The sequence below is a fragment of the Kosakonia pseudosacchari genome, assembly GCF_015167415.1.
GTDB classification, from domain to species: Bacteria; Pseudomonadota; Gammaproteobacteria; order Enterobacterales; family Enterobacteriaceae; genus Kosakonia; species Kosakonia pseudosacchari.
The window spans coordinates 1,902,282-2,016,794 of sequence record NZ_CP063425.1 but is presented as its reverse complement, the minus strand read 5'-3'; the positions used below and the strand labels follow the sequence as shown (position 1 = coordinate 2,016,794).

Sequence of the window (114,513 nt, the reverse complement as noted above, 5' to 3'; positions counted from 1 at the left end):
GCCTTCCCTTCAAATCAGGCCGAAAAACGGTTTCGCACGACGCGTAAAAGCTGTTCACATCGCACAGCGCAAACATAATCAGCTCGCTGATTTAACGATGAAAGTTACGACCCCGAAAATATCGAGCGTGTCTTCGCTGGTTACCCTGATAGGGCTGTATGCGGAGTTCATAGGGTTGAGTTGAATAGTTGGTCGCAGTTGCAGGCGCTTCACTGTGAATTCGCCATCGACAGCCGCGATCACAATATCGCCGTGCTGCGCGGTTCGCGAACTGTCAACCACCAGCAGATCTCCATCGCTGATTCCGCCATCGATCATGGAATCCCCTGCAGCTTTGACGAAATACGTCGCGCTGGGGCGCTGTACAAGGAGTTCGTTAAGGTCAATCCTCTGCTCAACATAATCTGCCGCAGGACTGGGGAAGCCGCACTGAACAAGGTCGCTAAAGAGAGGTAGCACGACAACGGCGCGCGGAAAATCTGCTGGTTTGATGAATTGCATAGTGTAGCCCTGCTTAATACTGTTTTTATATACAGTAGAATTATCTGGGCAGATGATCAAGTCCACGCTTCGGTTACCAACGTTTCTGGAGATAAATTACCTTTTAGTGAGAAGCTGTTAAACGGTTAAAAAATTTTTTATCTCAATATCACGCTCACTGTAGTGGCTGGGCAAATCTATGAACCTTTGCTTTTCAGCGCCGCTGCCTCGGCAGTCAAATCATCGACTTTCAACTTCAGTCCCTTTACAGCCGATACGAGATAACCAATCAATCCCATGTAATCAGCAACAAGGTACTCACTCCCCTCGTCACGAATTACCAGGTCGGGGATTATCAGGTCTAAATCCTGAGCCAATACACCAGCGGTGAGGCGATCAGATTCGGCTTCTTTATAGCGGAATGTGTATCCATCCAGTGCGCCCATCTTCTGCAAAGCGTCTTCCGGGTCGATGAGCTTCACTGATTCTTTGGCATTCCAGTCGGAGGTCAGGGTCACTCCGTTAGCCTGCACCGCACCTTTTGCGTTAATAGTCCCGTTGCGTGTGTTGATGTATACAGCTGGCGCTCCAGCAACAATACCGTTTGCAGGGGATGTGTACGCTGTACAAAACCCGATTCCATACCAGGAGTAAATATTGATATTTGACGGAGTGGCAAACGACGCAGTATCGCTTCCACTAAACAATCCCCTCGAACCGGGATCTGTCGGCCCTGCTGTAGAGTAAGCTGCAGAATTAATCACAAGGCCAGTACCAGCAAGGATGTTTCCGTTAAATTGTTGTTGTGTTGACCACGTATTAGAACCACTAAGTAATGGAATGCTGTCACCTGATGTCCCAATCGGTTTAAGCCCGAGATTACCCACTGCCGTCGCTGCGTTTGCTACATCGCTCAGGTTGTTATTTCTATTCAGAAGGTTATCGGGATTAATGCTGGCAGCAGCAGCCTGCGCATCTGTTTTGGCCTGTTGTGCTGCTGTATTGGCTGCTACCGCATCTGTTTTAGCCTGCTGTGCCGTTGTGTTTGCAGCAACCGCATTTGTGGCCGCCAGGCTTGCAGTAGCGGCATCGCCTGAAACCTGAGTCGCCTTAGCGTCAACATCAAGCCGATCTGTGGCAACCTGCTGAGCATTTGCCGATACCTGATCTGCAATCTGCTGCAATCCAGCTTGATCGATATCAGCCAGGAGATCACTGATTTTCTTCCAGCTCGGTCCGGTGAAGCTGGAGCCATCCGGAAGAATTACGGTGATATCGCCGCTGTCACTGAATACGGCCTGCCAGTTCTGTTTGTCACTGTTTAAGCCACGCAACGCCTCTGTGGTTTGTGCCACCAACGCAGCAGTAATCTGGTTCTGTGCTGCGCGCGGAACGGCTGACCATGCCACACCCGATTGTGTTGGTCCCGGATAGTTGCTGATGAGCGTCAGAGATGTATCGCTACCCACTGATTTGACAGGTAGTGTGTAAGTGATACCGCCGACAGTGGCGACAATAAAATCACCGGCGGTCAGGTCTGTAGCAAATGCTGTTCCACTGCCACCCACAGCAGCAGAATTATTCGTTAGGGTTAAAGTTCCTGCTGACATATTTACTCCATAAAATAAAAAAACCGCCGAAGCGGTTATCATGGATACTTTGAGACATCGATACAAAGGAACACCGCTTTGTATCGATAAACTGGCCTTTGCCCTACAATTTCCTCGCCACCTATTCTGGTTCCATAGATTGTGTTCCCGTATGCTCCAGCAGCTATTGCGCCAATAATGTATTGCCCTGCACTTGGATTAAGCACGGCAAGCCATGTTGAGCAAATCCCTGGGTTTACAGCAACAGGTACGCCAGCGGAAACGGTATAAGATCCAGTCTGACTTACGCCGTATGGGTTGTTAACTTTTAACACCTGTAACGGGAGCATGTCGGTATTCCACGTCATCTCACCTGAGGAATTATAAACGGCAACCCCGTACCCACTCTGGCTTTTTACCGTATTTGAAAACAGATAAATAAGTCCAGAGTAATTAGCTCCTGTTATTACTATTTTCCATGTGCTACCAGAATTATTCGGAATAAACGTTCCCGCGCCGTTTGGTCCGTTATGCCTGACGAAAAACATTAGTGATTTACTCGACGAAATACCTGTATCAACCGTTCCATTTGCAAAAGAGATTTTCCCCATATAATTTAGAGGGGTGACATCGGGGCTAATCCACAGGCTGCCGTCATCACGAAATATCTGCAATCCATAGGCCATTGTTTACTACCATTATTCGTAGACAATCATAATAGGAACTGATGCTGAAACCGATGACCATGTGACTGTGTTTCCAGACACAGACACGTTGGCGTTCGGCGTCCCGTATCGCGCTCCATCGCCTATGTACTGCAATGGGTAAACGCGTAATGTTTTACCCTGTACGGATGGATAGGAGCGAGATCCTGATGCGGGAGAGGTTATGTAATCAATAATAAATGTCGGTACAAACCTCCCCACAAGTTCGTTACCATCTGCGTCAAATAGCTGGACTCCGTAGGCCATAATCCTCACCCTGACATTGATAATTAGTCAACAGGCTCTTTTCTTTGAATCCAGGAAAAAAACGTAAATCAAGTGTATTTACTGGCCTGATCGTAATTGTGCCATTGTGGTCAATCCTTATTTTATTGACCTTAACCACATACTGTGTTTTTTCAGAAGTAAGATTCCGTGAATTATAAATACCAGTACAATTAACATCTTTTATACCGGAATTTAACGAAGAACACCCGATAACACTAAGAATACTTACCGACAACAACACGCAGAGTGCCATTTTGGTCATATACTTTTTGCCCTTCATTATTTATTAAAATCCTTCCTTGCCCCGAGGTATATCCATTAATTTCAAGGTTACCAGCTTTATCTAACCGCCATCCGGCTTGCGAAGCAACATAATTATTCGACTGGATGTAGCTCCCTATTTTGGCGTTTGTAATCGTCCCGTCCTGAATGAATGCGCTGGAAATAAATACCTGACCATTTATCACCGCGAACGGGGAATACTGCGTGGTACCACTGCCACTCATCAGCACAAACTGGTTGGCATTGAATCCCACCCTGGTCACTACCGGCTGCCCTGCCTGCGCCAGTACGGCGATCGACATCCCGGCGTTATACATTACGCCGTTTATCCGCACGCCTGTCTTCAGCGTATAGATAGCTGTAGCGCCATCGGCATCAACAACCGCCGTGAGCTTGTCCTCAAGCGTGGCTGTAACATCATCAATCTGCGCCTGTACCTGGGTGGAGAGCTCAGCTATCGCATTATCGACTTCCGCAATCGTCGTTTTCACCACCAGAATATCCGCACGCACTGCGCCATACTGCGCCCACTGGTGCTCAACAGTGCTGTTATTAGCCAGCGCATTTTGCAGTGCCGCTTCCAGATTGGTATCAATGTCACTGGTCAGCCGGTCACCATCGGCGGAAGTGAGAAAATCACCGGTAACATCACCCAGGTAGTCAGAAGCCTGGTCGTTTGACATCCCCCTGATCCAGTCGGTATAGCCGGATTCATTGCCGGTTTTATCGACCAGTTGCGCACGATACCAGAATTCCTGCCCGACCTTCAGCCCGAGCTGGGTGTATTCAGCCGACGGGTAAGGCACATCGGAGAGCAGCAGCGGATCTGAAAAATCGCTGTTGGCTGTGTACTGAATTTCCGTTTTCAGCGTATCAGCGGTGTTCGCCGGGAATCCCCAGTTAAGGCGTATACCCCAGTTAATACCTGTCGCCATAAAGCCAACCGGCTTGGGCGGGTTACCTTCTTTCCCTGTCAGCGTGGTTTCGGTTGAGTATCCCCAGCCACTGGAGATTTCAGCGGCGTTGATGGCGCGCACGCGGACCAGATAGCGTCCCGCATAAATGCCCGGCACTTCAAACGATGTGGTGGAGTTACGCGGCACGTTCACCCAGTTGCCGTCATTTCGCCGCCACTGCGCCTCATACGCAATAGCATTGGCCGTGTCCGGCCATGAAACGCGCATGGTCTGAACGCTGATCCCCTGATTCACCACGGAATAGCTGCTGATCACAATATCATCAGGCGCGGCCTGGCTGCCCGGCGGCACGACGCTGACAGGACGGCTGTCGATAATGGCCCCGGTATCAATACGTGTGTATTTATCCGGATCGTGAGCCGCGCCTGTTATGGAAAACGTGCCATCATTATTATCGGTCACACTGACCACGCGGTACTGCTGCGCATACAGTTCGTCCGATTCGACTATCCACACGCTTTCCGCTTCCGGCGTTTCGCTATAAGCGGTGGTCACGGTGATCACATTTCCATTAACGGCCTGAATAGTGCGGCTCTGCGCAGCACCGGAAGGCAGGTTGAGAAACAGCCGATTACCTGCAACCGCATCAGGCACTCTGTCAAGGGTGATCACCCGGCCATTTACCGCGCTGGTACGCCCGCCGGTAACTTTTCCTGACAGGTTCTCATCGGCCACAGCAATGATGTAACCTGGTTGTGGGATCATGCCATCCAGCCCCACGGAGAAAGAAACCACCCGGTCATTATTGTTGGTGAGGATCCCCCAGCGTCCTTTTCGGTTCGCTTCTGACTGGCGAGTACATCCGATGGCCGTCATTTCAAGCTGGTTAAAACCTTTGTAGCGGGCGACCAGTTCCTGTTCGAAAACCGGCTCCATCGCATCAGCATAGCCATTATCCGGATCTGACCAGGAGACAAGCGCACTGGTATAACGGTTCCTGGTGGTGCTGCTGCTGTAGCTGAAACGACCGTCAATAACGTTTGCTTTGGTGTAACTGTAATCGACATCGCGCGGCATATCCGCCAGGGTAACAATCTGGTTGCCACCCCAGTAGGTCATTCCACGGAAGATGGCGGCGAAATCACGCATTACCGTATAAGCATCGTTGCGATCCTGAACATAGACGTTACAGATATAGCGCGGCTCGGTTCCTGTGCCGCCTTTACCATCCGGCACCGGCGCGTCGCAATACTGCGCCACCTGATAGAGCGTCCATTTATCGATGTTCTCAGCCGTCAGGCGATCACCAAGGCCGAAACGGTCAGATACGACCAGATCGTAAAAAATCCATGCCGGGTTATCCGTCCATGCCCATTTAAAGGCACCGGACCATGTGCCAGTGTAGGCGCGTGTTTCCGGGTTGTAATTGTCCGGCACACGGATAACACGTCCGCGCGGTTCACAGGAAATCTGCGGGATGGAACCGTTGAACTGGCTCGAGTCAAACTCGATATAGAGCAGTGCCGTATTTGGGTAACGCAATTTGGCATCGATAACTTCCGTGTAGCTCTGGATAGTCATCGTGTCACCGATCTTTGCGCTGTTGGCATCAGTGGTAATTTTCCTTACCCGCACGGTCCATGACGTGGCACCATCTGGCAGATCGATACGGTGACTGCGTTCATAGCCTGATGTGGTTTTCCCACTAACGGCGGTGTTAATTTTCGTGACAAAAGCACCACCATCCACCTGGAGATCAATCGCGTACTGAACACGATTACCAACCAGATCACCATCATCTTCCTGCTTAAAAAGTGATGGCCATTTCAGGCGCAGGCGTACCGCAGAAAGCTGAGAATTAGTAAACGTGTGCGTCCATGCCGCTGAGCTTTTAATCTCGATGCCGGCGCTGATCTCATTCTCGGTACCAGGAATGCCCTGGATATAACTTTGCGCCTGAGTGCCCGAGCGAAACTCCCACGTCACACCGCTGATATTCGATGAACCATTGGCATTAAGTAGCGGCGTGCCGTCGAGAAAAATACTCTGCCCGGTTAGCTGTCCGGAAAATTCCCCCTCACCCAGCGCGACAAGAATCTTCGCCTTCGCAACAGACTGGAGATCGTCAGGCTGTTCTGTAGGCGTGCGGGAACTGGAGCTGCCGCCTTTGCGCCCCTGAATTTTCTTGTTTGCCATATTGCGCCCATAAAAAAACCGCCGTTGGCGGTGATTAAGCAGAGGAAGTGTTATTGCTGATCTTCGACGTAAATACCGGCGGAAATAATTGCACCGCCGATACGGCGTTTACCGTAAAGAAGCGGAACCGGATAACCCTGGCTGGTTGTGTTGGTTACGCTACCAAATGCATAAGAGGGTTTGTTATCGGCACTTTGTGTTTTGGCGATCCCGCCAGGTTGGGGTGAAAGCATCTGGACCACCCCGCCCAGTGCCATGACCGCGCCGACCTTAAAAGCAATATCGCTTGCCCAGACTGCAGCTCCCCATGGGGCAAAGGCGGCGGCAGCTATGAGCGCCACACCAAGAATGGTCTGTAGAAAGCCAGCACGTTTGCTGCCAATAATAACCGGGACAATGCGTATTACTTCACCCGATACCGGATAACCAATATCCTGCTCTGAGATGTTTCTTTTACCCTTGAATACCGCATAGGTAAGCCCACGCCTCTTGCTGGAAATCATGAACTGCTCAAAACCTTTAACGGTAGCAGCCAGCGCACGCGTTGCTTCGTGTGTTGTGCGAATCAGGCGGTAGTGAACCCTACCGAAAGTTTTCCCAAGGACACCACCCAATTCAATTCTGATCATTATTTCGTTCATTTTCTTTCCATAAAAAAGACCGACAGGCGGTCTTTTTTTAAAAATAGAGGAGTGTGAAATTAATACGTTGTATGATGACAAATCAATTCAAGTTAAACAGATAAGTCAATAAAGCACCAAGCACAGTAACAATGAGAGGTGCAATATATAATTCATGGAGCTTAGAATATATCCCCTTCTTATCAACCACCACACCACCAATGACTTTATCAATATCAGGCCGTGGCTCTCCACGAATAGACGCAGCCAATTGTTCATTGGCGATCATAATACGAATTTTTTCCAAACGTGACGACAACTCACTGGCAGAGGACCAAAAAGACACCCCAACAAATATCATGACATAAAATAAGAGAAATAAAATATTCCCTGACGATAAAATATTATCAGGATCGATATCAGGAGATCTCAGCCAAAGAGCCTTAGGAATCCATGGAATATTGTAGATGGCTAAAATGATATTTTTAATTATGTTACCAAGACCACCCAGCAAATCATCACCCGCGATATTATTTGCTTTAACGTATAAATATTTTAAGAAAGAAAATATCGTTATCGCGATACCAAAAAAAATAAGTAATACACCTACACACCTATTTGATCTTATTTTCTTAATTGCTTGTTTATAGTTCATAAAAAAACCTTAATATTTAAGCCGACAACAAACTATAATATAAAAGAATAACCATTAGCAATTAATAACACTCCAGCCTGACTGCTTTTATAATTCATATAGCAAAAGAAACAAAACATAATATTTTTTTATTTATCTCTATTAAGTCAGGATTTTAATCTAACAATGAGCATGGTTCGCTCATTCCAGTATCCCCCCCATGGCTCACGATTGCTCAGTCGTCCGTACAGATGGTGCAGCATCATGTTACCTTCCAGCAGGATCGCCGCATGATTCCACTTATTTGCCTGCACCTGCATGATCAGCACGTCGCCGGGAGCTGGCGCGCCGGACACCTCCCGGAATCCGCATTCGTACCAGTTGTCCTGGTATAAATTATCGGGATACTGGTCTTCCCACCACGGATAATCGACCCGGTAATCAGGCAACTCAATGCCGTGAGTCTGCCTGAACCAGCTCATCACCAGCCCCCAGCAGTCGTAAACGCCCAGCACAAACGGGCGCTCCAGCAGCGGCAGTTCGCCGCGCGGCAGGATGGTACGGAAATCGCCTTCCGGCCAGCTCACAATGTGCCACGGTAGCGCGCTCAGGTCGCATTGCGCTTTGTCGGCCTCACTGGGCTGCGTGGTGGCGTCGGGGTGACTGTGTGCAATAGCGGTGACGGTTCCCCAGTCTTCCGCCGTGGCATAGTCCTCCGGACAAAGGACAAAATTGTCCTCCGGTTTTTCGGCAATATTGCGGCACGCAAAATAGCGCTCCACCCGGCTTTTCTGTACCACCAGACCGCAGCACTCGCGGGGATATTCGGCGGCGGCATGCGCCATAATGGCATCAATGATTTTCTGGTGCATATCAGCTCCGGATCAGAGAAGTGCCGGGGAAGCCACCAAACGACAGTTCATTATTTTCCCCGAAACGCAGTTTGCACCCTGTCAGCGTGCCGTTGCATTCATCCTGCGACGGATCGCTTATCGGGTTATTGTGCTTATCGAAATAGCGCGTCCCGGCATAATCACAGCCATTACCGGAACGGTACTGGCCGCGAATGCACCAGGTACAAAGCGAATGTAACTGACGCGTCGGGATCATCAGTCCCTGCAGATCCATCGGGCTGGAAAGCGTGAACTCCACAACCTCGTTTGTCTCGCTGCTTTTCGCATCGATGTACCAGACCTGCAACTTTTCCTGCAACGGGTCGGCAGCCGGGTTTCCATCCGCAAAGTTCTGCGCATCAAGGTACTGCGCCAGCGTGTCGTGGATGGTGACTTTAGCCTGCAACATATCATCGTAGGCAAGGCACAGCGCAGTGATCGACGCGTCAAGGTTAGCGACGGACAGCTTCGGTGATGCGCTGCTGCCACTGGTTGACGCCTCAATCCCGTCCAGTTCATACGGCCAGGCTTTATATTCGTTTCCCTGCCACCAGACAGATTTCGCCGGAAGCAGGGTTTCGTCACCACCCGCCGCGGTAATTTCCGTCTCAGTGTGAGGGATGTTGTGGCTGTGGAAACGAAGAACATCGCCCACACCGAAAGCGGAGCCATCAACTTCTATGAGCCGGACCGTGTTTCCCGGTTCCAGTTTTTGATAGTCGCTGTTTAAACTCATGGTGCAAACGCCTGTTCAAAAGTAGCGGTAATCGTCATGACGTTTTGGCTTTTAACCACCTGTTGCAGGCTGTCTGCCTCAACACGCCAGAGAGCCAGAACCCCGAACGGCGGTTTAAAAGAAAATGTTTTCGTCTTGTGCCGGCGCAGAAATGCATACATCTCCAGTGCCAGTTCCGGGCGGCCCGTGAAAGAAAAATTAAAGGTCAGCGACTCGGTATGCAGTCCCGAACCACTGACCTGGGCATACCCGTCACCAAACTGCGCTTTTCTGACGATATCTTTAACCTTTGTTGTGGGTTGTCCGGCCGACTGTATCGGCCAGGTAAAAGCTTCGATCGCCATCTCATCACCTGGTATTATTTGCTGCCCAAATCAGACCGCCAGGGCGCAGCGCCTTAGCAATGCCGTCTCTCACCGATTGATCAATGACCTGCTGGTAAGCGCGGCCAACCCTGTCGTTTGATGCTCCCGCCTGCCCGTTCCCGTTTTGTTGAGTGACAACGGAAACCGGAGCGTAAACACTGACACCTGCTGTAGGAACAGAAAGAGAGGAAGAAGCATTGCCGACGAACCCTCCGCTGGCGTAACCACGCATAAGGCGATAGAGATTTCCTACACCAATGCGTTTCGTCGCCTCCTGATGAAAGACAAACTCACCTCGGTGCACAATACCGGCAGGATCGTACTTACCACCCTGTCCGGTGAACCCGCCACCAGCAAATCCCAGAAATGAACCAACGGCGGTCCCGCCCAGCGCGGCTTTTGCGGTGCGCAGAACTGCCAGCTGGCTCACCATCTGAACAATCCCTTTAAGAAAGGTGGTGAGAAAGTCTTTGAAGTTTGATTTGCCCGTTGTCAGAAAATCAGTGAGCTGGGACGACATACCCGTGAAGGCACCCTGCGAAATCTGCTGTACCTGTGAATAAACGTTGGTGGCCGTATCTGCAAATTCAGCAAACCCTTTTTTCGCGCCAGCCTGCCAGTCGCCGCGCAATTTATCCTCTTCAGCGTAATAAGCGCGCAAGGCCGTCAGTTCTTGCTGATAATCGGTATCTGTCAGCTTACCGCCGGCGTTCAGCCAGCCACTCTCAAGCTGGGCAAATGAATTTTGTCGGGATGCATCACGATCACTTAGCGTTGATGAATTTCTCAGCGCCACCTGTTTCGCGGACATCTGCGTGACATATTTGCTCGCCGTGTCCATACGCTTATTCAGTTGCTCCTGAGCAACAATCTGATCGCCAAGCAAGGCTTTCTGCCGCGCCAATGCAATAACCTGCTCTTTACTGGAAAGCAGCGACTGCTCCTGCTTCGTCAGCTTTCGCTTACCCGCGGCATCTTCCAGCACGGTGAATTGCGCTTCGGTAGCCCAGAGGTCTTTTCGTTGCTGACTGATGACATCGTTAATGCCCTGGTGCTGCTGCAAAACCTTAAGTTGCGCCTGAAGCGCCAGCAGCTCAGCGGTCGATTTATCTTCTGCCCGATCACCGGCGGGGACAGCGGTTTTAGGGCCTTTTGGATCCTTATATTTTTCATTAACCGCAGCGATAAGCTGGTTGAATTTCTCCTGCTTTATCAGCCCCTGATCGAGCTGGCGTTGGTACTTCGCCTGCAGGTCATTGCGGATTTGTGCGTTTGTGCGGGCGTTTTCGAGAAATTTATCCGCCTCGACGTTGGCGGCGATCTGCTCTTTATTAAACTGTGCCGTTTTTTCAGCCTGTTGCTGGCGAAGAATGGCAAGGTGATTTTCTTTTTCAGTCTGGGCATCAAGATTTTGCTGGCGCTCCTGATCCCCCTTTTCCATTTCAGCATTGATTGTGTCGAAAACGGCAGAGCCGGTCTGGAATTGAGGTTTCGGCAAAGGGGTAGAGGTGGCTTTATCTGCCACCCTGTCATTCCAGAATTTATAGTCTTTTACTTTATCAATCAGTCCCTGCCAGTAGCTGGTTAGGCTGTCGACTTCGGTCTTGGCAGAATCAGTAAACTGCGTCTGGCTGTTACTGAGCGAATCAATAATGAGTTTTGTTGCGCCCGCTTTATCGCCCAAATCCACCATATGTTTTACCTGCTCATAAAGAGCGAGGTTGGCAAAATTGTACTGGCTGTTGATATCGACAAACGCTTTCAGCGGATCCTGCGGAATCTTGCCCAGTTGGGTAACCAGATCCTCAACGCTTTGCCCGGTGTTTTTCGACAGCGTCAGTGCCGTCTGGCTCACCAGGCGAATCTGTTCAATCGTCAGGCCAATCCCCGTAGCCTGGGCCACCGCAGCAGCGGCAGCGGTTTTACTGGCATCAGCATTTTTGGCGATGGCCACTGACAGGCGTGAAAGACTGTCACTGGTCTGCCCGCTGATATTGCCGGTTTTTGCCAGCGCCTGGTTATAGGCTGTCGACTGCTGGCTACTCCGGTAAAGATCCAGAGAAAGCAGCGCCACACCGCCCGCCAGTGCGCCGATACCAAGTGTCACCGGGGTGATCAGGCCCAGCATAATACGAAAATAATCACCCACCCCGGTAAGCGCCCCTTTGACGCCGCCAAAGGAGTCTTTGATCTGCCCCCCCTGCTGAAGAAGAATCAGAAACGGGGACTGTCCGCCAGCGAGCTGTGTTGCAATGTCGGTGAACTGCGCTGGCAAAGTCTGCATTGCTGCGCGGTACTGACCAACTGAAATACCGGCTTTCCGGGCTGAAATTTCCTGCCGGCTGAATGCCTGCTGTACCTGTAACGCAGCATCATTTGCCGCCTCGCCCGCCCCCTGTAACTGTCGACGGGCAAAGGCAATCTGTTCCGTAAATTTTGCGTTATCGATATCAAGGCTGACGACAAGATCACCCACTGGCTGGGCCATAGCGTTTTCCTCCGGAAATGCCCTCAGCAAGATGCATCATCGTTTCGTCATCCTGTTCCGGGGCTGATGGGCTGGGGTTGAGAAGACTGAAATCAGCAGGTGTCAGGCCGTGATCCCGGCACATCATGTCAACGACAAGATGACTGAGGCATGAAAAGTGATTATCAAGCAGGTCATTACTGAAATACTGATCGCGGAAGAAATCTCCCCACTCCGCCAGCTCTGTAGAAGACATTGCAGATAGCATTGCGCGCCAGTCAGGTTTACCAAACTCGCGCGCCAGCTTCATAACGAAGTTCAGCTCGCTGGCGTAGACTTTTCCGGGCTGGCTTCCTCCTCTGCGTGTTGTTCCACAGGATCCGCATCGACCTGGACGGGAGGCAGCATCAGCGACATCTCCTGCACGATAAACTCTGCTTCACTGAGCGCCGGTAGCGGCCATGTTGACATAACCTGCTGCTGAAGCTCATCCACCGACGGACCGTTGATATCGGCCTGCCAGAGAGACATCGCCACCAGTCGGGAAGAAATTTTCACGCCCACAATGGATGTCATCTGCGTGCGAACTGTCTCATCTGCATCGACCGGGATTTCTTTTGACACCTTCGAGAGATAGCCGATGTATTCAATGCGCTGGAGGGCGGAAAGTTCGTAAAGCGTGATTTCCGCGCCGTTGAACGCGAATTGCTGTGTTTTAAGAAACATGAATTACTCCGGGGAACGGGGCGGGTGCCCCGATGTTCAGGAAACCGTGACGTCCAGTTGTGCAATAAACTGCCCGTCACTGGTCATCACGATAATGTCAGTTGTGCCTGCTGATTCGCCCTTATAGCTGATGATCATGCCATCCGCGGTTACCGTTGCGACATCAGGTTTGGTAGAAGCGACGCGGAAGGCTTTATCCGTTGCACCTGCCGGGGCAATGACGACGGTTGCCGTGCCGGTATCGCCCACGCCAATGGCATCGGTAGTTTTATCCAGCGTAACGCCGGTGACAGGAACAACGGGCGCACGCTGGTCTTCAGCCAGTGACGGTTTACCGTTATTGGTGATTTTCGCCGTGCGGGTGATAACTTCGTTAGACGGGATGGCTTTGCCCAGGCTGCTGGCCCAGCCTTTAAACACATCGACAGCACCGTTGGGATACTTAATTTTGTAGGCACGCTCTTCACCATTGTTAAACCAGCTCACCAGATCCTGTTGCCCGGATTCGCCCGGCTTCCAGGCCAGCGTAAAACTGGTGTCACCCGCTGATTTTGTGCCCTGAGCGGTAGATGCCCATTCCGCATCCTCATCATCAAGATAGCTGTCGTCGTATGATTCAGCCGTCATATCGCCGGGCGTCAGCTCTTTAATCTTCGCGAGTCGGGTCCAGTCGATATCCGACAGCGGGTTTGCATAAGGGTCACCGGTACCGGAATAAATCCACAAAGTTGTTCCGGCGCCTTTCACGGGTACTGCAGGCGATTTCGCCATAATGCGGTCCTCACATTGCGTAGGTGATTGAATATTTCAGATCAACGGAACCCCAGGTCGCGGCTTCGTCATCGCGCTGATAGTCATAGCTGACGGGTGACAGCGTTTCGACAAGCGCATCCAGCGCCGGGATGTCATTCAGCACAGGGTGAATACGGTCTTCACTCCAGGCATCAAGCGCGCTGTCGGTCTCGGTTGCCTTGAGGAAAACCTCAATATGCAATTCTGCCGTCCACATCTCGCCGTCCAGCTCGGATTCATTACATTCAGCACCGGAGATATAGACGGCGACGGCGGGTAAATCGCCTGGTTCAATGAATGCCGGACGACCGTCAAAAAAAGTGGTTTCAGCCGTGATTACCGCCTGTAACGCAGAAATCACAGCAGCACGGATTTCGGTATGAATCATTTAAGGATCAGCCTCAGTTGTCGGTTCAGCGCTGCGGACAGTTCTTTTGGAAGATCGGACTCCCGCAACCCACTCACTTCCCTGTTAAATGCCTCAGTAAGCGGAGCAGAAAGAGGAATACTCACCACCTCAATCGGGTAACGGCTTTTCGTGGTGCGCCTGAGTACGTGCCAGCGACCATTCGACAGTTGCTGGATAAAGGCGCCGGGAAAAGAATATTTGCCGATCCGCAGAACGCTGTTCGCTCCCCTGTTGTCTTTTTTGCGCCGGGATAAACGCACGCTGGCCGGACCAAGTTTGATAGCCGGTAAATTCCCGCGGTTAACACGGATGGTGACCACAGGTTTTCTGACTGTGGCTTTTTTCACGCGCGCACGCTGCCTGATGAGTTTTTGCGGCAGTTTCTTCTCCCCCGCTACCGCTTTTGTACTGCGCGATACCGCACGGGAAGCGATTCGGTTCACTGCCTGAGCTGATGCCCGCGGCACAGCCGTTTTACTGATGCTTTCCAGATTGCGCATCGCCTGCTCAAGCCCTTTGATGGACATAACACCTCCCGTCACTCGATGAAGATACGGGGCTTACCGTTAAAAATGTCGTGCCGGGTGACAGCGAAAGACGCCCCCTCATAGTCGACGACATCATTTCGCTTTGGTGTGTAGGGAGAGAACACCACCAGCGACAGGCCATTTCCCTTCAGCGGCCCCATCTCTTCCAGAAACTCGGCAGGCACAACGTTCAGTGGCGTGCCGTTGATGATGGCGATTTTTCCCATCGTGGCGACGGTTGCCGCGTCCATGCGGCTGACCATATTGTCGAAGGGGTTAGGCATTGATTTTCACTTCAATAACCGTCGTCGCAGCTGCTGCAACCTCCCAGGCAACACCTGCAGCGATGGCATCGGCTTCATCGAGTTGCACCACACCATCTTTCAGAAAAACGCGGGTACCCGCCGCAATGGCGTCAGCCGGGAGCTTCGGCAGGAGAAACACGCCTTCGGTGAAGCCATCACCGGTTTCACCGGGCTGGATTGCGGCGATTGCGACAGCCACAACGGAGCCGACAGCAACGGGAGTACCGCCAGGTATATCGGTCTGGCCGCTGTTGATCAGGGGAATGGTTTTGCCATCCTGAATAAAGTTCTTAGCCACAGAGCACTCCTTTCAGCCCGTGACGGGCTGAATTTTGGGTATAAAAAAAGCCCTTACGGGCGTCGGTTTCTGCAATGGGGGATTACTTCCCGCTGGATTTCACCATGCCGCGGTAATCAAGCGGTGCCACGCCAGCATCGATACGGACTTTTGTCGCAATACCGTCGGTGGTGAACCCTTCCTGCTGGTCGATATAAGGCGTATCAACCCCGTTCAGATAAGCCACTTCAATGGTGTCGCTACCCTGCGCAGCGGCGAGATACCAGGCTTCCGCATCCGCCTCATCCAGACGGGCTTCCGCGATAACTTCGGCAAAGTTCTGGATTGGGTTGATGATACCGGCATTGACGTCAGCGCCTTTGACACTCGCAGATTTGATGGTCTGGTTTGCGGTGGTTTCCAGCCCTACCGGCACCAGCATGAAGGCCGGACGGATATTCAGGGAGCGTTCTCCCTCCTTCTGCAGGCGCATCAGTTTACGTGCGTTATCAAGGCTGGTTACGGAGATAGCCCCCTGGGACAGGTTTTTGTGATCCGCATGGAAAATGCCTTTCCCGTCAGACAATTTCGCGTTTTTGGTGAGCACGGCATAAACCAGATCGCCGATGGTGCCTTTAGCCGCCCGCCCCATCTTCATCGGGACATCCGTTAACTGATTCAGATCATCGTTAATAATGGCCTGACGGGTGACAGAGAAAATCTCACCGTAAGTGGCCAGCGCAATGGTTTCGCCTTTATCCCCTGTGGTGACATATTTGTATTCCGCCCCCTCGCGTACCTGTCGCAACGACGGGAAACCACCCATACCGACGCGGTGCGCCGTCTTAAAGTCAGACAACTGACCTTTTTTGGTCCAGCGCTGGAAGGTCTCTTCCGCTTCATCCCAGCCCTGCAATAACGCTTTGTTGGCAACATCGAGCAGAATATTGCCAAAATCAGAGGTACTGTGCGTCAGCGCCAGGCCGACCATCTGCATCGGATTATGGCTTGCAACACTAATGCCGCGTTCAGTCAGGGACATCCGCGCGTATTCACGCAGGGTCATGCCGTTATAAACGTTATCCCGCTCCTGATCTTCAAACCCTGCGCGCGCCAGCAGCGCCTGGCGGATACCGTCACCGCAGAAATTACCGTTGCCCGCATAAATGTGAGCCGGTGTGGTTTTGTTGGATGGCGTGGACGTTTTCCCGAGCTCAGCAAGGAGCAGGTCTTTGGCCTGGTCGACGGAACATTCCGGATCTGCAACACATCTGGCCTGTAGCTCCTGATGTTTCCCGCCAAACATCGCGAAGAGATCGCCGATGCCGTTGACGCGGGCTTTCTGCTCCGCCAGCACCTGGGCACGAATTGTCGTTTCGTCCGCACTGGAAGTTGTGTCCGGGGTGTTTTGCGGTGCCGGGTTCTCGCGCTGGGCGCTGTTGCGCGGCGGCGTGATCATATTACGAATGCTGCTTGGCATTTTTTCGAATTCCTCAATACGTTTGGAATGAATACAGGCCATCGCCTGCAGTGAAGGGGTAACCTGATCGGCGAAACCCATGGCGAGGCACTCTGCGCCATCCATCCATGTTTCATCTTCAAGCAGGGCGGCAATCTCCTCCGTGGACTTGCCTGTTTTCTGTGCATAAGCCGGAATTAGCACAGATTCGACCTTATCCAGCAGGTCTGCGTAATCGCGCATGTCGTTGGCATCCCCCCCCGCAAAACCCCATGGCTTATGGATCATCATGCAATGGTTTGAAAAGAAGTCTTTGAAGTAACGAAGTTTTTTTATCACTGTGTCTGCAAAGACATTAAACGCAATACACGCCGCAATACGCATAAGTGGTAATGGGATTAAGCCTAAGTGAAAGTCATTGAGGGTTTGATGTTTAATGGTTAGGGGGCAAAATTGAATCAAAAAAAATGATAACTGACATACATAACTTCATAATTTATATCAATAAGATGGTAAATTTTTGCATACATTGTAGGATACTCAAAGGCCCCTTCAAATGCCTTAACCAATTTAGGATAAGGTAATGCGTAAAGGGATAGAGTAACTAAACATGAGAATAATTTATCATGGCTAAAAACACCGGCAAGGCTTATGAGGAATTTGTAGGAGCTATACAACAAAGCTTGATAGCAGCCGAAGGCATGTCCCATGTAAAAAATATAAAAGTTGAAACAAATAAGAAAATAATAGATAAAAATGGTATCGCAAGACAATTTGATGTTTATTGGGAATTTGATTTAGGAGGGTACGTTTACAAAACTGTAATTGAATGTAAAGACTACGCCTCAACCATTACAGTGGAAAAAATTGATGCATTTATCGGTAAAACAAATGACATCCCTGGATTAAGGCTTATTTATGCGACGAAGACAGGTTACCAGAGTGGAGCCAAAATAAAAGCTGAACAACATAAAATAGACCTTCTTATAGTAAGAGAAGCTGACAACAGAGAATGGACTGCTCCAGATGGAACACCCTTAATTAAAACTATACAATTAAATATTGTAGCTCTTTCAACTCCAAATATAACTTCTTTCTCTCCTTTTGTTGACGCTAGCTGGTTAGAGAGTCAACAAGATATAAATGTTGATATAATAGACGAAAAATTTAGCACAACACTTTATAATGAAATATTCATTACCGATGAAGAAAACGGAAGCAGAATTTCACTATATGAGTTAGCCAATTGCTTGGTAGAGAAAATTCCCAACATCCAATATGGTGAAGGTAGCTATACTGAAGAATTGAATAATTCTTACCTTGAAACTAGCACGGGTGATTTTAAAATAAAAATAAAGGGTTACAAGCTTGAATACACCTATAATAAACCAATAACAACCACATCAATCATTGATTATTCCAAAGAGATATTAGGCATAGTTGAAAAATATGATACCGGAACTAAGCAAATGGTGTTTAGAAACGGAAAGGTTAAATAATGCTAACCAGCCTGGATATGTTTCCAGGCTGACACATTGAATTTTTTCTTGATGATATTCCTGCTGGATATGACGTGGCAATCTACAGTGTTTTTTTACATTCTGCTTTCCCCATGGTCTGAATAGATCGCAGCTAACGCCTTTTTCAAATCGTAGATTTTTTTCTTACAGCTGCTGCCCGGTAGAGTCTCCGTCTCTTTCAGACGTTTCGATATCGTTTGCCGATGAATTCCGGTTACAGCCGCAAGCTCGCTTATCGTTAGTTTTATCAGCCTCATAACACCTCATGATGATGAACAAAAAACATACAAACCATCATCTTTGCCATTTAGCCGGAATTTTAACATATATAAATCAGCAAGTTACTAGATGATGATGATGTCAATAGATCCGAAAAACTAGCCGTTTCCCGCGATGCCGCCGCCCCGTGGCAGGCAGCCCCGCCGGGAGGACCCGCAAAAACCGGGCGACGCAGGTCGCCCTCAGGCAGTCACGCAGCGCCACTCGACTTGACCAGACCACGATAATCCAGCGCAGCTACGCCAGCATCGATACGCACCTTCCAGGCCACACCATCGACCGTGAAGCCGTCCATCTGCTCCAGATATGGCACATCCATACCATCAAGATACGCCACCTCGATAGTGTCCGTTCCCTGAGCGGCGGCCACATACCACTGTTTGTTATTGGCCTTGTCCAGACGTGGCTCAACAACGACCTGCGCCATATCTTTCACCACGTTGATAATGCCGGGGTTCTGGTTCAGTGTGCCGTCCTGGTCTACAGGGAACAGCGAAGATGAGGAGAGCACAGCACGATTGGCGGCCCCTTCCAGCGCGGCAGGCACGAGGATATAGGCCGGGATAACATTGATGGGATCGCCATTAGCATCCTCCTGAAGGCGCATTGCTTTACGTGCCTCGTTAAGTCCATCAGTGTCCATCCCTTTCGCTATGAGGTTCTTATGATCTGCATGGAACAATGTCTTACCATCAGTGAAGCTGGCATTAGATGTCAGGTGCAGATAGACCAGGTTCCCGACCGTTCGCGCAGCAGCCCGCCCCATCGCCTGGGGAATGGTCGTTAGCTGGTTCAGGTCATCGTTGATAATGGCCTGGCGGGTAACAGAGAAGATGTTGCCATAGGTGGCCAGTGCAATAGGGACACCGCTGTCACTGGTGGTGACATATTTGTATTCAGCCCCTTCCGGTACTTTCTCCAGTTCAGAGAAACCATTCAGGCCTACGCGTTTGGCCTCATGGAAATTCGACAGAGAACCGGTCTTTGTCCATTGCTGGAAAGTTTCCCCGCTGTTCTGCCAGCCAGTCAGCACGGATTTTTCAGCACCACCAGCCAGGATATGCGCAAAGTCGCTGCTGCTGTGGGTGAAAGCCAGATTCACAATCTGCGAACGGTTACCAAAACCGCTAATGCTGACACCGCGATCCACCAGCGAGGCCTGCGCCATTTCAAACAGGCTCATCATCGCATAAGGGTTACCGCGTTCCGCGCGCTCATGCCCCAGCCGCGCATAAAGCCCCTGGCGGATACTGTCACCCGTAATGTTGCCATTGCCAGCGTAAATATGCGCCTGCCCGGTTTTGCTCGATGGTGTGGCGCCGCGCCCCATTTCCGCCAGGAGCAGATCTTTGGCTTTCTCCGGCGTACAGTCGGCATCTTCCAGGCACTGCATTTTCAGCGAGTCATGCTTACCGCCGAACATGGCGAACAGGTCTTTAATTCCGTTGATGCGGGCATGTTCCGGCGTTGCGGTGCTGGAGGAACCTTTAGGGCTGGTGAGCATCCCTTTTAATTCAGTTGGCATATGTTCAAAATCCTCAATACGTTTCGATTCAATCCGGGCCATAGCGCTTACAGCCGGCAGCAGTTCATCTGCAAACCCCTGCGCCACGCATTCAGTGCCATTCATCCAGGTTTCTTCTTCCAGCATCGCCGCCAGTGTCTCAGCAGATTTACCGGTTTTGCGTGCATAAGCCGGGATAAGGACGTTTTCAACCTTGTCCAGCAATTCGGCATAGTCGCGCATGTCGTTGGCGTTCCCTCCGGAAATGCCCCACGGCTTGTGAATCATCATGAGGGCGTTCTCAGGCATGACGATGCGATCACCAGCCATCGCAATGACTGAGGCCATAGACGCCGCTAGACCATCGATATGCACCGTTATTTTTGCCGGGTGTTTATTCAGGAGGTTGTAAATAGCGATGCCGTCAAAGACATCGCCACCGGGTGAATGAATGTTCAGATTGATATGGGAAATATCGCCCAGGGCTTTCAGGTCTTCGGAGAACTGCTGCGCCGTAATCCCCCAGCCGCCGATCTCCTCATAAATCTGAATGGTTGCGCTTGCGCCATCGCTGGCCGCCTTGATGGTGTACCAGCCTTTCATACCCATGCCCCCAGCGTATGGTGATGCCAGTAGTTCACGCTACTGCGCACAATTTGGCCTTTAGTGGGGACAGGCATTTCAGGGTGATTCTTTTTAATGAACGCCTGATACTCCTCGATTTTCTTCATTGTCTCGGCGTCGATATGGACCGTACCGCCCTTATCATGCGTCGATTTGCTCTTATCTGGCATCTTTTTACCCTTTTCGTGATTGATGGTACAAGCACAATCATTGATCACTAAAAGTGGTAAGTAAACAAATTTTAATCACAAAAAAAGATTAATTAAATTCTGTTATAAAAAAACCGGGACTTTTCCCGGTTATAAGAATGTTCAGAGTGAACAGTTACTGATTTATCCACGTCCACCATTGTAAATTAGACCACCCGCCTACTGGGGTGACTGGTCTGACAGGTCTTACTGGATTTACAGGACGGACTGGAGTTACAGGCCTCACAGGCATAACAGGCGTAACGGGAGTAATTGGACGTGTAGAACCCTTAACCGGCATATTCGGTGTAAATGCAACAACTCGGCCTTCTCTATCGAGAACGCATCCACCATTAAACGGGCCAAGCCATTCCCTTTTATCCACTGACCAAACTTGGCCATTTTTTATGAAAGCAAGCCACTCCATCGATGTGCCAAATACATGTGAATTATCTTTTATCCATCCAACCAAGACACAGTCAGGTGTAAACAATGGTGTCATATCTACCTCCAAGTAAATTACGATGATCATGTTTAACGCTGATTGCTGCATCTTAGCGCGTAGGGCTAGCCTTCAAGCAAGAAGTAGATCAATTTGTAAGATATAAAATTTAAAAATGTGCATTTAAGTGTTCACCTGTTCACCTTCCCATAATTAACCATATAATTCATATAGTTAGATGGTGAATACTTTTCTTCCAGGTGTTCACAAGTGTTCACCCTACCCTTCACCTTTGAATAATTTAAAGAAAGGTGAACAGGGTGAACACTTGGTGAATACTTCATAATTAAGTGTTCACCTTTTAACACCATGTTATTAATGCATTTTTTAACAGGGTGAATACTGGTGAACACTTTATCTGTAAGTATTACTGTGACACCTCACTTTCTGGTGAACTGCCACATGATGGCATCCAGTCATCAGAATCATCGCTGAGGGTCACGTTTGACCTGATGCCAGCCTTTGTTTTCCGCTTCTGGTATTCCTTCCCGTATTCCGCCATAGCACCAGGCATATCGGTTCCGAACCGCATAAGCGATACCGGCTTGTTAAGACCATTGGCCCGCATGTATGCCAGATAAGCGTGATACAGGTAGCGCCGTGGGCTGAATGGCACTATTTCGGCGTTTCCGATAAACATACCATCACAGACAACCGATGCCATAAGATAGCCGCAGAAGTCCACCAGCGAATCCCCCTCACGCTTGATTGCCAGCGCTTCCTCTGATTTCTGCTGTTCATGTAGCATCTGTTTTGCCAGGCTCTGATCGGCAAATCGGGTAAGAAGGTGGCGAATGATCACCGCCAACTCACCCTCTATCTTCTCTGCCAGTAGAGGATCCCGCTCATTTTCCGGCACCACTTCGGAAAAGTTGAAAATCACCCGTCGCCGGGAAATACCGCCACTTCGGTCACTGAATGTCATGGCGTTGTTATTGACTGCCAGCACCACCGCAGGGATACGGGTTGAGTAAGGTGCCTTATGTTTTGGATCGATAGACACCTTATCACCACCAGTGATCGCCTTAATCCCGGCGCCATCCCCGGCATAACGGGTCATATCGGGCATGATGATAAGGGAGTAACCAACCACCAGCGCCCTGTCTCGCGGGTCTTCCAGCGCTCTCATGCTGGCCGATACCGTGTTGGCCTTTCCTGCCAGCATGGTGCAAATCTCAGCCATCACGCTCTTACCACTTCCCCCCGGCCCCGTAACTTCAAGAAACAACTGCCAGTCGTACCGGTTCGCCAGCACCAGAAAGAGCGCTGCCAGCACACGATCGGACTTCCGGTCATTATCAGCGACCGAGCGGCGTAACCATTTCCAGAAGTTGGGCGCATGGCTGGCCAGTGTTTCACCTTCGGCTGGTGGGCTGAACGGCAGTTCACTCGCAATGAGTAACCAGTCATCTTTCTTGTGCTCTCTGAATTGACCCGCACGGGTATCAAATACCCCATTGCTGAACCCGATCAGGTTTCTGGCCGTTACCCCCATTACCGGGAGGCTTAACTTCATGGTTTCAACCGCCGATTTAATGGCGTTCTGCGAATACGCCACATCAGCCTCAATAAAGATTTGGGCCATATCCCGCTGCAATTCCTTATCCGGCAACGGAACCCATACCACGCCGTTGTAATAGTGAACCGTGTCAGAGTCAGCATGGATAGCCAAGTTGCCGTCATAGTGAGCCAGCAACACCTCTCCGCGCTGGCTGGCTCCCATCTGATTTAGTGCAGGCGTCACATTGTCCTGGCGCTTATCTTTTTTTGTCACCGGCAGAGTAACGACAACATCTCCCGTCCTGATCCTTTTAAGATACGCGCGCCAGTCCTCCGGATTCCTGTCAGGAATGCCCTTATAAAGCTTCGCATCCTGCACCCCGGCCTTTGCCAGCTTCTCGCCAATAGCATTAATCATGCGCTGCTCGATATCGCCAGCCAGATACACTCGCGCCGAACGCCGCCCGTCATCAATAATGGACAAGCTGTCCAGTTCCGCCAGTTGCTTAGGCCCAAGGTAAACTGGTGGTACATCATCACCCGCCCTTTTCCCTTCGCTCTCGATCCAGTGCCGGGCGTGAGCATATGCATCAGCACCAATGAAAATAATTGCCTCTGTAAACTTGTCCTTTGGCAGATATTTTAAGTTTGGAGCACTCTTCATTTCGGGATCCCTCCGCTCATCTGGAACTTGCCAAGCAATGGATGAAACCAGTACGCCGAACCATATTTCCGTTTGGCGCTACGGAGAACTAAGCGGGCTGCTTCCCTGAATTTTTCATCAGGCGCAACAAAGCCACCCGATTTCATTTTGACCAGCATTACACCCGTATTTTTCGCCAGTTCCTCGGCCTTTTTAGTCGATATGCCAAACTCGGCCGCCAGCGTGGCGATCGGGGTCATGCCTGGCGGGATCTCCCCGCCCTGGCTGTCAGTCAGTGAACGAACCTGCTGTTCCAACTCAAGCAGCCGTCCCACCAGCACATCAACGCGTTTTTCCAGTTCATTGAATTTAACGTTGCTGATCATGACTGAATCTCCCCATGGCGCTTACTGAGCACATAATTTGCCGTGGTGCTGTTTTGCTGCAGCGCCTGGGCTAACCGTGGAAGATGGCGCAATGCATCGCCAATCAACTCTAAATCTCTCCGGGCGTCCTCATCTGAGTAGTCTTCGGACTCCACAGCATCGAGAGTCAAATTGCCGATCAGAGTTAATACGCTGGTTATGGCAAAGACACCTGCCCCATAAACTTCGCTGGACTCGGTTAAATCTTCATCACTGTGGTTTTTGAAGTCAGGGGCTTGCTTAACAAGCTGGTGGTAGATATCACGCATTGCGCACCTCCACATCCTTAAGGGCATAAATGGCCGTGAAAATGTCAGCAGCAATGCAACGGATGCCTCCTATCGCTGTTTCGATATCACCATGCTCCATTTCGTTGCAGGCAATTTCCAGCGCCACCATCAACGCATCTACCTGGCCGGAACGCGCCATCAACTCAACAAAGTGAATATTGCTCTCTATGGTCTGCTTAGCCATGACGCACCTCCGGCGGGATATTTATCTCACTGCCGATAATCGACCAGAGAGTTGCACGCTCATAATCAGACCATGTGAACGAGTAAGGACTCTCAGTCCTGATTTTTGCTGCAAAGATTAAATTCCAACCAGGCAAGGCGGCGCGGGCTGTGTCTTCGCTATCCGCATCGGTGCGAAGCACTATGGGAGAACATTCTGGACGATGCTTTGGGGTCGCCAGGAATAGCCATGTAAATTCAGGGCGAGTTTGGGTAGACTGATTATCAGCCATAACTGTTACCTCACTTAACGGTTTGTGGTTAGAGGCCCGGATAGTGTTGTCGCACTACTGGGCTTCGTTCATTTCATTCTTGCATTAGCCCTCAATGGTACGTACCATATTCTTTTAGACTACCCAATGGTACGTACCAATGCAAGATAAAAATCCAAAAGCTGCGTTTGAAAGATCAGCAAGCACAAAAAAAAATATTCGATTCGAAGATGATCTTCTTGAACAGATCAATGCCAGTGCAGGAGTTGGAAATTTTAGTGCTTGGGTGAAAGAAGCTTGCCGAGAAAAGCTTCTACGGGAAAACAAAAAAAAATAATTTAAACCTAAAGCTGGGTATGGAAGATTCCAGCTTTAATAGGATATTAATCCGGAATAACCCAAGCCTGTAAAGGTCCAACATGCTTTTGAATTCCGTAAGCGTACTGATTTTGATTATATGGTGCTCCCAAATATAAAATCACATCACACTCCTCTTCTAATTTTTTATAAACGTGATTACTTGAAGCACATGAATACAACAATCCAATTTTCAGCTTTCTATCATTTTTCATTGCATCTACTTTAATAAACTCCCCTTCTTTAAGAGGATCATGAACGGTACAACACCATGCTTTATCTCGTAATTTTTCCACAAGTCCTTTCATGCAGGAATCCGTCAATATAGTGGCACGCAAAAACCAACCATCGTCATTTGTGAGAATAGGCATTTTTGTACCGACTCGAAGGGTTCGCTCAGCCGATTTTAATTTAAAAAACGATTGTGAACTAACTCTAACATTGACATCCTCCCATAAGGAATTTGATTGCTCATTCATCTCAGGATAAAACAATCCAATTTTTGAGACAGGAATCAAATAATACTCTAAAAAAACAACTGCATTAAGAATGCCTATTAGCCTATGAAAGTTTGTTGTCCTTTGCCAGACAAGAGACAATCCATGAGAAAAAATATTTCTATTTAACCCAGACCTTTTATCATAACGATTAGTGTTAACAAAAAAACTATTTTTTAGCCAATCGCCAAAAACCCTGAACATCAAGGCTCGGTCATCAAGTCTGCAAATTGTCTCTTGGCTTGTATATTGTTCATCAACCCATACACCGTTATAAATTTTTGAAAGACAGACTCGATCAATAGCATTATTTATCAACCCCTCGATTCTATCTTTAAGGTACTTACCAGTGACTCTCTGATTGATCACCAATTTTTCTAAGGCACTCTCAACTATTGGAATTAAGGATGCTGTGGCTGACGATTGATAACCTGTATAAAAAGATAATATTGACTCCCTTAAAGTGTTAACATGACTTGAAAGAACATCAGATTCAATAGCTACTTGCTCAACAAAAACACACATATCTGGAATTGTATACAAAGAAGGGAGTGCATATTCAAACTCATCTAGAGCTCTCTCCTTGGAAACATCACATAATCTTAAGGTTCGAGAAAGAACCGAAGAAATACTTCCATTCGAAATATATGGCGGAATAAACCAGTCAATACATTCCCATTTTTTCTTAATTGAAGTCATCCGTAAGTCCCAAGAACTAAACTCCTTCATGTTAGTAGTATAAACTGGAAAAAATGCCAACCCGATACTGCTTTTTATTTTAAAACAATCAATAGCCTTTCCATTACCAATAGAGCCTAGAATTATTTCCGCATCAAATATATGATGACTTTGAAAAAGAGAAAGCAAGGCATTTACATCAAAAATGTTACCCGCTTCTATCTTTCTTGAATATTCTTCCCATATAGCTTTAAAGTTCATATTCCACCTTAATTTATTTCCATTCACCTTTTATCCAAGCTTGCACCTCTGAGAGTCGGTAAGCAACTGCTGATGGCCCAATTTTGATACGCTTCGGAAATTTTCCTTCCTGCTCCATGCGCCAGCGCGTTGAGTTTGAGAGCGTGGTCATAGCACGGCATTCAGGCTCACGAATCATTCGGTCAAGCTCGGGCATATACTGGAGATCTTCTTTTTTCACTTCAGATAACATAGCCATATCAGGCGCTCCTTTTCTTGATCACTTTAATTGTGTTTTCTTCACCCACCAGCCCATCAAGGTAATCAACCCATCGGTCCAGCGCTTCTTGTTTCTGGGGAATATACTTGCTGCGGTTATAAATTCCGGCCACGCCCTTTATGGTGTGTCCCAACAACTGCTCTACTACATAAAAATCGACGCCCATGTCGTTGAGACTTGTTGAGAACGTTCGTCTCAGGTCATGTAATGACCAGCGTTTCTCATGTTTAAGAGAGATAAAGTTTGTGCATCCCATCGCACTGACGGTTGAATCAGATTTCAGTTCACCGAGTATGTATTTACGCCTTTTGGTCTCTTCGTGCAGGTTTACAAGCCACTGACGAATCTTTTGAGGCACAGGGCGAATAATCTCTTCACCGTTTTTACTGTGCTCTTTCGGCACCGTCCAGAGCCATTTATCGAAGTCCCATTCCTCCCATGTTGACAGGCGGGCCTCACTGAGTCGGCATCCAAACACAAGGCACAAAATCGCCATCCGTTTTTTGTAATTCATCACACGGGTTTTACCCTTACAATGAAAGTAAACGCCCCACAGATCGGCAACGTAGCTTTCATCTAGCAATCGCTCTCTCTTGTCCTGATATTTACCGATATCACCAGGGCTCAAGTCATCCAGCACATTGCAACGGACATACTGGCGAACCCGGCAGTATTTAAAGATCTGCTTTAACTCAATCAGCATTGAAGCAGACTGAACCGGCGCAATTTTCTTTACGCGATCAAAACACCTTATCCATTCCGACAGGCCGCATTTATCGACAGGAAACCCGCCGATGTAGGGAAATATGTACCTCTCATAACGGCGATAGAGGCGCACCGTCTCCTTGCGTTTCTCCCTTGCATAGTTATCAAACCAGTAATCAACAGCGTCCTTAACCGTAACAGGTGTGAACAGACTCTCTTTGGTGAGTTTGTTCTCTATCCTTGGATCAAGTCCCTGTGATAGCCATGCCCGGCACTCGTCCCTTTTCTCTCTGGCCTGTTTAAGTGTCATATCTGGATACTTGCCTAACGTCATCCAGACGGGGGCACTCTGTCGGCCTGAATGCCTGAAGAAAAATACAAAACTCACTGCGCCACTGGCGCTGACCCTGACGGACAGCCCTCTTCCATCAGCGACCATTTTTTGACGTTCAAGCGGCTTACCATGCAAAGCCTTTAGCGCCTTATCGCTTAATTTGTTCTCGCCAGCCATAACACCTCATTTTGCAATACACATTGCAATACACATTCACCCGCAACGCCGAGAAACAGTAGAAAAGCAATGCAAACAGCATTTCTTTCATCTTCATAATTAACAATGAGTTAATGGATGAATCTGGTTCTTCATGCGTCCCCATGAGGTAGTGTGATGGATAATGGATCATCATCATGGTGTTTTCCGGCATGATGACCGGGTTACCAACCATCGCAATGACTGACGCCATCGACGCGGCCACACCATCAATGTGAACAGTGATGGACGCACCGTGGTGCTTCAGCGCATTAAAAATGGCGATGCCGTCAAAGACATCGCCACCCGGTGAATTGATGTGAAGATTGATCAGGCTGATATCACCCAGCGCCTTTAAATCGCTGACAAACTGTTTTGCCGTTACCCCCCAGTAGCCGATTTCATCATAAATAAAAATATCGGCCGTACTGCTCCCGCTGGCCTGCATGCGGAACCAGGAGTTACTTTTTGCGCTGGCTTTCGGACGGTGGCGCGCCCGGCTCTTTAACTTCGGCACTGGTGCCTCCTTTATCATTGGAAGGGTCTGTATCAAACACCAGCCCCAGTTCTTTGTTTTCGTCGATTTCAGCTTTGCGACGGGATTTAACGTCATCAGGGTTGCGGCCACTGGCGCGCACCCAGTCAGACTCTGTGGCGGCACCACCCCTGATCTGGGTTTTCCAGGCGTTGGCCTCTTTTACCGGATCAATCCATGGCATCACCGGGCCGGAGTAGACGGCGTTATAGAGCGTGTCCATGTCGACACCACGCGGCACCACAATTTCACCGGATGCCACCGCCATTTTCAGCCAGGCGCGGTACATGGGTCGGGTTACCGCGCCGATAAACCAGTTCTGCAGGATAAGGTAGCCGTCGGTGGACTCCACCAGCTCCTGACGCTGTGCGCTGTACGTCCCGTTGTAATTTCTCGCAGCGCTCGAAAAACTCAGGCGGGTGCCAGCAGCGACGGCGCGCAGCTGACCGTTGCGGAAAGTCTCCAGGTTGGGATTGGGGCGGTCAGATTTAATCATCCCGATCTCTTCACCGGGCTGCAGGTCGTCATACAGCATACCGGGCTGGATCATCAGCTCGCGGTCATCTTTGCCCGTTCCCGCTGAATCATCCTCATAGCTTTGCCCGTCCCCTTTTTTGATATACATACCCAGCGCGGCGGCAATACGGGCGGCAGTCAGCTCTGAATCCTCATACTCTTTCAGGGCACTGAGACGCATCAGCACACCGGAAAGCAGCGAATTGCCGCGGGTCTGGTGCAGTCGCCGGGTATACTTCAGGTGCAGCATGTTTTCCGCATCAACATCCTTGGTGTCGAGCTGTTTCCCGGTAACCGGCAGAATCTTATAGACCTGATAGGCTTTCGGACGCCCCCAGTCATCGAGGTAAACCCCCTGGCTGAGTTTGCGGGATTCATCGCTGTTCATCGGGACGAAATCCGCTTCCAGCGCCTCCAGCCAGAATGGGATCCGAGCTGAGGGTACCAGCCCGTTGCCCGTTCCGCTGACTATCTGGGCGAATACCTCGCCGTCACGCAGCCAGCTGCGAAGCATGAGGCGCTCCAGCATGGGGCGGGTGAACTGGCCGGTGACCTCAGGCTTAACAGACCATTCAGCGAACTTCTTGCGGATATCCACCACCAGTTTTTTTGCTATTTTGCCGCTGTTCATCTTGGGGTGAGGCTCCACCACAATCCCGTTGGCCCCCACGACACGCTCTTCCAGCTTGTCGAAAATGCCGATCACCAGATCGTTGTTATTGTCGAGCCAGCGCGCCTGCTCCCGAAGGGAAACGGCGCCCATCTGGCTCAGCTGGTTAGCGGAGCGATTTTCCCGGCGTGCCTTGTGTGTCCGGGAAGGTTTTGCAGCCTCATAAGCCTGTATTACTGCCCTTGCCCGCAGCCGTGAAGCTTTCCATGCTGGCGAAAAAAGCCCGATTGCATCGTCAAGGATGGTCATCAGAACCTCGCCAGTCTGTAGCCCGGTCTGCCCCGGCGGTTGTTGTTAATCGCAGCAAGTCGACGCTCCCACTCCTGCCGTCCCTTACGGATCTCAGCCAGATTTTCAAAGCTCATCTGCTGCCCGTTAAAGGTGATAGATTTGCCGCCCAGCACCGCCATTTCTGCGTCGGTGTAACGCTGGATCATGGCTTCAATGTCATTCTGGTTCACACCCAGCCTCCTGACGTAACCCACGGGTTTGCTTCTGTTTCGGATTTCGACTTCTTACGCCGGGTTTTAACTACCGGCACGGGATGGGCTTCCGGCGCGGGTGGCGTTTCGCCAGTTTCCGCCGGCGCGTCCTCCAGCCAGGTTTCCCGCCGTGCCCACTCAGGTGCATCCGGCCATTTGATTTTCTCGTAGCCATGAAGGGTCGCCAGCGCGCTGGCATAGACAAGCAGGTCGAAGGCTTCATTCGCGCCGCGCCCCGGTTTGCTCCATTTGCCATCGGTTGATCGCTCCTCATACGTCAGTTCGTCGTAAAACCAGCTGTCTAGCCATTTCGGGAAATGCACATAATTCGGACCAGGGGATTCGCGCCATAAGGCGTTATTAACCTGGTCTTTTAGTGCATCAGTCTGGAGAAGATACAGCGGCACATCACCCGCGGCTTTTGCCCGACGGGTGGACCTGTCAGTGTTATCAGGGAATGTGCGGGTGATAAGTTTTGAGCGTCGAACGCTGTCGCCCTTGAAGAGAAATATCCTTTTACCCAGACCATCCCGGCGGCATTTGCGCCAGAATTTATAGGCATTGTCGGTGACGCCATCCTCACCACCGGAATCGACCGCCATTGCCATCAGTCGCATGCGTTTTTTCGGGTCGCCTGCCAGAGGCCAGGACTTTTCAAACACATCAGAAAGCAGCAAATCCCAGTCCTCGGGATAACTGGCAGGATCAACCGGATAACATTCGCCATCCTGGCGGGTCCGCATGGATTGCCGGATGTTGTAGCGATCGACCAGCCATCGTTCGCCCTGTGCACCATACCCGGTCACCTGAACCACAAACCGACGGGATTTACCGCCCTGAACGTCGACAGTCGCCACAATAAATTCAACACCGTCGGGTACTGCGCGTTTGGGCACATCTTCGGCACGCTGCTCGAGCAGTTCGCTTTTACGCTGTTCAAGACTGGCGCGGGGCAGATAAGGCCTGCCAAAGTCGGTGTTGATCACCGTTTTGAGCGTTTCCTCACTCCGGGTGGCTTCATACTCCTGCTCAGCCGTGAGGAATTTATAAATCATCTGCGCCCACGTCTGGTATGCAGCGGCGGGCCCCTCCATCCAGAACGATGCGATACGTGAACGACGCGGCTCACCATACCGGTTGCCATCCCGGTCTATTTTTTCCCCGTCGCGCAGCCAGACATGCCGGATATTCAGTTCACGCTTCATCTCCGGAGTTATCCTGCCCTTGCAGGCAGGGCACTGGAGATACGCGGCTTCACTTGCCAGAACAGGATCCGCCGTTTCCCTGTATCCGGTCATATTGGCGATTTCTGGCTGGAAATATTCGTGGCAATGCGGACACTGCCAGTACAGGCGGCGACGGTCGCCACGATTAAATAAAGAGAGGATGCCGGTAGTCGGTGGCGCTTCATGCGGCGATGCGGGCCGCCATTTAGTGTCACGAATATCGCGACCGGGCGAGCTTTCTACCAGGGTCATGCCGCTGGACATAAACGTGGTGGTTCGCTTTGAACCGAGTGAAAACGCATCACCTTCCCCGTCAATGTCTTCGGGGAACCGGTCATAATCAGTAAGTGCCACACTTTTATAGTCCGACGACGACATGATATTGACCGATGGCCAGCCGAGTTTCAGGTAGTTACCCGCCCGGAATGTCCGGTCATGGACATTATTGTCATTGCGGCGGGGACTCAGCCGGGCTTTGACTTCCGGACTGCAGCGGAATGTCCTGTCGAGGCGCTTTTTCGAGTGCTCACGCGCTTTCTCCTCGGAAACCTGGATAACCAGCATGTCAGCCGGATCGCAGACAATGTTGTAAACAATCCAGCCATCGATCAGGCCAATGGTTTTCCCGGTTCGGGCGGGTCCGACAAACACCACTGCGTCGTATTCCCGCGATGCCAGGCAATTCATCGGCTCAATAATATAAGGTGCAAGATTTGGATCCCACGGCACAGAGTTACCCGCGCCCATCGGCACACGCATATATGAGCTGACCGCATCGGCCACCTGCATACGACGCGGGGCACGTAAAATGCCGGAGACATCGCGGCGGATCCCCCTGGCTGATGCCCGTTTTGCCATCAGTCCTCCTCTGGCTCTCCCTCCTCTGGTTCGGCGTCCATCACTTTTTGTGCCACCTGGTCGCGCAGATCATCAATAACACTCTGTACGCGCGATACCGCAACCGGCGTCAGCGCGCAGTCGCGCTCAAGAATATCCGGGAGCGTTTCAAGCACCATAACGACAGCTTTCGCCATTAATGAAAATTCCCGTGCAACGTCTTCGGCTGGTATCAGTTGATTTGTGTCGACCTCGAATTTCAGCCGCTCATTTTCAGCTTTCCAGTGAGCGAGCCTGTCTGCTGGCTCCATCTCTTCCACGTTTGCCGTGGAGACGGTCGGGATCATCAGTTCGCAAAGAATGTCTGTGACGAGATAAAGTTTCAGTTTGCTGTTACTTCCGGGTGCCGGGGTGACATTTTTCAGCCGTGCGGCAACCGTCTGCCGGTGGACACCAGTGATACCGGCGAGCTGGTTGATATTGAGTTTTAACGCTGCGATTTCCTGGTCCATGATGATGAACACTTTTTGAACAATTCGACATCATTGAAAATTGAACACCTTAAAAATCAATAAGCTGCCCATATGATGATGATGACTATAAAATGCGAAAACTAGCCGAAACCCGCGGCCACGCCGCCCCGTGGCAGGCGGCCCCGCCGGGAGGACCCATACAAATAACAATGATTATCAATATCATTTATGTGGAATGAGCGCGGGCTCATGACTGAAAGAGTCTCGATTGTTTAGCGCATGCTGAAGCGCAATAAAAAAACCACCAGCGTCAGCCAGTGGTTTAAATTTAGTAGTGACCCATAATGAGCGATTAAAGAAAATCAGAGGTCTAATTTACCAATAATTTGTTTGACTTTGTTATCTAAGTCTAACTTTTTCTTTTTATTCTCTTTATCTTTTTTAACTCTTTCATCAACCATCTCATTGTAAGATACATTTGTTGCTCGGATTAAATGTTGTAATTCAGTCGTAGTTGTAGGTATATCACCTTCACCCTCGATATTAGCCAATGCTGATATAGCGTCATTGCGTTTAAACGTTGGACGAGGCTTGGCATAAAAACTGTTATATCCATCACCGATGAGAGAAGCAAATATATTTTTCCATTCATCATCAACTTCTTCACTTAACTGAAAGACGAAAGTACCGCTTTGTTCATTATAACTTGATTCATCCTGAAGAATATTAATAATCTTAGCAGAGGCATGTTTCATTTTTTTACTCCATTAGAAGAAGGAGTCTTCAGAATAACGTTACCGGTTCAACTAATAAAGCATTATCACAGGCACTCTGTGAATGCCTGCTGTAATGCCCGCGTATCTGAAGAGTGAAAAAACTAACGTAGCGTGATTATAAGCTTCAAATAGATGTTTGATTAAGTACTCTTTTGGGGATGCTTTTGCATTATCCTTTTGGCTTTTCTTTCCTTTTTCCCTATTTCAAATAAGGATCTTGCCCGATTCATTTGTTTGATACTGTTAATGATAGTATTACGCGGATCCCAATCATCTCGTTGAGGTATCTTGTACTTATTTCTTAGTTCACTAACAATTTCGGCAGCTTGTAGGCCAATAGCAGCATACTCCCTCCGTCGTTGTGTAAAATAATGATCTATGTCATCAGGCCCGAAGTTTGGAGAGTTTGCTAGATCCCTCAAGCTCTCTTTGGCTTTCGCGATGCCGACATTTATCCCCTGCAACCTGTACAACATAATTGGTTCAAGGTATTTCTGCTCCCCTTTGACAGAAGATAAATCAAACACTGGATCATTAACTTGAGCTTGATAATCTTCGATCTCAGGTGCGGGGTAGAAGGGATCATATCCTGTATCCCAAGCAAGCTCCCCACAAGTAAAAACAAAATTATCAAGCAAGTAAATTATTTGAACTACTATGTAATTTTTTTCAGTGTGTCGCTTTTGCCTATCGAAATATAAATCTTTAAAAAAGTTGCATAGCAATGGTAGTGAGACAGCAGTAGCAGCACCAATGAAGGAATAAAGTTTTTCTGGACTATTCAAAAAATCAGCTAAAAAAGTCATAGGCTTTCTCAAACGTTACGAACCTATGGAGATTATTACCTACACAACCTCAATTCAATATCTCGTGCCAATACTTTGCCTGATTTCCACACTTGGAGTGGAGTTTTTACTCAGAGATTTTTTGACGGTTTTTTTCTATATCAATGATACCAGCAAAGTTATTATTGCCCTGCTCGATGGTTGCAAGCAACGGCTTAATCCACAGCACTGCCTGGCAATATGTCAGTCCGTGGGTGGAAGCGGCACTATCATAGGCCGTGTCAGACTTGCCGGAATCGGCGTGCATTGCGCTGGCACGTAAACGGTAGGCGTATTCGAGCAACCCGCGAGCAACGTCAGCAGGAACAGGCAGATCACAGGTTTTCTCACGGCGAAGAATCTCCCGGTATTCAATAACGGTTTTTTCGGCATCACCGGCTACCACGGCGTTTGCACTGGCTGCCAGTTGCGCCACCTGGTTAAACCGGTTGATGTTGAATGTCTGAGTGGCAATAACCTGCCCCTGTAATGCGTTGTCGCTCTTAAGGACGTGGTTATCGCTTTCGGCAGTAGACAGGTCTGCTTTAGTAAACGCCAGCAGCGCTACCAGAATGGCAATCACCACCACCGCTGAAATAGAAGTTATCGCGGTCAGGCGGTTCATCATGTACCACCCAGGAACAATTCGCGTTCAGCAGCGCGGCGGCGGGTAAGACCAGCCAGCACCTGCCCGCCCGCTTTGTTCCAGCGAGGGAACTCATCGGCAGCGCCGCGGTAATCGCCTGCATTTAGCTTTTTCAGCAGCGTAGAGGTGGAAAGCGACCGGGTGCCGTGGTTGTAGGCGAAAGAAACCAGCGCATCGAACTGACCCTGCGTCAGTTTCACTTTCACCAGCTTCAATACATCGCTCTCGTAGCTCACCAGTCCGGTGCGCAGCAGCCGTTCTGCTGTTTCCTCTTTGATGGTCATTCCGGCGCGGATTGGTTTCCCATCCACCGGCTGTGTCCAGCCATAGCCGATCGTCCACACGCCCACGCTGTCCTGATACGCCGTCAGCCGCAGACCTTCAAACTGTTTGATGAGAGCAACACCCTTATCGCTGATCTGCATTATTCTGGCCTCAGTACGTGAAAAATCCGGGCTACGTTACCGCGCGCCGCGAATACAGCAGCGCAGATGATGAGATTCATCAGCACGGTCGCCCAGTGGACATGAAAATAGAAATCGAACATGAAACGGAATGGCACAGAGGCATAAGCCAGGATGATCAGATAAGCCAGCCATGACGCCCACCAGTTGTGTCGCCCGCCAGGCTTACGAAACATCATCAGGCGCAGAACGATAGCGGTACTGGTCAGCACGTTGGTCAGTACCAGCGGATCACTTGTTACCATTTGTCCCTCCCCGCCACCTTTGCAGCAGCGACAGTGGATCCTGTTCGCTAAAGAAGGTGAGCGTCTTAATCGCCACCGCGGAAAGCAAAACCGCGCCGAGCGCATCAAGCGGTTTGTCGCTGTAATGGGTAACGCTCGCCAGCATTGAACCCACCAGCCCGGAGCCGTACACGCCAGCGAAGTAAGAAACGATGAAGTAGGCCGAACGGCGGAGAATCGTCAGATCGGCAGCCGTGGCGACATAAAACACGGCACCAGCGAACGCACCGAACACAACGCCGTAATCGGTACCAGTTAACAAGCCATATAAACTGGCACCGGTTAAAGCGCTCGCCGCCGCAGCGGAACCGGAAACAGGTTCGGACATTTAGCCCCCTCGTATATGCTGTGAGTCCTCTCAGAATGAGGGGAATAAAAAAGGCTGCCCGGAGGCAGCCCAAATTGCGGAACCCGATTAAACGAGCCTTTATGTTCCATTATCTTTCGTAATCAACAGTTCTGATACTTCAGCAACAGTTTGATTGAAGCGGTCTGTTTCAAGTTCAACGCCGATCGCGCGGCGGCCAAGTTTCACCGCTTCTTTGACCGTAGAGCCTGAGCCCATAAAGAAATCAGCAATCAGATCACCGGGTCTGCTGCTGGCGTTGATAATGTCCCTGAGCATGTCCGCAGGTTTTTCACACGGATGTTTGCCAGGGTAGAACTGCACCGGCTTGTATGTCCATACGTCCGTATACGGAACCACCGCGGTGACCGCAAAGTGACGCCGTAGTGATTTGTACTCTTCCAGTAGCTCGCAGTATTTACGGTTAAGCGAATGGTACGTGGCCACCAGCTGAGGATGAGGCTTATCCAGTTCGCTCCGCTGATGCTTCTCTGCCGCTATGCGCGTGAACAGCTCCTGCAACTTCAGGTAATCAGATTCGCCCGGTAGTTGCCACTGGCTGGCACCGAACCAGTGCGAAACCATATTCTTCTTGCCGGTGGCGTCTGCAATTTCCTTTGCCGTCACACCAAGTGATGCGCGGGCGCTCCGGAAATACTCAATCAGGGGAGCCAACAGGCTTTGCTTTAGCTCAGTCCCTTTCTGCTCATATCCATCATCTTTAGGTCGGTACGGCCCCAGATAATGTTCGGCGAACAGAATCCGCTCAGTAGCCGGAAAGTAAGCCCGCAGGCTTTCTTTATTGCAGCCGTTCCACCTTCCGGAAGGCTTGGCCCAGATGATGTGATTCAGCACGCTGAACCGGCGGCGCATCATCAATTCGATATCTGCCGCAAGCCTGTGGCCGCAAAACAGATAAATGCTGCCCGATGGTTTGAGGACTCGCCAGAACTGCGCCAGGCAGCCATCGAGCCACTTTAAATAATCCTCGTCGCCTTTCCACTGATTGTCCCAGCCATCCGGCTTGACCTTGAAGTAAGGCGGATCGGTAACAATCAGGTCAATTGAGTTATCAGGAAGGGTTGCTATGTAATGCAGGCAGTCAGCATTGATTAAATCAACACTGTTTAAATTTACAGTATTTTTCATAGATCAGTCAGCGGGACTCTGATAGGCTCACTATGCTTTTGCGCTAAAGCAGTGGGCCTTGGTTCGCTTGTGACCTCAAACATGAGCGAATGGCTGGTCGGGTGCTACAACACCCACCAGCCGCCCATTTCCACAACAAGGAAACCCCGCCGAAGCGAAGTCATAAAATCGTTTTAAGTTCGTGTCCAAGTGACCACTCTTAACAGGTTACGATAGATTTTGCGTACGCGTTAATCTTTTATTATTCTAGATTTTAAGATTTACCCTATTGACACGGAACGCACAAAAAATGACCGATATCACCATTAAGCATGTGATTGTCCACGAGTTATTAAAAGAATCTAACAAAAACTTTGATCATTCTAGGCCTTATAATCTGCGAGATACTGAATTAGATAAAAACAATGCCATAGTCAAGCAGTTAGTCAAAGGGGTGGTGGAGCTATACGGTTCAAAGGGAAATGCGGCGCATTACGGAATTTTCAAGAATACACCGGACGAGCAGGGGCCAGTACCCGGCTTATTTCATCAATATTATCAAGTACATGAATCAGTATCAGAGGACTTTATCCTTCTTTCTAAAGAAATAATGAAAGAAATGTATCATTCGGCACAAGAACAGATCTGGGCATCAGGTGGTTACGTTGTTTTTAGTGATTATGTGTCTTTAGGCTTACGATACTTATTAGTAACAATGATAAAAAAAACAAACGGGGTAACAATTAGCGAGAGATTAGAGCCAGAAGAAATGATCCATCTTGAGATGAATAACATCAATCAAGCAGCTAAAATAAACTTTCATTATTACCATCAATACCAAGAATCTAATGAAGTTCAGCGAACCGAGCTTAGCTATCTAAGCTTTATTAGCAAAACGACAGGTCAATCAGCTGCAGCTTATTTCATTGCAGCTTTGGGATGCGATAAAGGCATAGCATCAGCAGGTGCCACAAGAAAACTACCTAATGAAGTAAAAAAGTTTTTCAAAAAAGACAGAGAAACATCACCTAAAGCTGATCAAATTAGAAATAAAGTTATAAAATATTTAGAAATGCAATTTACTAATGAACTATCAGCAAAGCTTTCCGACATTGAAGCAGTTATAACTGCAGAATTAGCTTTTTTACAAGAGGATAAACGTGAACCAAAAATTCGTGAATTGATGCAATATTTAAACAGCGAAGAAGTAAGAATACCAACAGAATTTGTTATAAATAAAACTTCTTTGGACAAAATAAGGAATGTTATTTTCAAAACCGATCAATATAGTTTCAATTTTGACAAAGATTTGTTAGGCGTAACAACTGATGCTACAATATTTTATGATAATGAAAGTGGCAATCTTACTTTCAGTAATTTGCCAGTTGAAGCTAAAACAAAAATAAGAGCTGCACTCAAAGAAATGAACATAACCTTTTCGAATGACGATACAACAGAATGAGCCAATTAAAATATGTGGTTGAATTGTTTAGATCATCAGTTAATCCATCTTTTGATGGAGTACGAATTGATGCGTCTGCACAATATACAGCCAATATTTATAATATCGTAAAAAATATATTAAGCGATGGTTTTAACGAGGGAACGTTTAGCGATATTGAAATTGACGGCCAAGAAGTATATGATGCTGATGATCTTCCTTTATCAGGAAATATTATTAATTACACATTTAATGTTGCGCGCAGAAGTGCCGAACGCTTCTATAGTTCAAAGAGTGATTTTATTGCAATAAATACGCTTAAAAAAGGTATTATCCCAAGTGATTTCTATATCGTTTCCGATGATTATTTTTCGCATGACAAATCAAAGCCAGAATATATAATTAAAATTGAGAAAATTTGCGCATTAATCACACACCTTGCCAAAATAGCACATTTCCATGATATAAAAACCGATAAAAATGTGAATTTCTATCGCCTTGTGTTTGTTTTACATTCTGAATCCAAATCTTCGACTGCTGTTATTGAAACAAATCTCACTGATGATATGCTTGACATAAGCGAAGATGATTTAAATATTGATCTCATAGCAACACTTTCCAATTCTGACGCAAGCAAAGACAACCATTACATTGAAAAAATAAATACATTTAGAAACACCTTAATTGAATTCATTGCAAATTCTAACAACAACTTCTCTCATATAATAAAAAACTGGAATGAAATAAATAAATTATATAGCAACAACCTTGCTGTTTATATGTCTGCCTTTTCCTTCCATAAATCACGAAAAGAGGTTGCAGAGGCTGAAATCGATTACGCAGAAAAGGTTTCGAAAATATTATCTGAAATCACTAATAAATCCTTGGCAATTCCTATTTCATTAGTAGCTGCAATTTCAATATTTCAACTTTCTGAATCCACTATCGCTTTTGTTGCTTTTTCTGGTGTGTTTTTGACTTCCATTATTACGTCTTTTGTATCTAAATCATTAAAAAAACAACTGAGTCATGTATCTCATGCAAGAGATACACTATTCAGTTCTTTGAAAGACCGGTTAACTAACGAGCAAAATGATCTTAAAAAAAGATTGGATACCGCGACTAGAAATCTTGAAGACAATGAAATATTCTGCATTAGAATTTTGGACCTCATGAATTGCTTAGCATGGATGCCAACCTGTGTTGGCATCATTGCATTAATGTTAAAAATTTAACCTTTTAGCATATATAAAATTCCAAAAATGAATCCCATAGCCGTCTGCAACTCCTTCCTGATCGTCCCATCTGAACACTTCCGTTTCTTTGCAACAGCACGCAGAGATATTCCTATAACGAAGTGGGCAATTACAAGTTCGTACTCTTCAGGCTTATATTTCCGCAATCGCGCTACGCAACCGTCAATCATAATGCCTTCGTCATCGTCGCATTGAATACGTGACTTTTTTCCATAAGGAAGCAGGCCTTTGAAGCCTGCAGCGATCGGCTGCCAATCGACGCCACTGTTATCTGATGCTGCCCAAGCACCCCACATATCCATTACTTCATACATATCACGCATTAGTCATCTCCACTTTACGCAAGCACGCCGATGGCCAGCGCGCGATCTAAAAAACGAAACAGCAGTACAAGCTGGCTGCCATATTTTTCTTCAAATGCCACGGTGTCAGCGTGCAACGCGTCGTGATGCGCTCTGCAAAGCGGGATCACAAACAGGTCGTGCGCCTTGGTACCCATTCCACCGTTACCGTGGCCGATAAGGTGGTGGGGATCGTCTGCCGGGTTGTTGCAGCACATGCATTGCTGTGCTTTAACCCAGCGTGTGTACTTCTCGTTTTCCCAGCGGCGGCGTTTAGGACGCAGCATGAAGGATTCCGGCGTCTCCGGATCGATGCGCAGCGCCAGCACCTGCTTGGCTACTTCCTCAACAATTTCCCGCGCCTGCGGTATGCCAGGCACCAGATCAAGCTCGCGCGATACAGATTTAATGACCGGCTTAGGCATAAGCAGAACCTGCCGGGCGGCTTCCTCCGGCAGCACGTCGGCGAGGCCGTAACGCGCCAGCCACCAGCAAAACTCCGGCAGTGTCAGTGAATGGGAGTCGTCGAAGCCAAGCTCATGGCGGGCGGTCGTGAGGATGTATGCAGCGCAATTTGCGCGGGCAATACCCGCCAGTTGCTCGGTGCTGTGCTCCCGAAGGATGTTGTCGCAATGCCAGCACAACCGGATCGCGCCCGGCGCGTGACGTAGGGTAGTCATGTTCTCTGCGTGCCAGCTTTCGTGTGGCCACTGGCAGCCGGTACCGGATTCAAGCCAGCTTTCAAGGCCGTTAATGCCGCCAGCACGGCGCAACACCGCCTCATTTTCGAATACACCAGCCAGTGCAGGATCTTCCGCCAGCGGCTGCTCTGCTGGTGGCAGTTCACCGTTCGGCATACCTGCCAGGCGCTCGGGTTCGTTCTCAAGCAAAATGCGTCCGCGGCGAAAATACGGCAGGAGGCTAACGCCGGGACGGAACATGACGAGGCCAAGCTCAGTTACCACGACAGGGTTTAACAGCGCCCTCACTCTGCGCCCTCCTTCGCGATATGTGCCGCCCACAGACCGCCAATCCATTGCACACCTTTTGCCGTAAATCGTGCCTGGCTGAATGCATGGTTGTTTTCGCTGCTGGTACCGGTTTTCACCTCGAACCGGCCAAGGGCAATATGACGGTGGCGTGGTGTCAGTGTGCCGCCCAGGCGGTACAGAATATCGTTATCCAGCAGGAAGCAACGAAACTCTGGCTCTTTGGCGTTAAGCAGCTTCGCCACCTGCCTGAATGACATAGAGCCTTTCGCGGAGCAATAACGGTCGACAAATTCCACTTTCGGCGCGGCTACCGCCAGTTCATGTTTAAGCTGTTGCTGCTGTTCAGCCAGATCAGCGGCGAGGCGCAACGCTTCAGGCAATGACGTTGGTACCGGCATAGATTGCTGGCTTTCCAGTTCCTGCCAGCGATCCACCAGGCGGGCGGTAAACTCTGGCGACAACTGAGCCACAACCACATAGCTATCGCGCTTACCTACCATATACACTGCGACCGCCTGCCCGAGGTGATTTCTAACTTCCCCCATTGGGGGGAGTTGGATTGTGCCCTTTGCGGCAAGCCTTTCAATCGACTGCTTCACTTTGTCGTGCCGTGACTGAACCAGATCGGCAATCTCCTGGCTGCTCATTGACAGTTCCTGCCCCGGCATAAATGGCGCAGGGGTGAAAGCTGGTGTTGTGTTCATCTGTTGCATGCGTATCTCCGTTAAGCGGCTGCAACCGCTGTTGGTACAAACTTAGTGATTGTGATCTCCACCATGCCGCCCTGCTGTACCGGTCCCCACTCCACCAGCAGGCGTTTAACCTGGCTGTCGTCCTCCCACACTCCGGCATGTGTCAGCGCGTCAAACAGCGCCTTGTTGTAGTTGTCGATGTCACGGCGGCGCACGTCCGGCGGGTAGAGAATGACTTTCACCGAGGCTGGTTCGCTCGATGGCTTAGGCAGACGGCGTAACTGCTCGATGATTGCCGCGCAGGCGTCGCTCTGGTACTTGCGCCCGGCGGCACTGATAAGGTGACGGCCTTTCAGCGGCCCCTTATTCGGGGCGCGCCAGTAGGTATTCACGCTGGGTGGGAAAGGTAAAATTAGCTTCATGCCGCGGACCCTCTGCGTTTCAGCCATTCATGAGCCAGATCAGCAGAGCTTTCCTCACCCGCCAGGAGCGCGCGGATAATGTCCTCGGCTTCATCAAGCGCCAGCGTGTCGTTTACACCAATCACCTTTATTCCGCGCGCGGTCCCGCTGGCGATCGTGATGTAGCCTTTTTTCACCAGGGCGCGCAGATGTTCAAAAGCAGCATTACCCGACGAGACGCCAATCAGCGCCGCAAGCTCGGTATAGGTCGGCGGGTAGCCGTGCATGTTGTGAAAATCCACCAGCGCATTAAGCACCTGCTGCTGTCGGTCAGTCAGTGGTTTACGGTCTTCCACGGTTCCCCCTCAGAGAATGGCCACGATGTCGGTGGCGGTTTCGCGCGTGCTGCCTTTGCTCGATATGGCGCGGCGGGCGCTGACGTGGTGCAGGTCGAAGCCATGCCCCTTGTAAAGCTCGATGATGCGAGGCGCGGTGGAATTGCTGATCACCACTCTGGCGCCACGCTGATGCGCAGCAACACAGCAGCGCGCTAACTCCTGCTGGTCGTTCCATGTAAAACCCCCGGCGGCATAGTTGGTAAAACCGGCGGTACCGGGCATCGGTTCATACGGAGGATCGCAGTACACAACATCGCCCTCACCTGCCAGCGCCAGCGTGCGGATATAACCGGCATTCATGAACACGCAGCGGCGCGACATTGAGACGAAGGCGTTTATCTCGGCTGCGGGAAAATACGGAGCACGGTATTTGCCATAGCCGACATTGAAACGGCCTTCGCGGTTGTAGCGGATCAGGCCATTAAAGCAGTGGCGGTTGATGTACAGGAAGGCGGCAGCACGCTCAGGGCCGGACATGCTCTGGTTGTTGAACTCTTCGCGACAGGCGATATAGCTGCCTTCATCGTTCAGCTTTTCAAAGAATCCCCTGGCCCACTCGGTTACCAGATCCGGAACCACGGTCAGCATCTGGTACAGGTTGATCAGATCAGCGTTTACGTCCGCCAGCAGGAAGCTTTCATGCTTATCTGAGTTGAGGAATACCGAACCGCCGCCCACAAATGGCTCAATGAGTCGTTTACCAGCCGGGATGAGGCGATCCAGTTCCGGCAGCAATGAATACTTGCCACCAGCCCATTTAAGGAACGGGCGCTGCCATATGCGCGGTGCCAATTCTGACGCTACGGTTGCGGCTTCGATGCCAATGTCTACAGACCCACATTTCATTAGTTCACCACCCGAAAACCAGCAGGCCGCTGAGAATAATCAGCATCGGCATAGCTGCCCGGGAATAATGGGTCTTGCCGGGTACCTTTAGATGCTGGGATCAGCCATGCATCTTCGAAATGACGGTCTGGACCAAAGAACGTTCTCGCCTGTTTGACAAACTCGGAACCCGCCTTTCCTGTCTGGCTAACAAACATCGCATAGCGCTTGAGGCCCTCCAGCATGTCATGTGGCGCCACACCTTCCCTCACGCGCGCCTCCCACGCTTTCAGAGCCGCACTTTTCGAATTCCCACCTGCACGCTTCGGATATAACGCCCAGGCCTGTTCAAATAAGTTATCAGTGACTGATTCTTTGACTGGTTCAGATAAGTGACTGATTCCGGGTGCAGCTCCTGCACCACTAACCGGTGCAGCATTTACACCACCTGGTGCAGCAGTTTCACCACATGCCGCAGGATGTGCACCAGAGGGTGCAGCATTTGCACCAGTGCGCAGGTTGAGGGTGTAAACGTTTGTGCGGTTCAGGCCGTTAGAAGATTTGCGCTCCTCAACAGACACGAGACCATCTTGAACTAACTGTTTGATATGGCTTTGCACAGAACGTACTGACATTTCGCACTGCTCTGCGATATATGGGACGGAGGGCCAGCATTCGCCCTGGTCACTGGCGTTATCGGCAAGTTTGATCAGCACGAGCTTGCGAAGTGGATTACCCACCTTCGCTTTCATGGCTCTTACCATTAATTCCATGCTCATCTGGACCTACCTCAATCTCTCTGTAGTCGCGCTTAAAGATATGGAGCGGGCTGAAGCATTCATGCTCATAACCTTGCCGCAGGTAGATAACGCGCTGTTTTTCTGGCTCCCACCGGATAACCCGTACCGGGATTCCGTAGTGGTCTCTGAATCTGCGGTTGATTTCGCGCATAGCTGCTTCGCCTTCCGGTAATACACCCCCACGATAGCCGCCGCCCGACTGTGGTTACATGACACCCAGCGGTTTGATAATCTGCGCTCATACCGAAACAGAGGAGCGCCCGGAACGGGGATCATCCTCAGTTGCGGTAAGCGGCTTTTAGCCGTTAAACTGTTCATGCGTTGGTATCTCCACTACGATCGACACGCCGCGACGCCGGGAGCTGCAACTCGCCGGCGTCAACCTTTTCTGGCGCGCAGAAAACACGAAACAGCAGCGTTAAATGCTCCTGCCACTTCGCCATCACCTGATAGCTGTTCTCTTCGATTTGCTCGCGTTCCGCCTGGTCAATAACCCCGTCAGCAGTTGCCTTTCTGAGATAGGTTGAGTGCTTGCCGATCCACTCGATTGATTCCATCAGACGCTGATTGATGTCGGCATTGTCGATGTCATCAACCTCCACCAGCGGAACGAATACACCACCAGCATGACGAGCCATTGCGTTGCTGACGTGGTGTTTACCGCCAGCGCTTTGAAGTACCAGCGCCCAGCCAAGCGGAAAAATCTGATCGCCGTCTGCCCTCAGGCGGTTAAACAGTGGGTCCGTTGATGGAGTAACGTCATCGGGTTTATAGATACCCAAAATTTCTGCGGCTTCTTCATAGCCGCCAGGTAGTTCAGCAATAGTTCGCCTGATTGCCGCAACCAGCCATGCTGGTTGTTTTTCTGCTTTTTGGTGTTTATTGCCCACGGTTAACCCCTTGGTTCTGTGGTTTCAGGTAAACCATCACCTGTGTTTGGATAGATATCAGGGCGCAACTGATGCGGAGTGAAAGACCATTTACCCATCTCACAGAGTTGGATTACACGCTCTGAGGGAACCTGTTGGTTAATGATCCAATTCGCTACTGACTGAGGGGACTTAAACCCAAAGCGGCGTGCCACTTCAGATAGAGACGGGCCAGCTGCTTTCACTGCTGCTTCGGTGATGTTTGGCTTAGACATATTCACTCCTGATAATAGGTTCAGAGTGAATATTGCTACTTAAAGTAGAATAAATCAACTACTCAAAATAGAAATGACGATACTCGATGATGCTTGTACTCTTCTACTTATGGTAGAAGAAATTAAATATAGCGACTTCGCTAGCAGATTGAACTTATTGATAACCAATAAGAATATTTCTGTTACAGACCTTTCTAAAATAAGTGGTGTCTCTTATGAGATGGCGCGGCGTTATACCATGGGTACGGCAAAACCTAGGGACGAGAAGATGGTTAAGATAGCTGATGCTTTGGGCGTGTCCGCTGCTTACCTTGATTATGGAGTGCCGGAACTGAATTCTAGAACCACCTCTAAGAACATTGTAAAACTTCAGCATTTAGATGTATTTGCTTCTGCTGGGAATGGATTTATAAACAACACGTTCCCCGAGCTAATCAGCTCAATAGAAGTACCAGAGAGCAAGGTTTATGAACTATTCGGCAGGCGTTCACTTGAAGGTGTAAAGCTAATCAACGTCGATGGTGACAGCATGATGCCAACGCTATGCCCTCGTGATCTTCTTTTCATTGATACCAAAATTGACCATTTTACAGGTGATGGTATTTACGTTTTTAACTTCGAAGATTCTACATTCGTCAAAAGATTACAGAAGGTTAAGGGTAGAAAGCTCGCAGTCCTATCTGACAATGAAAAGTACCCACCGTTTTTTATTGAACCTCATGAAATGAATGAACTTTATATATTTGGCAAATTAATTAAACACTTACCACTAAAATTCAACGACTTCGCATAACCTCCTCTCTTCAATACCGGCTACTGCCGGTTTTTTATTAAATAAATTCCCAACATTTTCATGCTGTTAGTTTTCATTCAAAAAGCACATCTCACATTTCTACTTTTTGTAGTTGATTTTATCTACTTTAAGTAGCAATATCATTTCATCAACAGCGAACAGGCAGGACGCCCACGAAGTAGCCGCCCGGGGCGTATGAAGACCGGGATGATTCGCGGGAAATAAAAAGCGCCCCGCAGGACGCTTTGCTCTTTAACAATCTGGATAACCAACAACGATTAAGCCTGCTGCTTAGGTGGATTCGGCTTTATTGGTTGCGGAGGTCTTGGGTTTGATGGCTTATGCCCACCAGCTCTTTCAACCATATGTTTACCTCGGAAGATCTCCAGCGAACCACGCAGCGAGTTTTTCTTCTTTAGTGAGTAATCGTGTGGTGTCTGACAACTCCAACGCAATAGTTGCTCTTTTTTGCGCGGGTAATTCTAGACATCCCCATGGTTTTGAGTCGGAGTTTTGAAGGCGTTTAAAACGCTCAAACAACTCTTCATCACTAAGAAAGCTCTCGTCTGTGATGAGTTCAAGATACAGGCGAGCTTGCTCAGCAGCCACACCCGATGCTCTGGAAAATTGGAATACAACCTGGCCTATTGATAAGGCGGCCACAAAGGCACCGAACCAAGCATAACCAGACACGGAAACAAATATTCCACACCCCGACAGGATGATCAGAAAAGTCATTATTCGATCAATGCGTCCCGTTGAGGTCGCAAACATTTTTTCAAGGTAATACGAATAGTGAATATCGAACACCAGTTCATGTCGGGACATGTCTCACCTCAGTCAGAATTATCAGGTTTTGGCGGTGGTTCAGGCCTCTTGTAAGGAGGCATGTGCCGCTTTTCATAGTCATCGCACTGCATAAAAACTCCTTTCGTTGTTGGGGATATCCAGATTAACCGAATCCTCGTTGTTGGGGAATGACCAGGATCCACCGAGCCTGATGTGGTGAAAAGACAGGCAAAAAAAGCAGTACGGCGTATGGCACATGCGTCGTTAGCGGTCCGGGGATTCCTTTGACAGTATCCCGATCCAGCGGGTAGCCGGAATGTGCAAGCCAGCCCCGTACTTCGGCCTGAGCGATTCACCATCGTGGCGATTCGGTGTGACCACCGGGAAGAGTCCGGTAAAACGCGGCGGCTAAAAGTGTGCTCTCGGATAGCTAAGGATTTCGATAACGGTGTGGCGGGCCTGCTCGACGCTCTCAGTGTAACCGGGAATTTCGACGGGAGCCTCCCTGATGAAATCCACAGCATCATCGGTGCTGATGGTGCCGTCGGTAATAAGAGCAGAGATTAGCGCAACGGTAAATTCAGACCGTGCGACGAGGTTAACAACATTTTTCTCAGCTACTGCCTGCGCCTCTTTCAGGCGGGCAATTTCAATAGTAAGTTGATCGATTTGTTGCTGCAGCGCCTTGTCCATGTTCGAAGCCTATCTGGTTGTGTGAGAACACCAGGATACCACCGAGCCTGATGTGGTGAAAAGACAGGCACACAACATGAAAGCGCACTCCTTCTCTTATCAGTTATGGGTGGCAGGTGTGATTAAGCGGGAGTGCGATTCCAGTTGTGATGTTCGCAAGCGCGATGCAGTGCCGGCCGACGCAAAGACCCGGAAATCGGCTGAGTAGCAGCAATTGGCTACCAATACCTAAAACAGAGCGGCGGGAGGTAAGCGGAAGTAGCGCCCCGGTGTCAAAATATTACAACCATATGAGGAAGTCGCTGCGCTGTCCTTTATGGACATCAGCACCGGAAGGCAACCGGGAACTATAAAAATGCCAACTGGTAGTTATTTGGCGGCGTCCGATCTTTCCCGTGAGGGCGCCGCAATTTTTTCACATAACTGTAAGCGCGTTCCGGCCTCTTCCCCTGAGTGTCTGGTCGTTAATGCAAACCCATTCCGGAGCGCGCTTTCAATTATGTGGAGATGCCACAGGCGGTTGCAGCCGCCCGCTTCACTAAGCGCCCTGCTCAGGGCGTTTATTAAAGCGAACAGTCATTAATTATCGCCACCCGGCGAGGGATTCGTGCATCCAAAAATCGCGCTTTGCAGCGCGCAAAGGAGATACAACGCAATGAAACAAGAATTGGCATCAATGACCATTATCGAGCTGGTGAGAACCGCCAACAATTACGCCACCAGCATCAAGCAGACCGGAGTTTATTCGGACCTGATTAAAGAGCTGTCTTCTCGCCTTGAGGCGTTGAACCTCGCATACATCGCCCAGGTTCGTACTCAGTCAGCAACATCATCTGAATCTGAGCAGACACCAGCATCACCAGCAATCGCAGCGCTTCCAGTAGAACGCGATCAGTATGGTTACTGGACACACCCGGTATACGAGGAATTTTGCGATGGTCGCGAACATATTCCGACCACTGAATTTAACGCATGGATGAAAGCTAACGGGCTGGAATGGACAGTCGTTTATCGCGACGAGGAAGAGATGGATCCGACTGTCGATGGTTACGACATTTCGAAGTGGCAACCAGAAGCACCTGCCGGCGATGGCTGGTTTGTTGGTTCCATTCACGACACGGAAGATGGTGCGGTTTGCATCTGGCTTCGCAATAAATCCGCACCATCGCCTGAAGCTACTGCTATCGCCCGTCAGTTTGAGCAGATGAAGGAGATGCATGATGGCGGCTGAAATCATCGATCAGGCCAACGAACTGGTGGAGCAGAACATCAACCAGGCCATTCAGCGCATGCGTATCGACCGCAACGCTATATCAGCGGAACAATGTAGCGAGTGCGGCGAAGATATCCCTGCACAACGCCGTGCTGCTGTTCCCGGCTGCCAGACATGCACAGAGTGTCAGGGAATTATCGAATTAAAGCGCAGGCAAAGGGGGATTTGATGCCCAGCAAACTAAAACTGCGGCGACAACGTAGGCTGCGTGAAGATGTCGCATGGTGGCGCGCTGAGGCAATGGACTGCAAAGCGCGGCTGCTGGAACTGGCAAAACTACTGGAGGAAGCCAGGCGCCAGCGAGTTCCAATGCCGGTGCTGGTCCCTGCCCCGATCATGAAACAGGTGGCTCCGGCCACCAGCGAACCTGAAATTTGTTTGAAATGTAACGACGGCGCCAGGCTTGGCTGCTCGTCATGTGCGTACAGATTGAAATAGCCGGTTGCAGCCGGTAGTGGAGAAACTAATGTCACGAATGATCCCCCTACTCGACTGGGCGAAGGAAGAATTTGGAGATCTGGCTCCAAGCGAGCGCGTGTTGAAAAAATATGCCAAAGGTAAAATGATGGCTCCACCAGCAATAAAGGTAGGCCGGTGCTGGATGGTAGACCGCAGCGCGCGCTTTGTGGGTGTTCTTGCTGAACCAAAACTTCCTGTTACCGCTAGTCCAAAACTAAAACGGATTATTGCAGATGGCTGCTAGACCGCGTTCTCATAAAATCTCTATTCCAAACCTGTATTGCAAACTGGATAAGCGTACCGGGAAGGTTTACTGGCAATATAAGCACCCCATATCTGGCCGGTTCCACAGCCTCGGAACTGATGAAGCAGAAGCGAAACAAGTCGCTACCGAGGCCAACACGATCATTGCCGAGCAGCGCACCAGACAGATACTCAGCGTTAACGATCGTCTGGCACGGATGAAGGGTAAGAGAACTGACATTACTGTAACTGAATGGCTCGATAAATATATCGCCGTCCAGGAGGAACGGTTCCAGCATAAAGAGTTAAGGCTCAATTCGTTAAAACAAAAAAATAAACCTGTTCGTTTATTTCGCGAGCATTGCGGGATGCAGCATTTAAAAGATATCTCAGCACTGGATATTGCAGAGATTATCGATGCCGTAAAAGCTGAAGGCCATAACCGCATGGCTCAAGTGGTTCGCATGGTACTTATCGACGTGTTCAAGGAAGCACAGCACAGCGGTCACGTGCCGCCGGGATTTAACCCGGCACTTGCCACAAAACAGCCGAGAAACAGAATTCAGCGACAACGCTTATCCCTTGAAGAATGGAACACCATATTTCTGGCAGCGGAAAGGCAGGAGCCATATCTCCAGTGCGGGATGTTACTTGCTATTGTCACTGGCCAACGGCTCGGCGATATCAGCAAGATGAAATTCACAGATATCTGGGACGATATGTTACATGTGGAGCAGGAAAAAACAGGTTCACGGCTGGCTATCCCACTGGATTTAAAATGTGAGGCTATTGGGCTTTCTCTTCGGGAAGTAATATCTAAATGCCGCGATGCCGTTGTCAGTAAATATCTGGTGCATTTCAGACATACCACCTCCCAGGCAAAAAGAGGGGATCGGGTTTCAGGTAATGCATTAACAACCACGTTTAAAAAAGCACGAGATAAATGTGGACTGGAATGGAATAAAGGAGAAGCACCAACATTTCATGAACAGCGTTCTCTTTCAGAAAGACTATATAGAGAACAAGGTCTCGATACGCAGAAACTACTGGGGCATAAATCAAGAAAAATGACCGATAAATATAATGACGATCGCGGTAAAGACTGGACAATTGTTGGTACGAAAACGGGTTAATTTCCGTCCAGTTTTGGGGAAGGGTTTTGGGGAAAGTTTTGGGGAAGAATTTCTCAGAGCCGAAAAAAACGGGAACCAAGCGGCTCCCGTTCTAGTTTTAACCGCGAGGCGGATTACATGTTCGCGATAATCGCGTCACCAAACTCTGAACATTTCAGCAGCTTAGCGCCTTCCATCAGACGTTCGAAATCGTAGGTCACGGTTTTGGCGTTGATCGCGCCGCTCATGCCTTTAACGATCAGGTCAGCCGCTTCAACCCAGCCCATGTGACGCAGCATCATCTCCGCAGAGAGGATCACCGAACCCGGGTTCACTTTGTCCTGACCTGCGTACTTCGGCGCGGTGCCGTGAGTCGCTTCGAACAGCGCGCACTCGTCACCGATGTTCGCGCCAGGGGCGATACCGATACCGCCAACCTGTGCCGCCAGGGCGTCGGAGATGTAGTCACCGTTCAGGTTCATACAAGCGATAACGTCGTATTCTGCCGGGCGCAGCAGGATCTGTTGCAGGAACGCATCGGCAATCACATCTTTAATGATGATCTCTTTGCCGGTTTTCGGGTTCTTGATTTTCTGCCACGGGCCGCCATCGATCAGCTCGCCACCGAACTCTTCGCGTGCCAGCTGGTAGCCCCAGTCTTTAAACGCGCCTTCGGTGAACTTCATGATGTTGCCTTTGTGCACCAGCGTTACAGAATCACGGTCATTAGTGATTGCGTATTCAATCGCAGCGCGCACCAGGCGCTTGGTGCCTTCTTCGGAGCACGGCTTGATACCGATACCGCAATGTTCCGGGAAGCGAATTTTCTTCACGCCCATCTCTTCGCGCAGGAATTTGATCACTTTCTCTGCTTCCGCAGAGTCGGCTTTCCACTCAATACCCGCGTAAATATCTTCTGAGTTTTCACGGAAGATGACCATGTCGGTCAGTTCCGGGTGTTTTACCGGGCTCGGCGTACCTTCGTAGTAACGTACCGGGCGCAGACAGATGTACAGATCCAGCTCCTGGCGCAGCGCAACGTTCAGGGAACGAATGCCACCGCCGACTGGCGTAGTCAGGGGGCCTTTAATCGCAACGCGATAATCACGAATCAGATCAAGTGTTTCAGGCGGCAGCCAGACGTCCTGGCCGTAAACATGGGTAGATTTCTCACCGGTATAAATTTCCATCCAGGAAATTTTACGCTCGCCCTTATAGGCTTTCTCCACAGCGGCATCCACCACTTTCAGCATCGCCGGGGTCACGTCCACGCCGATACCGTCACCTTCAATGAACGGGATAATCGGGTTATTCGGAACGTTGAGCTTGCCATTTTGCAGGGTGATCTTTTTACCTTCCGCCGGAACAACTACTTTGCTTTCCATTCACCTCTCCTTCGAGCGCTTCTGGTTGTTTGCTCGCTGACTTCATGCCGGGGCGCTCAGACTGCGTCCGCTCACCTGTTACGTGATTCACACAGAGCAAACCGTTTTTGTTAATGAATTGTAATGAGCCCGAACATACTAACCGATAGTCAGGCTCCATGAAAGGCAATCGTGATTCAGCTATAATGCGGCAATTGATAACTACTGAAAATACCATGAACAAAACTTCTTTTAGAAATCACCGCCTTAAGCGATTCAGCTCACGACAAGCCACCAGGCCTGAACCACAAAACCAACCAAAACGCGTGATTCTGTTCAATAAACCCTACGATGTTTTGCCGCAATTCACCGACGAAGCCGGGCGCAGTACGCTAAAAGATTTTATTCCGGTGCAGGGTGTGTACGCCGCGGGTCGCCTGGATCGCGACAGCGAAGGGCTGCTGGTGCTGACAAATGACGGCGCGTTACAGGCAAGCCTGACGCAACCTGGCAAACGTACCGGCAAAATCTATTACGTGCAGGTGGAAGGCGAACCAACGCTGGACGCCATTGAAGCGCTGCGCACCGGGGTGACGCTGAACGACGGCCCGACATTGCCAGCAGGCGTTGAACGCGTCGAGGAGCCGGGCTGGTTGTGGCCACGTAATCCGCCGATTCGCGAGCGCAAATCGATTCCGACAGCCTGGCTGAAAATCACCCTGTATGAGGGTCGTAACCGCCAGGTGCGGCGCATGACTGCGCATGTTGGCTTCCCTACCCTGCGCCTCATCCGCTACGCTATGGGAAACTACACGCTGGATAATCTCGCCACAGGCGAATGGCGTGACGCTTAATCAGGGAGGCAATGATGTTTAAACCCCATGTGACTGTCGCTTGCGTGGTACACGCGCAGGGTAAATTTCTGGTCGTTGAAGAAACCATTCGCGGCAAGGCGCTGTGGAATCAGCCCGCCGGCCATCTCGAAGCCGACGAAACCCTGCTGCAGGCAGCAAAGCGCGAGCTGTGGGAAGAGACCGGCATTCACGCCGAGCCGCAGCATTTTATCCGGATGCACCAGTGGCTGGCACCTGATCACACGCCGTTCCTGCGTTTTTTGTTTGCCGTAGAGCTTAACGAAATGTGCGCCACTGCGCCGCATGACAGCGACATCGATTGCTGCCACTGGGTCACCGCTGACGAGATCCTCAACGCGCCAAACCTGCGTTCGCCGCTGGTTGCGGAGAGCATTCGCTGCTACCAGACCGGTAAGCGCCTGCCGCTGGAAACCATCGCCGAATTTAACTGGCCGTTTACAGGGGATGCCTGAGCCGCCAGCCCGTGCTAGAATACGCCGCCCTGAAGTTCTTAGTCGCGAGTATTCTTATGTCTGATAGCCCAAAAAAAGTGATCGTCGGCATGTCCGGCGGTGTCGACTCTTCCGTTTCCGCTTACCTGTTGCAACAACAAGGTTACAAGGTGGAAGGCCTGTTCATGAAGAACTGGGAAGAGGATGACGGCGAGGAATACTGCACTGCGGCGGCGGATCTTGCCGACGCGCAGGCCGTTTGCGACAAGCTCGGCATTGAGCTTCACACCGTCAATTTCGCTGCAGAATACTGGGACAACGTGTTCGAGCATTTTCTGGCTGAATATAAAGCCGGACGTACGCCGAACCCGGATATTCTGTGCAACAAAGAGATCAAATTTAAAGCCTTCCTTGAGTTCGCTGCCGAAGATCTGGGCGCCGACTATATTGCCACCGGCCACTATGTGCGCCGCGCCGATGTTGACGGCAAAAGCCGCCTGTTGCGCGGTCTTGATGGCAATAAAGACCAAAGCTACTTCCTTTACACCCTCGGTCATGAGCAAATCGCCCAGAGCCTGTTCCCGGTCGGCGAACTTGAAAAGCCGCAGGTGCGTAAAATCGCCGAAGAACTAGGTTTGGTGACGGCGAAGAAAAAAGACTCGACCGGTATCTGCTTTATTGGTGAGCGTAAGTTCCGCGAATTCCTTGGCCGCTATCTGCCCGCTCAGCCGGGTAAAATCCTCACCGTTGACGGCGAAGAGATCGGCGAGCATCAGGGGCTGATGTATCACACGCTCGGCCAGCGTAAAGGGCTGGGCATCGGCGGGACCAAAGATGGCAGCGAAGAGCCGTGGTACGTGGTCGATAAAGATGTTGAAAACAATATCCTGATTGTCGCCCAGGGACACGATCACCCGCGCCTGATGTCTGTCGGGCTGATCGCGCAACAGTTGCACTGGGTCGATCGCGAGCCGCTGCAAGGCACGCTGCGCTGCACGGTAAAAACGCGTTATCGCCAGGAAGATATTCCCTGCACGGTTACCGCGCTGGATGATGATCGCATTGATGTGCGCTTCGATGAACCGGTTGCCGCCGTTACACCGGGGCAATCAGCGGTGTTCTACCTGGGCGAAGTATGCCTCGGTGGCGGCATTATTGAGCAGCGCCTGCCGCTGCCCCTTTAAAAGACCTTTTGCACAACCGGACTGGCCAACGCCCGCAGCAACGATGTGCTGACGGGCAGATAAAGGAGTGAGTGTGGCGAAGAACTATTACGATATAACCCTGGCGCTGGCGGGAATTTGCCAGTCGGCTCGTCTGGTGCAGCAACTGGCGCACCAGGGGCATTGTGACGCGGATGCGCTGCATGTCTCGTTAAATAGCGTAATCGACCTGAACCCGGACTCCACCTTAGGCGTCTTTGGCGGCAGCGAAACCAACCTGCGTACCGGGCTGGAAACGCTGCTCGGCGTGCTGAACGCCAGTAACCGCCAGGGCCTGAACGGTGAGCTGACCCGCTACACGCTCAGTATGATGGTGCTGGAGCGTAAGCTCGCCGCCAGCAAAGGCGCGATGGAGACGCTCGGTAACCGCATTGCTGGCTTGCAACGCCAGCTTGAGCATTTTGACCTGCAGTCAGAAACGCTGCTCAGCGCTATGGCCGCCATCTATGTAGACGTTATCAGCCCGCTGGGACCGCGAATTCAGGTCACCGGCTCGCCTGCCGTGCTGCAAAGCCCGCAGGTGCAGGCGAAAGTCCGCGCCACCTTGCTGGCCGGTATTCGCGCTGCGGTGCTGTGGCACCAGGTTGGCGGCGGTCGTCTACAGTTAATGTTTTCCCGAAATCGCCTGTCGACGCAGGCCAAACAAATTCTCGCTCATTGTTAACCTCCCGGAGTTGTGACTTATGGAATTATCCTCCCTGACCGCCGTTTCCCCTGTCGATGGACGCTACGGCGATAAAGTCAGCGCACTGCGCGGGATCTTCAGCGAATTCGGTTTGCTGAAATTTCGCGTTCAGGTTGAAGTACGCTGGCTGCAAAAACTGGCGACCCACGCGGCGATCAAGGAAGTTCCTGCTTTTGCTGCCGACGCAAACGGTTACCTCGATAAAATCGTTGAGGACTTCAACGAAGAAGACGCTGCACGCATCAAAACCATCGAACGCACCACTAATCACGACGTGAAAGCGGTGGAGTATTTCCTGAAAGAGAAAGTGGCGGGGATCCCGGCGCTGCACGCTGTTTCTGAATTTATCCACTTCGCTTGTACCTCAGAAGACATCAACAACCTGTCTCACGCGCTGATGCTGAAAACCGCGCGCGACGAGGTGATCCTGCCGTACTGGCGCAAGATCATTGAGGCGGTGAAAGATCTGGCCGTTCAGTATCGTGATATCCCCCTGCTCTCCCGTACTCACGGTCAGCCGGCAACGCCGTCGACGCTGGGTAAAGAGATGGCGAACGTGGCTTATCGTATGGAGCGCCAGTTCCGCCAGCTTAACCAGGTAGAAATTCTGGGCAAAATCAACGGTGCGGTCGGCAACTATAACGCCCATATCGCCGCTTACCCGGAAGTGGACTGGCATCAGTTCAGCGAAGAGTTTGTCACTTCGCTGGGTATTCAGTGGAACCCGTACACCACGCAGATTGAGCCGCATGACTATATTGCCGAGCTGTTTGACTGCATGGCACGTTTCAACACGATCCTTATCGATTTCGACCGTGATGTCTGGGGTTACATTGCGCTGAACCACTTCAAGCAGAAAACCATCGCCGGCGAAATTGGTTCTTCAACCATGCCGCACAAAGTTAACCCGATCGATTTTGAAAACTCAGAAGGCAACCTTGGGCTGTCCAACGCCGTGTTGCAGCACCTGGCCAGCAAACTGCCGGTTTCCCGCTGGCAGCGCGATCTGACCGACTCCACCGTGCTGCGTAATCTTGGCGTAGGCGTGGGTTATGCGCTGATCGCTTACCAGTCGACGCTGAAAGGCGTGAGCAAACTGGAAGTAAACCGCGACCGCCTGCTGGACGAGCTGGACCATAACTGGGAAGTGCTGGCTGAGCCGATCCAGACCGTAATGCGCCGCTACGGCATCGAAAAACCGTACGAAAAACTGAAAGAGCTGACGCGCGGTAAACGCGTTGATGCTGAAGGTATGAAACAGTTTATCGACAGCCTGGCGCTGCCGGAAAACGAAAAAGAGCGCCTGAAGGCGATGACCCCGGCCAACTATATTGGTCGAGCCATCGCTATGGTTGATGAGTTGAAATAATCCCCCGCCGTTGCTGTTAGCCCTCTTTCCGCCGCGAAAGAGGGTTTCTTTCTCCCCCGGTTTAAGAAATGTTTATCCCCTGCGCACCACAATCAGCGTTAAACTATTTATATCAAAAATATATGGAGAGTTCTGACGATGCGCGTACTCGTTGTGGAAGATAATGCTCTGTTGCGTCACCATTTAAAGGTTCAGTTGCAGGAGTTAGGACATCAGGTCGACGCCGCAGAAGATGCAAAGGAAGCGGATTACTTTCTTAACGAACATCTGCCGGACATCGCCATTGTCGATCTCGGCTTGCCGGATGAAGATGGTCTGTCGCTGATTCGCCGCTGGCGCAGCCATGACGTCACGCTGCCGGTGCTGGTGCTTACCGCGCGTGAAGGCTGGCAGGATAAAGTGGAAGTGCTGAGCGCAGGTGCTGATGACTATGTCACCAAACCGTTCCACATCGAAGAAGTGGTCGCGCGTATTCAGGCGCTGATGCGCCGCAACAGCGGTCTCGCGTCTCAGTTGATCTCAATGCCGCCGTTCCAGGTCGATCTCTCCCGCCGCGAACTCTCCATCAATGACGACGTGGTAAAACTTACCGCTTTCGAATACACCATTATGGAAACGCTTATCCGCAACAGCGGCAAAGTGGTCAGTAAAGATTCGCTGATGCTGCAGCTTTACCCTGACGCTGAACTGCGCGAAAGCCACACTATCGACGTTTTGATGGGGCGGTTACGTAAGAAAATCCAGACGCTCTATCCTGACGACGTTATCACTACCGTGCGCGGCCAGGGCTACCTGTTCGAACTGCCGAAATGAGACGCCTGCTGCGGCATTTTCTGCCGCTTTCTTTGCGGGTGCGCTTTTTACTCGCCACGGCCGCCGTCGTGATGGTGCTTTCTCTGGCCTACGGTATGGTGGCGCTGGTGGGTTATAGCGTCAGCTTTGACAAAACGACCTTCCGCCTGCTGCGTGGCGAGAGCAACCTGTTTTATACCCTGGCGCACTGGGATAACAATAAACTCAGTGTGGATCTGCCTGACACCCTCAATTTGCAAAGCCCGACGGTGGCGCTGATTTACGATCAGCAGGGTAATCTTATCTGGTCGCAGAAAGACGTACCGTGGCTGCAAAATCTCATTGAGCCGGACTGGCTTACCGCTAACGGCTTTCATGAGATAGAAGCCGATGTCGATAACAGTAGTACGCTGATTGATGACGACCACTCGGTTGCCCAGAAGCTGAAAGAGATCCGCGAAGATGACAGCAGCTCCGAAATGACCCACTCGGTAGCGGTGAATATCTACCCGGCAACGGCGCACATGCCGCAGTTAACCATTGTGGTGGTCGATACCATCCCAATTGAGCTTAAACGCTCTTATATGGTGTGGAGCTGGTTCGTTTACGTGCTCGCCGCCAACCTGCTGTTAGTCGTGCCGCTGTTGTGGCTGGCGGCGTGGTGGAGCTTGCGGCCCATTGAAGATCTGGCGCGCGAAGTGCGCGAGCTGGAAGAGCACCATCGTGAGCAGCTCAATCCGGAAACCACCCGCGAACTCACCAGCCTGGTGAGCAATCTCAACCGGTTGTTAAAAAGCGAACGCGAACGGTACGACAAATACCGCACCACCCTCACCGATTTGACTCACAGCCTGAAAACACCGTTAGCGGTGCTGCAAAGTACCTTGCGATCGCTGCGCGGCGAGAAAATGACCGTCAGCGACGCTGAACCGGTGATGCTGGAGCAAATCAGCCGGATATCCCAGCAAATTGGTTACTACCTGCACCGGGCAACCATGCGCGGTTCCAGTGGTTTGCTCAGCCGGGAACTGCACCCGGTCGCTCCCCTGCTCGACAGCCTGACCTCAGCGCTGAATAAAGTTTATCAGCGCAAAGGCGTCAATATTACGCTCGATATTTCACCGGAAATCAGTTTCGTCGGTGAGAAAAACGACTTTATGGAAGTGATGGGCAACGTGCTGGATAACGCCTGCAAATACTGCCTGGAGTTTGTCGAAGTCTCTGCCCGGCAAAGCGATGATACGCTGCATATTCTGGTGGAAGACGATGGCCCTGGCATTCCGGCGGCGAAACGCGAGATGGTATTTGATCGCGGGCAGCGCGCCGATACGTTACGCCCCGGCCAGGGCGTTGGGCTTGCTGTGGCGCGAGAAATTGTGGATCAGTACGAAGGGCAAATCCTGACCGATGAAAGCCTGCTCGGTGGTGCAAAAATGGAGGTAATTTTTGGCCGTCAGCAGACGATAGTCGGCAACGATTAATCTTTCACCGTCACAACGCGGGCAAAAAGAACAAAAAGGAGCCATATGGCTCCTTTTTACTTTTATGTCACATCGTTACGCAGACAAAATGACATATCAGCATTACTATGATCCTTTATTCAGCCACTGATTATTTGCCGGAAACGCATATGGAATATCACGTAGAGATAAACTGGCCAGACTTTATTCAACGCTACTGGCAAAAACGCCCGGTGGTGCTGAAGCGTGGCATTAAAAATTTCGTCGACCCGATAAGCCCCGATGAGCTGGCAGGGTTGGCAATGGAAAATGAAGTAGACAGTCGGCTGGTCAGCCATCTTGATGGCAAATGGCAGGTCGGGCATGGCCCTTTCGAGAGTTACGATCACCTGGGCGAGAATAACTGGTCGCTGCTGGTGCAGGCGGTGAACCACTGGCATCAGCCGGCCGCAGCACTGATGCGCCCGTTCCGCGTGCTGCCTGACTGGCGCACAGACGATCTAATGATCTCATTCTCAGTGCCCGGCGGCGGCGTTGGCCCGCATCTCGATCAGTATGATGTGTTTATCATTCAGGGAACCGGCCGTCGCCGCTGGCGCGTCGGCGATAAAACGCCGCTCAAGCAGCACTGTCCGCACCCGGATCTGCTTCAGGTCGATCCGTTCGAAGCCATTATTGATGAAGAGATGGAGCCGGGCGATATCCTCTATATTCCGCCTGGATTCCCGCACGAAGGCTATTCGCTGGAAAATTCATTGAACTACTCGGTGGGCTTCCGTGCGCCAAGCGGTCGCGAGCTAATCAGCGGCTTCGCCGATTATGTCCTGCAACGCGAACTGGGCAGCCAGCGTTACAGCGATCCGGACGTGCAGTTGCGCGATCATCCGGCAGATATTTTGCCGCACGAACTGGATAGACTGCGCGCAATGATGCTGGAGCTGATTAATCAACCGGAGCAGTTCAGGGAGTGGATGGGGGAATTTATCTCCCAGTCACGTCACGAGCTGGATGTCGCGCCGCCAGAGCCGCCTTACCAACCGGATGAGATTTACGATGCGCTGCAACAAGGCGACAAACTGGTGCGCCTTGGCGGCTTGCGCGTATTGCGCATCGGTGAAGATGTGTTCGCCAACGGCGAGCGGATCAACTCGCCGCACCGCCCGGCGCTGGAGGCACTCGCCAACCATATCGTGCTGACGGGAGAGCTGCTCGGCGATGCGCTGGAAGATCCCTCGTTCCTCGCCATGCTGGCGGCGCTGGTTAACAGCGGTTACTGGTTCTTTGAAGATTAATGCCTGAGGTTGCCCGGAGGCGCTTGCCACCGGGCAATATGAGAAGATTTATTCAGCTTTGGCGGTCAGTTCGGCGATACGTACAATCACCTGCACCGCTTTTTCCATGCCTTCCAGCGTCACAAACTCATGTTTGCCGTGGTAGTTATAGCCGCCGGTAAACAGGTTGGGACACGGTAACCCCATAAACGAAAGCTGCGCCCCGTCGGTACCGCCGCGAATCGGTTTCAGATCAGGCTCAATGTCGCAGTCGCGCATGGCCTGTTGCGCCACTTCCAGAATGTGCGGAAACTCGACCACTTTCTCATGCATATTGTAATAGCTGTCTTCAATCACCAGTTCGATATAGCAGTCCGGGTGCAGACCCTTGCCGACTTTTTTGGCGATCTCCATCATTTTACGTTTACGCGCTTCGAAGTTTTTGCGGTCAAAATCGCGAATGATGTAGTGCATGTCGGCGCGATCAACCGTGCCTTTTATGCTGGTGAGATGGTAAAACCCTTCGTAGCCCTCGGTCTGTTCCGGGCTCTCCTCTTCCGGCACCAGCGCGTGAATTTTGCTGGCGAGCGTCAAGGCGTTAACCATTACCCCTTTCGCCGTACCGGGATGCACGTTATTGCCAACAATCTTTATATTCACCGAGGCAGCGTTGAAGTTCTCAAACTCCAGCTCACCTACGCCGCCGCCATCAACGGTATACGCCCATTTCGCGCCAAATTTCTCTACGTCGAAATATTTTGCCCCTTTGCCCACTTCTTCATCCGGCGTAAAAGCGACGCAAATATCACCGTGCGGAATATTTTTCTTTTTCAGCACCGCCAGCGCGGTCATGATTTCAGCGACGCCGGCTTTATCGTCCGCGCCAAGCAGCGTTTTGCCGTCGGTGGTGATCAGCGTCTGGCCCAGCATCTGGTGCAGCACCGGGAACATCACCGGCGAGAGGATCTCATCGCCAACCCCTAGCGCAATGTCGCCGCCGCGATAGTTTTCAACGATTTGCGGGTTAACATTCTTGCCGCTGTAATCCGGCGAGGTGTCGACATGAGAAATAAAACCGATGGCCGGAACTGGCATTTGCACATTCGACGGCAGTTTCGCCATCACCGTGCCTTTATCGCTTAATGTCACATTCTCCAGCCCCATCTCTTCCAGCTGGTTCTGAAGTAAACGCAGGAGCTTCCATTGGCCGTCTGTGCTCGGCACCTGGCGGACGCCGGGCTTTGATTGAGTATCCAGAGAAACGTACTGCAAAAAACGCTCTAATAATTTGTCCATGAAGCCCCCCTACAAAATGTCACAACATTATCAGTAAGCGCGAAAAGACAAATATTGCGTCAGGTCACTTTTACCCCGTAAACGGCAATATTTTCAAAATCGCGCGCAACGTAGTCAGTATTGTTGAGAACATGCGGTGCTGCGCGGTGAAAAGCGAACAACAATTGGCGATTTCATGGGTTTGCCGTAGAATGCCAGCCCTTAAATCGTGCACAACCCTGAAGGTGGTTCATCACAAACCCCGCATCGGATATCACTTTTGATGCGCAAACACGGGACAGAGTAAATAATTGAACACACAATCGCGTTCGCGTTCACCGCTGGTGCAACTGGCCGGTATTCGCAAAAGCTTTGATGGCAAAAATGTCATTTCTGATTTCAATCTCACCATCAATAACGGCGAATTTCTGACGCTGCTTGGCCCTTCTGGCTGCGGTAAGACCACGGTTCTGCGCCTGATCGCCGGGCTGGAAAGCGTTGATGCCGGCCATATCCATCTTGATGCCCAGGATATTACCCACGTTCCGGCAGAACACCGCCATGTGAATACCGTTTTTCAAAGTTACGCCCTCTTTCCGCATATGACCGTGTTCGAAAACGTGGCATTTGGCCTGCGGATGCAAAAAACCCCGGCGCAAGAAATTACGCCGCGCGTCACCGAAGCACTGCGCATGGTGCAGCTTGATGAGTTCGCCCAGCGTAAACCGCACCAGCTTTCCGGCGGTCAGCAACAGCGTGTCGCCATTGCCCGCGCGGTAGTGAATAAACCGCGTTTACTGCTGCTGGATGAGTCCCTCTCCGCGCTCGATTATAAGCTGCGCAAGCAGATGCAGAACGAACTGAAAGCGTTGCAGCGTAAGCTCGGTATCACTTTTGTCTTTGTGACCCACGATCAGGAAGAAGCGCTGACCATGTCAGATCGCATCGTGGTGATGCGCGACGGGCGCATCGAGCAGGACGGCACGCCGCGCGAAATTTATGAAGAGCCGAAAAACCTGTTTGTCGCCAGTTTTATTGGCGAAATCAATATTTTCAGCGCCACGGTGATTGAGCGTCTGGACGACAGCCGTGTGCGGGCAAATGTCGAAGGCCGCGAGTGTAATATCTATGTCAACTTCGCGGTGGAAAAAGGTCAGCGGTTGAACGTGCTGCTGCGCCCGGAAGATCTGCGCGTCGAAGAGATCCATGATATTGCCGAAGCCGAAGGGCTGATTGGCTATGTGCGCGAGCGTAACTACAAAGGGATGACGCTGGAATCCATGGTCGAGCTGGAAAACGGCAAAATGGTAATGGTCAGCGAGTTCTTTAATGAAGACGATCCGGATTTTGACCATTCGCTGGACCAGAAAATGGCCATCAACTGGGTAGAGAGCTGGGAGGTCGTACTGGCTGATGAAGAGTACAAGTAAATTCCAGAAGGGCGTGATCGCGACCATCGTTGGTTGGCTTGTACTGTTTGTTTTTCTGCCCAACCTGATGATCATCGCCACCAGCTTTTTGACCCGCGACGACGCTAACTTCGTCAAGCTGGTCTTTACGCTGGATAACTACGCCAGGCTACTCGATCCGCTCTATTTCGACGTGCTGTTGCACTCGCTCAACATGGCATTTATCGCCACGCTGGCGTGTCTGGCGCTGGGCTATCCGTTTGCCTGGTTTCTGGCGAAACTGCCGGCCAGGGTGCGCCCGTTACTGCTGTTTTTGCTGATTGTCCCCTTCTGGACCAACTCGCTGATCCGCATCTATGGGCTGAAAATTTTCCTCAGCACCAAAGGGTATCTTAACGAGTTCCTGCTGTGGCTGGGCATTATTGATACGCCGCTGCGCATTATGTTTACCCCCGGCGCGGTGATTATCGGGCTGGTTTACATTCTGCTGCCGTTTATGGTGATGCCGCTCTACTCCAGCATCGAAAAGCTTGATAAACCGCTGCTGGAAGCGGCAAAAGATCTCGGTGCCAGCAAGCTGCAAACCTTTATCCGCATCATTATTCCGCTGACGATGCCCGGGATCGTCGCCGGTTGTTTGCTGGTGATGCTGCCTGCGATGGGGCTGTTTTACGTCTCGGATTTGATGGGCGGCGCAAAAAACCTGCTGGTCGGTAACGTGATTAAGAGCCAGTTCCTGAACATTCGCGACTGGCCGTTTGGGTCGGCAACCAGCATCACGCTGACCATCGTGATGGGGCTGATGCTGCTGGTTTACTGGCGCGTCGCGCGATTGCTGAATAAAAAGGTGGAGCTCGAATGATGGGTCGACTGCTGCGCGGCGGTTTTATGACCGCCATTTACGCTTACCTTTATATCCCGATCATTATTTTGATCGTCAACTCCTTTAACAGCTCGCGTTTTGGCATCAACTGGCAGGGCTTTTCCACCCAGTGGTACAGCCTGTTGATAAATAACGACAGCCTGCTGCAGGCGGCGCAGCACTCCCTGACGATGGCGGTGCTGTCGGCAACGTTCGCAACACTGATTGGCTCACTGACCGCCGTGGCGCTTTACCGCTACCGTTTTCGCGGCAAACCCTTTGTCAGTGGCATGCTGTTTGTGGTGATGATGTCGCCGGATATCGTGATGGCAATTTCACTGCTGGTGCTGTTTATGCTGCTCGGCGTGCAACTGGGTTTCTGGTCGCTGCTGTTTTCGCATATCACCTTCTGCCTGCCGTTTGTGGTGGTCACGGTGTTTTCACGGCTGAAAGGGTTTGATGTACGGATGCTGGAAGCGGCCAAAGATCTGGGTGCCAGCGAGATGACTATTTTGCGCAAAATCATCCTGCCGCTGGCGATGCCCGCTGTCGCCGCTGGCTGGCTGCTAAGCTTTACTCTGTCGATGGATGACGTCGTGGTTTCCTCTTTCGTCACCGGGCCAGGGTATGAAATTCTGCCATTAAAGATTTACTCGATGGTCAAAGTCGGCGTCTCACCGGAAGTGAACGCGCTGGCGACGATCCTGCTCGTGCTATCGCTGGTGCTGGTCATTGCCAGCCAGTTGATTGCGCGTGATACGACGAAAACAAAAAGCCTGCCTCGCCAGGCGTAATGGATGCAGCCAGTTCGGGCGAACAGCGCACAGACGCCGCAGAACGTTAGGCGTTCGGGCACTGTCCCGACCCGGAATGGCAAATAAAATAGCCTGCAAGACAGGCGCAAACTCAGGGGACGTTTGAATGAAAAAATGGTCACGCCACCTGCTCGCGGCGGGCGCACTTGCCCTCGGCATGAGCGCCGCACACGCCGACGACAACAAAACACTCTACTTCTATAACTGGACCGAGTATGTGCCGCCGGGCCTGCTGGAACAGTTCACCAAAGAGACCGGCATCAAGGTTATCTATTCAACCTATGAGTCGAATGAAACCATGTACGCCAAGCTCAAAACGTACAAAGAAGGTGCGTACGATCTGGTCGTTCCGTCGACCTACTTTGTCGACAAAATGCGCAAAGAGGGCATGATTCAGAAGATCGATAAAACGAAGCTGACTAACTTCCATAATCTCGATCCGCAAATGCTGAACAAGCCATTTGATCCCAACAATGATTACTCCATTCCGTACATTTGGGGCGCGACGGCGATTGGCGTCAACAGCGACGCCATCGATGCGAAAACCATCACCAGTTGGGCAGATCTGTGGAAACCGGAATACAAAAGCAGCCTGCTGTTAACCGATGATGCGCGCGAAGTGTTCCAGATGGCACTGCGCAAACTCGGTTATTCCGGCAACACCACCGATGTGAAAGAGATTGAAGCGGCTTATAAAGAGCTACAAAAACTGATGCCGAACGTGGCGGCGTTTAACTCCGATAATCCGGCGAACCCGTATATGGAAGGCGAAGTGAACCTTGGTATGGTGTGGAACGGTTCCGCCTGGGTTGCGCGCCAGGCGGGAACGCCGCTGGATGTGGTGTGGCCAAAAGAAGGCGGTATTTTCTGGATGGACAGCTTAGCGATCCCCGCTAATGCGAAAAACGTCGACGGTGCGCTGAAGCTGATTAACTTCCTGTTGCGCCCGGAAATCGCGAAACAGGTCGCGGAAACAATCGGTTACCCGACGCCAAACCTGGCGGCGCGTAAGCTGCTCAAACCTGAAGTGGCAAATGATAAATCCCTCTATCCGGATGCCGGGACCATCGAGAAAGGTGAATGGCAAAACGATGTTGGCAGCGCCAGCGCCATTTATGAAGAGTATTACCAGAAGTTAAAAGCGGGTCGTTAACGCTATCGTCGACCGGGTGGCTCACCCGGTCGACACTGTCAGAAGCAACCCCGGGCAGGCATTTTCCGCCTGCAACGTCCAGCCGTGCGCCAGCGCAATTTCATGGCAAATCGCCAGCCCCAGTCCCGCCCCGCTATCGCGTCGATGCGCGCCGCGCCAGAAGCGCGAAAACAACAGTGGCAAGTCGTCTTCCGCCACGCCCGGCCCCACATCGCGCACCGTAAACCCCTTTTCGCTGACGGCGATATGCACTGCCGTACCGGGCGGCGCATGCTGGATAGCGTTCTCGATCAAGTTTTTAAGCAGGGTAAATAACGCCCCGCGATCGGCGCGCCAGCGCAGCGCATCGCCAGCCGTTGATAAGATCAACGAAACCTGCGCGTCTAACGCGATACGCTGAAGAAACTGCACGCTATCGCGGGCAATCGCCTTCACATCAACCAGAGCAAACTGGTAGCTAAGCGGTTCGCTGGCCTCTGCCAGCAGTAATAATTGCTGAACCTGACGCGCCAGATGTTCAACCTGCAACAACAGCGGCTCGCGTGCGTCGCGCTGTTGATCCATCAGTTCAACTTCCGCGCGTATCAGCGTCAGCGGCGTTTTTAACTCATGCGCCGCTTTCGCCAGAAAATCCTGCTGATTGCGATACCCCTTCTCCAGTCGCGCCAGCACCTGGTTGAAGCTGTCAATCAGCGGCAAGATCTCTGTCGGCACACCGCGCGTTTGCAGACGCGCATCCAGCGAGCGCGGCGAGATAAGCGCCGCCTCCGTCGACACATTGCGCAGCGGCTTCAGGGAATATTTCAGCGTCACCCACGCACAAAGCCCGAACACCACCAGCAGCACCAGGCTGAACAACTCAATACCGAAGCGGATAAACGGTAAGGCAAAACCGCGATGCAGAAAGTCGATAATGCGCGAGCTGGCGGCCATCTGGATCCACCAGGTTTTGCCTGCAAGTACATACGGTTCGCTCGCGCCATCGTAAATCATGCCGTTAAGCGTAAATTTAAAATCTCGGGCTATTTGCGGTGTCAGCGTCGGCCAGTGCTGCGCGCCGGGCGACATCAGCACGACTCGTCCTTCTGCATCCAGCACGCGATAAGCCACATCATCGGTAATGCTCTGGTAAATCCACAGTGGAAACTGGTCGCCGTTGTTGAACCCAATCGGCAGGCCGCGTGAGTCAAACTGCAACTCCTTCGCCAGCCTGTGGGTGTAATCAGAAAGATCCATCCCCGGCAAGCGCTCTTTCACCACCCGACCCGACAGCACCAGTAATGCAATACTCAGCAGCGCCCCGGCGATAAACGCCAGCAGGATCTTCAGCGCAAGGCTATTCAACCAACGTTTTTTCCCGGATGGCATAGCCCAGTCCCCTGAGGTTAACAATCTGCAGGCGCGAACCAATCGCCGCTAACTTGCGCCTTAACCGGTGCAGCGCGACGTCGAGCGCGTTTGGCGTCACCGCATCGCTTAAGCCCCATCCGGCGGCTTCCATCCGGCTGCGGCGCACTACACCGCCCTGCTTGCCCACCAGCGCTAACATGATTTGCAGCTCCGCAGGCGCCAGCGCAATGTGCTGTTCGCCACACTGCATAATGCTGGCTTCCGGCGAGAGAGTGACATCTCCCCACGCCGGTTGCAGGGGCTGGCTTTGCGCCGGACGGCGCAATAAAGCGCGTACGCGCGCCACCAGTTCCTCCATGGCAAACGGCTTGGCGAGATAGTCATCCGCGCCCGCCTCCAGCCCTTCGACGCGATCGTGCAGCGCATCGCGGGCAGTGAGGATCAAACAGGGGAGCGCGACCTGCGCCTGACGCAGACGATGCAACAGCTGGAGACCGTCGCCATCGGGCAGGCCGCGATCGAGCACCAGCGCCTGGTAGGAGACCTGTGCTATCGCCGTCCACGCCGCATCGCCGCGCCCGACGATATCTGCCGCGATCCCCGCCGCCGCCAGCCCTTTGGCAATCAGGCGCGCCAGATGGTCGTGATCTTCAATCAGTAATATTCGGCTCATCAGAAATAGTACATATAACTCATAAAGATGCGGTTCTCGTTAGTCCTGTCCACCAGCGGGCTGTCCTTAATTTCTGACGCCAGCAGCGTCATTTCCACATCAACCATCAACGCGTGATGCGCATTGAACGCGTACAGGCCGCGTACGCCCATTTCGGTGTTAAGCGTGGTATCCGCGCGGTATGCTGGCCGCCACGGACGTGCTTCGCTGCGGCGCACGCCGTAGTAGTAATCGACATAGTTGCTGTTATAACGGCTGGCGACCAGGCGCGGCGTCAATGTCAATTGCTCACTCAGATGCCAGCTTTTTTCTGCGCCCAGACGTAAACGTTGCCCGCTGCTGTTGCCGGAAAGATCGTGCGTCCAGTCGGCAAACAGATCCACCACCGGGTTTTGCCACTCAATGCCCGCCCCGCCCCAGAATCCGCCTTTGCGTTTCGCCATCCCTTTCAGGATATCGGCATCATCGGACGAATAGCCTGCGCCGTCGTAACGGGCTATTAGACCGAAATTGAGCTGTTGGGTTTCACTCAGATGCAGCGCGGGCAATTTAACTTCAGCCGTCGTGCCTGAGAAGTGGAAATAACGGTTTTCATAATGCAGAACCGGGATTGGGGTGTACTGCCGGTTACTATCCTGGTAAGGCTTTTGCGTGCTAATGACGCCGACGCCAACTCCCCAAACCGGCTGTTCTTCGGCCTGAGCGACAAAGACAACAGAGACGAGACTTGCTGCGACAATACAACGAGGCACAACACCCATAATGATGCTCCTGTTAGCGGTGGAAACGCTATCATCAGGGGTGTTGTCTTACGGGGAACTTACCGGGGATGTTCACGGGTGCCACAAGCTGGCGTGTAGCGATCGGGTCAATAAGCGGTCAGCAAAAAGCGCGGTAAACCGCCATCCTCGTAGCTAAAAAGGATGGCGGCGATGATTAAAGCTTTTTCAGCAGCTTTTCGACATATTCCGGTACGACCTGGCTTGCCAGCCCGTAATGTTTCTCTTCAAACTCGCTGCCGACCTGGCTCGGTTCGAGGTTCAGCTCTACGGTATGCGCGCCCTGCAGTTTCGCTTCATGCACAAACCCGGCAGCTGGATAGACATGCCCGGAGGTGCCAATGGCGATAAACACATCCGCCATTGCCAGCGCGCTGTAAATCTCGTCCATCCCCAGCGGCATTTCGCCAAACCATACTACATGCGGGCGCAGCGGCGCCGGAAACTGGCAGCAGTGGCATTTGTCATCATGAGTGACATCGCCCGTCCACGCCAGCACCTGCCCACTTTGCGAACAGCGCACTTTTAACAGCTCGCCATGCATATGGATAATGTTTTTATTGCCCGCGCGTTCGTGCAGGTTGTCGATGTTTTGCGTGATCAGTAAAAAGCGATCGCCCAGCGCCTGCTCCAGCTTCGCCAGCGCCAGATGCGCGGCATTCGGCACAATCTCCGGCAGTTGCAGTTGCCTGCGCCGATCGTTATAGAAGGTTTGCACCAGTTGCGGGTTGCGGGCGAAACCTTCCGGTGTCGCCACATCTTCAACATGATGCTCTTCCCACAGCCCGTCTGCCGCGCGGAAGGTTCGAATACCGGATTCAGCGGAAATACCCGCTCCCGTCAGAACGACGACTCTTGGTTTTTCCATTACGCCTGTCACCATTGTGTCTCTGAAAAAAATTCGCTGACGTAAGCGCTCGCGCAAACGGCGCTTGTTACGGCGAAAACGGCTGAGACGATGTGAACGTCGCGATTGCATAGCATCCTCTCAGATTAGTCAGTGAGGTGAAGAAAGGCCGCGCCGCGCATCCCGCCCGCATCGCCGTGGCGCGCGCGTTCGATACGCGGTACATCGCCTGCCGGTAACAGATGCGGCGCAATACGCGCTGGCAGTAGCCGGGTCAGCGCGCTGAAATTCGATAAACCGCCGCCAATCACCAGCAGATCCGGGTCAACGATGGTCAGGATATTGCCCAGACACACCGCCAGCAAATCCACGTAGCGTTCCACATGTGCCAGTGCCTTCGCCTCTCCCTGTTCCCAGCGCGTAATGATTTCCGGCGCTGACAAGGATTGATGATAGAAGTGTCGGTACAGCCACGCAAAACCGCGACCTGAGAGATAGTTTTCAATACAGCCGATTTTTCCGCAGCCGCAGCGGGTCAGCGGAAAATCAAAACCCATCAGTCCCAGCGCATCCACCGGCAAGCGGATATGCCCAAATTCGCCAGTGATAAAGCGACGACCGGTAACAGATTTCCCGTTCACCACCAGCCCACCACCAACGCCGGTGCCGAGGATTAACCCCATCACCAGCGGATACTGACGGAATTCGTCATCCCAGGCTTCTGAAAGCGTAAAGCAGTTGGCGTCGTTGTCGATACGCACATTGCGCTCAAGCAACGCAGTGAGGTCAGCGCGCAGCGGTTGACCGCTGGCGGCGGGAAGATTAGCGGCATAGAGCGTGCCGTCGGCGGTTTCCGGCATGCCGGGAATACCGACGCCGACGCTGCCTTTGACACCGAAGTGCGCATCCGCTTCGGCAACCAGATCGGCAATGACGCGCAGAAACGCCTGATAGCTGTCGTGCGGGGTGGCGACGCGCTTTTCCCACTGTAAGCGTCGGTTGGCGTCAAAGACGCCCAACGCGATTTTACTGCCGCCGATATCAAATCCGTAATTCATTGCCACTCCTTCGTTGTGGCCCGTTCCACGCGAAATTACTGCCCGCTCAGCACTCTGGCGGGATCAATATTGCTCGCCCGGCGCGCCGGATACCAGCTTGCCAGCAGGCTTAGCGCCAGCGCCGTCACCAGCACATAGACGACATCCAGCGGGTGCAGCTCCGATGGCAGGAAATCGATAAAGTAGATATCTCCCGACAGGAACTGATGGCCGAGAAGCGTCTCAATCACGTTAATAATTGGCGTTAATTGCAGCGACACGACCACGCCGATCACCACACCGCTGATGCTACCAAGCAGGCCCGCCAGCAGGCCGTACCAGACGAAAATGGCGCGGATAAACCCATCTTTCGCCCCGAGCGTACGCAGCACGGCAATATCGCCGCTCTTGTCTTTTACCGCCATGACCAGCGTCGAGACAATGTTAAAACAAGCCACACCAATCACTAACACCATCGCCAGATACATTATGGCGCGGATCATCTGAATGTCGCGATACATGTAGCCGTACTTGCCGATCCAGCTTTTGATATAGACGTAGCTGTTGGTCACTTCACCCGCGTCGCGCACCAGTTTGTTGGCGTTAAACACATCATTCACTTTGATGTCGATGCCGGTAACACTGCCGCCCATATCCAGATACTGCTGCGCGTCCTGCATGGGGATCATCGCATAGCTGTGATCAAGCTGACCGCTCAGTTGCAGAATGCCCGTTACGTGCAGGCGCACGCGTTTGGGTTGCAGCAGTTTATGCGCGTCGTCAGAGTTAGGGATCATGATGGAGACCCAGTCGCCCTGCTTCACTTTCAGCGCATCGGCCACGCCTTTACCCAGAATGATTTGCTGCTCACCGGCACGGAAATTTTGCCAGGCACCGCCCTGTACAAATTTCGGCAAGGCGCTGAGCTGCGTTTCCTGCGCCGGGTCAACGCCTTTCACCTGAATCGCGCGCAGGTTCGCACCGCTTTCCACCAGCCCGGTAAAATTAATATAGGGCGCAGCGGCGGCAATGCCCGGCACTTTTTTCACTTTTTCCAGCGCCGTGTCCCAGTTAGTCCACGGCTGATTCACCGGCTCAATTTCACCGTGCGGCACCACCGCCAGAATGCGGTTGTTCAGTTCACGTTCGAAACCGTTCATCGCGCTTAAACCGACAATCAGCACCGCCACGCCCAGCGCGATACCAACGGTGGAGATCACCGAAATCAGTGACACCATCCCGCCACGACGGCGACCACGGCTAAAACGCAGCGCAATCAGTAAAGAGAGAGGGGAAGCCATTACTCGGCCCCCATCAGGGTGACGTCAGTATTCAGGCGGCCATCGCGCATTTCCAGTTGGCGATTCATCCTTTTCGCCAGTTGTAAATCATGCGTCACCACGAGGAAAGCCGTGCCCTGCATTTTGTTCAACTCGCCCAGCAGTTCGAAAATGCTGTCGGCGTTACGCGCATCGAGGTTCCCGGTCGGTTCATCTGCCAGCACCAGGCGCGGATTGTTGACCAGCGCGCGGGCAATCGCCACACGCTGGCGTTCACCGCCGGAAAGCTCGGAGGGACGGTGGCTGGCACGATGTTCAAGCCCAACCGCGCGCAGCATTTCCCGGGCACGTTCATTAATTTCCGCCGGTTTCTTTTTGCCAATCAACAGCGGCATTGCCACGTTTTCCAGCGCGGTGAAGTCCGGCAACAAATGGTGGAACTGGTAGATAAAACCTAATTCCCGGTTACGCAACTCCGCTTTGGCGGTCGAGGAGAGTTTGCTCATCGGCTGGTCACGGAAAATCACATCGCCGGAAGTAGGCGTATCCAACCCGCCCAACAGGTGTAACAGCGTACTTTTACCGGAGCCGGAGCTGCCGACAATCGCCATTAACTCCCCTTCCGCCATGCTAAAGCTGACATCGTGCAGAACGTCGGTTTGCACACTGCCTTCCTGATAGCGTTTGCACAGGTTGTCGCATTGCAACAGGATCTTATTCATAACGTAAAGCCTCGGCGGGTTGAGTGGCGGCAGCGCGCCAGGAAGGATAAAGCGTAGAGAGCAGCGCGATGGCCATTGCCACCAGCGCAATACCAATCACCTGTAGCGGCTCAATCGCCACCGGCAGGGCTGCGCCATCAAGAAACGCGCCGATAATCGGCATTAAATTATTCAACTGGCTGGCAAGCAGCGCCCCCAGCCCGGCACCCAGCAGCGCGCCAATGATCCCGGCGCTCGCCCCTTGCACCATAAACACCAGCATGATCTGCCGTGGTGTTAAGCCCTGGGTTTGTAAAATCGCAACCTCGCCCTGCTTTTCCATCACCATCAAACCCAGCGAGGTAATAATATTGAAGGCCGCCACGGCGATGATCAGGCTCAGCAGCAGCCCCATCATATTTTTTTCCATCCGCACCGCCTGGAACAGCTCGCCTTTACGATCGCGCCAGTCCTGCCATTTGGTGCCTTCCGGCAATTTCTGCTGGCTGAGCACATCGACTTTCAGCGGCTCGTTCAACCATAAACGCCAGCCGGTGATATTCCCCGCCGGGTAGCGCATCAGGCGTGAAGCGTCATCAATATTGACCAGCATCTGGTATTCGTCGACTTCGCTGTTCGCCGCAAATGTACCAATCACGGTAAACAAACGCTGGCTCGGCAAGCGGCCCATCGGCGTAAACTGGCTGGCGGACGGCACCATCACGCGAATTTGATCGCCACGGTTTACGCCCAACTGACCGGCCAGTTGCTCGCCGAGGATAATGTTGTATTTGCCCGCTTGCAGGTCGCTTTGTTTGACATTCACCAGATATGGCGTCAGCGGATCGTTTTGTGCCGGATCGATGCCCATCATGACACCCACCGCAACGCTGCGCGCGCTCTGCAGCACCACATCACCGGTGGTGAGCGGCGCGATACGCGTCACTCCCTGCAATTTGACCTCGCTTGCCGGGAGCTGCGCGGGATTCAGTGAGCCGTTTTGCGTGGTGAGAGTGGCCTGCGGCATCAGCCCCAGGATGTTGTTTTGTAGCTCGCGCTCAAAGCCATTCATCACCGATAACACCGTTACCAGCGCCATAACACCGAGGGTGATGCCAATGGTTGACAGCCAGGAGACAAAGCGGCCGAAGCGGTCCGCTGCGCGCCCGCGCATATAGCGCAGGCCTATGAAAAGAGTGACAGGCTGGTACATGAAATCCGTCTGGTTGCTGATAGCAGAGAGAGGAGTATATAAGCGAAAGCACAGAGCGTAAATGAGTGAAACGGTAAGTATTCGTCAGACAGATAAGGAAAAATTCCGTGAAATCAAACCAATAAATAACCGTCAGCCCGTTTGCATTACCGTTTGTTTGTACGGCTGTTAACCGCGCAGTTCCTCTCGCCTTAATCCGAAAATGAACAAATACAGACACTTCCCCAATACATCCCTCTCCTGCCTGACCAGGATCAACGGCCAGAATTATGGCAAAACAGGCAACAACGTTAATGAAACAGAAAGCATTATGGATTAATCAAATCAAAGGGTTATGTATTTGTCTGGTCGTGGTTTATCACTCAGTCATCACGTTTTACCCGCACCTTTCGACTTTCCAGCATCCGTGGTCGCAAACGCTCTCTAAGTGCTGGATTTATTTCAACCTTTATCTCGCGCCGTTTCGTATGCCGGTGTTCTTTTTCATTTCCGGCTATCTCATTCGCCGTTATATAGACGATGTGCCGTGGAAAGAAACGCTCGATAAGCGTATCTGGAGCATCGTCTATGTGCTGGCGCTGTGGGGCCTGCTGCAATGGGCAGGCTTAAGCCAGATTAATGACTGGCTCGCGCCGCAGCGCGATCTGAGTAATGCCGCTAATGCGGCTTATGCGGAGAACTGGCGCGAATTCGCGCAGGGTATGCTCACCGCCAGCACCAGCTTGTGGTATCTCTATGCGCTGGTGGTCTACTTCACGCTTTGTAAGCTGTTCAGTCACTGGAAAGTGCCACTATTAGCGCTGATGATTCTGGCAAGCCTGGCGATTAATTACCTGCCACTGCCGTGGTGGGGGATGAACAGCGTGGTGCGCAATATGATTTTTTATTCGCTCGGCGCCTGGTATGGGGCAAGCGTGATGGAGTGGGTCAAAACCGTGTCGCTCCGCCGTTACGGGTTACTGTTTGCGCTGGCGGCGGTAGTGGCTTTCGGGCTGTGGATGTTCAATATGCCCCTGCCGCTGTGCCTGCTTTCTATCGTGGGCATTATGCGTTTGTTCCAGGCGCTGGAGCAGCGTTTTCCACCCAACGAAAAGAGCCTGCTGAACGTGGTCGGCTCTAATACGCTGGCGATTTATACCACCCACCGCATTCTGATTGAAGCCATCAGCCTGGCGCTGCTCAAGCCGATGAACGCGGGCGCGTGGCCGCAAACGGTCGAGCTGGCGCTACTGTTGGTCTATCCGTTTGCCACGTTACTGATTTGTACGCTGGTTGGGCTGATGGTGCGAAAATTGTCGTCGGCGCTGTTCGCCGATCTCTTTTTCACGCCGCCAACGAAACATCTCACGGCGGTGCAAGCGCGTTAATCCTGCGCGTCGTATTGGCTAACGCCGCCTAATCACAGATAATAATGGTATTGCGTATCAGGGATATGCCCCCATAACGGGGGGTATATCCATAATGAGATCTTGATATCCCCATGCCTGAACAATACCGTTATTCCCTGCCTGTCAAAGCAGGCGACCAGCGCCAGTTTGGCGAACTCACAGGTGCTGCCTGCGCCACCGAAGTTGCGGAAATCATTGAACGCCATCCGGGTCCCGTCGTGCTGATTGCGCCGGATATGCAAAACGCGCTGCGCTTGCAGGATGAGATTGGGCAATTTACCGATAACCTGGTGATGAACCTCGCCGACTGGGAAACGCTGCCGTATGACAGCTTCTCGCCACACCAGGAAATTATCTCTTCCCGCCTGTCGACGTTATATCAACTCCCCTCCATGCAGCGCGGTGTGTTGATTGTTCCGGTAAATACGCTGATGCAGCGCGTTTGCCCGCATAGCTACCTGCATGGCCATGCGCTGGTGATGAAAAAAGGCCAACGCTTGTCGCGCGACGAGCTGCGCAGCCAACTGGACAGCGCGGGTTATCGCCATGTTGATCAAGTTATGGAGCATGGGGAATACGCCACACGCGGCGCGCTGCTCGATCTTTTCCCGATGGGCAGTGAGCAGCCTTTCCGCCTCGACTTTTTCGACGACGAAATTGACAGTTTGCGTCTGTTTGACGCCGATACCCAGCGTACGCTGGAAGAAGTCGAGGCAATTAACTTACTGCCCGCGCACGAATTTCCGACCGATAAAAACGCCATTGAGCTGTTCCGCAGCCAGTGGCGCGATAAATTTGAGGTCAAACGCGACGCAGAGCATATCTACCAGCAAGTCAGCAAAGGTACGCTGCCTGCCGGGATTGAGTACTGGCAGCCGCTGTTTTTCAGCGAACCGCTACCGCCGCTGTTCAGCTATTTCCCGGCAAATACGTTGCTGGTCAACACCGGTAATCTGGAAAACAGCGCCGAGCGCTTCCAGCAGGAGACGCTGGCGCGTTTTGAGAACCGAGGTGTTGATCCCATGCGCCCTTTGCTGCCGCCGGAGACGCTGTGGCTTCGCGTTGATGAGCTCTACAGCGAGCTGAAGAAATGGCCGCGCATCCAGTTAAAAACCGAACAGCTGGCCGACAAAGCCGCGCATGTTAACCTGGGTTACCGGTCATTGCCGGATCTGGCGGTACAGGCGCAGCAGAAATCGCCGCTTGATAATCTGCGCAAGTTCCTCGAATCCTTCGCCGGGCCGGTGGTGTTCTCGGTTGAGAGTGAAGGTCGTCGCGAGGCGTTAATTGAGCTACTGGCGCGCATCAAAGTTGCGCCTAAGCGCATTATGCGTCTCGACGAAGCCGAAGCGCCTGGCGCATACCTGATGATTGGCGCCGCCGAACACGGCTTTATCGATACGTTACGCAGCCGGGCGTTGATTTGTGAAAGCGATCTGCTCGGTGAGCGCGTCGCGCGTCGCCGCCAGGATACACGACGCACTATCAACCCGGATACCTTGATCCGCAACCTCGCCGAACTGCATGACGGTCAGCCAGTGGTGCACCTGGAGCACGGCGTGGGCCGGTATGCCGGCATGACCACGCTGGAAGCGGGCGGCATCAAAGGCGAATACCTGGTGCTGACCTACGCGGGTGATGCCAAATTGTACGTGCCCGTCTCGTCGCTGCATTTAATCAGCCGCTACGCAGGTGGTGCGGAAGAGAACGCGCCGCTGCATAAACTGGGGAGCGATGCCTGGTCACGCGCGCGGCAAAAAGCGGCGGAAAAAGTGCGCGATGTCGCCGCAGAGCTGCTGGATATTTACGCGCAGCGCGCCGCCAAAGCGGGCTTCGCCTTTAAACATGACAAAGAGCAGTATCAACTTTTCTGCGACAGTTTCCCGTTTGAAACCACGCCGGATCAGGCGCAAGCCATTAACGCGGTACTCAGCGATATGTGCCAGCCGCTGGCAATGGACCGGCTGGTGTGCGGCGATGTCGGCTTCGGTAAAACCGAAGTGGCGATGCGCGCCGCGTTTCTTGCGGTTGAGAACAATAAGCAGGTGGCGGTGCTGGTGCCAACCACCCTGCTCGCCCAGCAGCACTTCGATAACTTCCGCGATCGCTTCGCCAACTGGCCGGTGCGCATTGAAATGCTTTCACGTTTTCGCAGCGCCAAAGAGCAGGCACAGATCCTGGAGCAGGCCGCCGAAGGGAAAATCGATATTCTGATTGGCACGCACAAGCTGCTGCAAAGCGATGTCAAAATGAAGGATCTCGGCCTGTTAATTGTCGATGAAGAGCACCGTTTCGGTGTGCGCCACAAAGAGCGTATTAAAGCGATGCGCGCCGATGTGGATATCCTGACGCTGACCGCCACGCCGATCCCCCGTACGCTGAATATGGCGATGAGCGGGATGCGCGATCTGTCGATTATCGCCACCCCACCCGCGCGCCGCCTGGCAGTGAAAACCTTTGTGCGCGAGTACGACAATCTGGTGGTGCGCGAGGCGATGCTGCGTGAAATCCTGCGCGGTGGGCAGGTCTATTATCTCTACAATGATGTGGAAAATATCCAGAAAGCCGCCGACCGGCTGGCGGAACTGGTGCCGGAAGCGCGCATCGCCATCGGTCACGGTCAGATGCGTGAACGCGAGCTGGAGCGGGTGATGAATGATTTCCACCATCAACGTTTCAACGTGCTGGTATGCACCACCATTATTGAAACCGGGATCGATATTCCGACCGCCAACACCATCATTATTGAACGCGCCGATCACTTCGGTCTTGCCCAACTACACCAGCTGCGCGGGCGTGTCGGGCGTTCGCACCACCAGGCCTACGCCTGGCTGCTGACGCCGCATCCTAAAGCCATGACCACCGATGCGCAAAAACGTCTGGAGGCCATCGCTTCGCTGGAAGATTTAGGCGCGGGCTTTGCGCTGGCAACGCATGACCTGGAGATTCGCGGTGCGGGAGAACTGCTGGGCGAAGACCAGAGTGGGCAGATGGAAACCATCGGCTTCTCGCTCTATATGGAGCTGCTGGAAAACGCGGTCGATGCGCTGAAAGCGGGCCGCGAGCCGTCGCTGGAAGATCTCACCAGCCAGCAAACTGAAGTTGAATTACGTATGCCTTCGCTGTTGCCGGATGACTTTATTCCTGACGTCAACACGCGCTTGTCATTCTATAAACGCATCGCCAGCGCCAAAGATGAGAACGCGCTGGAGGAGATTAAAGTCGAGCTGATTGACCGTTTCGGCCTGTTACCGGATCCGGCGCGTAACCTGCTGGATATTGCCCGCTTGCGCCAGCAGGCGCAAAAACTGGGGATCCGCAAGCTGGAAGGTAACGAGAAAGGCGGCATGATTGAGTTCAACGCGAAAAATCATGTTAACCCGGCGTGGCTGATTGGCTTACTGCAGAAACAACCGCAGCATTTCCGCCTCGATGGCCCAACGCGGTTGAAGTTTATGCAGGATCTCAGCGAGCGCAAAGTGCGTATGGATTGGGTACGTAACTTTATGCAGCAGCTCGCCGAAAACGCGGTAGCCTGACAAAAACGTTCCAGGCCGGGTCATACGACCCGGCCCCTTTACTTTCCTCAATATTTACAAATATTTTGCAATACTCCAGGATTTCCCTACACGCTGACCTACCATAATTCCATCACACAGATTTATAGCAATAACCTTATGATTTACATGGATTATGGTAATGATAAAAATGTCGCGTTTCGTTCACTGGCTCGCGCTGCTGGCCGCGGCTGCCACTGTCGCAGTCGCCCTACCCGCACGAGCTAACACCTGGCCTTTACCCCCTCCCGGCAGTCACCTCGTTGGCGAAAACCGTTTTCATGTCGTGCAGAACGACGGCGGTTCACTGGAGGCGATTGCCAAAAAATACAATGTGGGCTTTCTTGCGCTTTTACAGGCCAATCCCGGTGTTGACCCGTATGTCCCGCGGGCGGGCAGCGTCCTGACCATTCCGCTGCAAACGCTGCTCCCCGATGTGCCGCGCAAAGGCATTGTGATCAACCTCGCCGAACTGCGCCTCTATTACTTTCCGCCGGGTAAAAATGAAGTCACAGTTTATCCGATTGGCATTGGTCAACTGGGTGGCGACACACTGACGCCAACCATGGTCACCACAGTTTCTGATAAACGCGCGAACCCGACCTGGACACCGACCGCGAATATTCGCGCGCGCTATAAAGCACAGGGCATCGATCTGCCGGCGGTGATGCCTGCCGGGCCGGATAACCCGATGGGGCACCATGCCATTCGCCTTGCCGCGTTTGGTGGCGTCTATTTGCTGCACGGTACTAACGCAGATTTCGGTATCGGCATGCGCGTTAGCTCCGGCTGCATTCGCCTGCGGGACAAGGATATCTCTAATCTCTTTGCTCAGGTTTCTCCGGGTACACCAGTGAATATCATCAATACGCCTATTAAAGCGTCAGTTGAGCCTGATGGCAGACGACTGGTTGAAGTGCATCAGCCGTTATCGAAATCAATTAACGATGATCCCAAAACCTTACCCATCGTGCTGAACGCTGCTATGCAAGCTTTCAAAGACGATGCGCGCAGCGATGCGGCGGTGATGAGCCATGTGATGGAGGTGCGTTCCGGGATGCCGGTTGATGTCACCCGCCACATTGAAAACGCACCGCAGGTGATGTAACTCCCCTGGCGGCATAAAAAAAGGCCCTGCGATAATACGCGGGGCTTTTTTATAACTGAAGCGTTATGTGTTGCACTTATTTGTAGAGAACAGCCGTGCCGTGCAGATTGTCGGAACCGGTCACAGAGGTGATGCGAAATGATTTTGCCCCCATCTGATCGGCTTTCTGTGCCAGTTGATCTTCAACCGATGCGAGGTTGGAGTTGGCACGCACACCAACGGTCGCCACTTCCTGCTGGCCTGCCGGAGCAGATTGCACTTCAACAGCAGCGAAGCTGGCGAAAGAGAAAGAACTCAGTACAGCAGCAGTAAACAGCGCGGTGATATTTTTCATGATGTCTTTCCTGGATGCAGATGAAGAATGTCGTTAAACATTAAATTAACGATCGATACACAAATCGTAGATGCGATCTCAATCACGCGTCAACATGTTTTTATAACGATCATTAAATAAAATTAAATTTATTGATAATTCATAAGGATATGATTTATCAATATGTGCTGATTTGCTGCTGGTTATCTGGCGGAATTATTTTTATAATGGTCATTCAACAAACTAACAAAGGTTAGGCGGCGATATGACCAGTGAAGTCAGCAGTTGCATCAAAAAAAGCCGTGGACGACCGAAAGTGTTCGACAGGGAAGCGGCGCTCGACAAAGCCATGACGCTATTTTGGCAACATGGTTACGAAGCCACATCATTATCCGATCTCGTCGAAGCGACCGGGGCGAAAGCGCCGACGCTGTATGCCGAGTTCACCAACAAAGAGGGGCTGTTTCGCGCTGTCCTCGATCGTTACATCACCCGTTTCGCGCGTCAGCATGAAGCGCAGTTGTTGTGCGAAGAAAAATCAGTGGAAAGTGCGCTGCGCGATTACTTCACTGCCGTGGCGAAGTGTTTTACTAGCACGGATACGCCCGCCGGGTGCTTTATGATCAACACCTCGGCGACACTGGCAGCATCGTCACAGGCAATTGCGAACACCATAAAATCGCGACATGCACAGCAGGAAGAGACGCTGCGTCAGTTCCTCACCGCTCGCCAGCTACGCGGTGAAATTCCACAAGCGGTTGACACACTCGTACTAGCGCAGTTTTTAGGATGTATCCTGCAGGGCATGTCCATCAGCGCGCGTGAAGGTGCGAGTTGCGAAAAACTTTTGCAAATCATTCACACCACTCTGCGGCTGTGGCCGGATTTGATCAAAGCCTGAAAAAAAATGAGACGGGAAACCGTCTCATCTTGTCTCTGTGATACAGATATCACATTTCAATAATAGGTAAAATCTATCAGCGTTTTCCCCCGCTTTGCTATTCTTAATTGTGATTATTGCGCGGCTAATGATTAGTCCGGATGATACAAAATAATGTGCATCATGATGATGCAGCTATGTACATACTTTCCTTTGCTCTCACCCTAAATGCTGTATTGAACGACTTCCGAGGATAAAGGGTATTTACCTGTACTTAACACATGCAGAAGGAAAATGGAGATGATTTTGCTATTACCATTCATTAAAGTGTTAATAGTAATAACATTATTATTTGGTCTGTGGGTTTTGTTAGGTGGTTCAGTACTGTTTGCATTTATCTCAATTGTGATAACAGGCCTGCTGCTGGTTCGCCAACACGACTTTATTTAACTGATTAAAAGCCTTGCAGAAATGTAAGGCTTTTTTAATGAAAAAAGGCTCCTCAGCCTGAGCGATGAGGAGCCAACATGCAGAGTACTTCTGTTTTACGCTTTGTTATTCAAAACAAGTTGACCGTTGCCATCCAGCGGAATTTGCGTACCGGGATCTTTATCCATGCGGATTTTTCCCTGCTGGTCACCAATTTTATACGTTACGTCATAGCCGAGCATTTTTTCTGACTTGTCATACACGGTGCTACAACGTTGCTGGGTCGTGGTGTAGGTATCCCTTTCTTGCATCCCGCCCTGAATCTGATTACCGGCGTAACCGCCGCCCAGCGCACCAACGACTGTGGCGACATCTTTACCGCGACCGCCACCAAACTGGTGCCCCAGCACGCCCCCCGCTACCGCGCCAAGAACAGAACCGGTAATACGGTTTTCATCTTGCACGGGACGACGATGCGTTACTGTCACGTTTCGGCACTCCTGACGTGGCGTTTTCACCGTTTCCTTGATTGGCGTCGCAGAAACCACTTGCGCGTACTGAGGACCGCGCTCAAACACGTTCAGGCTGGCAACTGCGGCAACGCCCAGTGCAGCGGCCACGCCAATACCGATACCCGCTAACATTGATTTGTTCATCAGGATTCTCTCCCTGTTTGCTATTGGTAACAATTTTGCAACTTCGCAAGCAAGGAAGCCAATCAGAAAGAGCGTAAAAAGAGGGATAGTGGGCAGGAAAAAGACGATATTCAGAGTTATCCGAGCGGTTTAACGCCACCTGCAGAGCGATATGCTGCTCCCTGGGCAGGTAAAGCCGCAGGGAGCAGAGCAGCGTTAGTGCAATTTGAGACGCGGGCGGATCACCCGGTTAATACTACCAACCAGCATCATCAGGCCAGTTTTGAAATAACCATGCAGCGCGACCTGGTGCATACGGTACAGCGAGATATACACAAAGCGTGCAATACGCCCTTCAACCATCATTGAACCGCGCATCAGGTTGCCCATCAGACTGCCAACCGTCGAGAAATTGGACAGGGAAACCAGCGAGCCATGATCTTTATAAACGTACGATTTCAGCGGCTTACCTTTGATCTGCGCCAGAATGTTATGCAAAGCAAGGCTTGCCATCTGGTGAGCGGCCTGCGCACGCGGCGGTACAAAACCACCTTCCGGTCGTGCACACGACGCGCAATCGCCAATTGCGTAAATGTCCACATCGCGGGTGGTTTGTAATGTTGGTTCGACCACCAGTTGGTTAATGCGGTTGGTTTCCAGCCCGCCAATCTCTTTCATAAAGTCCGGCGCTTTGATACCCGCCGCCCACACCATCAGATCGGCGTTGATATATTCGCCCTCTTTCGTGTGCAGACCGCCTTCATCGGCACTGGTCACCATCGTTTGGGTCAACACGCGGACACCCATTTTGGTCAACTCGTTATGCGCGGCACCGGAAATCCGTGGCGGCAGCGCAGGCAGAATACGATCGCCTGCTTCTACCAGCGTCACGTTCAGCGCTTCGTTTGTCAGGCCTTTATAACCATAACTGTGCAGCTGTTTCACCGCGTTGTGCAGCTCCGCCGAGAGTTCAACACCGGTTGCCCCACCGCCAACAATCGCAATATTCACTTTGCCATTAGCGCCAAGGTTCGCCGAATATTTCAGGAACAGATTGAGCATCTCCTGGTGGAAACGGCGCGCCTGGTGTGGGTTGTCGAGGAAGATACAGTGCTCTTTCACGCCAGGTGTGTTGAAGTCGTTCGAGGTACTGCCGAGCGCCATTATCAGCGTGTCATAGGCCAGTTTACGCTCCGGTACCAGCAAATCGCCCTTCTCATCACGCAGTTCAGCGAGCGTGATGGTTTTGCCTTCGCGATTAATATCGACGACAGAACCGAGCTGGAACTGGAAATGGTGATTACGCGCGTGCGCCAGGTAGCTCAGCGCATCGACACCCTCATCCAGAGACCCTGTCGCCACTTCGTGCAGCAACGGCTTCCACAAATGGCTGTGATTACGATCGACAAGCGTGATTTTCGCTTTTTTTCCGCGGCCAAGCTTTTTACCTAACTGCGTCGCCAGTTCCAGACCGCCAGCACCACCGCCTACAATCACAATTTTCTTCAATGGTGTAGTCAACGTGACCCCCTAAAATATTAACCAATTGTTAATTAAAAGTTATGATAATAGCCTTTAATTAACAACAGGTTACGCACTTACAACCAGATATTGACGTCGAGAATAACACGAACGGTTCAATGGTCATACCAAAATTGATATGCATCAAGTTTTAATGCGTAAAAGATGAGCAAGTGTAGTCGACAGACAAAATAGTGCCCGGCGAAACGCAGAGATAAAAATAACGCCGGCAGGTGAGATGACCTGCCGGAAGGGGGATTAACCGAGGGTTTTAAAGGCTTTAATACGCTGGAGATGCGGTGAGATGTTCTTGAATTTATGCGACTGTTCTTCGTCCCAGACAATTTCGTAGTAGGGGTGCAACTCCTCAGCTGAGCGCTGGCTGTCCAGTGCCTCATCCTGGCGCGAGAGGATCACCAGGCAGCGATCGCGATTTTTCTCACGAAAGTTGGCCACGCATTTGGTGGCAATGTCCTGATACTCTTCCGGGCGGTCAATTTTCCCTTCCATATTTTCGTAAGGAAACAGGTTAGGGTTGAGGATCACCTGACGGATATCGCACAAGAAACCGATACGTTCAGCCCAGTACCCGCCAAGGCCAACACCGCAAATCAGCGGACGCTCGTCGATATTGAGCTGCAACATTTTATCCACTTCTTTCAGCAGGTGCTGCATATCATGCTTCGGGTGGCGCGTACTGTAGCTAATCAGGCGCACATCCGGATCAATAAATTGCAGCTGCAACACTTTTTCATGGTTGCCGGGGCTGTTTGAGTCAAAACCGTGTAAATAGATAATCATGGTATCCTCACCACTTCGACATCGCGTCCGCAGGAATTAACGGGCCTCTTTGTGCTCCTGCCAGCGCGCATGCAACTGCTCCAGTTCGTTATGAGCAGCCTTCCAGCGCGCTGAGCTCATCAACTCCTGACGAGAAGATGAACCTTTATGATACAAATGCGTAACACGTTGTGCATTGATCGGCGACAGGTTATCCAATACGCTTACCGCGCCTTTACGATTATTACAGACCAGGATCATATCGCAACCGGCATCCAGCGACGCTTGCCCACGCTCAGCGTAACTTCCCATGATCGCCGCGCCTTCCATTGACAAATCATCCGAAAAAATCACGCCGTCAAAACCCAGCTCGCCGCGTAATACGGTTTTCAGCCAATATGGCGAGCCGCTGGCCGGACGCGGATCTGCATCGGCATAGATGACATGCGCGGGCATAATCGCATCGAGTTTGTTTTGCTCAATGAGGCTGCGGAATATCGTCATGTCATGCGCGCGGATCTCGCCTTGTGGTCGCGGGTCGCGTGGCGTTTCTTTATGGGAATCGGCCGTAACCGCTCCGTGACCGGGGAAGTGTTTACCGGTGGTTTTCATCCCTGCGCTGTGCATCCCGTCGATAAATCGCGTCGCCATAGCCAGCGCTTTCACCGGATCTTCGTGATAGGAACGCTCGCCAATCGCCGCGCTGATATGCCCGACATCCAGCACCGGGGCAAAACTGATGTCGATATCCATGGCGATCATTTCACTGGCCATTAGCCAACCCGCCTCCTGCGCCAGTCGCCCCCCCTCTTCCAGCCCATGCAAAGCTGCAAAAGATTGTGCGGCAGGTAAGCGAGTAAAACCGTCGCGAAAGCGCTGTACGCGCCCGCCTTCCTGATCGACCGCCACCACCAGACGATGATGCGAAGCGCTGCGGATCTGGCGCACCAACTCCCGTAATTGCTCGGGATCGTGATAATTACGGGTAAAGAGGATCAGGCCGCCAACCAGCGGGTGCGCCAGAATCTCGCGCTCTTCCGCATCCAGTTCATACCCTTCCACATCCAACATCACTGGGCCCACATTTACCTCTCTTATCCTTTTGTTGCCAGCTGACGCCATGTTTCATTCGCCAGCGTAATAAATTGTTGATCGCCCGTCAGCTGCCAGCGGCACTCATACCAGCCAGCCATTAGCATCAAAACCCACGGTCTCCAGCGCCGGACCTGGCGCCACAGCAGAGCGGGATTAATCGCAGACTGTTGCGCATAGTGATTCACCAGTTCCTGCCGCTCTGCTTCGTTTTTCGTCCATACGGCAGACAACTCCAGCGCGATATCGCCATCGCCCGCATATTCCCAGTCGATCAACCGCAAACCCGCAGCGCTCTGTACCAGGTTTCCGGCGTGGACATCCATATGTAACGGTGCCAGCCGTAGCGGCACAGGCTCTTTTCGCTGGCGCAACTGCTTTAACTGCCGCAGCCAGAATGGCGTCCGCCGCGAGCGCGCACTCTGCTGCCAGTAACCTTCAAGCAGCGGCAATAATGTTATCCGCCAGCCAAACAGCGGTTGTCGGTGTAAATCATACAGTAACGGCACCAGCACCCCGGCCTGTGGCAGCCCGGTGCAGACCTCGCCGGGCAGGTATTCGACCGCCATCCACTCGCCGGTGAATAAGCGCGGACGAGGCGTAATAGAAACAGGCAAACGGCGAAGTAAGCGATACTGGCGCAGAAAAGGCAATGAGGTCGCATGGTGCCGTTTTCGCAGCACCAGCGTATGCCGCCCATCGCTGATAAGACAACTCCCGCCGCTGAGCCCGGTATGCTGGCCAGCGACGGGAGTATAGGTCGGAAAGTAGCGTGACAACACCTCGTCACGCGTCTGTTTATTGTTGCTGAACCGCACCTTTACCCGACCAGATAATTTCGCCGGTCTGTACCAGCATCAATTGCATTTGCAGCGCCGGTGCGTTGACGTTCCCGGTCGCACTGGAGTAAAGCACATACTGCGCCCCGACGTTACGGGCGATACCGATGGCTTTACTACGCGTACCGAGGCTGTCTTGTGGCGAAAGCCCCAGTTGCTGCTTCGCGACCGCCAGTTGCTGTTCGGTAACAAGCGTAAATTTGCCGTTATTCGCTAACGCGTTGCGCACCACCCCCGTGGCTTCACCCGTGTTGATAGAACCGTTGGTTCGGTTATTGACGCTATCCACTAACAGCACGCTACCGGCGTTCGCACCGCTTGCCTGCAACATTTTGCCGACCATCGGCTGAACGGCGCTGTTCCAGTCAAAATGACGCTCGCGCGGCGCGGGTTGCCCCGTCTGGTCCTGGTGCTCAATCGGCCCGGGTTGCTGCTGTGGCAGCGTCGGGACTGAAGGCACCTCCGGCACCGGTTGTTGCGGCTGTACCGGCGTGGGTTGTTGCGGCGTTCCTGCACCACCCGCCTGATCAACCGGTGCGGGTTGCTGATCGCTAATACAGCCCGCAAGCAGCACGGCCAGGGTTGTCAATAGCGCGTAGCGTCCAATAGTTTTAATCAAGAGTCACCCCTTACAGGTAAAGATAAAGTCTGACGCTGTGCGCACCCAAATAGTTGGCGCTGCCATACAGCGTCACGCCCGAATTACCCGGGATCGTGACGGTTCGCGGCGCTTCCAGCGGGTGCATTTCCAGACCTCTGGCGTCATACCAGAAAAAACGATAATGCACGGTAACGGGCTGCTGTCGTTCATTAAACAACCGTGAAGACGCGGAAGGCTGGAGTTCCTGCGTACTTAACGTCGGCGGCTGCGCGATAATCCCTGAGGCCAGAATGCTCGATTCCATCACTAACGTCTGGTCGTCGGCGACCGGGATCGTTGGACGTGAACTGCACCCCACCAGCACCAGCGCTGCCAGCCATAATCCGACACGCCCGTTCGTCATATCAAAGACCTTTATGAGCCAGCATCGGCCCCAGTGCGCGCCCGCCGAGCAGGTGCATATGGATATGATAAACCTCCTGCCCGCCATGACGATTACAGTTCATGATCAAACGGTAACCGTCTTCTGCAATCCCCTCGTCACGGGCGATTTTCGCCGCAACGGTCAACATGCGCCCCAGCGCCTGCTCGTGCGCTTCGGTCACGTCATTCACGGTTGGGATCAGGATGTTTGGCACAATCAGGACATGGGTTGGAGCCTGCGGAGAGATATCGCGAAAAGCGGTGACCAGTTCGTCCTGGTAAACAATATCCGTGGGAATTTCGCGGCGAATGATTTTACTGAAAATGGTTTCTTCGGCCATGACGTTTTCCTTTTATGTACGCGGAGCCAGCCCGCAGCCGTCGTCAATTACGTGCCCTAGAGTATGATCGAGATTCTCTTGTTGTTTCAACCAAAACGCTGTTTTTCTTTCACCTTTCCCGTGCTGTTAGGGTGCAAATCTCCCGCGTTTAAGCCGCGCTGCGGTGAAACGGCATTTCAGTAGTGAATATTACATCTGTTTACATTCATGTGGTGAATGCGTATATTTCGCATTTGCATTTTCATGCGCAATTATTATCAGACGAATTACAAAACCCGCCTGACGCGACACCGTATCGCTGCAAGGCTCTCCCTCTAACGCACCATTAAGGGTTTATTCATGTCTTTCACTCATCACGCCAGGGGCGAAGCGCGTCCGTTAGCTGCCACACCGTCTCTGCTTGCCGCCTGCGTTTCAATAGCTTTAGTCCCCTCTGCTGCGTTTGCGGCAGATACCGCTGCAGGTTCTGAAGATACCGTTGTGGTTGATGGCGCGGCATTAAGCACCTCTGACAGCCAGGCGCAAGACTACAGCGTGAAAACCACCACCACTGGCACCAAGCTGTTACTGGTTCCGCGTGACATCCCGCAATCAGTGAGTGTGGTCAGCCAGCAACGTATGCAGGATCAGCAGCTAAATACGATCGAACAAGTGCTGGACAATACAATTGGCGTCAGCGCATCACGCATTGACAGTCATCGCACCAACTTCTTCGCCCGCGGCTTTTTTGTCAGTAACTTTGCTTATGAAGATATGCCGACATTCCTTGATAACCGCTGGAATTTTGGTGATACCGCTGGCGACACGGCAATTTATGACAAGATTGAAGTGGTGCGCGGCGCGGCCGGCCTGATGAGTGGAACAGGTAATCCCTCTGCTTATGTCAACATGGTGCGTAAGCATGCAGACAGCAAAGAGTTTAAAGGAACCGCCACCGCAACATACGGTAGCTGGGACAATCAGCGCTATGTGCTGGATCTGCAAGCACCGCTGACCGAATCCGGCAACGTGCGCGGCCGGGTTATCACCGGTTATCAGGATAAAGACTCCTGGGTTGAACGTAACCACTACCGTAAAAAATTCATTACCGGCGTGGTGGATGCGGATATCACAGATTCCACCACCCTTTCGCTCGGCTATGACTATCAGGAAAGCGAAGAGGACAGCCCGACCTGGGGCGGTTTCCCCTCGCTGTACAGCGACGGCAGCCGTACGCATTTCCGTCGCGGTTTCAACACCGCTGCTGACTGGGCTTACTCCAATGTCGATTCTTCAAAAATTTTCGCCAATCTGACCCAACGTTTTGATAACGGCTGGGAAGCGAAAGTTAACGCCATGCATGCGGAAACCAACTTCGACAGCAAGTTGATGTATATCGACGGTTACCCGGACAAAACCACCGGTCTGTATGATGCCTCACAGTGGCAAGGCGCATGGGGCGGCTGGAACCGTGGCGAGCGTAAACAAGACTCCATCGATGCCTTTGTTCGCGGTGGTTACGATTTGCTTGGTCGCCAGCACGAAGTGATGTTCGGTGGTAGCTACAGCCGCCAGCGCAACAATTATGACAACGCCTATCCGGTTAATGATAATTCCGGCCTGATGGATGTCGGCAACATTCATAACTATAACGGTAACACGCTGGCTGACCCGACATGGTCTGACTGGGCGCTCTACCAGCGCGATGTGATCCGCCAGAAATCATTGTATGCGGCAACCCGAATCTCTTTGGCCGATCCGCTGCACTTGATCCTTGGCGCGCGTTATACCGAATGGAGCGCAAAATATAATCTGGAACGTAAGCCGGATGAGATCCGTACCAGCAAGTCCGATGACGTCACGCCATACGCTGGCCTGATTTATGACATTGATGACACCTGGTCTGTTTACGGTAGCTACACCTCTATTTTCCAGCCTTCAAACCAGCGTGATATCAACAGTGAATTCCTTGACCCCACAACGGGTAAAAGTTACGAAGCCGGGATCAAGGGCGACTGGTACAACACGCGTCTGACAGCAACCCTGGCGGTGTTCCGTACCGAGCAGGATCATGTTGCCGTATCGACCGGCGAGTACATTCCGAATTCCGGCGGCCAGACAGCGTATAAATCCGTCAATGGCACCGTAAGCAAAGGTGTCGAATTTGAACTCAATGGTGCCCTCACCGACAACTTACAGCTCACCTTTGGTGCCAGCCGGTTTATGGCTGAAGATGGTGACGGTGTAGCCGTTAACCCGGAACAGGCGCGCACGACGATGAAATTGTTCACGCGTTACCAGTTGCCGATGCTACCGGAACTTTCCGTTGGCGGCGGCGCACGCTGGCAGAATAAAACCTGGCAGGATATCAAAGGCCCGAACGGCGATATGCGCATCACCCAGAGCGGTTATACGGTGGTGGATCTCTTCACCCGCTACCAGGCAACCAAAAACTTTGCGGTTCAAGCCAATCTGAACAATGTGTTCGATAAAGAGTATTACGATTATCTGGGCACTTATGGTGTATACGGCGCACCACGCAACTTCTCCGTAAGCGCCAGTTACAGCTTCTGATCACCAACGCGCCAGACTCACCAGGCCCGCCGTTCTCCAGGCGGGCTTTTTTACGCTTTGCAGATTATGTTTTCCACTATCTGCGTGGCGCCCCCGAAAACCGCTATTACCGATAACTGCCCTGCATCCCGTTCTCCAGCGAGCCCCTTAGGCAGACGTTACCGCTGCACTGATCCTTGCACGTTTCTCACTATACCCGGCGTAAGTTTATGCCGCGCGGCTGTGAGTCCTGTTCGGTGGCAATGAAACGAGTTTACCGGAGCGGAGGCCGTTAATGGCACACGGTCTGTTGGCGGCGACTGACGTTGTTCCTCTGTTTTATTCAGACGCCGTTATAAAAGGCGACATTGATTGCGCCCTGGATGGGTATACCGTCATTCAGCAACAGAAGCCTCTGCCTGCTTTATGAAATTGAATCCGGAGCCAAAACCTGAAGCTGGCCACGCTTATGGGCAGCATTTTGAGCAATAAAAAAGGGAGCCATCAGGCTCCCTCAGTCTCCCCAGACTATGGCTTAGTTGTTACGGATGTACTCATCCATTTCGGTTTTCAGGTTATCGGATTTAGTACCGAAAATTGCCTGCACACCGGAACCAGCAACAACCACACCCGCAGCGCCCAGTTTCTTCAGGCCAGCCTGATCCACTTTCGCTACGTCAGCCACGCTGACACGCAGACGCGTGATGCACGCATCCAGGTTGGTGATGTTCTCTTTACCGCCGAACGCCGTAACCAGAGCCGGAGCCATTTCGCTGGTAGCACCCGCTTTGCTCTCTTCAGTGGTGTCTTCACGACCCGGAGTTTTCAGATCCAGCGCTTTGATCAGCACGCGGAAGATGGTGTAGTAAACCACCGCATAGCCCGCACCGACAATCGGGAACAGCCACAGTTTGCTGCTGTTACCGCTCAGCACGATGAAGTCAATCAGACCGTGAGAGAACGACGTACCGTCACGCATACCCAGCAGGATACAGATCGGGAATGCCAGACCAGCCAGAATCGCGTGGATTACGTACAGGATCGGCGCAACGAACATGAAGGAGAACTCGATCGGCTCGGTGATACCGGTCAGGAACGAGGTCAACGCTGCGGAGATCATGATACCGCCCACTTTCGCGCGGTTTTCCGGTTTTGCAGAGTGCCAGATAGCGATAGCAGCAGCCGGCAGACCGTACATTTTGAACAGGAAGCCGCCAGACAGTTTGCCCGCAGTCGGGTCGCCCGCCATATAACGCGGGATATCGCCGTGGAACACCTGACCTGCCGCGTTGGTGAACTCACCAATCTGCATCTGGAAAGGTACGTTCCAGATGTGGTGCAGACCAAACGGCACCAGGCAACGTTCAATGAAGCCGTAGATACCGAACGCCACAACCGGGTTCTGGTAAGCGGCCCACTGGGAGAAAGTCTGAATCGCAGTACCGATCGGCGGCCAAATGAAGGAGAGGATCACGCCGGTGAAAATCGCAGCCAGACCGGAGATGATCGGCACGAAACGTTTACCAGCGAAGAAGCCCAGATACTCAGGCAGCTTGATGCGATAGAAGCGGTTAAACATATACGCCGCAATCGCGCCGGAGATGATACCGCCGAGCACACCGGTATCAGCCAGGTGTTTTGCGGCAATTTCTTCAGCAGGTAAATGCAGAACCAGAGGCGCAACCACTGCCATGGTTTTCACCATGATGCCGTAGGCAACTACAGAGGCCAGAGCCGAAACGCCGTCGTTATTGGTAAAGCCAAGCGCAACACCGATAGCGAAGATCAACGGCATGTTAGCAAAAACGGAACCGCCCGCTTCGGCCATAACGTGGGAAACCACTTCTGGCAGCCAGCTGAAGTTTGCAGAACCGACGCCCAGCAGGATACCTGCGATAGGCAGTACGGATACTGGCAGCATCAGCGATTTACCGACCTTCTGCAGGTTAGCAAATGCATTCTTAAACATAATTGAGAGTGCTCCTGAGTATTAGTGCTTTTTTCTACGCTTTCACGCATTGGCGAGGGGGGAGATCCGCGCCGTGGGAAGGGCATCTAAGCGCCCTTTATTTATTACACAGAGTAAAATAAATCAGTAAAAGTTTGTTTGACGGCTATCACGTTTCAGCTAGCGCCGGTCACGAAACTCACACTGATTTACAAAAGGTGTCGGCTTCCGTATGAAAAACGACCGCCACCGCCTTTTTTATGGCGGTGAACTTTACTCCGATCGTTTATTAATTACGAGTACTAAAATAAGCTGACAGATCAGGCAGATTGCAGGCGGGATGGATCAACATGGAACAAACGGGAAAAGTTCTGTGTCGTCTGTTGCGCAAGCTCTTCGACAGAAACGCCTTTCAGCACCGCCATATATTCCGCCACATCGCGCGCCATCGCTGGCTGGTTCTCTTTGCCGCGATGCGGCACCGGGGCGAGATAAGGCGAATCGGTTTCGACCAGTAAGCGATCGAGCGGAATGTAACGAGCGGCATCACGCAACTGCTCAGCGTTGCGGAAAGTGACAATACCAGAGAACGAGATGTAAAACCCCATATCCAGCAGCTTACCCGCCGTTTCGCGATCTTCCGTAAAGCAGTGCAACACACCGCCACAATCCGTCACGCGCTCTTCCTGTAAAATCGCAAGCGTGTCTTCTCGCGCATCACGCGTATGGACTATCACTGGCTTATTCAGTTCGCGACCAATACGGATATGGTTACGGAAGGATTCCTGCTGGCGTGGCTTCGTTTCCGGCGTATAAAAATAGTCCAGTCCGGTTTCGCCCATTGCCACAACGCCCTCTTCCGCCGCCAGCTGGCGCAGCATTTCGACGTCGTACTCTTCATCCTGGTTCAATGGATGCACACCACAGGAAAAGACCACATTCGGGCGCTCTCCCACCAGCTCACGCATTGCACGATAACCTGGTAATGTCGTGGCAACCGCCAGACAAAACTTCACATCGCGCGCGGCGGCTTTCGCCAGTACGTCATCAACGTCTTTGTGCAAAGAGTGGTAATCCAGGCCATCGAGGTGGCAATGCGAATCAACTAAAAACATAATGTTCTCTTACAGATGGGAGACAGGAAGCGTTACGCCTGTTTGCTGGTAACGTTCCAGCGTTAACAATAAATCAGTCAGCAGCAACTCGCGGTTAACCCCGACCACACTAAGCAACTGTTCACGACAGGTAAAAATAGCATGCAGCAACGCATGCAGCGTTGGCGCTTGCACCTGGCGCGCCAGCTTTTCTACCAGCGCTAAGGCATCAACATTGCTGAGCAATGTCGCGCCTTGCTGCATTTTTAATGCATCAAGAAGCAACGCAGAGAACCACTGCAGACGTTCAGCCACTTTGTCGTGGTTGAGCGTCGCAAGCATCGCCAGCCAGTCACCGCTATTCAGCGCCGCGTCTGTTGCCTGGCAAAGCGTCTGCCGTTGCGCCCAGGCATCGTCCTGAAGCAGCGCTTCTGCCGCACCAGGCGAACCGGCGCACAAACGTAGTGCGGTCAGAATCGACTCATGCGAGGCGGTAACTTCCCGTGCAAGCCAGCTGCAGGCGTAGTTTTCAGCGGGAGGCGCAAGGTGGTGCGAGCGGCAGCGGCTGCGCAAGGTCGCTAATAATCGCGCCGGCTCCCGGCAGCCGAGGAAGAACCAGGTATGCGCGGGCGGTTCTTCCAGTGTCTTCAGCAACGCGTTGGCGGCAGCGTCGGTCAGCAACGCGGCATCCTGGATCCACACCACTTTCGCGCCACCCAGCCGCGCATGTTCGTAAAGCTTTTCACTCACTTCACGCACCGCGTCAATGCCAAGCGCCGATTTTCCTTTTTCCGGTGCCAGTGCATAGTAATCGGGGTGCGTTCCAGCCTGCATAAGCTGACAACCGCGGCAGTGACCGCAGCTTTTATGGCCTTCAGGTGTCTGGCATAGCAAGAAACGGCTGATGGCATAAATCAGGGCATCTTCGCCCATCCCCGGCAGGGCGTGGATCAGCAACGCGTGGTGTCCACGACCGCTCTGATAACTGGCAACCAGTTGCTCAAAATCGGGACGCAGCCACGGATACCATTTCATGCGCCCTGCTCCTGCACCCAGGCTGTCACTGTCTGGCGGATGTCGGCAATCACGTTGTCCAGTGGTTGTGTCGCATCAATAGTGCGAATACGCTCATCCTGCGCCGCCAGTTCGAGATAGCGTGCGCGGGTACGATTGAAGAAATCCAGCGACTCTTGTTCGATACGATCCAATTCACCACGCGCACGCGCACGTTTCAGACCGACTTCCGGCGTGACATCCAGATAGAGCGTCAAATCCGGGCGAAAATCTCCCAGTACGGCATCGCGCAGTGTAGCCAGCATGGTTTGATCAATACCGCGTCCGCCGCCCTGGTATGCCTGCGTTGAGAGATCATGACGATCGCCGATCACCCAGCAACCACGCGCCAGTGCAGGTTTAATGACGGTTTCTACCAGTTGCACACGAGCTGCGTAAAACATCAGAACTTCGGCCTTATCGGTAATGACTTCATCACCAACAGAACGGATATCCAGCACCAGGCTGCGCAATTTTTCCGCCAGCAGCGTACCGCCCGGTTCCCGCGTAAACACCATTTCACCGACGCCAAGCTCTTTCAGCGTCTCAACGATGACATCGCGCGCCGTGGTTTTCCCTGCGCCTTCAAGCCCTTCGATAACGATGTATTTACTGCCCATTTTTTTCCTTAAGTACTTTCAGGTAGTCCTGCACTGCCCGGTTATGGCTGGCGAGATTGGTATTAAATGTATGTCCGCCTTTTCCATCCGCGACAAAATAGAGATACGGCGTTTTCGCCGGATGCGCCGCCGCTTTCAGCGAGGCCTCACCGGGTGTAGCAATTGGGCCCGGCGGCAAGCCGCTAATCACATAGGTGTTATAGTCGCTCGGCGTTTCCAGATCGGCGCGCGACAGCTTACCATTATAACGCGCGCCCATCCCGTAGATAACCGTCGGATCGGTCTGCAGCCGCATCCCGACGCGCAAGCGGTTAATAAAGACGGAGGCCACCTGATCGCGTTCGCTGGCGACAGCCGTCTCTTTTTCGATAATCGACGCCATGGTGACCAGTTGGTTCTGATCTTTATACGGTAGCCCCTCCATGCGCCCTTCCCAGGCTTGCTCCACCGCACGCGACATTTTCTGATGCGCACGCTTGAGCAGCGCAATGTCCGTCGTATTGGCGGTGTACATCCAGGTATCGGGCCAGAACCAACCTTCTACCCATTGCGGGTGTTCCAGCTTCAGCGCCTCGGCCACCGTAGCGTAATCATCATCTTTCAGTGTGTGCTTAATATATGGCGCGTCGCGCAGTTGCTTGAGGTAATCACTCAGGCGCATACCTTCAACCAGACGCAGCGGAAACTGTGCTTCTTTCCCGCTCTCCAGTAACTGCAGCATCTCGCGCACGGTCATCTTCGGTGTAAAACGATAGGTGCCGGCTTTGAAATGTGATAGATCAGGCTCCAGTCGCAGCAGCCACTGGAACACGCGCGGGCGATTAATTACCTTTTCGCGATACAACAATTCACCCAACGCCACCCGACCAGTTCCGGCGGGCAGCGTGAAAATGGTTTCATCTTTAATCAGGATCTGGCTGTCCGCTAACTGGCGAACCTTCCAGACACCGGCTCCCGCCGCAATAACCAGCAAAGCCAACAGGAGGAGAACTACACGTAACATTTTCTTCATGACGGATTTATGCGCTCACACAAGGGGGCTAAAAAATGGTACAAATCGCGCGCTGACCAGCGCTGTTCCGCCCACTGGCGGACGGGAACAACTGGCATCAACGCGTTACAAATAATGACTTCGTCAGCCAGCATCAGCACATCGTGCCGCGCATTGACTTCGACAACCTCAAAAGCGGAAGTTTTCAACTGGCGCAAACAATATTGACGCATAATGCCATTAACACCGGCCTGATCAACGCGTGGCGTGAAGACCTTCGCACCCTGCCGCCAGAAGATATTGGCGGCACAACATTCAATCAGCCAGCCTTCGCTATCCAGCACCAGCGCTTCATCGGCTGAGGTCCGCTCAAGCCCGGCACGAATCAATACCTGCTCCAGTCGGTTAAGGTGTTTGATCCCGGCGAGCATCGGGTTGCGTCCGAGGCAAATATCACTCAATGCCAGCGTTACCCCTTCCTGCCGCCAACGCGCGTAATGCGCAGGGCTTGCTGATACCGACACTATCCGCGTCGGCGCTTCACAACCCGCAGCGCTATAGCCGCGCCCGCCAGTACCACGGCTGAGAATAACTTTCACCACACCCTCTTCTTTTTCTCTCGCGAGGTGGGTCATTTCCCGCGCCAGTACGTCCCAGTCGAGATAAGGGATCTGGAGCCGTTTACAGGCCAGACGCAGGCGCTGGAGATGCGCGTCTAGAAACTGAATTTGCCCTTCAAGGACGCGCGCGGTGGTAAAACAGCCATCGCCAAATTGCGTCGCCCGATCATTGGCGGCAAGCCATTGCTGCTCTTTACCATTAATCAAGAACATAGGGGGCTCCTTATGCGTCTGGCCGGACAGTTTGGCAGGATGAAAAGCGCAGGACAAGGGGATAAACCCGAATAGAAAAGGCCCGACAAGCGGGCCTTTAGTACACAGCTAAATGATCAGACTTTCTTGAAGATCAATGAGCCGTTGGTGCCACCAAAACCGAAGGAGTTACACAGGGTGTACTCCATACCGCTCACCTGGCGTGCAACATGCGGCACAAAATCCAGATCGCAACCTTCATCCGGGTTATCCAGGTTGATGGTCGGCGGAACAGCCTGATCGCGCAGGGCGAGGATCGAGTAGATAGATTCTACTGCGCCTGCCGCCCCCAACAGATGACCGGTCATCGATTTGGTCGAACTGACCATTACTGTGCGAGCCGCGTCGCCAAATACCGATTTCACAGCCTGCGCTTCAGCCATATCGCCCGCTGGCGTCGATGTACCGTGCGCATTAACATAGCCAATCTGGGCTGGGGTGATGCCGGCATCTCGCAGGGCATTAACCATCGCCTTCGCGGCACCCGCACCGTTTTCCGGCGGAGACGTCATATGGTAAGCATCGCTGCTCATACCAAAGCCGACGATTTCAGCATAAATTTTCGCGCCGCGCTTTTTCGCATGCTCATACTCTTCCAGCATGATGATGCCCGCGCCATCGCCGAGAACAAAGCCGTCACGCTCTTTGTCCCACGGACGGCTTGCCGCCTGCGGATTGTCGTTGCGGGTAGACAACGCGCGCGCTGCGCCAAAACCACCCACGCCTAACGGCGTACTGGCTTTTTCCGCGCCGCCTGCCAGCATTGCGTCGGCGTCACCGTAAGCGATGATACGCGCCGCATGACCGATGTTATGCACACCAGAGGTACACGCTGTCGCGATGGAAATACTCGGGCCTTGCAGACCGAACATGATAGTCAGATGACCTGCCACCATGTTGACAATCGTTGAAGGTACGAAGAACGGGCTGATTTTACGCGGCCCACCCTTGACGAGGGAGCTGTGGTTTTCTTCGATCAGGCCGAGGCCGCCGATACCAGAACCAATCGCTGCGCCAATACGGGATGCGTTCTCTTCTGTGACTTCAAGGCCGGAATCCTGCATGGCCTGAACGCCAGCCACAATTCCATATTGAATGAAGTCGTCCATCTTGCGCTGTTCTTTGCGCGAGATGATGTCTTCACAGTTAAAATCCTTTACTAAGCCAGCAAATTTGGTTGCATAGGCGCTAGTATCGAAATGGTCGATCAGGCTGATGCCACTCTGACCGGCAAGGAGAGCTTTCCAGGTAGACTCTACGGTATTGCCGACAGGAGACAACATGCCAAGTCCGGTCACAACTACACGACGCTTAGACACGTTTGTCCTCCAGGGAGGGATAAAAAAGAGATTCGTGGGATAACTTCAGATAAAACTCAGGCGGTCGAGTGACCGCCTGGAGATGTTCACTTACGCCTGGTGACCGTTGATGTAATCAATGGCAGCCTGAACGGTGGTGATCTTCTCAGCTTCTTCGTCCGGAATCTCAGTATCAAACTCTTCTTCCAGAGCCATTACCAGCTCAACGGTGTCAAGAGAATCAGCGCCCAGGTCTTCAACGAAGGAAGCATTGTTGGTAACTTCTTCCTGCTTAACGCCCAGCTGTTCGCCGATAATTTTCTTAACGCGTTCTTCGATAGTGCTCATACTCTTAAATTTCCTATCAAAACTCGCTTTCGCGATGGTTTTCGTAGTGTATAAAATGTTGAAAAATTTGCAACTAAATCCCGGCAGTTCTTACCACGATTTTACGCTATTTTGAGGCTTTTCGCCCTAATAACGCAAATAATTTTCATCGTGGTTAAACCATATACATTCCGCCATTGACGTGCAGGGTTTCACCAGTGATGTAACCTGCCTCGTCAGAGGCTAAAAATGCAACCGCACTGGCGATTTCCTGAGCACCGCCAAGGCGGCCCGCAGGAACCTGCGCCAGAATACCCGCACGCTGATCATCAGACAGCGCACGCGTCATGTCCGTTTCAATAAAACCCGGAGCAACAACGTTTACAGTAATACCGCGGGACGCAACTTCACGCGCCAACGATTTACTGAAACCGATAAGACCCGCTTTCGCCGCAGCGTAGTTGGCCTGACCAGCATTTCCCATGGTACCAACCACAGAACCGATAGTGATAATACGCCCATGACGCTTTTTCATCATAGCGCGCATTACCGCTTTTGACAGACGGAAAACGGATGAAAGATTGGTGTCGAGAATATCGTTCCATTCATCCTCTTTCATGCGCATTAGCAGGTTATCACGGGTGATCCCGGCATTATTTACCAGAATATCAACCTCGCCAAATTCTGCGCGAATGTTTTCCAGAACAGATTCGATGGATGCCGCATCAGTCACATTCAGCAGCAGACCTTTGCCATTCGCACCTAAATAGTCGCTGATCGCCTGCGCGCCGCTCTCGCTGGTCGCCGTACCGATAACCTTCGCGCCACGGGCAACGAGGGTTTCAGCGATAGCGCGACCAATACCGCGGCTTGCACCGGTAACCAGTGCGATTTTTCCTTCAAAACTCATGGTCTTCCTCTTTTATTGCGCAAGTGCCTCTGACACGGCAGCCGGCTCATTGAGCGCAGATGCGGTCAGGGTGTCAACAATACGTTTAGTCAGGCCGGTGAGGACTTTACCCGGACCAACTTCATACAGATGTTCAATGCCCTGCGACGCCATAAACTCTACGCTTTTCGTCCATTGCACGGGGCTGTACAGCTGGCGAACCAGCGCATCGCGAATCGCTTCTGGCGTCGTTTCGCACTTCACATCCACGTTATTTACAACCGGGATCTGCGGCGCGTTAAAAGTAATGTTATTTAATTCAGCGGCCAGTTTTTCTGCGGCAGGCTTCATCAGCGCACAGTGTGACGGCACGCTCACCGGCAACGGCAACGCACGTTTGGCACCTGCAGCTTTACAAGCAGCACCGGCGCGCTCAACGGCTTCTTTATGACCAGCAATAACCACCTGGCCTGGCGAATTATAGTTCACTGGAGAGACAACTTGCCCTTGTGCAGATTCTTCACATGCTTTGGCAATAGAAGCATCATCCAGACCAATAATGGCGGACATCGCGCCAGTACCCGCCGGCACGGCTTCCTGCATGAATTTCCCACGCAGTTCAACCAAACGAACCGCATCAGCAAACGTGATAACACCCGCACATACTAATGCGGAGTATTCGCCCAGGCTATGCCCCGCCATCAGCGCAGGCGTTTTACCCCCCTGCTGCTGCCATACGCGCCACAACGCGACAGAAGCGGCCAGCAGTGCCGGTTGTGTCTGCCAGGTTTTGTTCAGTTCTTCCGCCGGGCCTTGTTGCACCAGAGACCAGAGATCGTAACCCAGAACAGCTGATGCCTCTGCGAATGTCTCTTCAATCACCGGATAAGCCGCAGCCATATCAGCTAACATACCGACGGTTTGGGAGCCTTGTCCCGGGAACACAAAAGCAAATTGCGTCATTTTTTTATCCTTATACTCAGAAACGAACCAGCGCCGAGCCCCAGGTAAATCCGCCACCAAACGCTTCCAGCAGGACAAGTTGCCCCGGTTTAATGCGTCCGTCGCGTACCGCTTCATCAAGCGCGCTGGGAACGGAAGCTGCGGAGGTGTTGCCATGGCGATCGAGCGTAACGACGACGCTATCCATCGACATGCCGAGCTTCTTCGCTGTCGCGCTGATAATGCGCAAGTTAGCCTGATGTGGCACCAGCCAGTCCAGCTCGCTGCGCTCAAGATTATTGGCCGTCAATGTTTCATCAACAATACGCGCCAGTTCTGTCACCGCAACTTTGAATACTTCGTTACCCGCCATCGTCAGATAAGTCGGGTTTTCCGGATGCACACGATCAAGATTAGGCAGCGTCAGCAGCTCACCGTAACTCCCGTCTGCGTGCATATGTGTGGAGATGATGCCTGGCTCTTCGGAAGCACCCAGAACAACAGCGCCGGCGCCATCGCCAAACAGAATAATCGTGCCGCGGTCGTCCGGATCTAATGTACGCGCGAGCGCATCAGAACCAATGACCAACGCATGTTTCACCGCACCGGATTTAACATACTGATCGGCGATGCTCAGCGCATAAGTGAAGCCCGCACAGGCGGCAGCAACGTCAAACGCCGGGCAGCCTTTGATTTCCAGCATATTCTGGATTTGGCAAGCCGCGCTCGGAAAGGCATGCGTTGCAGAAGTGGTAGCAACAATGATCAAGCCAATCTGATCGTTATCGATGCCTGCCATCTCAAGCGCACGCTTAGCGGCTTCATAGCCCATGGTCGAAACCGTTTCGTTTGCAGCGGCGATGCGGCGCTCACGGATCCCTGTACGGCTAACAATCCACTCGTCAGAGGTTTCCACCATTTTTTCTAAATCGGCGTTTGTCCGAACCTGCTCAGGCAGATAACTGCCGGTACCAATAATCTTCGTATACATGTACGCTCAGTCACTCTTGGGTAATATACACACGCTCTGGTTTTCGCCATGCGTTGCAGACGAAGACGAGTGTGCATACACAGATTCCAGGCGAGCGGCGATCCGTTGTGGAACCTGCCGCTGCACCGCCTGCACTGCCTGCTCAATTGCCACGCAAAATGCGCGCTGATTCGCCGCACCATGACTCTTAATCACAGTGCCGCGCAATCCTAACAGACAGGCGCCATTATACTGGTCGGGGTTGAGGTGACTGAATCGCCTTGTCAGGCTTTTTTGTAACCAACGCTTTAATAAAATCAGCCACCACGACCTTTTTTTCCCTTCACCCTGCGATTTCAGCAGCGAAAGAAACATTCTGACAACACCTTCCATTGTTTTTAATGTGACGTTGCCGGTAAAACCGTCACACACCAGCACATCCGTTTTGCCGGTCAATAATTCGTTCGCTTCAAGATAACCAATGTAGTTCATTGAGGACATGGAGCGTAATAATGCCGCAGCATCACGGATGCTCTCGTGGCCTTTGGTCTCTTCTTCACCAATATTCAGTAGCGCCACACGTGGGTTGGCAATGCCGAGGATCTCTTCGGCCATCACCGAGCCCATCACGGCAAATTGCGCCAGCATCGTGCTGTCACAATCGACGTTCGCCCCAAGATCCAGCACAACGGTCTTGCCTTTCTGTTGATGAGGCAACACGGTCACCAGCGCCGGACGCTCAATTCCCTCAAGCGGTTTGAGCAGCATTTTCGCCAGCCCCATCAGCGCGCCGGTATTTCCCGCGCTCACACAGGCCTGTGCACGCCCCTCTTTAACCAACTCCAGCGCCATGCGCATAGAGGTACCACGACTACTACGAATCGCCTGCGCAGCGCGCGCATCACTGGCAATAACTGACTGGGCAGGAACAATAAGCAAGCGCGAGCGTTGCTCGAAATCAGCTTTGGCAAGTAATGGCGTGATAGCGTCGGGATCGCCGACTAAAAGAAGGTTAAGTTGAGAATTAGAGTTCAGTGCCTGCAAAGCTGCAGGCACTGTCACGGATGGGCCAAAATCTCCCCCCATGACATCTAACGCCAGGGTTAGACGTGTCAAGGTATCGTCGCAGCCTGGTTCGGTTTATCCCCGCTTATGCGGGGAAATCCTCACTAAGCTTCATCACGCTTGCGCGTGATTACTTAGTGATAACCTTGCGACCGCGGTAGAAACCGTCGGCGGTAACGTGGTGACGCAGGTGGGTTTCACCAGAAGTTTTGTCTACAGACAGGCTGGTGACTGCGGTCAGCGCGTCATGGGAACGACGCATGCCACGTTTGGAACGGGTTGGTTTATTCTGTTGTACGGCCATGGACCTTACTCCTTAATTACTTACGCTTTAAGCTGGCTAATACGGCAAATGGGTTTGGTTTCTGCGCTTCATCAGGCAGTTCCCCAAAGACCATGTCCGCCTCGGACACTTCACAGTGTTCAGAATCATGCACCGGAACTACAGGCAGGGAGAGAATGATTTCATCCTCGACCAGCGCCAGCAGATCGATTTCACCGAATTCGTTAACCTCAATCGGCTCATACGCTTCCGGCAGTGCTTCAGCCTGTTCGTCTGAACGCACAGGACTAAAACAATACGTGGTGTAGACCTGATGGGTGAACGGTTTCCCGCAACGCTGGCACTCGAGCGATACCGTGACTTTCGCATCACCGGTTAAAACGGCGAGACGTTGGTTATCGATAGCGAACGACATGGAGCATTCCACATCACTGTCTACGCTGACTACAGATTCAGCGACACGCTCCGCCTGTTCGGGAGTATAGATACCCTCGTAATCAAGGCGTTTTTGAGCCGTGCGAACCGGATCAAGAGTCAGGGGTAATTTTACCTTTTGCATAGGGCGCGCATATTAACTTTGTAACGTCATATAGTCAAAGAAAAAGGCAGCCTGCGGTTGCCTTTTGCCAATAATTCGCACACATTGCGGCCTACAGTTTAAAATGCCTGTCATTGTTAAGCCATATTTGGTGAAAAAAATATGTCGCAAATTATCCTCGCTTCCACTTCGCCCTACCGCCGCGCCCTGCTCGACAAGCTCGGCTTACCCTTCGAATGCGCCGCGCCGCAGACAGACGAAACCCCGCACGCAGGCGAAGCGCCTCGCCATTTGGTGCTAAGACTGGCGCAGGAAAAGGCGCAATCACTGGCGCAAAAATACCCTCAACATTTGATTATTGGCTCCGATCAAGTGTGCGTGCTTGATGGCGAAATTACCGGGAAACCGCACACGGAAGAGAATGCCCGCCAGCAATTACTGAAAGCCAGCGGCAATATTGTGACTTTTTATACGGGTCTGGCGCTGTTTAATTCCGCAACCGGTCATTTACAAACGGAATGTGAGCCTTTCGACGTCCATTTTCGCCGTTTAAGTGAACAGGAAATCGACGACTATGTCCGCAAAGAGCGCCCATTGAACTGTGCCGGTAGCTTCAAAAGCGAAGGACTGGGTATTGCGCTGTTTGAACGTCTTGAAGGACGCGACCCCAATACATTAATAGGGTTGCCGCTGATAGCATTGTGTCAGATGCTGCGGCGTGAACATTGTAACCCATTGTTAAGCTAATGCTTTCGCGATCACAGTTTCTTTTTTAGGCAAACGATACATTCATCACCATTATTAAAACATCGTTTTAATTTAAGGAGAGGTGATGAAGATTTTACGTACGTTGCCGCTGATGTTTGCCCTGTTGGCGTCTGGCAATGTGTATGCCCAAGATGAGTGGCAAACAGAGGGGATTGTTGAAGGCAATCTTCCGGCAAGCTGGCAAACGCTGAAAGCGCAGATGCGCTATCCCGATTCGTGGTTATCGGGCAACTACAACGATTTTCGCCAGTGGCAATCCCATAGCCGCCAGCTGTTTCGCCGCGCCCTGCTCACCCCGGATGCCACTAAGCCCTTTTCCCCTCACTCGATAGCCAAAGAAGATCGTGGCAGTTATACCGCTGAAAAGTTATCGCTGAATATTACAGACGATAACCGCATTTCCGCGCTGTTACTGATGCCGAAAACACCCGGCCCGCACCCTGCTATCGTTCTGTTGCACGATCATGGCTCGAAGTTTGATATCGGCAAAGAGAAGCTGATCCGCCCATGGGGCAATGCAGAGAAACTCGCCAGTGCGCAAGCGTGGGCTGACAAATTCTTCAGCGGAAAATTTATTGGTGATGAACTGGCAAGCCGGGGTTACGCGGTTATCGCTATCGACAGTCCCGGATGGGGCGATCGCGGCCCGATGATTTATGAACAGCAACAAGCGCTGGCCAGCAACTACTTCAATCTGGGACGCTCGCTGGCCGGCGAAGTAGCCTATGAAGATATGCGCACGGTCGATTTTATCGCCGCGCATCCCGGAGTGGACAGTAAACGCGTTGGCGTGTTGGGTTTCTCAATGGGTGGTTTTCGCGCCTGGCAACTGGCGGCGCTAAGCGAAAAAGTCGCTGCTACCGCGGTTATTTCGTGGTTTGGAACTTATAACGGTCTGATGCAACCCGGTAATAACGTGCTACGCGGTCAGTCCGCTTTCTATATGCTGCATCCAGGGATGCCCGCCCATATGGATATTCCGGATATCGCCAGCATCGCAGCGCCGAAGCCAATGCTGATTTTCAGCGGCGGCAAAGACAAGCTATTCCCGGCAGAGGCGGTAAAAGACGCTTTCAACAAAGTGCATCGGGTGTGGTCTTCGCAGCAGGCGGACGACAAACTGGTGACGAAAAGCTGGCCTGAGCTGGGACACGTCTTTTATCAGGAACAGCAAAATGAAGTGTTTCCGTGGCTGGACAAATGGCTGAAGCCGTAAGCACACCATGTTTTCCCCTCGCAGACGCGAGGGGAAAACAATTACTTAGCGTTGCGTAACACCTGCAGACAATGTTTGAGTGCATCATCAAGCGGCGCCTCTATACGCAAGGTTTCGCCCGTATGGGGATGCGTAAACTTGAGTGCCGCAGCGTGCAGAAACAGTCGTGACAGCCCTGTCTGCGCTAGTTGCTTATCAAATTCGCGGTCGCCATAGCGATCGTCAAAAGCAATCGGGTGGCCGGCATGCTGAGCATGTACACGAATCTGATGCGTACGTCCGGTCACCGGGCTACAACGCACCAGCGTCGCAAATTCGTAGCGTTCTTCAACTTTGAAGCGCGTCTCTGAAGGTTTGCCTTCGCTGTTTACCCGTACTATCCGCTCGCCGCTTTGCAGAATATTTTTCAGCAAGGGTGCCTGCACCACTTTGACATGCGACTGCCACTGACCGCGGACCAGCGCCAGATAATCCTTCTGCATATCTTTACCGCGCAACTGCTCATGCAGGGAACGCAGTGCGGAACGTTTTTTTGCCACCAGCAAAACACCGGAGGTGTCACGATCTAAACGGTGAACCAGTTCAAGAAAACGGGCTTCCGGGCGCAACGCGCGCAAACCTTCAATCACGCCAAAGCTCAACCCGCTACCGCCGTGTACTGCAGTACCCGAGGGTTTATTCAGCACCAGAATATGATCGTCTTCATAGAGGATGACGTCGGTTAGCTGGGCAACTTTTTGCAAATGCGGAGAAACCGCCTCTTCTTCTTTTTCTGCCACGCGTACCGGCGGAATACGGATTTCATCCCCCGCTTCCAGCTTATATTCCGGTTTTACACGTTTTTTATTCACCCGCACTTCACCCTTACGCAGGATGCGGTAAATCATGCTTTTAGGTACCCCTTTGAGCTGGGTACGTAAAAAATTATCGATACGTTGCCCCGCTTCATCAGCGGTAATAGCAACAAATTTTACGGATGGTGTCTCAGTTTTCATGGGAGGCGATTCTAAATAGCCACGCTGAATAGCGCCACTCATTTTTCTATGCTTATATTTACAATTGACCCGGCAACTTCGTTTTACACAGTTGATTCGGCGGTTATTAAACCAATCTCCGGGCAAAGGTGAAAAAACTGTGAGTAACCGGGTGATAAATGGTAAAAGTCAGCTTGCTATAACAGGGTTCGCAAGGAATAATGTTGCGGTTTTCCGTGTTGAATCTTGTTAAAACAAGTAAATGAGCGGAATGACCAGTTTTGCCTGTCCGATCATACACGCAGCAATGGCGTAAGACGTATTGAGCTTTCAGGCAGTTAGCGGGCTGCGGGTTGCAGTCCTTACCGGTAGATGGAATCTTCTCTGGAGAGTTTTTCCCAGGCTGTTCCCCTGATAATTGCGCTGTGTTTTCCACAGGAAACACAGGCAACCGACACACTGCGCCTCTTTAGCGAGCGACAACCGTGAGGTTGGCGACGCGAATAGTCTCGAGGCCATCGGTTCTCCCCCGGAAAGGCGTTATCTTGCCCGCAGCTTAGTCGTCAATGTAAGAATAATGAGTAAGTTACGATGAAAAGAATGTTAATCAACGCAACTCAGCAAGAAGAGTTGCGTGTCGCACTTGTTGATGGTCAACGCCTGTACGACCTGGATATCGAAAGCCCGGGACACGAGCAGAAAAAAGCGAACATCTACAAAGGTAAAATCACCCGCATTGAACCCAGCCTTGAAGCCGCATTCGTTGATTACGGTGCCGAGCGTCACGGTTTCCTCCCCCTCAAAGAGATCGCCCGCGAATACTTCCCCGCTAATTACAACGCGCATGGACGTCCGAACATCAAAGACGTACTACGTGAAGGTCAGGAAGTCATCGTTCAGATTGATAAAGAAGAGCGCGGCAACAAAGGCGCGGCACTGACCACCTTTATCAGCCTTGCGGGCAGCTACCTGGTGCTGATGCCGAACAACCCGCGTGCGGGCGGCATTTCTCGTCGTATTGAAGGCGACGATCGCACCGAACTGAAAGAAGCGCTCTCCAGCCTGGAATTACCGGATGGTATGGGGCTCATCGTACGCACCGCAGGCGTGGGCAAATCCGCCGAAGCGCTGCAGTGGGATTTGAGCTTCCGTCTGAAACACTGGGAAGCTATCCAGAAAGCCGCCGAAAGCCGCCCGGCGCCGTTCCTGATCCATCAGGAAAGCAACGTGATTGTGCGCGCTTTCCGTGACTATCTGCGTCAGGATATCGGCGAAATCCTTATCGATAACCCGAAAGTGCTTGAGCTGGCGCGCCAGCACATCGCTGCGCTGGGTCGTCCGGATTTCAGCAGCAAAATTAAACTGTACACCGGGGAAATCCCGCTGTTCAGCCATTACCAGATTGAGTCGCAGATTGAATCCGCTTTCCAGCGTGAAGTCCGTCTGCCATCCGGTGGCTCTATCGTTATTGACTCCACCGAAGCGCTGACCGCCATCGATATCAACTCCGCACGCGCAACGCGCGGTGGCGATATTGAAGAGACCGCCTTTAACACCAACCTGGAAGCGGCAGATGAGATCGCTCGCCAGCTGCGTCTGCGTGACCTGGGCGGCCTGATCGTTATCGACTTTATTGATATGACCCCGGTGCGCCATCAGCGCGCGGTGGAAAACCGTCTGCGAGAAGCGGTACGTCAGGATCGTGCGCGTATTCAGATCAGCCATATTTCCCGCTTCGGCCTGCTGGAGATGTCCCGCCAGCGCCTGAGCCCATCGTTGGGCGAGTCCAGCCATCATGTCTGCCCGCGTTGTAGCGGTACGGGTACCATTCGTGATAACGAATCCCTGTCGCTGTCGATTCTGCGTCTGATTGAAGAAGAAGCGCTGAAAGAAAACACTCAGGAAGTGCATGCGATTGTACCGGTTCCGGTCGCGTCATATCTGTTGAACGAAAAACGTGCCGCGGTAAGCGCTATCGAAGCCCGTCAGGGTGGCGTCCGCTGCGTGATCGTGCCAAACGACCAGATGGAAACCCCGCACTACTCCGTACTGCGCGTGCGTAAAGGCGAAGAGACGCCAACGCTGAGCTATCTGCTGCCGAAACTGCACGAAGAAGAGATGGCGCTGCCGTCTGAAGAAGAGTACGCCGAGCGTAAGTTACCTGAACAACCAGCACTGGCTACTTTCGTTATGCCGGACGTTCCGCCAGCACCACAAGCACCGGCCGCAAGCGCGAGTCAGGCGCAACCTGCCGCAACACCGGCAGCAGCGCCAGGCCTGCTTGGTCGTTTCTTCTCTGCACTGAAAGGCTTGTTCGCGAGTGAACCTGCTCCGGCGCCGGTTGAAGTAAAAGAAGAGAAAAAAGGCGAGAAACAAGAGCGTCAGCAGGATCGCCGTAAATCACGCCAGGGCAACCGTCGCGATCGTAATGACCGCCGTGACAACCGCAGCGAAGGCAATGAAGCGCGCGAAAGCCGTGATAACCGCGAAGGCCGCGAAGAGAATCGTCGTAACCGTCGTGAGAAATCACAGCAAAACGCCGAAGCCCGTGAATCTCGCCAGCCGGCCGCTGTTGATGAAACAGAAAAAGCGAAATCGCGTGACGAGCAGCAGCAACCTCGCCGCGAGCGCAACCGTCGTCGTAACGATGATAAACGCCAGGCGCAGCAGGATGTCAAAGAGCTGAACCGCGATGAACAACCTGCTCAGGAAACCGAACAGGAAGAGCGCGTACAGGTCATGCCGCGTCGTAAACAGCGTCAACTTAGCCAGAAAGTACGAATTGGCGGTGACAACAACGCAGAAAACCGCGTTGAAGAAGGCCCCGAACAGAACGCCGTAGCGCAAAACACGCAGCTGGCGAAAGTCGACCTGCCAGCAGTGGTTGAAACCGCACCGGTACAGGAACAGGATGAAAATGCTGAAGCACGCGAAAACGCGATGCCGCGCCGTTCGCGCCGTTCTCCGCGCCACCTGCGTGTGAGCGGTCAGCGTCGCCGTCGCTACCGTGATGAACGCTATCCGCTGCAATCTGCCATGCCGTTGACCGTCGCCTGTGCGTCACCGGAAATGGCGTCCGGTAAAGTGTGGATCCGCTACCCGGTTCCGCGCCAGCAGGAAGAGCAGCAGACTCAGGAACTGGCCGTTGAAAACAACGCCGCCCCTGAACAGGATATCGCTCCGGCGATGGCTGAAGCACAACTGGTTGCACATCCGCAAGCGGACATTGTTGAGCCGCAGGCGACGGTTGAAAATGTCGAGCCGGTAGTGGTTGAACCGCAAGCCGCGATTGAAGCACCGCAGCCGGTTGCAGTTGAAACCGCTCACCCGGAAGTCATTGACACGCCGGTAGATGAACAACCGCAGCTGATTGCTGAAGAAGATCGAACTGTTGCGCAGGAAGTAGCTGAAGAAGCCGAACCAGCACAGCAGGAAGTCGCGTCAGCAGCAGAAACGCCAGCCACTGATGCGGTAGAGGAAACTGCCGAAGAAACGGCTGCGCCAGTTGTTGCCGAGCCGGTGAAAGCGCCGGTAGTAGCGCACGTTGCTCCGGTAGCACGCAAAGTGGCTACCGCGCCAATGACCAAAGCGCCAGCGCCTGCCTATGTGCCGGACGCGCCGCGTCACAGTGACTGGGTACGCCCGCACTTCGTCTTCGAAGGTAAAGGTTCTGCGGGTGGCCACAGCGCCACGCACGCAGCGACCGCCCCCGCGACGAAACCGCCAGCGGCTGAGTAATTCACTGGCAGTAGGTAAAAAGCCGACCCTCGGGTCGGCTTTTTTATGCCTTCCGCACCGGATGGCGCATACCGCCAAGCCCCGGCATCACTTCACGCATCAGTTGTAAAAATTTCCGTAATCGCGCGGGATAATAGCGCGCCCACGGATAAACCAGGTGAACCGGCAGCGGCGCGGCCTGCCACTGCGGCAATAGCGCTATCAGTTTGCCACTGCGCAGCTCCTCTTCCACCGCCCAACTGGAAATCAACGTCACGCCAAGCCCACCGATAGCGGTATTACGGGCCGCATACAGGCTATCGGTATAAAGCCGTGGTGCAATCGCCACCTGCTCCGTATCGCCGCTTTGCAGATGGCTAAGATGAATTTCATGCTGGTAGAACGTACTGAGCGCAATCCACGGCAATGCTGATAGCTGCTGCGGTGTGTCGACAGCGGGAAAACGCGCCAGCAACGCGGGTGACGCCACGATACTGCGGGGAACTTCCGCCAGCAGTACCGACACGGTTGCCGGATCCACTTCTGCCCCAACGCGAATGGCGCAATCGATATTGGCACTGAGAAAATCGACATTTTTGTCATTGAGCATCCATTCAACGGAGAGTTGCGGATGGCGTTCAAGAAACTGGGTCAACGGACCGAGCAGTTGTTCCTGACCAAAAGCATGCGGCGCGCGCACGCGTAAAATCCCCACCGGCTCGTCGTCGGACTGGCTCAGTTCATCTTCCAGCGCCACCCAGGCATCCGCAACGCGCTTTGCATGCTGGTAGCAGCGTTCGCCATCATCCGTCAGCTTCATCGCATGGGTGGTGCGCAAGAGCAACTTAACGCCGAGCAGCGACTCCAGCGACTGCAAACGGCGGCTGACCGTCGCCTGAGTCGTATCGAGCTGGCGTGCCGCCGCCGACAGCGACCCGGCTTCCACGATACGGATGTAGGTCCGCATCAAATCCACCCTATCTATACGCTCTTGCCGTTTCATTATTATCTTACCTATACGTTTCACGTATAACCGTTTTACCACTCCGCTGGCTACCGCGCCATGCCCGGCTGCGTAAAAATGGCCTCACTTCGTTATTCACACCTAACGTTCCTGGGGAACCTGTTATGAACCGTTATTCTCTTTCGTCAGATGTTGTTGGCTGGGTCATTTTTGCCCTCGCGCTCGGCGCCGGATTCAGCGTCGCGGCTATCTACTATTCGCAACCGCTATTGCCATTAATGGGCAGCGACCTGCACTTAACCGTCAACGGTATGGGCCTGGTTCCGACGCTCACCCAGGCCGGTTATGCGCTGGGCATTTTGTTCCTGCTGCCGTTGGGCGACCGCCACGACCGCCGCCGTCTGATCCTGTTTAAAAGCGCGGCACTGGCGCTACTGTTACTGGCCTGTAGCCTGACCAGCCATCTGCCTTCATTGCTGATCGTCAGCCTGTTACTGGGCATGGCCGCAACGATGGCGCAGGATATTGTTCCGGCGGCGGCTATTCTCGCACCGGCGGGCAAACAGGGGAAAATGGTCGGCACGGTGATGACCGGTTTACTGCTCGGCATCCTGCTTTCCCGTACCGTCAGCGGCTTTGTCGGCGCGGCATTCGGCTGGCGTATCATGTACCAGCTTGCCGCAGTCAGCATTGCGCTGATTGGTGCGCTGATGTGGTCGGTGCTGCCGCGCTTTGCGACGCACTCCACGCTGAGCTACCCGGCACTGATGAAATCAATGGCGCACCTGTGGCAACGCTATCCGGCACTGCGCCGCGCCGCTTTCGCCCAGGGCTTTTTATCCATTGGGTTTAGCGCGTTCTGGTCAACCCTTGCGTTGATGCTGCTGGAAAAATATCAGTTAGGCAGCGCAGTTGCGGGGACTTTCGGCATCGCCGGTGCGGCAGGTGCGTTAGCGGCACCGCTGGCAGGTGGCCTGGCAGATAAAGTGGGCGCCGAAAAAGTCACACAGTTAGGCGCGGGTCTGGTAACGATTTCTTTCGCCCTGATGTTCCTGCTGCCGGTACTGCCGCCGCATGGTCAACTGGCACTGATTGCCCTCTCGGCGGTAGGCTTCGACCTGGGTCTGCAATCCAGTCTGGTTGCTCACCAGAACCTGGTGTACGGTCTTGAACCGCAAGCGCGCGGTCGTCTGAATGCGCTGTTGTTTACCGGTGTGTTCATTGGCATGGCGCTGGGATCTGTGCTGGGCAGCAAACTTTACTCCGTCGCGTCATGGCAGGGTGTGGTGATGCTGGCAACGGTGTCGGGTTTGGTTGCTCTGCTGATTCGCCTGTTCGACGCCCGCCAACTCCAGCAAGCTGCGCAGAAAGCGTAGGATAAAAAAAAGCCCGCTCCGGGGTGATGGAGCGGGCATACCGAACATGCCCAGTTTCAAGACATGCTCAAAATGAAAACATTACTTATTCATCTGGAACAGCGACAGACCCTGCATATCGGTGAACGCTTTATAGGATGCTTGCAGCGCGGCTTGTTGCATGGTGTAAGACGAAATCACCGAGTTCCAGTCCACGTCAATCAAATCACTCTTCTGCTGTTTCAGCGCAACCGTACGGTCATCGCCCAACGCATCGAGGGTGTCCAGTTCGTTCAACTGCGTACCCAGTTCAGCACGAACAGTCGACACGTTGTTCAGGGAGTTACCCAGACCACGGCTGGTTTTATCCACTACGGCCTGCGCTGCTGCCTTGGCGGTTTCATCGCCTGCGACCGGGGTTTTCAGGGCGGTAATCGCCGTATCGAGCATTTTGAACAGATCGGTTTCCGAGGTGCCCGGCAGGCCGGTACCCGGATCAATCGGTTCTGGCGTGGCGTTGCTGCTGATATGGTTGAACACCTCGGTGCCCGTATGCGCAATCACCATGGTACGCGAGGCGTCAACCTGCTGGGAGATCGCCTGGTTACCACCGCTATATGTGCCCGTGGCATCATACGGCGCGCTTTCCGTTTTATAACCGCCAAAAATATAGCGGCCGTTGCCGTCGGTGCTGTTCGCCAGGTTCAGCAACTGATCGCGATAACCCTGCAACTCTGTTGCCAGCGAAGCACGGTCATCATCACTCAGCGAACCGTTGCCCGCTTTAACAATGGTGCCCTGCGCGCCAGTGATCGCGGTCGTCACCTGCTGCAATACGCTCTCTTCCAGGGACACTTTCTGCCTGGCGAAAGTACGCGCCGTCTCATACTGGCTGTTTTGCGCCTGCGCCTGCGAAATCACCACGGCCTGCGAAGCGGCAATCGGATCGTCCGACGGGCGGTTAACCTTCTGCCCGGTCGCCATCTGCTCGCCGTAACCCAACCACAAGCTTTGCGAGTTGGTCACGCCGCGCATGCTTTGTTCGTACATCATTTGAGTACTGATACGCATTTTTCACCCCTTACTTAGCGAATGCCGAGCAGCGCATCAAACAGCGTGCTTGCAGTTTGTAACACCTGAGCGTTCGCCAGGTAATATTGTTGATAACGCTGCAGGTTACCGTACTCTTCATCGAGGTTAACCCCGGAGATCGACTGCTGTTGCTTGGTCAACTGCGTCACAACGTTCGTCTGCGTGGTGGAACTGGTTTTCAGCGTCGAGGTTTTGTTACCCACATCGCTGACCAGCGTGGCATACGCATCGTTAAACGTTTTATTCCCGCCGACGACTTTCGCGCTTTGCAGATTCAGCATCGCCTGACCGTTGCGGTTATCGCTCGCACCTGAGCCGGCGACAGAAGCCATGGCGATTTTCGACTCATCGGTAACCGCAACGCTCATATTGACAATCGCATTGCTCACCGGACGAACGGTAAAGCTGTCGTTGGCTTTAGGACCAGTGGTGCTGGTGATGTTGACCTTCAGACCATCGAAATTCAGCGTGCCATCGGAAGGGTCCGGCGTCACCGCAAAAGAGGTGTTGTTGGACAGACGGGTAACTTTCCAGTTAGTGCCATCGAACGCCACTTTATAATCCGTCGCCTGCACCGCCGTGCTGTCGCTCACGGCTGCGGTCAATACCGCATCACCCGTGTTTTTTGAGTTGCTGGTGGTTGATGGCGCGCCAATGGTAAAGAACTGGCCGCCTTGAGTACCATCCGCATCGAAACCCTGTTCATGTTGTTTGTTGAACGCATCAGCAAACGACAGCGCCAGTTGCCCGAGCGTATTACGCGCCTGGTCAAGATCCTGCGAACGGAACGCCAGCAAACCACCCAGTGAACCGGTGGTGATCAGTTTTTCGGGGATCTCAATATTGCCTGCGGTTTTGTCAACATACGCCACGGCAGTACGTGATGGATCGGCGCTGGACTGAACGGCCGCCAGCTGGCGCGCATCGCTGCCCTGCACCAGAGAGTAGCCATCACCCATGCTGATGTTGTAGGTGTTGCCATCCTGCACGCTGACTTCAACACCGACAATTTTGTTCAGTTCGCTGACCAACTGGTCGCGCTGATCGAGCAGGTCGTTCGGCGACGCACCGCCGCCAACCGCGGTCAGACGGGAAATCTGATCGTTAAGTTTGGCAATCTGCGTGGAGTAGTTGTTGATCTGATCAACGCTTGAAGAGATAGACAGGTTTACCTGTTTATCCTGGTCACGCAGGTACTGGTCGGCCACTTTGAACTGGTTAACCAGACCGTTCGCTTTACCCAGCATCGCCTGACGGGATGACGGGTCAGAGGCGTTACTGACCAGCGTTTGCAGGCTGGAAAAGAAGCTCTGCAGGCTGGTTGACAGTGAGTTAGTGGTATCCGACAGCACATCGTCAATTTTTGACATCTGCTGGTAACGCGTGGTCAAACCGCTGTTCTGGTTTTCCGCTGCACGCAGCTGATTAGTAATAAAGGCGTCATACTCACGCTGAACACCGGTAACGAGTACACCGTTACCCACCCAGCCGCCACCGGTCAGGGTACTGTTGCC

The 114,513-nt window shown here is 52.3% G+C and carries 121 protein-coding genes and 1 pseudogene (2 of these 122 running past the window's edge); 30 read left to right on the top strand and 92 right to left on the bottom strand.

What is annotated here, in order from left to right; all coding sequences use genetic code 11:
- From IP581_RS09485 to IP581_RS09395, 19 genes and pseudogenes are all read right to left on the bottom strand, one after another.
- Positions 1-76: the start of a Y-family DNA polymerase gene (locus IP581_RS09485; RefSeq protein WP_193822397.1), read on the bottom strand. It extends 1,190 nt beyond the left edge of the window; only the first 76 of its 1,266 coding nucleotides appear in the window; its start codon is at positions 74-76; its stop codon lies off the left edge, out of view.
- Positions 77-78: 2 nt separating this feature from the next.
- Positions 79-501, bottom strand: coding sequence for a translesion error-prone DNA polymerase V autoproteolytic subunit (locus IP581_RS09480; RefSeq protein WP_193822396.1), 423 nt, complete (start codon positions 499-501; stop codon positions 79-81).
- 176 nt (positions 502-677) lie between these two features.
- The gene (locus IP581_RS09475) at positions 678-2,090 is read right to left on the bottom strand and encodes a tail fiber domain-containing protein (protein WP_193822395.1); all 1,413 of its coding nucleotides are present in this window, start codon (positions 2,088-2,090) and stop codon (positions 678-680) included.
- Positions 2,091-2,128: 38 nt separating this feature from the next.
- Positions 2,129-2,755 (bottom strand): hypothetical protein, encoded by a 627-nt coding sequence (locus IP581_RS09470; RefSeq protein ID WP_193822394.1) that lies wholly within the window; start codon positions 2,753-2,755, stop codon positions 2,129-2,131.
- Positions 2,756-3,276: 521 nt separating this feature from the next.
- Positions 3,277-6,456, bottom strand: coding sequence for a host specificity protein J (locus IP581_RS09465; RefSeq protein ID WP_193822393.1), 3,180 nt, complete (start codon positions 6,454-6,456; stop codon positions 3,277-3,279).
- Between the two features lie 50 nt (positions 6,457-6,506).
- Complete coding sequence (locus IP581_RS09460; RefSeq protein ID WP_193822392.1) at positions 6,507-7,097, bottom strand: tail assembly protein; 591 nt, start codon at positions 7,095-7,097, stop codon at positions 6,507-6,509.
- Positions 7,098-7,179: 82 nt separating this feature from the next.
- Positions 7,180-7,731 (bottom strand): YniB family protein, encoded by a 552-nt coding sequence (locus IP581_RS09455; protein WP_193822391.1) that lies wholly within the window; start codon positions 7,729-7,731, stop codon positions 7,180-7,182.
- Positions 7,732-7,877: 146 nt separating this feature from the next.
- Positions 7,878-8,582, bottom strand: coding sequence for a C40 family peptidase (locus tag IP581_RS09450; protein ID WP_193822390.1), 705 nt, complete (start codon positions 8,580-8,582; stop codon positions 7,878-7,880).
- Position 8,583: 1 nt separating this feature from the next.
- Complete coding sequence (locus tag IP581_RS09445) at positions 8,584-9,339, bottom strand: phage minor tail protein L (protein WP_193822389.1); 756 nt, start codon at positions 9,337-9,339, stop codon at positions 8,584-8,586.
- The gene (locus IP581_RS09440; protein ID WP_193822388.1) at positions 9,336-9,683 is read right to left on the bottom strand and encodes a phage tail protein; all 348 of its coding nucleotides are present in this window, start codon (positions 9,681-9,683) and stop codon (positions 9,336-9,338) included. Before IP581_RS09440 ends, IP581_RS09445 begins: the two co-directional genes overlap by 4 nt.
- A gap of 4 nt (positions 9,684-9,687) precedes the next feature.
- On the bottom strand, positions 9,688-12,192 hold the full coding sequence (locus IP581_RS09435; protein WP_193822387.1) for a phage tail tape measure protein: 2,505 nt from the start codon (positions 12,190-12,192) through the stop codon (positions 9,688-9,690).
- Positions 12,173-12,481: a phage tail assembly protein T gene (locus tag IP581_RS09430; protein ID WP_193822386.1), complete on the bottom strand. Its 309-nt coding sequence runs from the start codon at positions 12,479-12,481 to the stop codon at positions 12,173-12,175. The genes IP581_RS09435 and IP581_RS09430 overlap by 20 nt, the downstream gene beginning before the upstream one ends.
- An 8-nt stretch (positions 12,482-12,489) precedes the next feature.
- Positions 12,490-12,897: a phage tail assembly chaperone G gene (gene gpG / locus IP581_RS09425; RefSeq protein ID WP_193822385.1), complete on the bottom strand. Its 408-nt coding sequence runs from the start codon at positions 12,895-12,897 to the stop codon at positions 12,490-12,492.
- A 36-nt stretch (positions 12,898-12,933) separates the two neighbouring features.
- Positions 12,934-13,671 carry a phage tail protein gene (locus tag IP581_RS09420; RefSeq protein WP_407659149.1) on the bottom strand — a complete coding sequence of 246 codons (738 nt, stop codon included), beginning with the start codon at positions 13,669-13,671 and terminating at the stop codon, positions 12,934-12,936.
- A gap of 7 nt (positions 13,672-13,678) precedes the next feature.
- Positions 13,679-14,077 carry a phage tail terminator protein gene (gpU, locus tag IP581_RS09415; RefSeq protein WP_193822383.1) on the bottom strand — a complete coding sequence of 133 codons (399 nt, stop codon included), beginning with the start codon at positions 14,075-14,077 and terminating at the stop codon, positions 13,679-13,681.
- The gene (locus IP581_RS09410; protein ID WP_193822382.1) at positions 14,074-14,625 is read right to left on the bottom strand and encodes a phage tail protein; all 552 of its coding nucleotides are present in this window, start codon (positions 14,623-14,625) and stop codon (positions 14,074-14,076) included. The genes gpU and IP581_RS09410 overlap by 4 nt, the downstream gene beginning before the upstream one ends.
- A gap of 11 nt (positions 14,626-14,636) precedes the next feature.
- Entirely contained in the window at positions 14,637-14,909 is a 273-nt protein-coding gene (locus tag IP581_RS09405) for an ATP-binding protein (RefSeq protein ID WP_193822381.1), read from the bottom strand.
- Entirely contained in the window at positions 14,902-15,228 is a 327-nt protein-coding gene (locus IP581_RS09400) for a DUF2190 family protein (protein ID WP_193822380.1), read from the bottom strand. Before IP581_RS09400 ends, IP581_RS09405 begins: the two co-directional genes overlap by 8 nt.
- Positions 15,229-15,310: 82 nt before the next feature.
- Positions 15,311-16,966 (bottom strand): annotated as a pseudogene (locus tag IP581_RS09395) (ClpP-like prohead protease/major capsid protein fusion protein); the annotation flags it as partial.
- Between the two features lie 326 nt (positions 16,967-17,292).
- On the opposite strand from IP581_RS09395, the gene IP581_RS09390 reads away from it, so the two are divergent.
- A complete protein-coding gene (locus IP581_RS09390) occupies positions 17,293-18,165 on the top strand; it encodes a restriction endonuclease (RefSeq protein ID WP_193822379.1) in 873 nt (290 codons plus the stop codon).
- Between the two features lie 95 nt (positions 18,166-18,260).
- Here the strand turns inward: IP581_RS09390 and IP581_RS24115 are convergent, their stop codons facing one another.
- From IP581_RS24115 to IP581_RS09350, 9 genes are all read right to left on the bottom strand, one after another.
- Complete coding sequence (locus tag IP581_RS24115) at positions 18,261-18,443, bottom strand: DUF1441 family protein (RefSeq protein WP_058651455.1); 183 nt, start codon at positions 18,441-18,443, stop codon at positions 18,261-18,263.
- A gap of 212 nt (positions 18,444-18,655) precedes the next feature.
- Positions 18,656-20,572 (bottom strand): ClpP-like prohead protease/major capsid protein fusion protein, encoded by a 1,917-nt coding sequence (locus tag IP581_RS09380; protein ID WP_193822378.1) that lies wholly within the window; start codon positions 20,570-20,572, stop codon positions 18,656-18,658.
- Positions 20,569-20,763: a hypothetical protein gene (locus IP581_RS09375; protein WP_193822377.1), complete on the bottom strand. Its 195-nt coding sequence runs from the start codon at positions 20,761-20,763 to the stop codon at positions 20,569-20,571. The genes IP581_RS09380 and IP581_RS09375 overlap by 4 nt, the downstream gene beginning before the upstream one ends.
- A 154-nt stretch (positions 20,764-20,917) precedes the next feature.
- Entirely contained in the window at positions 20,918-21,283 is a 366-nt protein-coding gene (locus IP581_RS24110; protein WP_407659148.1) for a 4-fold beta flower protein, read from the bottom strand.
- A 367-nt stretch (positions 21,284-21,650) separates the two neighbouring features.
- Positions 21,651-23,447, bottom strand: coding sequence for a DNA primase family protein (locus IP581_RS09370; protein WP_193822376.1), 1,797 nt, complete (start codon positions 23,445-23,447; stop codon positions 21,651-21,653).
- Positions 23,444-23,812: a hypothetical protein gene (locus IP581_RS09365; protein WP_035886294.1), complete on the bottom strand. Its 369-nt coding sequence runs from the start codon at positions 23,810-23,812 to the stop codon at positions 23,444-23,446. Before IP581_RS09365 ends, IP581_RS09370 begins: the two co-directional genes overlap by 4 nt.
- Entirely contained in the window at positions 23,809-24,120 is a 312-nt protein-coding gene (locus IP581_RS09360; RefSeq protein ID WP_035886295.1) for a hypothetical protein, read from the bottom strand. The genes IP581_RS09365 and IP581_RS09360 overlap by 4 nt, the downstream gene beginning before the upstream one ends.
- A complete protein-coding gene (locus IP581_RS09355) occupies positions 24,113-24,325 on the bottom strand; it encodes a hypothetical protein (protein ID WP_193822375.1) in 213 nt (70 codons plus the stop codon). Before IP581_RS09355 ends, IP581_RS09360 begins: the two co-directional genes overlap by 8 nt.
- A complete protein-coding gene (locus IP581_RS09350) occupies positions 24,318-24,596 on the bottom strand; it encodes a host cell division inhibitor Icd-like protein (RefSeq protein ID WP_193822374.1) in 279 nt (92 codons plus the stop codon). Before IP581_RS09350 ends, IP581_RS09355 begins: the two co-directional genes overlap by 8 nt.
- 139 nt (positions 24,597-24,735) lie before the next feature.
- Here IP581_RS09350 and IP581_RS09345 point away from each other — a divergent pair, with 139 nt between their 5' ends.
- On the top strand, positions 24,736-24,912 hold the full coding sequence (locus tag IP581_RS09345) for a DUF3950 domain-containing protein (RefSeq protein WP_102005122.1): 177 nt from the start codon (positions 24,736-24,738) through the stop codon (positions 24,910-24,912).
- A gap of 46 nt (positions 24,913-24,958) precedes the next feature.
- Here the strand turns inward: IP581_RS09345 and IP581_RS09340 are convergent, their stop codons facing one another.
- From IP581_RS09340 to IP581_RS09270, 15 genes are all read right to left on the bottom strand, one after another.
- Complete coding sequence (locus tag IP581_RS09340; protein WP_193822373.1) at positions 24,959-26,368, bottom strand: hypothetical protein; 1,410 nt, start codon at positions 26,366-26,368, stop codon at positions 24,959-24,961.
- 13 nt (positions 26,369-26,381) lie between these two features.
- Positions 26,382-26,606 carry a helix-turn-helix transcriptional regulator gene (locus tag IP581_RS09335; RefSeq protein ID WP_193822372.1) on the bottom strand — a complete coding sequence of 75 codons (225 nt, stop codon included), beginning with the start codon at positions 26,604-26,606 and terminating at the stop codon, positions 26,382-26,384.
- A gap of 1 nt (position 26,607) precedes the next feature.
- The gene (locus IP581_RS09330; RefSeq protein WP_193822371.1) at positions 26,608-27,843 is read right to left on the bottom strand and encodes a tyrosine-type recombinase/integrase; all 1,236 of its coding nucleotides are present in this window, start codon (positions 27,841-27,843) and stop codon (positions 26,608-26,610) included.
- A complete protein-coding gene (locus tag IP581_RS09325) occupies positions 27,815-28,396 on the bottom strand; it encodes a head maturation protease, ClpP-related (protein ID WP_407659129.1) in 582 nt (193 codons plus the stop codon). The genes IP581_RS09330 and IP581_RS09325 overlap by 29 nt, the downstream gene beginning before the upstream one ends.
- Positions 28,323-29,831 (bottom strand): phage portal protein, encoded by a 1,509-nt coding sequence (locus tag IP581_RS09320; protein WP_193822370.1) that lies wholly within the window; start codon positions 29,829-29,831, stop codon positions 28,323-28,325. The genes IP581_RS09325 and IP581_RS09320 overlap by 74 nt, the downstream gene beginning before the upstream one ends.
- On the bottom strand, positions 29,831-30,043 hold the full coding sequence (locus tag IP581_RS09315; protein WP_193822369.1) for a hypothetical protein: 213 nt from the start codon (positions 30,041-30,043) through the stop codon (positions 29,831-29,833). The genes IP581_RS09320 and IP581_RS09315 overlap by 1 nt, the downstream gene beginning before the upstream one ends.
- A complete protein-coding gene (locus IP581_RS09310) occupies positions 30,040-32,148 on the bottom strand; it encodes a phage terminase large subunit family protein (protein WP_193822368.1) in 2,109 nt (702 codons plus the stop codon). Before IP581_RS09310 ends, IP581_RS09315 begins: the two co-directional genes overlap by 4 nt.
- Positions 32,148-32,639: a DUF1441 family protein gene (locus IP581_RS09305; RefSeq protein WP_193822367.1), complete on the bottom strand. Its 492-nt coding sequence runs from the start codon at positions 32,637-32,639 to the stop codon at positions 32,148-32,150. The genes IP581_RS09310 and IP581_RS09305 overlap by 1 nt, the downstream gene beginning before the upstream one ends.
- Before the next feature lie 323 nt (positions 32,640-32,962).
- A complete protein-coding gene (locus tag IP581_RS09300; protein ID WP_193822366.1) occupies positions 32,963-33,355 on the bottom strand; it encodes a hypothetical protein in 393 nt (130 codons plus the stop codon).
- Positions 33,356-33,516: 161 nt separating this feature from the next.
- Positions 33,517-34,182: a hypothetical protein gene (locus IP581_RS09295; RefSeq protein ID WP_193822365.1), complete on the bottom strand. Its 666-nt coding sequence runs from the start codon at positions 34,180-34,182 to the stop codon at positions 33,517-33,519.
- Positions 34,183-34,288: 106 nt separating this feature from the next.
- The gene (locus tag IP581_RS09290; RefSeq protein ID WP_193822670.1) at positions 34,289-34,825 is read right to left on the bottom strand and encodes a hypothetical protein; all 537 of its coding nucleotides are present in this window, start codon (positions 34,823-34,825) and stop codon (positions 34,289-34,291) included.
- Complete coding sequence (locus tag IP581_RS09285; RefSeq protein WP_193822669.1) at positions 34,825-35,274, bottom strand: lysozyme; 450 nt, start codon at positions 35,272-35,274, stop codon at positions 34,825-34,827. Before IP581_RS09285 ends, IP581_RS09290 begins: the two co-directional genes overlap by 1 nt.
- Positions 35,271-35,555, bottom strand: coding sequence for a phage holin family protein (locus tag IP581_RS09280; RefSeq protein ID WP_193822364.1), 285 nt, complete (start codon positions 35,553-35,555; stop codon positions 35,271-35,273). Before IP581_RS09280 ends, IP581_RS09285 begins: the two co-directional genes overlap by 4 nt.
- The gene (locus tag IP581_RS09275) at positions 35,542-35,922 is read right to left on the bottom strand and encodes a phage holin family protein (RefSeq protein ID WP_193822363.1); all 381 of its coding nucleotides are present in this window, start codon (positions 35,920-35,922) and stop codon (positions 35,542-35,544) included. The genes IP581_RS09280 and IP581_RS09275 overlap by 14 nt, the downstream gene beginning before the upstream one ends.
- 99 nt (positions 35,923-36,021) lie before the next feature.
- Positions 36,022-37,089: a DNA-methyltransferase gene (locus IP581_RS09270; RefSeq protein ID WP_193822362.1), complete on the bottom strand. Its 1,068-nt coding sequence runs from the start codon at positions 37,087-37,089 to the stop codon at positions 36,022-36,024.
- 289 nt (positions 37,090-37,378) lie between these two features.
- Here IP581_RS09270 and IP581_RS09265 point away from each other — a divergent pair, with 289 nt between their 5' ends.
- Both IP581_RS09265 and IP581_RS09260 read left to right on the top strand, forming a co-directional pair.
- Entirely contained in the window at positions 37,379-38,530 is a 1,152-nt protein-coding gene (locus tag IP581_RS09265; RefSeq protein WP_193822361.1) for a nucleoid-associated protein, read from the top strand.
- The gene (locus tag IP581_RS09260; RefSeq protein ID WP_193822360.1) at positions 38,527-39,744 is read left to right on the top strand and encodes a hypothetical protein; all 1,218 of its coding nucleotides are present in this window, start codon (positions 38,527-38,529) and stop codon (positions 39,742-39,744) included. The genes IP581_RS09265 and IP581_RS09260 overlap by 4 nt, the downstream gene beginning before the upstream one ends.
- Here the strand turns inward: IP581_RS09260 and IP581_RS09255 are convergent.
- The 10 genes from IP581_RS09255 to IP581_RS09210 all read right to left on the bottom strand — a co-directional run bounded on the left by IP581_RS09255 (position 39,741) and on the right by IP581_RS09210 (position 45,358).
- Positions 39,741-40,088 carry an antiterminator Q family protein gene (locus IP581_RS09255; RefSeq protein ID WP_193822359.1) on the bottom strand — a complete coding sequence of 116 codons (348 nt, stop codon included), beginning with the start codon at positions 40,086-40,088 and terminating at the stop codon, positions 39,741-39,743. The two genes, IP581_RS09260 and IP581_RS09255, sit on opposite strands and share 4 nt — an antisense overlap.
- 14 nt (positions 40,089-40,102) lie before the next feature.
- Positions 40,103-41,095, bottom strand: coding sequence for a DUF968 domain-containing protein (locus IP581_RS09250; protein ID WP_193822358.1), 993 nt, complete (start codon positions 41,093-41,095; stop codon positions 40,103-40,105).
- Positions 41,092-41,811 carry a phage antirepressor KilAC domain-containing protein gene (locus IP581_RS09245; RefSeq protein ID WP_407659128.1) on the bottom strand — a complete coding sequence of 240 codons (720 nt, stop codon included), beginning with the start codon at positions 41,809-41,811 and terminating at the stop codon, positions 41,092-41,094. Before IP581_RS09245 ends, IP581_RS09250 begins: the two co-directional genes overlap by 4 nt.
- A gap of 11 nt (positions 41,812-41,822) precedes the next feature.
- A complete protein-coding gene (locus tag IP581_RS09240; RefSeq protein WP_193822357.1) occupies positions 41,823-42,212 on the bottom strand; it encodes a RusA family crossover junction endodeoxyribonuclease in 390 nt (129 codons plus the stop codon).
- Entirely contained in the window at positions 42,209-42,547 is a 339-nt protein-coding gene (locus tag IP581_RS09235; RefSeq protein ID WP_228007833.1) for a LexA family protein, read from the bottom strand. Before IP581_RS09235 ends, IP581_RS09240 begins: the two co-directional genes overlap by 4 nt.
- 9 nt (positions 42,548-42,556) lie before the next feature.
- Complete coding sequence (locus tag IP581_RS09230) at positions 42,557-43,435, bottom strand: DNA adenine methylase (protein ID WP_193822356.1); 879 nt, start codon at positions 43,433-43,435, stop codon at positions 42,557-42,559.
- Entirely contained in the window at positions 43,435-44,193 is a 759-nt protein-coding gene (locus tag IP581_RS09225; protein ID WP_193822355.1) for a helix-turn-helix domain-containing protein, read from the bottom strand. Before IP581_RS09225 ends, IP581_RS09230 begins: the two co-directional genes overlap by 1 nt.
- The gene (locus IP581_RS09220) at positions 44,147-44,365 is read right to left on the bottom strand and encodes a DUF4222 domain-containing protein (RefSeq protein WP_193822354.1); all 219 of its coding nucleotides are present in this window, start codon (positions 44,363-44,365) and stop codon (positions 44,147-44,149) included. The genes IP581_RS09225 and IP581_RS09220 overlap by 47 nt, the downstream gene beginning before the upstream one ends.
- A 163-nt stretch (positions 44,366-44,528) precedes the next feature.
- A complete protein-coding gene (locus IP581_RS09215; RefSeq protein WP_193822353.1) occupies positions 44,529-45,104 on the bottom strand; it encodes a YmfL family putative regulatory protein in 576 nt (191 codons plus the stop codon).
- 2 nt (positions 45,105-45,106) lie between these two features.
- Positions 45,107-45,358 (bottom strand): transcriptional regulator, encoded by a 252-nt coding sequence (locus tag IP581_RS09210; protein WP_193822352.1) that lies wholly within the window; start codon positions 45,356-45,358, stop codon positions 45,107-45,109.
- 73 nt (positions 45,359-45,431) lie between these two features.
- Here IP581_RS09210 and IP581_RS09205 point away from each other — a divergent pair, with 73 nt between their 5' ends.
- Complete coding sequence (locus IP581_RS09205) at positions 45,432-46,151, top strand: XRE family transcriptional regulator (RefSeq protein ID WP_193822351.1); 720 nt, start codon at positions 45,432-45,434, stop codon at positions 46,149-46,151.
- Between the two features lie 369 nt (positions 46,152-46,520).
- Here the strand turns inward: IP581_RS09205 and IP581_RS09200 are convergent, their stop codons facing one another.
- Together IP581_RS09200 and IP581_RS09195 are read right to left on the bottom strand one after the other, a co-directional pair.
- Entirely contained in the window at positions 46,521-46,979 is a 459-nt protein-coding gene (locus IP581_RS09200; protein ID WP_193822350.1) for a hypothetical protein, read from the bottom strand.
- Between the two features lie 369 nt (positions 46,980-47,348).
- The gene (locus IP581_RS09195; protein ID WP_193822349.1) at positions 47,349-47,633 is read right to left on the bottom strand and encodes a hypothetical protein; all 285 of its coding nucleotides are present in this window, start codon (positions 47,631-47,633) and stop codon (positions 47,349-47,351) included.
- Between the two features lie 865 nt (positions 47,634-48,498).
- Here IP581_RS09195 and IP581_RS09190 point away from each other — a divergent pair.
- From IP581_RS09190 to IP581_RS09175, 4 genes are all read left to right on the top strand, one after another.
- Positions 48,499-48,864, top strand: a complete 366-nt coding sequence (locus IP581_RS09190; RefSeq protein ID WP_228007854.1) for a hypothetical protein — start codon at positions 48,499-48,501, stop codon at positions 48,862-48,864.
- Positions 48,854-49,075: a TraR/DksA C4-type zinc finger protein gene (locus IP581_RS09185; protein ID WP_193822666.1), complete on the top strand. Its 222-nt coding sequence runs from the start codon at positions 48,854-48,856 to the stop codon at positions 49,073-49,075. Before IP581_RS09190 ends, IP581_RS09185 begins: the two co-directional genes overlap by 11 nt.
- 297 nt (positions 49,076-49,372) lie before the next feature.
- Positions 49,373-49,609, top strand: coding sequence for an excisionase (locus IP581_RS09180; RefSeq protein ID WP_193822348.1), 237 nt, complete (start codon positions 49,373-49,375; stop codon positions 49,607-49,609).
- The gene (locus IP581_RS09175; protein WP_193822347.1) at positions 49,599-50,741 is read left to right on the top strand and encodes a phage integrase Arm DNA-binding domain-containing protein; all 1,143 of its coding nucleotides are present in this window, start codon (positions 49,599-49,601) and stop codon (positions 50,739-50,741) included. The genes IP581_RS09180 and IP581_RS09175 overlap by 11 nt, the downstream gene beginning before the upstream one ends.
- Positions 50,742-50,854: 113 nt before the next feature.
- On the opposite strand, the gene icd is transcribed toward IP581_RS09175, so the two are convergent.
- On the bottom strand, positions 50,855-52,105 hold the full coding sequence (gene icd / locus IP581_RS09170) for an NADP-dependent isocitrate dehydrogenase (protein WP_086869660.1): 1,251 nt from the start codon (positions 52,103-52,105) through the stop codon (positions 50,855-50,857).
- Between the two features lie 185 nt (positions 52,106-52,290).
- Between icd and rluE the strand changes: the two genes are divergently transcribed.
- From rluE to IP581_RS09130, 8 genes are all read left to right on the top strand, one after another.
- Complete coding sequence (gene rluE / locus IP581_RS09165; protein ID WP_086869964.1) at positions 52,291-52,938, top strand: 23S rRNA pseudouridine(2457) synthase RluE; 648 nt, start codon at positions 52,291-52,293, stop codon at positions 52,936-52,938.
- A 14-nt stretch (positions 52,939-52,952) separates the two neighbouring features.
- Positions 52,953-53,411 (top strand): NUDIX hydrolase, encoded by a 459-nt coding sequence (locus tag IP581_RS09160; RefSeq protein WP_086869662.1) that lies wholly within the window; start codon positions 52,953-52,955, stop codon positions 53,409-53,411.
- Positions 53,412-53,461: 50 nt separating this feature from the next.
- Positions 53,462-54,574 carry a tRNA 2-thiouridine(34) synthase MnmA gene (gene mnmA / locus IP581_RS09155; RefSeq protein ID WP_255253672.1) on the top strand — a complete coding sequence of 371 codons (1,113 nt, stop codon included), beginning with the start codon at positions 53,462-53,464 and terminating at the stop codon, positions 54,572-54,574.
- Between the two features lie 73 nt (positions 54,575-54,647).
- Positions 54,648-55,277, top strand: a complete 630-nt coding sequence (gene hflD, locus IP581_RS09150) for a high frequency lysogenization protein HflD (RefSeq protein ID WP_020457488.1) — start codon at positions 54,648-54,650, stop codon at positions 55,275-55,277.
- 19 nt (positions 55,278-55,296) lie between these two features.
- The gene (purB, locus tag IP581_RS09145) at positions 55,297-56,667 is read left to right on the top strand and encodes an adenylosuccinate lyase (RefSeq protein ID WP_193822346.1); all 1,371 of its coding nucleotides are present in this window, start codon (positions 55,297-55,299) and stop codon (positions 56,665-56,667) included.
- Positions 56,668-56,805: 138 nt separating this feature from the next.
- Complete coding sequence (gene phoP, locus IP581_RS09140) at positions 56,806-57,480, top strand: two-component system response regulator PhoP (protein ID WP_017456462.1); 675 nt, start codon at positions 56,806-56,808, stop codon at positions 57,478-57,480.
- Entirely contained in the window at positions 57,477-58,940 is a 1,464-nt protein-coding gene (phoQ, locus tag IP581_RS09135; RefSeq protein ID WP_193822345.1) for a two-component system sensor histidine kinase PhoQ, read from the top strand. Before phoP ends, phoQ begins: the two co-directional genes overlap by 4 nt.
- A gap of 149 nt (positions 58,941-59,089) precedes the next feature.
- Positions 59,090-60,211 (top strand): ribosomal protein uL16 3-hydroxylase, encoded by a 1,122-nt coding sequence (locus IP581_RS09130; protein ID WP_193822344.1) that lies wholly within the window; start codon positions 59,090-59,092, stop codon positions 60,209-60,211.
- A 48-nt stretch (positions 60,212-60,259) separates the two neighbouring features.
- Here IP581_RS09130 and pepT read toward each other — a convergent pair whose 3' ends face one another.
- The gene (pepT, locus tag IP581_RS09125) at positions 60,260-61,486 is read right to left on the bottom strand and encodes a peptidase T (RefSeq protein WP_193822343.1); all 1,227 of its coding nucleotides are present in this window, start codon (positions 61,484-61,486) and stop codon (positions 60,260-60,262) included.
- Positions 61,487-61,776: 290 nt separating this feature from the next.
- Between pepT and potA the strand changes: the two genes are divergently transcribed.
- From potA to potD, 4 genes are all read left to right on the top strand, one after another.
- A complete protein-coding gene (gene potA, locus IP581_RS09120) occupies positions 61,777-62,895 on the top strand; it encodes a spermidine/putrescine ABC transporter ATP-binding protein PotA (RefSeq protein WP_086869670.1) in 1,119 nt (372 codons plus the stop codon).
- Positions 62,879-63,736, top strand: coding sequence for a spermidine/putrescine ABC transporter permease PotB (gene potB, locus IP581_RS09115; protein WP_193822342.1), 858 nt, complete (start codon positions 62,879-62,881; stop codon positions 63,734-63,736). Before potA ends, potB begins: the two co-directional genes overlap by 17 nt.
- Positions 63,733-64,530: a spermidine/putrescine ABC transporter permease PotC gene (gene potC, locus IP581_RS09110; RefSeq protein WP_086869673.1), complete on the top strand. Its 798-nt coding sequence runs from the start codon at positions 63,733-63,735 to the stop codon at positions 64,528-64,530. The genes potB and potC overlap by 4 nt, the downstream gene beginning before the upstream one ends.
- Before the next feature lie 127 nt (positions 64,531-64,657).
- A complete protein-coding gene (gene potD / locus IP581_RS09105; RefSeq protein WP_193822341.1) occupies positions 64,658-65,704 on the top strand; it encodes a spermidine/putrescine ABC transporter substrate-binding protein PotD in 1,047 nt (348 codons plus the stop codon).
- 21 nt (positions 65,705-65,725) lie between these two features.
- Here the strand turns inward: potD and IP581_RS09100 are convergent, their stop codons facing one another.
- The 8 genes from IP581_RS09100 to lolC all read right to left on the bottom strand — a co-directional run bounded on the left by IP581_RS09100 (position 65,726) and on the right by lolC (position 73,584).
- Positions 65,726-67,072: a sensor histidine kinase gene (locus IP581_RS09100; RefSeq protein WP_193822340.1), complete on the bottom strand. Its 1,347-nt coding sequence runs from the start codon at positions 67,070-67,072 to the stop codon at positions 65,726-65,728.
- Positions 67,041-67,727 carry a response regulator transcription factor gene (locus tag IP581_RS09095; RefSeq protein WP_193822339.1) on the bottom strand — a complete coding sequence of 229 codons (687 nt, stop codon included), beginning with the start codon at positions 67,725-67,727 and terminating at the stop codon, positions 67,041-67,043. The genes IP581_RS09100 and IP581_RS09095 overlap by 32 nt, the downstream gene beginning before the upstream one ends.
- The gene (locus tag IP581_RS09090) at positions 67,727-68,488 is read right to left on the bottom strand and encodes a MipA/OmpV family protein (protein ID WP_193822338.1); all 762 of its coding nucleotides are present in this window, start codon (positions 68,486-68,488) and stop codon (positions 67,727-67,729) included. Before IP581_RS09090 ends, IP581_RS09095 begins: the two co-directional genes overlap by 1 nt.
- Positions 68,489-68,663: 175 nt before the next feature.
- On the bottom strand, positions 68,664-69,485 hold the full coding sequence (cobB, locus tag IP581_RS09085) for a Sir2 family NAD+-dependent deacetylase (RefSeq protein ID WP_097400061.1): 822 nt from the start codon (positions 69,483-69,485) through the stop codon (positions 68,664-68,666).
- Between the two features lie 14 nt (positions 69,486-69,499).
- Positions 69,500-70,411: an N-acetylglucosamine kinase gene (nagK, locus tag IP581_RS09080; protein WP_193822337.1), complete on the bottom strand. Its 912-nt coding sequence runs from the start codon at positions 70,409-70,411 to the stop codon at positions 69,500-69,502.
- 35 nt (positions 70,412-70,446) lie between these two features.
- On the bottom strand, positions 70,447-71,691 hold the full coding sequence (gene lolE / locus IP581_RS09075) for a lipoprotein-releasing ABC transporter permease subunit LolE (RefSeq protein WP_193822336.1): 1,245 nt from the start codon (positions 71,689-71,691) through the stop codon (positions 70,447-70,449).
- Positions 71,691-72,392 (bottom strand): lipoprotein-releasing ABC transporter ATP-binding protein LolD, encoded by a 702-nt coding sequence (lolD, locus tag IP581_RS09070; protein ID WP_193822335.1) that lies wholly within the window; start codon positions 72,390-72,392, stop codon positions 71,691-71,693. Before lolD ends, lolE begins: the two co-directional genes overlap by 1 nt.
- A complete protein-coding gene (gene lolC, locus IP581_RS09065; protein ID WP_086869692.1) occupies positions 72,385-73,584 on the bottom strand; it encodes a lipoprotein-releasing ABC transporter permease subunit LolC in 1,200 nt (399 codons plus the stop codon). The genes lolD and lolC overlap by 8 nt, the downstream gene beginning before the upstream one ends.
- Before the next feature lie 293 nt (positions 73,585-73,877).
- Between lolC and IP581_RS09060 the strand changes: the two genes are divergently transcribed.
- The 3 genes from IP581_RS09060 (at position 73,878) to ldtC (ending at position 79,637) form a co-directional block, all read left to right on the top strand.
- Complete coding sequence (locus IP581_RS09060; protein ID WP_193822334.1) at positions 73,878-74,951, top strand: acyltransferase family protein; 1,074 nt, start codon at positions 73,878-73,880, stop codon at positions 74,949-74,951.
- A 113-nt stretch (positions 74,952-75,064) separates the two neighbouring features.
- A complete protein-coding gene (gene mfd / locus IP581_RS09055) occupies positions 75,065-78,511 on the top strand; it encodes a transcription-repair coupling factor (protein WP_193822333.1) in 3,447 nt (1,148 codons plus the stop codon).
- A 160-nt stretch (positions 78,512-78,671) separates the two neighbouring features.
- The gene (gene ldtC / locus IP581_RS09050; RefSeq protein ID WP_193822332.1) at positions 78,672-79,637 is read left to right on the top strand and encodes a L,D-transpeptidase LdtC; all 966 of its coding nucleotides are present in this window, start codon (positions 78,672-78,674) and stop codon (positions 79,635-79,637) included.
- A gap of 76 nt (positions 79,638-79,713) precedes the next feature.
- Here ldtC and bhsA read toward each other — a convergent pair whose 3' ends face one another.
- Positions 79,714-79,971, bottom strand: a complete 258-nt coding sequence (bhsA, locus tag IP581_RS09045; protein ID WP_086869697.1) for a multiple stress resistance protein BhsA — start codon at positions 79,969-79,971, stop codon at positions 79,714-79,716.
- Positions 79,972-80,215: 244 nt separating this feature from the next.
- On the opposite strand from bhsA, the gene IP581_RS09040 reads away from it, so the two are divergent.
- Positions 80,216-80,851 (top strand): TetR/AcrR family transcriptional regulator, encoded by a 636-nt coding sequence (locus IP581_RS09040; protein ID WP_193822331.1) that lies wholly within the window; start codon positions 80,216-80,218, stop codon positions 80,849-80,851.
- 524 nt (positions 80,852-81,375) lie between these two features.
- On the opposite strand, the gene IP581_RS09035 is transcribed toward IP581_RS09040, so the two are convergent.
- From IP581_RS09035 to hinT, 8 genes are all read right to left on the bottom strand, one after another.
- Entirely contained in the window at positions 81,376-81,915 is a 540-nt protein-coding gene (locus IP581_RS09035) for a glycine zipper 2TM domain-containing protein (RefSeq protein WP_020457466.1), read from the bottom strand.
- Positions 81,916-82,110: 195 nt separating this feature from the next.
- On the bottom strand, positions 82,111-83,415 hold the full coding sequence (locus IP581_RS09030; protein WP_193822330.1) for an NAD(P)/FAD-dependent oxidoreductase: 1,305 nt from the start codon (positions 83,413-83,415) through the stop codon (positions 82,111-82,113).
- Positions 83,416-83,673: 258 nt separating this feature from the next.
- Positions 83,674-84,216 carry an alpha/beta hydrolase YcfP gene (gene ycfP / locus IP581_RS09025; RefSeq protein ID WP_097400066.1) on the bottom strand — a complete coding sequence of 181 codons (543 nt, stop codon included), beginning with the start codon at positions 84,214-84,216 and terminating at the stop codon, positions 83,674-83,676.
- A 36-nt stretch (positions 84,217-84,252) separates the two neighbouring features.
- On the bottom strand, positions 84,253-85,278 hold the full coding sequence (nagZ, locus tag IP581_RS09020; protein WP_193822329.1) for a beta-N-acetylhexosaminidase: 1,026 nt from the start codon (positions 85,276-85,278) through the stop codon (positions 84,253-84,255).
- 11 nt (positions 85,279-85,289) lie between these two features.
- Complete coding sequence (thiK, locus tag IP581_RS09015) at positions 85,290-86,105, bottom strand: thiamine kinase (RefSeq protein ID WP_193822328.1); 816 nt, start codon at positions 86,103-86,105, stop codon at positions 85,290-85,292.
- On the bottom strand, positions 86,086-86,745 hold the full coding sequence (gene lpoB / locus IP581_RS09010; protein ID WP_086869708.1) for a penicillin-binding protein activator LpoB: 660 nt from the start codon (positions 86,743-86,745) through the stop codon (positions 86,086-86,088). The genes thiK and lpoB overlap by 20 nt, the downstream gene beginning before the upstream one ends.
- A gap of 10 nt (positions 86,746-86,755) precedes the next feature.
- Positions 86,756-87,130, bottom strand: a complete 375-nt coding sequence (locus tag IP581_RS09005) for a YcfL family protein (RefSeq protein ID WP_086869709.1) — start codon at positions 87,128-87,130, stop codon at positions 86,756-86,758.
- A gap of 1 nt (position 87,131) precedes the next feature.
- Entirely contained in the window at positions 87,132-87,491 is a 360-nt protein-coding gene (hinT, locus tag IP581_RS09000) for a purine nucleoside phosphoramidase (protein ID WP_193822327.1), read from the bottom strand.
- Between the two features lie 339 nt (positions 87,492-87,830).
- Between hinT and fhuE the strand changes: the two genes are divergently transcribed.
- Positions 87,831-90,044 (top strand): ferric-rhodotorulic acid/ferric-coprogen receptor FhuE, encoded by a 2,214-nt coding sequence (gene fhuE, locus IP581_RS08995; RefSeq protein ID WP_193822326.1) that lies wholly within the window; start codon positions 87,831-87,833, stop codon positions 90,042-90,044.
- A 514-nt stretch (positions 90,045-90,558) separates the two neighbouring features.
- Here the strand turns inward: fhuE and ptsG are convergent.
- From ptsG to yceD, 14 genes are all read right to left on the bottom strand, one after another.
- Positions 90,559-91,992, bottom strand: coding sequence for a PTS glucose transporter subunit IIBC (gene ptsG, locus IP581_RS08990; protein ID WP_086869712.1), 1,434 nt, complete (start codon positions 91,990-91,992; stop codon positions 90,559-90,561).
- A gap of 299 nt (positions 91,993-92,291) precedes the next feature.
- Positions 92,292-93,086 (bottom strand): metal-dependent hydrolase, encoded by a 795-nt coding sequence (locus IP581_RS08985; RefSeq protein WP_193822325.1) that lies wholly within the window; start codon positions 93,084-93,086, stop codon positions 92,292-92,294.
- A gap of 9 nt (positions 93,087-93,095) precedes the next feature.
- Positions 93,096-94,100 (bottom strand): DNA polymerase III subunit delta', encoded by a 1,005-nt coding sequence (holB, locus tag IP581_RS08980; protein WP_193822324.1) that lies wholly within the window; start codon positions 94,098-94,100, stop codon positions 93,096-93,098.
- The gene (gene tmk / locus IP581_RS08975) at positions 94,097-94,738 is read right to left on the bottom strand and encodes a dTMP kinase (RefSeq protein ID WP_086869717.1); all 642 of its coding nucleotides are present in this window, start codon (positions 94,736-94,738) and stop codon (positions 94,097-94,099) included. Before tmk ends, holB begins: the two co-directional genes overlap by 4 nt.
- Positions 94,728-95,750, bottom strand: coding sequence for a cell division protein YceG (yceG, locus tag IP581_RS08970; protein WP_193822323.1), 1,023 nt, complete (start codon positions 95,748-95,750; stop codon positions 94,728-94,730). Before yceG ends, tmk begins: the two co-directional genes overlap by 11 nt.
- On the bottom strand, positions 95,747-96,562 hold the full coding sequence (gene pabC / locus IP581_RS08965) for an aminodeoxychorismate lyase (protein ID WP_086869721.1): 816 nt from the start codon (positions 96,560-96,562) through the stop codon (positions 95,747-95,749). Before pabC ends, yceG begins: the two co-directional genes overlap by 4 nt.
- A 116-nt stretch (positions 96,563-96,678) precedes the next feature.
- On the bottom strand, positions 96,679-97,920 hold the full coding sequence (gene fabF / locus IP581_RS08960) for a beta-ketoacyl-ACP synthase II (protein WP_017456424.1): 1,242 nt from the start codon (positions 97,918-97,920) through the stop codon (positions 96,679-96,681).
- 90 nt (positions 97,921-98,010) lie between these two features.
- Positions 98,011-98,247, bottom strand: coding sequence for an acyl carrier protein (acpP, locus tag IP581_RS08955; protein WP_000103754.1), 237 nt, complete (start codon positions 98,245-98,247; stop codon positions 98,011-98,013).
- 154 nt (positions 98,248-98,401) lie between these two features.
- Complete coding sequence (gene fabG, locus IP581_RS08950) at positions 98,402-99,136, bottom strand: 3-oxoacyl-ACP reductase FabG (RefSeq protein ID WP_017456423.1); 735 nt, start codon at positions 99,134-99,136, stop codon at positions 98,402-98,404.
- 12 nt (positions 99,137-99,148) lie between these two features.
- Positions 99,149-100,078, bottom strand: coding sequence for an ACP S-malonyltransferase (gene fabD / locus IP581_RS08945; protein WP_193822322.1), 930 nt, complete (start codon positions 100,076-100,078; stop codon positions 99,149-99,151).
- 16 nt (positions 100,079-100,094) lie between these two features.
- Complete coding sequence (locus IP581_RS08940; RefSeq protein WP_086869726.1) at positions 100,095-101,048, bottom strand: beta-ketoacyl-ACP synthase III; 954 nt, start codon at positions 101,046-101,048, stop codon at positions 100,095-100,097.
- A gap of 6 nt (positions 101,049-101,054) precedes the next feature.
- Positions 101,055-102,143: a phosphate acyltransferase PlsX gene (plsX, locus tag IP581_RS08935; RefSeq protein ID WP_193822321.1), complete on the bottom strand. Its 1,089-nt coding sequence runs from the start codon at positions 102,141-102,143 to the stop codon at positions 101,055-101,057.
- A gap of 79 nt (positions 102,144-102,222) precedes the next feature.
- The gene (gene rpmF, locus IP581_RS08930; RefSeq protein ID WP_020457446.1) at positions 102,223-102,396 is read right to left on the bottom strand and encodes a 50S ribosomal protein L32; all 174 of its coding nucleotides are present in this window, start codon (positions 102,394-102,396) and stop codon (positions 102,223-102,225) included.
- Positions 102,397-102,412: 16 nt separating this feature from the next.
- Entirely contained in the window at positions 102,413-102,934 is a 522-nt protein-coding gene (gene yceD, locus IP581_RS08925; protein WP_007374493.1) for a 23S rRNA accumulation protein YceD, read from the bottom strand.
- Between the two features lie 141 nt (positions 102,935-103,075).
- On the opposite strand from yceD, the gene IP581_RS08920 reads away from it, so the two are divergent.
- Together IP581_RS08920 and IP581_RS08915 are read left to right on the top strand one after the other, a co-directional pair.
- On the top strand, positions 103,076-103,660 hold the full coding sequence (locus IP581_RS08920; protein ID WP_086869730.1) for a Maf family protein: 585 nt from the start codon (positions 103,076-103,078) through the stop codon (positions 103,658-103,660).
- Between the two features lie 85 nt (positions 103,661-103,745).
- Positions 103,746-104,897: a dienelactone hydrolase family protein gene (locus IP581_RS08915; protein WP_193822320.1), complete on the top strand. Its 1,152-nt coding sequence runs from the start codon at positions 103,746-103,748 to the stop codon at positions 104,895-104,897.
- Positions 104,898-104,938: 41 nt separating this feature from the next.
- On the opposite strand, the gene rluC is transcribed toward IP581_RS08915, so the two are convergent.
- Positions 104,939-105,892 (bottom strand): 23S rRNA pseudouridine(955/2504/2580) synthase RluC, encoded by a 954-nt coding sequence (gene rluC / locus IP581_RS08910; RefSeq protein WP_193822319.1) that lies wholly within the window; start codon positions 105,890-105,892, stop codon positions 104,939-104,941.
- A gap of 570 nt (positions 105,893-106,462) precedes the next feature.
- Between rluC and rne the strand changes: the two genes are divergently transcribed.
- Complete coding sequence (gene rne / locus IP581_RS08905) at positions 106,463-109,609, top strand: ribonuclease E (protein WP_193822318.1); 3,147 nt, start codon at positions 106,463-106,465, stop codon at positions 109,607-109,609.
- 43 nt (positions 109,610-109,652) lie between these two features.
- Here the strand turns inward: rne and IP581_RS08900 are convergent, their stop codons facing one another.
- A complete protein-coding gene (locus tag IP581_RS08900) occupies positions 109,653-110,555 on the bottom strand; it encodes a LysR family transcriptional regulator (protein WP_407659126.1) in 903 nt (300 codons plus the stop codon).
- A gap of 161 nt (positions 110,556-110,716) precedes the next feature.
- Between IP581_RS08900 and IP581_RS08895 the strand changes: the two genes are divergently transcribed.
- Positions 110,717-111,928 (top strand): MFS transporter, encoded by a 1,212-nt coding sequence (locus tag IP581_RS08895; protein ID WP_193822316.1) that lies wholly within the window; start codon positions 110,717-110,719, stop codon positions 111,926-111,928.
- A gap of 81 nt (positions 111,929-112,009) precedes the next feature.
- Here the strand turns inward: IP581_RS08895 and flgL are convergent, their stop codons facing one another.
- Entirely contained in the window at positions 112,010-112,978 is a 969-nt protein-coding gene (flgL, locus tag IP581_RS08890) for a flagellar hook-associated protein FlgL (protein ID WP_086869739.1), read from the bottom strand.
- 14 nt (positions 112,979-112,992) lie between these two features.
- Positions 112,993-114,513: the 3' portion of a flagellar hook-associated protein FlgK gene (flgK, locus tag IP581_RS08885; RefSeq protein ID WP_193822315.1), read on the bottom strand. It continues 129 nt past the right edge of the window; only the last 1,521 of its 1,650 coding nucleotides appear in the window; its start codon lies off the right edge, out of view; its stop codon occupies positions 112,993-112,995.

Excerpts from the sequence above, each read along its gene's own strand:
- IP581_RS09205 (WP_193822351.1), top strand. The coding sequence starts at position 45,432 with ATGACGATACTCGATGATGCTTGTACTCTTCTACTTATGGTAGAAGAA.
- IP581_RS09090 (WP_193822338.1), bottom strand. The coding sequence starts at position 68,488 with ATGGGTGTTGTGCCTCGTTGTATTGTCGCAGCAAGTCTCGTCTCTGTT.
- IP581_RS09305 (WP_193822367.1), bottom strand. The coding sequence starts at position 32,639 with ATGGACCAGGAAATCGCAGCGTTAAAACTCAATATCAACCAGCTCGCC.
- lolC (WP_086869692.1), bottom strand. The coding sequence starts at position 73,584 with ATGTACCAGCCTGTCACTCTTTTCATAGGCCTGCGCTATATGCGCGGG.
- IP581_RS09380 (WP_193822378.1), bottom strand. The coding sequence starts at position 20,572 with ATGAAAGGCTGGTACACCATCAAGGCGGCCAGCGATGGCGCAAGCGCA.
- IP581_RS09035 (WP_020457466.1), bottom strand. The coding sequence starts at position 81,915 with ATGAACAAATCAATGTTAGCGGGTATCGGTATTGGCGTGGCCGCTGCA.
- IP581_RS09405 (WP_193822381.1), bottom strand. The coding sequence starts at position 14,909 with ATGCCTAACCCCTTCGACAATATGGTCAGCCGCATGGACGCGGCAACC.
- IP581_RS09270 (WP_193822362.1), bottom strand. The coding sequence starts at position 37,089 with ATGAAAAATACTGTAAATTTAAACAGTGTTGATTTAATCAATGCTGAC.
- pabC (WP_086869721.1), bottom strand. The coding sequence starts at position 96,562 with ATGTTCTTGATTAATGGTAAAGAGCAGCAATGGCTTGCCGCCAATGAT.
- lolE (WP_193822336.1), bottom strand. The coding sequence starts at position 71,691 with ATGGCTTCCCCTCTCTCTTTACTGATTGCGCTGCGTTTTAGCCGTGGT.
- IP581_RS09225 (WP_193822355.1), bottom strand. The coding sequence starts at position 44,193 with ATGAGCATGGAATTAATGGTAAGAGCCATGAAAGCGAAGGTGGGTAAT.
- IP581_RS09370 (WP_193822376.1), bottom strand. The coding sequence starts at position 23,447 with ATGAAGAGTGCTCCAAACTTAAAATATCTGCCAAAGGACAAGTTTACA.
- yceG (WP_193822323.1), bottom strand. The coding sequence starts at position 95,750 with ATGAAGAAAATGTTACGTGTAGTTCTCCTCCTGTTGGCTTTGCTGGTT.
- IP581_RS24110 (WP_407659148.1), bottom strand. The coding sequence starts at position 21,283 with ATGACACCATTGTTTACACCTGACTGTGTCTTGGTTGGATGGATAAAA.
- IP581_RS09330 (WP_193822371.1), bottom strand. The coding sequence starts at position 27,843 with ATGGCTGGCGAGAACAAATTAAGCGATAAGGCGCTAAAGGCTTTGCAT.
- rne (WP_193822318.1), top strand. The coding sequence starts at position 106,463 with ATGAAAAGAATGTTAATCAACGCAACTCAGCAAGAAGAGTTGCGTGTC.
- acpP (WP_000103754.1), bottom strand. The coding sequence starts at position 98,247 with ATGAGCACTATCGAAGAACGCGTTAAGAAAATTATCGGCGAACAGCTG.
- yceD (WP_007374493.1), bottom strand. The coding sequence starts at position 102,934 with ATGCAAAAGGTAAAATTACCCCTGACTCTTGATCCGGTTCGCACGGCT.
- fabG (WP_017456423.1), bottom strand. The coding sequence starts at position 99,136 with ATGAGTTTTGAAGGAAAAATCGCACTGGTTACCGGTGCAAGCCGCGGT.
- IP581_RS09210 (WP_193822352.1), bottom strand. The coding sequence starts at position 45,358 with ATGTCTAAGCCAAACATCACCGAAGCAGCAGTGAAAGCAGCTGGCCCG.
- IP581_RS09455 (WP_193822391.1), bottom strand. The coding sequence starts at position 7,731 with ATGAACTATAAACAAGCAATTAAGAAAATAAGATCAAATAGGTGTGTA.
- IP581_RS09245 (WP_407659128.1), bottom strand. The coding sequence starts at position 41,811 with ATGCAACAGATGAACACAACACCAGCTTTCACCCCTGCGCCATTTATG.
- rluC (WP_193822319.1), bottom strand. The coding sequence starts at position 105,892 with ATGAAAACTGAGACACCATCCGTAAAATTTGTTGCTATTACCGCTGAT.
- IP581_RS09390 (WP_193822379.1), top strand. The coding sequence starts at position 17,293 with ATGGCTAAAAACACCGGCAAGGCTTATGAGGAATTTGTAGGAGCTATA.
- IP581_RS09435 (WP_193822387.1), bottom strand. The coding sequence starts at position 12,192 with ATGGCCCAGCCAGTGGGTGATCTTGTCGTCAGCCTTGATATCGATAAC.
- IP581_RS24115 (WP_058651455.1), bottom strand. The coding sequence starts at position 18,443 with ATGAGGCTGATAAAACTAACGATAAGCGAGCTTGCGGCTGTAACCGGA.
- IP581_RS08940 (WP_086869726.1), bottom strand. The coding sequence starts at position 101,048 with ATGTATACGAAGATTATTGGTACCGGCAGTTATCTGCCTGAGCAGGTT.
- IP581_RS09220 (WP_193822354.1), bottom strand. The coding sequence starts at position 44,365 with ATGCGCGAAATCAACCGCAGATTCAGAGACCACTACGGAATCCCGGTA.
- tmk (WP_086869717.1), bottom strand. The coding sequence starts at position 94,738 with ATGGGCAGTAAATACATCGTTATCGAAGGGCTTGAAGGCGCAGGGAAA.
- IP581_RS09060 (WP_193822334.1), top strand. The coding sequence starts at position 73,878 with ATGAAACAGAAAGCATTATGGATTAATCAAATCAAAGGGTTATGTATT.
- phoQ (WP_193822345.1), top strand. The coding sequence starts at position 57,477 with ATGAGACGCCTGCTGCGGCATTTTCTGCCGCTTTCTTTGCGGGTGCGC.
- gpU (WP_193822383.1), bottom strand. The coding sequence starts at position 14,077 with ATGATTCATACCGAAATCCGTGCTGCTGTGATTTCTGCGTTACAGGCG.
- mfd (WP_193822333.1), top strand. The coding sequence starts at position 75,065 with ATGCCTGAACAATACCGTTATTCCCTGCCTGTCAAAGCAGGCGACCAG.
- IP581_RS08920 (WP_086869730.1), top strand. The coding sequence starts at position 103,076 with ATGTCGCAAATTATCCTCGCTTCCACTTCGCCCTACCGCCGCGCCCTG.
- IP581_RS08915 (WP_193822320.1), top strand. The coding sequence starts at position 103,746 with ATGAAGATTTTACGTACGTTGCCGCTGATGTTTGCCCTGTTGGCGTCT.
- IP581_RS09465 (WP_193822393.1), bottom strand. The coding sequence starts at position 6,456 with ATGGCAAACAAGAAAATTCAGGGGCGCAAAGGCGGCAGCTCCAGTTCC.
- IP581_RS09345 (WP_102005122.1), top strand. The coding sequence starts at position 24,736 with ATGCAAGATAAAAATCCAAAAGCTGCGTTTGAAAGATCAGCAAGCACA.
- IP581_RS09290 (WP_193822670.1), bottom strand. The coding sequence starts at position 34,825 with ATGAACCGCCTGACCGCGATAACTTCTATTTCAGCGGTGGTGGTGATT.
- IP581_RS08900 (WP_407659126.1), bottom strand. The coding sequence starts at position 110,555 with ATGCGGACCTACATCCGTATCGTGGAAGCCGGGTCGCTGTCGGCGGCG.
- IP581_RS09255 (WP_193822359.1), bottom strand. The coding sequence starts at position 40,088 with ATGCGTGATATGTATGAAGTAATGGATATGTGGGGTGCTTGGGCAGCA.
- lolD (WP_193822335.1), bottom strand. The coding sequence starts at position 72,392 with ATGAATAAGATCCTGTTGCAATGCGACAACCTGTGCAAACGCTATCAG.
- purB (WP_193822346.1), top strand. The coding sequence starts at position 55,297 with ATGGAATTATCCTCCCTGACCGCCGTTTCCCCTGTCGATGGACGCTAC.
- potC (WP_086869673.1), top strand. The coding sequence starts at position 63,733 with ATGATGGGTCGACTGCTGCGCGGCGGTTTTATGACCGCCATTTACGCT.
- IP581_RS09175 (WP_193822347.1), top strand. The coding sequence starts at position 49,599 with ATGGCTGCTAGACCGCGTTCTCATAAAATCTCTATTCCAAACCTGTAT.
- potB (WP_193822342.1), top strand. The coding sequence starts at position 62,879 with ATGAAGAGTACAAGTAAATTCCAGAAGGGCGTGATCGCGACCATCGTT.
- IP581_RS09410 (WP_193822382.1), bottom strand. The coding sequence starts at position 14,625 with ATGTCCATCAAAGGGCTTGAGCAGGCGATGCGCAATCTGGAAAGCATC.
- IP581_RS09130 (WP_193822344.1), top strand. The coding sequence starts at position 59,090 with ATGGAATATCACGTAGAGATAAACTGGCCAGACTTTATTCAACGCTAC.
- IP581_RS08985 (WP_193822325.1), bottom strand. The coding sequence starts at position 93,086 with ATGTTTTTAGTTGATTCGCATTGCCACCTCGATGGCCTGGATTACCAC.
- flgL (WP_086869739.1), bottom strand. The coding sequence starts at position 112,978 with ATGCGTATCAGTACTCAAATGATGTACGAACAAAGCATGCGCGGCGTG.
- IP581_RS09200 (WP_193822350.1), bottom strand. The coding sequence starts at position 46,979 with ATGTCCCGACATGAACTGGTGTTCGATATTCACTATTCGTATTACCTT.
- IP581_RS09340 (WP_193822373.1), bottom strand. The coding sequence starts at position 26,368 with ATGAACTTTAAAGCTATATGGGAAGAATATTCAAGAAAGATAGAAGCG.
- IP581_RS09325 (WP_407659129.1), bottom strand. The coding sequence starts at position 28,396 with ATGATAAAGGAGGCACCAGTGCCGAAGTTAAAGAGCCGGGCGCGCCAC.
- fabD (WP_193822322.1), bottom strand. The coding sequence starts at position 100,078 with ATGACGCAATTTGCTTTTGTGTTCCCGGGACAAGGCTCCCAAACCGTC.
- IP581_RS09265 (WP_193822361.1), top strand. The coding sequence starts at position 37,379 with ATGACCGATATCACCATTAAGCATGTGATTGTCCACGAGTTATTAAAA.
- IP581_RS09445 (WP_193822389.1), bottom strand. The coding sequence starts at position 9,339 with ATGAGTTTAAACAGCGACTATCAAAAACTGGAACCGGGAAACACGGTC.
- holB (WP_193822324.1), bottom strand. The coding sequence starts at position 94,100 with ATGAAATGGTATCCGTGGCTGCGTCCCGATTTTGAGCAACTGGTTGCC.
- bhsA (WP_086869697.1), bottom strand. The coding sequence starts at position 79,971 with ATGAAAAATATCACCGCGCTGTTTACTGCTGCTGTACTGAGTTCTTTC.
- icd (WP_086869660.1), bottom strand. The coding sequence starts at position 52,105 with ATGGAAAGCAAAGTAGTTGTTCCGGCGGAAGGTAAAAAGATCACCCTG.
- IP581_RS09320 (WP_193822370.1), bottom strand. The coding sequence starts at position 29,831 with ATGACCATCCTTGACGATGCAATCGGGCTTTTTTCGCCAGCATGGAAA.
- IP581_RS09240 (WP_193822357.1), bottom strand. The coding sequence starts at position 42,212 with ATGAAGCTAATTTTACCTTTCCCACCCAGCGTGAATACCTACTGGCGC.
- nagK (WP_193822337.1), bottom strand. The coding sequence starts at position 70,411 with ATGAATTACGGATTTGATATCGGCGGCAGTAAAATCGCGTTGGGCGTC.
- rpmF (WP_020457446.1), bottom strand. The coding sequence starts at position 102,396 with ATGGCCGTACAACAGAATAAACCAACCCGTTCCAAACGTGGCATGCGT.
- phoP (WP_017456462.1), top strand. The coding sequence starts at position 56,806 with ATGCGCGTACTCGTTGTGGAAGATAATGCTCTGTTGCGTCACCATTTA.
- gpG (WP_193822385.1), bottom strand. The coding sequence starts at position 12,897 with ATGTTTCTTAAAACACAGCAATTCGCGTTCAACGGCGCGGAAATCACG.
- IP581_RS09365 (WP_035886294.1), bottom strand. The coding sequence starts at position 23,812 with ATGATCAGCAACGTTAAATTCAATGAACTGGAAAAACGCGTTGATGTG.
- IP581_RS09310 (WP_193822368.1), bottom strand. The coding sequence starts at position 32,148 with ATGGCAAAACGGGCATCAGCCAGGGGGATCCGCCGCGATGTCTCCGGC.
- IP581_RS09185 (WP_193822666.1), top strand. The coding sequence starts at position 48,854 with ATGGCGGCTGAAATCATCGATCAGGCCAACGAACTGGTGGAGCAGAAC.
- IP581_RS09005 (WP_086869709.1), bottom strand. The coding sequence starts at position 87,130 with ATGACGAACGGGCGTGTCGGATTATGGCTGGCAGCGCTGGTGCTGGTG.
- IP581_RS09295 (WP_193822365.1), bottom strand. The coding sequence starts at position 34,182 with ATGACTTTTTTAGCTGATTTTTTGAATAGTCCAGAAAAACTTTATTCC.
- cobB (WP_097400061.1), bottom strand. The coding sequence starts at position 69,485 with ATGCAATCGCGACGTTCACATCGTCTCAGCCGTTTTCGCCGTAACAAG.
- potD (WP_193822341.1), top strand. The coding sequence starts at position 64,658 with ATGAAAAAATGGTCACGCCACCTGCTCGCGGCGGGCGCACTTGCCCTC.
- IP581_RS09160 (WP_086869662.1), top strand. The coding sequence starts at position 52,953 with ATGTTTAAACCCCATGTGACTGTCGCTTGCGTGGTACACGCGCAGGGT.
- IP581_RS09475 (WP_193822395.1), bottom strand. The coding sequence starts at position 2,090 with ATGTCAGCAGGAACTTTAACCCTAACGAATAATTCTGCTGCTGTGGGT.
- IP581_RS09095 (WP_193822339.1), bottom strand. The coding sequence starts at position 67,727 with ATGAGCCGAATATTACTGATTGAAGATCACGACCATCTGGCGCGCCTG.
- IP581_RS09300 (WP_193822366.1), bottom strand. The coding sequence starts at position 33,355 with ATGAAACATGCCTCTGCTAAGATTATTAATATTCTTCAGGATGAATCA.
- IP581_RS09430 (WP_193822386.1), bottom strand. The coding sequence starts at position 12,481 with ATGAAGCTGGCGCGCGAGTTTGGTAAACCTGACTGGCGCGCAATGCTA.
- IP581_RS09260 (WP_193822360.1), top strand. The coding sequence starts at position 38,527 with ATGAGCCAATTAAAATATGTGGTTGAATTGTTTAGATCATCAGTTAAT.
- IP581_RS09375 (WP_193822377.1), bottom strand. The coding sequence starts at position 20,763 with ATGCCAGATAAGAGCAAATCGACGCATGATAAGGGCGGTACGGTCCAT.
- IP581_RS09480 (WP_193822396.1), bottom strand. The coding sequence starts at position 501 with ATGCAATTCATCAAACCAGCAGATTTTCCGCGCGCCGTTGTCGTGCTA.
- IP581_RS09230 (WP_193822356.1), bottom strand. The coding sequence starts at position 43,435 with ATGAAATGTGGGTCTGTAGACATTGGCATCGAAGCCGCAACCGTAGCG.
- fhuE (WP_193822326.1), top strand. The coding sequence starts at position 87,831 with ATGTCTTTCACTCATCACGCCAGGGGCGAAGCGCGTCCGTTAGCTGCC.
- IP581_RS09470 (WP_193822394.1), bottom strand. The coding sequence starts at position 2,755 with ATGGCCTATGGATTGCAGATATTTCGTGATGACGGCAGCCTGTGGATT.
- IP581_RS09350 (WP_193822374.1), bottom strand. The coding sequence starts at position 24,596 with ATGGCTGATAATCAGTCTACCCAAACTCGCCCTGAATTTACATGGCTA.
- IP581_RS09040 (WP_193822331.1), top strand. The coding sequence starts at position 80,216 with ATGACCAGTGAAGTCAGCAGTTGCATCAAAAAAAGCCGTGGACGACCG.
- ycfP (WP_097400066.1), bottom strand. The coding sequence starts at position 84,216 with ATGATTATCTATTTACACGGTTTTGACTCAAACAGCCCCGGCAACCAT.
- IP581_RS09335 (WP_193822372.1), bottom strand. The coding sequence starts at position 26,606 with ATGGCTATGTTATCTGAAGTGAAAAAAGAAGATCTCCAGTATATGCCC.
- pepT (WP_193822343.1), bottom strand. The coding sequence starts at position 61,486 with ATGGACAAATTATTAGAGCGTTTTTTGCAGTACGTTTCTCTGGATACT.
- ldtC (WP_193822332.1), top strand. The coding sequence starts at position 78,672 with ATGATAAAAATGTCGCGTTTCGTTCACTGGCTCGCGCTGCTGGCCGCG.
- IP581_RS09360 (WP_035886295.1), bottom strand. The coding sequence starts at position 24,120 with ATGCGTGATATCTACCACCAGCTTGTTAAGCAAGCCCCTGACTTCAAA.
- IP581_RS09440 (WP_193822388.1), bottom strand. The coding sequence starts at position 9,683 with ATGGCGATCGAAGCTTTTACCTGGCCGATACAGTCGGCCGGACAACCC.
- IP581_RS09450 (WP_193822390.1), bottom strand. The coding sequence starts at position 8,582 with ATGCACCAGAAAATCATTGATGCCATTATGGCGCATGCCGCCGCCGAA.
- IP581_RS09195 (WP_193822349.1), bottom strand. The coding sequence starts at position 47,633 with ATGGACAAGGCGCTGCAGCAACAAATCGATCAACTTACTATTGAAATT.
- IP581_RS09280 (WP_193822364.1), bottom strand. The coding sequence starts at position 35,555 with ATGGTAACAAGTGATCCGCTGGTACTGACCAACGTGCTGACCAGTACC.
- IP581_RS09275 (WP_193822363.1), bottom strand. The coding sequence starts at position 35,922 with ATGTCCGAACCTGTTTCCGGTTCCGCTGCGGCGGCGAGCGCTTTAACC.
- hinT (WP_193822327.1), bottom strand. The coding sequence starts at position 87,491 with ATGGCCGAAGAAACCATTTTCAGTAAAATCATTCGCCGCGAAATTCCC.
- IP581_RS09100 (WP_193822340.1), bottom strand. The coding sequence starts at position 67,072 with ATGCCATCCGGGAAAAAACGTTGGTTGAATAGCCTTGCGCTGAAGATC.
- rluE (WP_086869964.1), top strand. The coding sequence starts at position 52,291 with ATGCGGCAATTGATAACTACTGAAAATACCATGAACAAAACTTCTTTT.
- IP581_RS09180 (WP_193822348.1), top strand. The coding sequence starts at position 49,373 with ATGTCACGAATGATCCCCCTACTCGACTGGGCGAAGGAAGAATTTGGA.
- IP581_RS08895 (WP_193822316.1), top strand. The coding sequence starts at position 110,717 with ATGAACCGTTATTCTCTTTCGTCAGATGTTGTTGGCTGGGTCATTTTT.
- IP581_RS09355 (WP_193822375.1), bottom strand. The coding sequence starts at position 24,325 with ATGGCTAAGCAGACCATAGAGAGCAATATTCACTTTGTTGAGTTGATG.
- ptsG (WP_086869712.1), bottom strand. The coding sequence starts at position 91,992 with ATGTTTAAGAATGCATTTGCTAACCTGCAGAAGGTCGGTAAATCGCTG.
- IP581_RS09460 (WP_193822392.1), bottom strand. The coding sequence starts at position 7,097 with ATGAACGAAATAATGATCAGAATTGAATTGGGTGGTGTCCTTGGGAAA.